The 107,356-nt window shown below is 68.2% G+C and carries 95 protein-coding genes, 5 tRNA genes, 1 other RNA gene and 3 pseudogenes (1 of these 104 only partly in view); 72 read left to right on the top strand and 32 right to left on the bottom strand.

Annotated elements, in window-relative coordinates; genetic code table 11:
* The 6 genes and pseudogenes from HLH28_RS02350 to HLH28_RS02325 all read left to right on the top strand — a co-directional run.
* Window positions 1-114, top strand: a pseudogene (locus HLH28_RS02350) (IS5/IS1182 family transposase); the annotation flags it as partial.
* Window positions 115-323: 209 nt separating this feature from the next.
* Complete coding sequence (locus tag HLH28_RS02345) at window positions 324-1,013, top strand: glutathione S-transferase N-terminal domain-containing protein (protein ID WP_182953763.1); 690 nt, start codon at window positions 324-326, stop codon at window positions 1,011-1,013.
* A gap of 167 nt (window positions 1,014-1,180) precedes the next feature.
* Entirely contained in the window at window positions 1,181-3,370 is a 2,190-nt protein-coding gene (locus tag HLH28_RS02340; protein WP_408869804.1) for an FUSC family protein, read from the top strand.
* A gap of 66 nt (window positions 3,371-3,436) precedes the next feature.
* Window positions 3,437-4,807, top strand: a complete 1,371-nt coding sequence (guaD, locus tag HLH28_RS02335; RefSeq protein WP_182953760.1) for a guanine deaminase — start codon at window positions 3,437-3,439, stop codon at window positions 4,805-4,807.
* Between the two features lie 1,001 nt (window positions 4,808-5,808).
* Window positions 5,809-7,350: a hopanoid C-3 methylase HpnR gene (hpnR, locus tag HLH28_RS02330; protein ID WP_182953757.1), complete on the top strand. Its 1,542-nt coding sequence runs from the start codon at window positions 5,809-5,811 to the stop codon at window positions 7,348-7,350.
* A gap of 99 nt (window positions 7,351-7,449) precedes the next feature.
* The gene (locus HLH28_RS02325; protein WP_182953754.1) at window positions 7,450-8,286 is read left to right on the top strand and encodes an aldo/keto reductase; all 837 of its coding nucleotides are present in this window, start codon (window positions 7,450-7,452) and stop codon (window positions 8,284-8,286) included.
* Between the two features lie 112 nt (window positions 8,287-8,398).
* Here the strand turns inward: HLH28_RS02325 and HLH28_RS02320 are convergent.
* A tRNA-Ser gene (locus HLH28_RS02320) sits at window positions 8,399-8,488 on the bottom strand.
* A gap of 272 nt (window positions 8,489-8,760) precedes the next feature.
* Here HLH28_RS02320 and rplU point away from each other — a divergent pair.
* The 4 genes from rplU to proB all read left to right on the top strand — a co-directional run bounded on the left by rplU (window position 8,761) and on the right by proB (window position 11,832).
* Window positions 8,761-9,075, top strand: a complete 315-nt coding sequence (gene rplU / locus HLH28_RS02315) for a 50S ribosomal protein L21 (protein ID WP_182944306.1) — start codon at window positions 8,761-8,763, stop codon at window positions 9,073-9,075.
* 69 nt (window positions 9,076-9,144) lie between these two features.
* Window positions 9,145-9,414 (top strand): 50S ribosomal protein L27, encoded by a 270-nt coding sequence (rpmA, locus tag HLH28_RS02310; protein WP_182944307.1) that lies wholly within the window; start codon window positions 9,145-9,147, stop codon window positions 9,412-9,414.
* A gap of 226 nt (window positions 9,415-9,640) precedes the next feature.
* A complete protein-coding gene (gene obgE / locus HLH28_RS02305; protein ID WP_182953752.1) occupies window positions 9,641-10,708 on the top strand; it encodes a GTPase ObgE in 1,068 nt (355 codons plus the stop codon).
* Complete coding sequence (proB, locus tag HLH28_RS02300) at window positions 10,705-11,832, top strand: glutamate 5-kinase (protein ID WP_182953749.1); 1,128 nt, start codon at window positions 10,705-10,707, stop codon at window positions 11,830-11,832. Before obgE ends, proB begins: the two co-directional genes overlap by 4 nt.
* Before the next feature lie 195 nt (window positions 11,833-12,027).
* On the opposite strand, the gene HLH28_RS02295 is transcribed toward proB, so the two are convergent.
* Both HLH28_RS02295 and HLH28_RS02290 read right to left on the bottom strand, forming a co-directional pair.
* Complete coding sequence (locus tag HLH28_RS02295) at window positions 12,028-12,711, bottom strand: hypothetical protein (RefSeq protein WP_182953746.1); 684 nt, start codon at window positions 12,709-12,711, stop codon at window positions 12,028-12,030.
* A gap of 98 nt (window positions 12,712-12,809) precedes the next feature.
* Window positions 12,810-13,082: a DUF2312 domain-containing protein gene (locus HLH28_RS02290; RefSeq protein WP_182944311.1), complete on the bottom strand. Its 273-nt coding sequence runs from the start codon at window positions 13,080-13,082 to the stop codon at window positions 12,810-12,812.
* Window positions 13,083-13,336: 254 nt separating this feature from the next.
* Here HLH28_RS02290 and zwf point away from each other — a divergent pair, with 254 nt between their 5' ends.
* From zwf to petA, 3 genes are all read left to right on the top strand, one after another.
* A complete protein-coding gene (zwf, locus tag HLH28_RS02285; protein WP_182953742.1) occupies window positions 13,337-14,815 on the top strand; it encodes a glucose-6-phosphate dehydrogenase in 1,479 nt (492 codons plus the stop codon).
* Window positions 14,816-14,820: 5 nt separating this feature from the next.
* Complete coding sequence (locus tag HLH28_RS02280; protein ID WP_182953739.1) at window positions 14,821-15,261, top strand: hypothetical protein; 441 nt, start codon at window positions 14,821-14,823, stop codon at window positions 15,259-15,261.
* A 100-nt stretch (window positions 15,262-15,361) separates the two neighbouring features.
* Window positions 15,362-16,024, top strand: coding sequence for a ubiquinol-cytochrome c reductase iron-sulfur subunit (petA, locus tag HLH28_RS02275; protein WP_182953735.1), 663 nt, complete (start codon window positions 15,362-15,364; stop codon window positions 16,022-16,024).
* An 18-nt stretch (window positions 16,025-16,042) separates the two neighbouring features.
* Here petA and HLH28_RS02270 read toward each other — a convergent pair whose 3' ends face one another.
* A complete protein-coding gene (locus HLH28_RS02270) occupies window positions 16,043-17,035 on the bottom strand; it encodes an alpha/beta hydrolase (RefSeq protein ID WP_182953733.1) in 993 nt (330 codons plus the stop codon).
* Between the two features lie 86 nt (window positions 17,036-17,121).
* Here HLH28_RS02270 and rnpB point away from each other — a divergent pair.
* From rnpB to HLH28_RS02160, 22 genes are all read left to right on the top strand, one after another.
* An RNA gene (gene rnpB / locus HLH28_RS02265) (RNase P RNA component class A) lies at window positions 17,122-17,536 on the top strand.
* A 319-nt stretch (window positions 17,537-17,855) separates the two neighbouring features.
* Window positions 17,856-18,347 carry a division/cell wall cluster transcriptional repressor MraZ gene (mraZ, locus tag HLH28_RS02260; protein WP_182953730.1) on the top strand — a complete coding sequence of 164 codons (492 nt, stop codon included), beginning with the start codon at window positions 17,856-17,858 and terminating at the stop codon, window positions 18,345-18,347.
* A 5-nt stretch (window positions 18,348-18,352) separates the two neighbouring features.
* Window positions 18,353-19,375 carry a 16S rRNA (cytosine(1402)-N(4))-methyltransferase RsmH gene (rsmH, locus tag HLH28_RS02255; protein ID WP_182953912.1) on the top strand — a complete coding sequence of 341 codons (1,023 nt, stop codon included), beginning with the start codon at window positions 18,353-18,355 and terminating at the stop codon, window positions 19,373-19,375.
* Window positions 19,372-20,259 (top strand): cell division protein FtsL, encoded by an 888-nt coding sequence (gene ftsL, locus HLH28_RS02250; RefSeq protein ID WP_182953726.1) that lies wholly within the window; start codon window positions 19,372-19,374, stop codon window positions 20,257-20,259. The genes rsmH and ftsL overlap by 4 nt, the downstream gene beginning before the upstream one ends.
* Window positions 20,260-20,286: 27 nt before the next feature.
* On the top strand, window positions 20,287-22,368 hold the full coding sequence (locus tag HLH28_RS02245) for a peptidoglycan D,D-transpeptidase FtsI family protein (protein ID WP_182953723.1): 2,082 nt from the start codon (window positions 20,287-20,289) through the stop codon (window positions 22,366-22,368).
* Entirely contained in the window at window positions 22,365-23,849 is a 1,485-nt protein-coding gene (locus HLH28_RS02240) for a UDP-N-acetylmuramoyl-L-alanyl-D-glutamate--2,6-diaminopimelate ligase (protein WP_182953719.1), read from the top strand. The genes HLH28_RS02245 and HLH28_RS02240 overlap by 4 nt, the downstream gene beginning before the upstream one ends.
* The gene (locus tag HLH28_RS02235; RefSeq protein WP_182953716.1) at window positions 23,846-25,258 is read left to right on the top strand and encodes a UDP-N-acetylmuramoyl-tripeptide--D-alanyl-D-alanine ligase; all 1,413 of its coding nucleotides are present in this window, start codon (window positions 23,846-23,848) and stop codon (window positions 25,256-25,258) included. The genes HLH28_RS02240 and HLH28_RS02235 overlap by 4 nt, the downstream gene beginning before the upstream one ends.
* Window positions 25,258-26,349, top strand: a complete 1,092-nt coding sequence (gene mraY / locus HLH28_RS02230; RefSeq protein WP_182953714.1) for a phospho-N-acetylmuramoyl-pentapeptide-transferase — start codon at window positions 25,258-25,260, stop codon at window positions 26,347-26,349. Before HLH28_RS02235 ends, mraY begins: the two co-directional genes overlap by 1 nt.
* Window positions 26,346-27,728 carry a UDP-N-acetylmuramoyl-L-alanine--D-glutamate ligase gene (gene murD, locus HLH28_RS02225; protein ID WP_182953708.1) on the top strand — a complete coding sequence of 461 codons (1,383 nt, stop codon included), beginning with the start codon at window positions 26,346-26,348 and terminating at the stop codon, window positions 27,726-27,728. Before mraY ends, murD begins: the two co-directional genes overlap by 4 nt.
* Window positions 27,728-28,891 (top strand): FtsW/RodA/SpoVE family cell cycle protein, encoded by a 1,164-nt coding sequence (locus tag HLH28_RS02220; RefSeq protein WP_182953705.1) that lies wholly within the window; start codon window positions 27,728-27,730, stop codon window positions 28,889-28,891. Before murD ends, HLH28_RS02220 begins: the two co-directional genes overlap by 1 nt.
* Window positions 28,888-30,057: an undecaprenyldiphospho-muramoylpentapeptide beta-N-acetylglucosaminyltransferase gene (murG, locus tag HLH28_RS02215; RefSeq protein WP_182953701.1), complete on the top strand. Its 1,170-nt coding sequence runs from the start codon at window positions 28,888-28,890 to the stop codon at window positions 30,055-30,057. Before HLH28_RS02220 ends, murG begins: the two co-directional genes overlap by 4 nt.
* Window positions 30,054-31,499: a UDP-N-acetylmuramate--L-alanine ligase gene (murC, locus tag HLH28_RS02210; protein WP_182953697.1), complete on the top strand. Its 1,446-nt coding sequence runs from the start codon at window positions 30,054-30,056 to the stop codon at window positions 31,497-31,499. The genes murG and murC overlap by 4 nt, the downstream gene beginning before the upstream one ends.
* Window positions 31,496-32,512 carry a UDP-N-acetylmuramate dehydrogenase gene (murB, locus tag HLH28_RS02205; protein WP_182953694.1) on the top strand — a complete coding sequence of 339 codons (1,017 nt, stop codon included), beginning with the start codon at window positions 31,496-31,498 and terminating at the stop codon, window positions 32,510-32,512. The genes murC and murB overlap by 4 nt, the downstream gene beginning before the upstream one ends.
* Window positions 32,509-33,465 carry a D-alanine--D-alanine ligase gene (locus HLH28_RS02200; RefSeq protein ID WP_182953692.1) on the top strand — a complete coding sequence of 319 codons (957 nt, stop codon included), beginning with the start codon at window positions 32,509-32,511 and terminating at the stop codon, window positions 33,463-33,465. Before murB ends, HLH28_RS02200 begins: the two co-directional genes overlap by 4 nt.
* 10 nt (window positions 33,466-33,475) lie before the next feature.
* Entirely contained in the window at window positions 33,476-34,480 is a 1,005-nt protein-coding gene (locus tag HLH28_RS02195; protein WP_182953689.1) for a cell division protein FtsQ/DivIB, read from the top strand.
* Window positions 34,477-35,880, top strand: a complete 1,404-nt coding sequence (gene ftsA / locus HLH28_RS02190) for a cell division protein FtsA (protein ID WP_182953685.1) — start codon at window positions 34,477-34,479, stop codon at window positions 35,878-35,880. The genes HLH28_RS02195 and ftsA overlap by 4 nt, the downstream gene beginning before the upstream one ends.
* A gap of 98 nt (window positions 35,881-35,978) precedes the next feature.
* Entirely contained in the window at window positions 35,979-37,421 is a 1,443-nt protein-coding gene (ftsZ, locus tag HLH28_RS02185) for a cell division protein FtsZ (RefSeq protein WP_182953681.1), read from the top strand.
* Window positions 37,422-37,676: 255 nt separating this feature from the next.
* Window positions 37,677-38,615 (top strand): UDP-3-O-acyl-N-acetylglucosamine deacetylase, encoded by a 939-nt coding sequence (gene lpxC, locus HLH28_RS02180; RefSeq protein ID WP_182953909.1) that lies wholly within the window; start codon window positions 37,677-37,679, stop codon window positions 38,613-38,615.
* A 96-nt stretch (window positions 38,616-38,711) separates the two neighbouring features.
* On the top strand, window positions 38,712-39,614 hold the full coding sequence (locus HLH28_RS02175; RefSeq protein WP_182953679.1) for an outer membrane protein assembly factor BamD: 903 nt from the start codon (window positions 38,712-38,714) through the stop codon (window positions 39,612-39,614).
* A gap of 40 nt (window positions 39,615-39,654) precedes the next feature.
* Entirely contained in the window at window positions 39,655-41,376 is a 1,722-nt protein-coding gene (recN, locus tag HLH28_RS02170; RefSeq protein WP_182953676.1) for a DNA repair protein RecN, read from the top strand.
* A gap of 7 nt (window positions 41,377-41,383) precedes the next feature.
* Window positions 41,384-43,498 (top strand): NAD-dependent DNA ligase LigA, encoded by a 2,115-nt coding sequence (gene ligA / locus HLH28_RS02165; RefSeq protein ID WP_182953671.1) that lies wholly within the window; start codon window positions 41,384-41,386, stop codon window positions 43,496-43,498.
* A 164-nt stretch (window positions 43,499-43,662) separates the two neighbouring features.
* Window positions 43,663-45,009 (top strand): CNNM domain-containing protein, encoded by a 1,347-nt coding sequence (locus HLH28_RS02160; protein WP_182953669.1) that lies wholly within the window; start codon window positions 43,663-43,665, stop codon window positions 45,007-45,009.
* Between the two features lie 71 nt (window positions 45,010-45,080).
* Here the strand turns inward: HLH28_RS02160 and HLH28_RS02155 are convergent, their stop codons facing one another.
* From HLH28_RS02155 to HLH28_RS02135, 5 genes are all read right to left on the bottom strand, one after another.
* Entirely contained in the window at window positions 45,081-45,554 is a 474-nt protein-coding gene (locus HLH28_RS02155) for a cupin domain-containing protein (protein WP_246395618.1), read from the bottom strand.
* A gap of 41 nt (window positions 45,555-45,595) precedes the next feature.
* The gene (locus tag HLH28_RS02150; protein WP_182953906.1) at window positions 45,596-46,147 is read right to left on the bottom strand and encodes a VOC family protein; all 552 of its coding nucleotides are present in this window, start codon (window positions 46,145-46,147) and stop codon (window positions 45,596-45,598) included.
* A gap of 144 nt (window positions 46,148-46,291) precedes the next feature.
* On the bottom strand, window positions 46,292-46,708 hold the full coding sequence (locus HLH28_RS02145) for a cupin domain-containing protein (protein WP_246395617.1): 417 nt from the start codon (window positions 46,706-46,708) through the stop codon (window positions 46,292-46,294).
* 284 nt (window positions 46,709-46,992) lie between these two features.
* On the bottom strand, window positions 46,993-47,652 hold the full coding sequence (locus HLH28_RS02140) for a glutathione S-transferase family protein (RefSeq protein ID WP_246395586.1): 660 nt from the start codon (window positions 47,650-47,652) through the stop codon (window positions 46,993-46,995).
* Window positions 47,649-48,380 carry a Rieske (2Fe-2S) protein gene (locus tag HLH28_RS02135; protein WP_246395585.1) on the bottom strand — a complete coding sequence of 244 codons (732 nt, stop codon included), beginning with the start codon at window positions 48,378-48,380 and terminating at the stop codon, window positions 47,649-47,651. Before HLH28_RS02135 ends, HLH28_RS02140 begins: the two co-directional genes overlap by 4 nt.
* Window positions 48,381-48,495: 115 nt before the next feature.
* Between HLH28_RS02135 and pncA the strand changes: the two genes are divergently transcribed.
* From pncA to HLH28_RS02105, 6 genes are all read left to right on the top strand, one after another.
* Entirely contained in the window at window positions 48,496-49,101 is a 606-nt protein-coding gene (gene pncA, locus HLH28_RS02130; RefSeq protein ID WP_182953662.1) for a bifunctional nicotinamidase/pyrazinamidase, read from the top strand.
* A gap of 60 nt (window positions 49,102-49,161) precedes the next feature.
* Entirely contained in the window at window positions 49,162-50,292 is a 1,131-nt protein-coding gene (locus HLH28_RS02125; protein ID WP_182953660.1) for a BMP family ABC transporter substrate-binding protein, read from the top strand.
* A 61-nt stretch (window positions 50,293-50,353) separates the two neighbouring features.
* On the top strand, window positions 50,354-51,874 hold the full coding sequence (locus HLH28_RS02120) for an ABC transporter ATP-binding protein (protein WP_246395616.1): 1,521 nt from the start codon (window positions 50,354-50,356) through the stop codon (window positions 51,872-51,874).
* On the top strand, window positions 51,874-52,929 hold the full coding sequence (locus HLH28_RS02115; RefSeq protein WP_182953656.1) for an ABC transporter permease: 1,056 nt from the start codon (window positions 51,874-51,876) through the stop codon (window positions 52,927-52,929). Before HLH28_RS02120 ends, HLH28_RS02115 begins: the two co-directional genes overlap by 1 nt.
* Window positions 52,926-53,864 carry an ABC transporter permease gene (locus HLH28_RS02110; RefSeq protein WP_182953653.1) on the top strand — a complete coding sequence of 313 codons (939 nt, stop codon included), beginning with the start codon at window positions 52,926-52,928 and terminating at the stop codon, window positions 53,862-53,864. The genes HLH28_RS02115 and HLH28_RS02110 overlap by 4 nt, the downstream gene beginning before the upstream one ends.
* Window positions 53,865-53,873: 9 nt before the next feature.
* On the top strand, window positions 53,874-54,773 hold the full coding sequence (locus HLH28_RS02105) for an aromatic ring-hydroxylating oxygenase subunit alpha (RefSeq protein ID WP_182953651.1): 900 nt from the start codon (window positions 53,874-53,876) through the stop codon (window positions 54,771-54,773).
* 120 nt (window positions 54,774-54,893) lie between these two features.
* On the opposite strand, the gene HLH28_RS02100 is transcribed toward HLH28_RS02105, so the two are convergent.
* Complete coding sequence (locus HLH28_RS02100; protein ID WP_182953648.1) at window positions 54,894-55,988, bottom strand: ABC transporter substrate-binding protein; 1,095 nt, start codon at window positions 55,986-55,988, stop codon at window positions 54,894-54,896.
* Window positions 55,989-56,145: 157 nt separating this feature from the next.
* On the opposite strand from HLH28_RS02100, the gene HLH28_RS02095 reads away from it, so the two are divergent.
* Window positions 56,146-56,221: transfer RNA gene (locus HLH28_RS02095), tRNA-Asn, on the top strand.
* Window positions 56,222-56,301: 80 nt separating this feature from the next.
* Here the strand turns inward: HLH28_RS02095 and HLH28_RS02090 are convergent.
* Window positions 56,302-57,585 (bottom strand): MFS transporter, encoded by a 1,284-nt coding sequence (locus HLH28_RS02090; RefSeq protein ID WP_182953899.1) that lies wholly within the window; start codon window positions 57,583-57,585, stop codon window positions 56,302-56,304.
* 118 nt (window positions 57,586-57,703) lie between these two features.
* On the opposite strand from HLH28_RS02090, the gene HLH28_RS02085 reads away from it, so the two are divergent.
* The 6 genes from HLH28_RS02085 to HLH28_RS02060 all read left to right on the top strand — a co-directional run bounded on the left by HLH28_RS02085 (window position 57,704) and on the right by HLH28_RS02060 (window position 60,077).
* Window positions 57,704-58,069 (top strand): tRNA-binding protein, encoded by a 366-nt coding sequence (locus tag HLH28_RS02085; RefSeq protein ID WP_182953647.1) that lies wholly within the window; start codon window positions 57,704-57,706, stop codon window positions 58,067-58,069.
* On the top strand, window positions 58,069-58,551 hold the full coding sequence (gene gpt / locus HLH28_RS02080; protein ID WP_182953646.1) for a xanthine phosphoribosyltransferase: 483 nt from the start codon (window positions 58,069-58,071) through the stop codon (window positions 58,549-58,551). Before HLH28_RS02085 ends, gpt begins: the two co-directional genes overlap by 1 nt.
* A 19-nt stretch (window positions 58,552-58,570) precedes the next feature.
* Window positions 58,571-59,503 (top strand): N-acetylmuramic acid 6-phosphate etherase, encoded by a 933-nt coding sequence (locus tag HLH28_RS02075; RefSeq protein WP_182953643.1) that lies wholly within the window; start codon window positions 58,571-58,573, stop codon window positions 59,501-59,503.
* A 60-nt stretch (window positions 59,504-59,563) separates the two neighbouring features.
* Window positions 59,564-59,640, top strand: a tRNA-Pro gene (locus HLH28_RS02070).
* A gap of 23 nt (window positions 59,641-59,663) precedes the next feature.
* A complete protein-coding gene (locus tag HLH28_RS02065) occupies window positions 59,664-59,969 on the top strand; it encodes an ETC complex I subunit (protein WP_182953641.1) in 306 nt (101 codons plus the stop codon).
* Window positions 59,970-60,000: 31 nt separating this feature from the next.
* Window positions 60,001-60,077: transfer RNA gene (locus HLH28_RS02060), tRNA-Arg, on the top strand.
* Window positions 60,078-60,297: 220 nt separating this feature from the next.
* On the opposite strand, the gene HLH28_RS02055 is transcribed toward HLH28_RS02060, so the two are convergent.
* Complete coding sequence (locus HLH28_RS02055; protein ID WP_220789879.1) at window positions 60,298-61,197, bottom strand: LysR substrate-binding domain-containing protein; 900 nt, start codon at window positions 61,195-61,197, stop codon at window positions 60,298-60,300.
* 93 nt (window positions 61,198-61,290) lie between these two features.
* Between HLH28_RS02055 and HLH28_RS02050 the strand changes: the two genes are divergently transcribed.
* The 3 genes from HLH28_RS02050 (at window position 61,291) to HLH28_RS02040 (ending at window position 64,325) form a co-directional block, all read left to right on the top strand.
* Window positions 61,291-62,079, top strand: a complete 789-nt coding sequence (locus HLH28_RS02050) for a HalD/BesD family halogenase (RefSeq protein WP_182953639.1) — start codon at window positions 61,291-61,293, stop codon at window positions 62,077-62,079.
* Between the two features lie 685 nt (window positions 62,080-62,764).
* On the top strand, window positions 62,765-64,117 hold the full coding sequence (locus tag HLH28_RS02045; RefSeq protein ID WP_182953637.1) for an MFS transporter: 1,353 nt from the start codon (window positions 62,765-62,767) through the stop codon (window positions 64,115-64,117).
* A gap of 118 nt (window positions 64,118-64,235) precedes the next feature.
* Window positions 64,236-64,325 (top strand) — tRNA-Ser (locus tag HLH28_RS02040).
* Window positions 64,326-64,849: 524 nt separating this feature from the next.
* Here HLH28_RS02040 and HLH28_RS02035 read toward each other — a convergent pair.
* The 7 genes and pseudogenes from HLH28_RS02035 to metX all read right to left on the bottom strand — a co-directional run bounded on the left by HLH28_RS02035 (window position 64,850) and on the right by metX (window position 71,448).
* A pseudogene (locus HLH28_RS02035) lies at window positions 64,850-65,607 on the bottom strand (IS5 family transposase).
* Between the two features lie 27 nt (window positions 65,608-65,634).
* Window positions 65,635-66,069 (bottom strand): transposase, encoded by a 435-nt coding sequence (locus HLH28_RS18455; protein WP_408869809.1) that lies wholly within the window; start codon window positions 66,067-66,069, stop codon window positions 65,635-65,637.
* Window positions 65,957-66,698 (bottom strand): annotated as a pseudogene (locus tag HLH28_RS18450) (IS701 family transposase); the annotation flags it as partial. The gene HLH28_RS18455 and the pseudogene HLH28_RS18450, both read right to left, overlap by 113 nt.
* A gap of 296 nt (window positions 66,699-66,994) precedes the next feature.
* A complete protein-coding gene (locus tag HLH28_RS02025) occupies window positions 66,995-68,278 on the bottom strand; it encodes a DEAD/DEAH box helicase (RefSeq protein WP_182953635.1) in 1,284 nt (427 codons plus the stop codon).
* Window positions 68,279-68,730: 452 nt separating this feature from the next.
* Window positions 68,731-69,657, bottom strand: coding sequence for a BadF/BadG/BcrA/BcrD ATPase family protein (locus HLH28_RS02020; protein ID WP_246395583.1), 927 nt, complete (start codon window positions 69,655-69,657; stop codon window positions 68,731-68,733).
* Between the two features lie 21 nt (window positions 69,658-69,678).
* The gene (metW, locus tag HLH28_RS02015; RefSeq protein WP_182953633.1) at window positions 69,679-70,284 is read right to left on the bottom strand and encodes a methionine biosynthesis protein MetW; all 606 of its coding nucleotides are present in this window, start codon (window positions 70,282-70,284) and stop codon (window positions 69,679-69,681) included.
* A gap of 3 nt (window positions 70,285-70,287) precedes the next feature.
* Window positions 70,288-71,448 (bottom strand): homoserine O-acetyltransferase MetX, encoded by a 1,161-nt coding sequence (metX, locus tag HLH28_RS02010; protein WP_182953631.1) that lies wholly within the window; start codon window positions 71,446-71,448, stop codon window positions 70,288-70,290.
* Between the two features lie 279 nt (window positions 71,449-71,727).
* On the opposite strand from metX, the gene HLH28_RS02005 reads away from it, so the two are divergent.
* Window positions 71,728-72,159: an OsmC family protein gene (locus HLH28_RS02005; RefSeq protein ID WP_182953629.1), complete on the top strand. Its 432-nt coding sequence runs from the start codon at window positions 71,728-71,730 to the stop codon at window positions 72,157-72,159.
* On the opposite strand, the gene aroC is transcribed toward HLH28_RS02005, so the two are convergent.
* Window positions 72,131-73,234, bottom strand: coding sequence for a chorismate synthase (gene aroC, locus HLH28_RS02000; protein WP_182953627.1), 1,104 nt, complete (start codon window positions 73,232-73,234; stop codon window positions 72,131-72,133). The two genes, HLH28_RS02005 and aroC, sit on opposite strands and share 29 nt — an antisense overlap.
* Before the next feature lie 24 nt (window positions 73,235-73,258).
* Window positions 73,259-74,098: an enoyl-ACP reductase FabI gene (fabI, locus tag HLH28_RS01995; protein ID WP_182953624.1), complete on the bottom strand. Its 840-nt coding sequence runs from the start codon at window positions 74,096-74,098 to the stop codon at window positions 73,259-73,261.
* Between the two features lie 182 nt (window positions 74,099-74,280).
* Between fabI and pdxH the strand changes: the two genes are divergently transcribed.
* The 15 genes from pdxH to HLH28_RS01920 all read left to right on the top strand — a co-directional run bounded on the left by pdxH (window position 74,281) and on the right by HLH28_RS01920 (window position 89,471).
* The gene (gene pdxH, locus HLH28_RS01990; protein ID WP_182953622.1) at window positions 74,281-74,880 is read left to right on the top strand and encodes a pyridoxamine 5'-phosphate oxidase; all 600 of its coding nucleotides are present in this window, start codon (window positions 74,281-74,283) and stop codon (window positions 74,878-74,880) included.
* A gap of 55 nt (window positions 74,881-74,935) precedes the next feature.
* Entirely contained in the window at window positions 74,936-75,820 is an 885-nt protein-coding gene (locus HLH28_RS01985) for a universal stress protein (RefSeq protein WP_182953620.1), read from the top strand.
* A 164-nt stretch (window positions 75,821-75,984) separates the two neighbouring features.
* Window positions 75,985-76,668, top strand: coding sequence for a phosphoadenylyl-sulfate reductase (locus HLH28_RS01980; RefSeq protein ID WP_338029636.1), 684 nt, complete (start codon window positions 75,985-75,987; stop codon window positions 76,666-76,668).
* A gap of 47 nt (window positions 76,669-76,715) precedes the next feature.
* Window positions 76,716-77,510 (top strand): sulfate adenylyltransferase subunit CysD, encoded by a 795-nt coding sequence (gene cysD, locus HLH28_RS01975; RefSeq protein ID WP_182953614.1) that lies wholly within the window; start codon window positions 76,716-76,718, stop codon window positions 77,508-77,510.
* A 25-nt stretch (window positions 77,511-77,535) separates the two neighbouring features.
* Window positions 77,536-79,419, top strand: a complete 1,884-nt coding sequence (gene cysC, locus HLH28_RS01970) for an adenylyl-sulfate kinase (RefSeq protein ID WP_182953612.1) — start codon at window positions 77,536-77,538, stop codon at window positions 79,417-79,419.
* 75 nt (window positions 79,420-79,494) lie between these two features.
* A complete protein-coding gene (gene cysT / locus HLH28_RS01965) occupies window positions 79,495-80,376 on the top strand; it encodes a sulfate ABC transporter permease subunit CysT (RefSeq protein WP_182953609.1) in 882 nt (293 codons plus the stop codon).
* Window positions 80,373-81,206, top strand: coding sequence for a sulfate ABC transporter permease subunit CysW (gene cysW / locus HLH28_RS01960; protein ID WP_182953607.1), 834 nt, complete (start codon window positions 80,373-80,375; stop codon window positions 81,204-81,206). Before cysT ends, cysW begins: the two co-directional genes overlap by 4 nt.
* On the top strand, window positions 81,203-82,297 hold the full coding sequence (locus HLH28_RS01955) for a sulfate/molybdate ABC transporter ATP-binding protein (RefSeq protein ID WP_182953605.1): 1,095 nt from the start codon (window positions 81,203-81,205) through the stop codon (window positions 82,295-82,297). Before cysW ends, HLH28_RS01955 begins: the two co-directional genes overlap by 4 nt.
* 129 nt (window positions 82,298-82,426) lie before the next feature.
* Window positions 82,427-82,765 (top strand): DUF2849 domain-containing protein, encoded by a 339-nt coding sequence (locus HLH28_RS01950; RefSeq protein WP_182953603.1) that lies wholly within the window; start codon window positions 82,427-82,429, stop codon window positions 82,763-82,765.
* Entirely contained in the window at window positions 82,755-84,458 is a 1,704-nt protein-coding gene (locus HLH28_RS01945) for a nitrite/sulfite reductase (RefSeq protein WP_182953600.1), read from the top strand. Before HLH28_RS01950 ends, HLH28_RS01945 begins: the two co-directional genes overlap by 11 nt.
* On the top strand, window positions 84,445-84,936 hold the full coding sequence (locus tag HLH28_RS01940) for a DUF934 domain-containing protein (protein ID WP_182953597.1): 492 nt from the start codon (window positions 84,445-84,447) through the stop codon (window positions 84,934-84,936). Before HLH28_RS01945 ends, HLH28_RS01940 begins: the two co-directional genes overlap by 14 nt.
* 63 nt (window positions 84,937-84,999) lie before the next feature.
* Complete coding sequence (locus HLH28_RS01935) at window positions 85,000-86,985, top strand: glycosyltransferase N-terminal domain-containing protein (RefSeq protein ID WP_246395582.1); 1,986 nt, start codon at window positions 85,000-85,002, stop codon at window positions 86,983-86,985.
* Window positions 86,985-87,968 (top strand): tetraacyldisaccharide 4'-kinase, encoded by a 984-nt coding sequence (lpxK, locus tag HLH28_RS01930; RefSeq protein WP_182953595.1) that lies wholly within the window; start codon window positions 86,985-86,987, stop codon window positions 87,966-87,968. Before HLH28_RS01935 ends, lpxK begins: the two co-directional genes overlap by 1 nt.
* Window positions 87,965-88,885: a lysophospholipid acyltransferase family protein gene (locus HLH28_RS01925; protein WP_182953593.1), complete on the top strand. Its 921-nt coding sequence runs from the start codon at window positions 87,965-87,967 to the stop codon at window positions 88,883-88,885. The genes lpxK and HLH28_RS01925 overlap by 4 nt, the downstream gene beginning before the upstream one ends.
* Window positions 88,886-89,105: 220 nt before the next feature.
* Window positions 89,106-89,471: a hypothetical protein gene (locus tag HLH28_RS01920; RefSeq protein ID WP_408869801.1), complete on the top strand. Its 366-nt coding sequence runs from the start codon at window positions 89,106-89,108 to the stop codon at window positions 89,469-89,471.
* 50 nt (window positions 89,472-89,521) lie between these two features.
* Here HLH28_RS01920 and HLH28_RS01915 read toward each other — a convergent pair whose 3' ends face one another.
* Complete coding sequence (locus tag HLH28_RS01915; RefSeq protein ID WP_408869800.1) at window positions 89,522-90,970, bottom strand: penicillin-binding protein activator; 1,449 nt, start codon at window positions 90,968-90,970, stop codon at window positions 89,522-89,524.
* Here HLH28_RS01915 and rsmI point away from each other — a divergent pair.
* A complete protein-coding gene (gene rsmI, locus HLH28_RS01910) occupies window positions 90,958-91,995 on the top strand; it encodes a 16S rRNA (cytidine(1402)-2'-O)-methyltransferase (RefSeq protein ID WP_182953590.1) in 1,038 nt (345 codons plus the stop codon). The two genes, HLH28_RS01915 and rsmI, sit on opposite strands and share 13 nt — an antisense overlap.
* On the opposite strand, the gene HLH28_RS01905 is transcribed toward rsmI, so the two are convergent.
* Together HLH28_RS01905 and HLH28_RS01900 are read right to left on the bottom strand one after the other, a co-directional pair.
* A complete protein-coding gene (locus HLH28_RS01905) occupies window positions 91,989-92,663 on the bottom strand; it encodes a LolA family protein (RefSeq protein ID WP_182953588.1) in 675 nt (224 codons plus the stop codon). The genes rsmI and HLH28_RS01905 overlap by 7 nt on opposite strands.
* A 108-nt stretch (window positions 92,664-92,771) precedes the next feature.
* On the bottom strand, window positions 92,772-93,455 hold the full coding sequence (locus HLH28_RS01900) for a pyridoxamine 5'-phosphate oxidase family protein (protein WP_182953585.1): 684 nt from the start codon (window positions 93,453-93,455) through the stop codon (window positions 92,772-92,774).
* Between the two features lie 113 nt (window positions 93,456-93,568).
* Here HLH28_RS01900 and pdxR point away from each other — a divergent pair, with 113 nt between their 5' ends.
* Window positions 93,569-95,011, top strand: a complete 1,443-nt coding sequence (pdxR, locus tag HLH28_RS01895; protein ID WP_338029634.1) for a MocR-like pyridoxine biosynthesis transcription factor PdxR — start codon at window positions 93,569-93,571, stop codon at window positions 95,009-95,011.
* Window positions 95,012-95,049: 38 nt separating this feature from the next.
* On the opposite strand, the gene mbfA is transcribed toward pdxR, so the two are convergent.
* From mbfA to HLH28_RS01880, 3 genes are all read right to left on the bottom strand, one after another.
* On the bottom strand, window positions 95,050-96,009 hold the full coding sequence (gene mbfA / locus HLH28_RS01890) for an iron exporter MbfA (RefSeq protein WP_182953583.1): 960 nt from the start codon (window positions 96,007-96,009) through the stop codon (window positions 95,050-95,052).
* 241 nt (window positions 96,010-96,250) lie between these two features.
* The gene (locus tag HLH28_RS01885; RefSeq protein WP_182953581.1) at window positions 96,251-97,663 is read right to left on the bottom strand and encodes a glutamate--cysteine ligase; all 1,413 of its coding nucleotides are present in this window, start codon (window positions 97,661-97,663) and stop codon (window positions 96,251-96,253) included.
* Between the two features lie 79 nt (window positions 97,664-97,742).
* The gene (locus tag HLH28_RS01880) at window positions 97,743-98,525 is read right to left on the bottom strand and encodes a 16S rRNA (uracil(1498)-N(3))-methyltransferase (RefSeq protein WP_182953579.1); all 783 of its coding nucleotides are present in this window, start codon (window positions 98,523-98,525) and stop codon (window positions 97,743-97,745) included.
* Window positions 98,526-98,672: 147 nt separating this feature from the next.
* Between HLH28_RS01880 and ubiA the strand changes: the two genes are divergently transcribed.
* Both ubiA and HLH28_RS01870 read left to right on the top strand, forming a co-directional pair.
* Window positions 98,673-99,590 (top strand): 4-hydroxybenzoate octaprenyltransferase, encoded by a 918-nt coding sequence (ubiA, locus tag HLH28_RS01875; RefSeq protein WP_182953577.1) that lies wholly within the window; start codon window positions 98,673-98,675, stop codon window positions 99,588-99,590.
* A gap of 35 nt (window positions 99,591-99,625) precedes the next feature.
* On the top strand, window positions 99,626-100,246 hold the full coding sequence (locus HLH28_RS01870; protein WP_246395580.1) for a class I SAM-dependent methyltransferase: 621 nt from the start codon (window positions 99,626-99,628) through the stop codon (window positions 100,244-100,246).
* Window positions 100,247-100,250: 4 nt separating this feature from the next.
* Here HLH28_RS01870 and HLH28_RS01865 read toward each other — a convergent pair whose 3' ends face one another.
* The 4 genes from HLH28_RS01865 to HLH28_RS01850 all read right to left on the bottom strand — a co-directional run bounded on the left by HLH28_RS01865 (window position 100,251) and on the right by HLH28_RS01850 (window position 104,670).
* Window positions 100,251-100,778: a hypothetical protein gene (locus HLH28_RS01865; protein WP_182953572.1), complete on the bottom strand. Its 528-nt coding sequence runs from the start codon at window positions 100,776-100,778 to the stop codon at window positions 100,251-100,253.
* Window positions 100,779-101,088: 310 nt separating this feature from the next.
* Window positions 101,089-102,486 (bottom strand): MFS transporter, encoded by a 1,398-nt coding sequence (locus tag HLH28_RS01860; RefSeq protein ID WP_408869799.1) that lies wholly within the window; start codon window positions 102,484-102,486, stop codon window positions 101,089-101,091.
* Window positions 102,483-103,229, bottom strand: a complete 747-nt coding sequence (locus HLH28_RS01855; RefSeq protein ID WP_182953567.1) for a dienelactone hydrolase family protein — start codon at window positions 103,227-103,229, stop codon at window positions 102,483-102,485. The genes HLH28_RS01860 and HLH28_RS01855 overlap by 4 nt, the downstream gene beginning before the upstream one ends.
* A 28-nt stretch (window positions 103,230-103,257) precedes the next feature.
* A complete protein-coding gene (locus HLH28_RS01850) occupies window positions 103,258-104,670 on the bottom strand; it encodes a sugar porter family MFS transporter (RefSeq protein ID WP_182953565.1) in 1,413 nt (470 codons plus the stop codon).
* Between the two features lie 239 nt (window positions 104,671-104,909).
* Here HLH28_RS01850 and HLH28_RS01845 point away from each other — a divergent pair, with 239 nt between their 5' ends.
* On the top strand, window positions 104,910-106,253 hold the full coding sequence (locus tag HLH28_RS01845) for a GntT/GntP/DsdX family permease (protein ID WP_182953563.1): 1,344 nt from the start codon (window positions 104,910-104,912) through the stop codon (window positions 106,251-106,253).
* A gap of 239 nt (window positions 106,254-106,492) precedes the next feature.
* On the opposite strand, the gene der is transcribed toward HLH28_RS01845, so the two are convergent.
* On the bottom strand, window positions 106,493-107,356 hold the 3' portion of the coding sequence (gene der / locus HLH28_RS01840; protein ID WP_182953561.1) for a ribosome biogenesis GTPase Der. The gene runs 546 nt beyond the window's last position; the window shows 864 of its 1,410 coding nt (coding positions 547-1,410); its start codon lies off the right edge, out of view — the gene reads right to left on this strand; the stop codon is at window positions 106,493-106,495.

Below are 107,356 nucleotides of genomic sequence, written 5' to 3'. Positions count from 1 at the left end.
CGCAGGCTCGTCAAGGATTACGAGCGTTACGCTTCAACGCTCGCAAGTCTTCATGTCGTCGCTTTCGCATGTTTCATGCTCAGAAACGCCGCTATACTCGCTCACGGTGCATAACACCCTCTAGTCGTAATCCCCACGCGGGAACCAGCGCCCGTTGCGCGATGATGCCGTTGCCGGCACGCCACGGGCGTGCCGGGCGGGCAGTCAGTGCCGCCCGGGAACACGCCCCTGTTCCAAGACCGGCTTTGGCAAGGTCGGCATTTGGGTACATGATCGCCGCCTTACCGACCGGAAGCCTGCCTCGGCAGGCGTCAGGAGACACCATGATCGATCTGTACTACTGGACCACCCCCAACGGGCACAAGATCACGCTGTTTCTGGAGGAGACCGGCCTGCCCTACCGGCTGTTTCCCGTAAATATCGGCAAGGGCGAGCAATTCGCCCCGGAATTCCTGAAGATCGCGCCGAACAACCGGATCCCCGCCCTTGTCGACAACGATCCGGCCGATGGCGGCCCGGCGATCCCGATGTTCGAATCCGGATCGATCCTCTATTATCTCGGCCGCAAGACCGGGCAGTTCCTGCCCACCGCCGTGCGCGAGGAAACCGAAATCATGACATGGCTGTTCTGGCAGATGGGCGGCCTGGGGCCCATGGCGGGACAGAACCATCATTTCCGTCTCTATGCGCCCGAAAAGATCCCCTATGCGATCGAACGCTACACCAAGGAAACGCAGCGCCTGTACGGCGTGCTGGACCGCCATCTGGCAGGTCGTGACTTCATCGGGGGCGACGCCTACACCATCGCCGACATGGCCTGCTATCCCTGGATCCTGCCGGTGAACCAGGGCCAGGACCTGACGCAGTTTCCCAACCTGCGCCTGTGGCACGAACGCATCTCGGCCCGCCCGGCAACCCGGCGGGCGTACGGCCTGGTCGACGCGGTGCGGAACGGCACGCCCCCGGTTCGCGAACCCGCCGACCGGGCGGCGATCTACGCCGCTCTCGGCTGACTCCATCCCCCGCTGCCCACGTCATCATCCGCGTTCATCGGGGGACCAGGACCGGGTTGTCCCGGACGCAGATGATTGATGACAGATATGCGATCTCGCCATCGTTACCGTCCGACGCCTTCTGTTCTATCACCGGATACCCCCCGTCGTGCCGGAAGCTGCGCATCGTGCCTGTCGTCCAGAGTTCCGTTTCCGCCTTGCTGGCCCGCCTGTCGCTGTGGCGTCCGCATACCATCCGTCCGCCAGGCCATGACCGGCTGAACCGCCTGAAATGGCTGTATGCGCCAAAGGCCGACGCCCTGGGCTTTGCCGTCCGGACGACGATCGCGGCGCTGCTGGCGCTGGTCGTGGCGCTGTGGATGGAACTGGACAGTCCGCAATGGGCGCCGATGACGGTCTGGATCGTGGCCCAGGGATCACGCGGCGAAAGCCTGTCCAAGGCGCGCTGGCGCCTGGTCGGCACGGTCGTCGGGGCGGTATCGGCCGTGGCCCTGATCGCGGCCTTCCCCCAGGCGCCCTGGCTGTTCTTCCCCGCGATCGGGATCTGGATCGGCCTGTGCTGCGGGCTGGCGACGCTGGTGCGGAACTTCCGGTCCTACGCGCTGGTCCTGTCGGGCTATACCTGCGCCATCATTGCGCTGGATGCGATCCGCAGCCCGGACGACGTCTTCATGATCGCCATGGCGCGCTCGACCTACATCATCCTGGGTCTCGTCTGCGAAAGCCTGATCGCGGGCCTGTTCTCCCACAATCTGGCCCAGACCGCCCGCCGCAATATCCGCGAAAAGCTGCAGACCGCGCTGTCCAGTGCCTCGGTCGCCATCGCGGACCTGCTGGCGGGGGACGAGCAGGCTTTCGTGCGGTCCCGCGCGCTGTTCGGCGCGCTGCTGTCGATCAACGACCAGATCGAATTCAGCGAGATCGAAATGGGCCCGCACGGGCACGAGGGCGACCACGCCCGCGCGGCCCTGGCGGCCGTATCGGTCCTGCTGTCGCGGGGGCTGGGCATGACGGCGCGCATGAAGGCGCTGGGCGCCGCGCCCCAGGCCTTCGTCGAGACGTCGCTGCTGGTGCGGACCTTCCTGCTGGCCCTGGCGCCGCGCCTGCAAGACGACGACGGCATTCCCCTGGTGATCGAGGATCTGCGTTCGTTGCGCGCCGTCTGCCGCCAGCAGGTCGTCAATGCCCTGACCGAGGAGACCAACGGCCAGCATCCGCCCGGCAGCCCCCAGATCCAGGCCCTGCTGGACCTGCGTATCCTGCACAGCGCGCTGGAAGAACTGCTGGCCGAGCTGCAGCAGGCGATCGAGGAATTCGACGCCAGCCAGCACGTGGTGCGCGGCGACCATTTCCACTTCCGCTTGCAATCGCACCGCGACCTGAAGGAAGCGGCACATAACGGCATCCGTGCCGCCGTCGCCATCACCTCGGCCGGCCTGATCTGGGAGGTCACGTCCTGGCCCAGCGGCCTGGGCTTCATCACCATGGTGGCCGTCACCTGCGGCCTGTTCGCGACCCGGGAAAACCCGGTCGTCGGCACGATGAACTTCCTGCGCGGCGCGGTCTGGGCCGTCGGTGTCTCATTCGTGCTGGTGATGCTGATCCTGCCGCGCCCAGCCGAATATGAAATGCTGGCCGCCTGCCTGGCGCTGCCGATGATCGCCGGCGGCCTGGCCACCCGCAATCCCGCCACCGCCGGGGCCGCGGCGGCCTACACGCTGTTCCTGCCGAACCTGGTGGGGCCGTCCAACCAGGGGCGCCTGAACGAGATCGCGTATTTCAATGCCTCGTTCGCCCTGCTGTGCAGCATCGGCTTCGCCGTGCTGATCTTCCGGACCATCCTGCCGTTCAGCAGCGCCGACGAACGGTGGCGGATGCGCAACCGCAACCTCCACGATCTTCGCCACCTGGCATCGGCGACGCCGGTGCCGCAGGTCCGCGACTGGATCGGCCGCAATACCGACCGGTTCTCGCGCCTGATCCGCCATGCCGGACCCACGCCGACGCCGACGATCGAGGCCTATCTGCAAGGCACCCTGTCGGCGATGACCATCGGCCTGAACATCATCCGGCTCCGCACCGTCCTGGCCCGCGACCAGTTGCCGCTCCAGGCCCGCCGCCCCATTACGCTGGTCCTGGGCCGCATGGCGCAGTTCACCGGCCGGTATGGCCGGACCGCCAATGCGGCGCGCGCCGCCACCGCCAGCCTGCGCCGCATCGAAGCGCGCGAGACCAATATCGGCGCGCGTATCGAAATGACCCGCGCCATCGCCTATCTGCTGGTCATCTCCTATGAACTCGACGCCAATGCCGCCTTTCTCGACGCCTCCCGCCCCTATCGCATCGTCGCGGCATGATGCGGCTTTCGCCGGGGCGCTGAAACGGGCACAACCATCCCCCCGATTCAGCGCCGAGCCCCCTCGATGACCCAGCCCCCGTCGTCCGGCCCCACCACGACCCGCGCCCTGCGCGGACGGGCCGTCACCTTCCGCGCCGACCCGTTCCTGGACGATCCCGCCCACGCCCTGGTGCATGAGGACGATGCCCTTATCCTGATCGAGGACGGGCGGATCAGCCGGTTCGGCCCGTTCGAGGCCCTGCGCCACACCATCCCCGACGGGATCCCGGTCACCACCTATCCCGATTCACTCCTGTCGGCCGGGTTCGTGGACACGCATGTCCATTATCCGCAATTGCCGATGATCGCGGCCTATGGCGAGCAGCTTCTGGAATGGCTGGAACGCTATACCTTCCCCACCGAGGCCAAATTTGCCGATCCGGGCCATGCCCGCGCCGTGGCCCGCCGCTTCCTGCGCGAACTGCTGCGCGCCGGCACCACCACGGCCGCCGTCTACTGCACCGTCCATCCGCAGTCGGTCGACGCGTTCTTCGACGAATCGGCGCGCCTGAACACCCGTATGGTGGCCGGCAAGGTGCTGATGGACCGCAACGCCCCCGACGATCTGCGTGACACGGCGCAGGGGGGATATGACGATTCGCTGGCGCTGATCGATCGGTGGCATCGCCGCGGGCGGCAGCTCTATGCCGTGACGCCGCGCTTCGCCGCCACCAGCACCGAGGAACAGCTCGATCTCGCCGGCAGCCTGCTGCGCCAGCGCGACGGCCTGTTCATGCAGACGCACCTGGCCGAAAATACCGCCGAAATCGCGTGGATCCGCCGGTTGTTTCCGAACCGCGCGTCCTATCTGGATGTCTACGCCCATGCCGGCCTGGTGGGGCCTCGCAGTGTCCTGGGCCACGCGGTCCATGTCGACGAGGACGATTTCTGCACCTGCCATCAGGCCGGTTGCGCGCTGGCGCACTGCCCGACCTCCAACCTGTTCCTGGGCAGCGGGTCGTTCCGCCTGTTCGACGCCGTCGATGTCCGGCGTCCGGTGCGCGTCGGCCTGGGCACCGACGTCGGCGCGGGCACAAGCCTGTCGCAGCTCGGCTCGCTGAACGAGGCCTACAAGGTCGCGCAGGCGACCGGGCGCAGGCTGCATCCCGCACAGGCCTTCTGGCTGGCCACGGCAGGGGGCGCGCGGTCGCTCTATCTGGACGACCGGATCGGCACCCTGGCGGTGGGCATGGAGGCCGATCTGTGCGTGCTGGACCCGAAGGCAACCCCCCTCATGGCCCAGCGCGCCGAGACCTGCGAGACGATCGAGGACCTGCTGTTCATCCTGATGATGCTGGGCGACGACCGCAGCGTCCGCGCCACCTACGTAGCCGGCGAACTGGTCCATGACCGGGATGACCCGGCCCACACGCACCCGGCTGTCTCCTTCCGCTGATGATGTCCGGATCCGCTTCCAACTATCCGTTCAGCGGCATCGCCCTCGCCCGATAGGGCACTGGGGGCGCGCCTCGCCTCCGGATAGCCGCTTCCTTCCTCGCACGGATATCGAGCACGCCCCCTCACCATCGCGGCCGATTGCGCCTCGTGCTGGCGCAGGAACGTGACGGCTTCAGCCCGGATCATGTCGTTTATCCGGGCATCGCCGGTATCGACGAACCAACGACGCGGCTTCGGGATTCCCCTTCGCCCGACATGCGGGGCAAAGCAGGAGGATAACGACCATGGATCACGAACATCGCCGATAACAGGATCTGGATCAAAAGACCGCCCTCGATCGAGGAGCCCGAGAAACGGGAGATTATCACAGCCTGCGAGACTTTCATCCGCGACGTCCTGATGCGCGGTGGCCCACCGGGTTCGGTCAACAGGTTAACGGCAGCGTCCTCGTGTCTGGCTGCACATCAGGCCACCTTCTGACTCGCATCTCGCCTGCCACGCCACCGGTTTCGAAAAAACGATTTCAACGGTCCTTCCTGTCGCGTGCCCTGAACCATGTCGCCTTGCGCGCTCGACACCCCTATTCCCACTTTCCTTGATTGAGACAACTTGATGTCCAGGATGGGATCCCTGGCCGCGTTTCCGATTTTAGTCTGCCATGGATGATCGACCCCACGATAGGCCGTCCTGTGCATGACAGGGCGGCACACCCTGTTCACATCTTCATGAATTCGCTGGCAGATCGCAGGTCCAGACCTCAATATCCACCGATATCTTTGATCTCTGCGGACAATAATCAGAACGGAAACATCCCCGATATACGGTTCCATCCCCTCACGCATAAGTGTCATTACATATGATCCGGATGACAGATCCGGATCCGTCTGAAAAATACTCATGTCTGCGACACGCTATTGACCGAACGGCTCTCCGGGGCCTGCTGGCATTGTCTCCACTTCATTCCCTTGCGCGCCCGTTCGCGCAGATCGAGGTGTCAGAATGAGAGTACTCGCCGTCCATCCCAGCGCCTTGATGTACACGAAGGTTTTCCTGCGCCTCGAACCGCTGGGGCTGGAACTGGTCGCAGGCGCGGCGCGACTGGCCGGCCACACCGTACAGATCATCGACCTGCAGGTGGAAACGCACCGCGACTACTGGCGGATGATCGAGGAATTCCGTCCCCACGCCGTCTGTTTTTCCGGCAGTTACCTGGCCAATATCCCGGAAATCGTCGATCTGTGCCGCGAGACGCGCGCCCGCATGCCCGGCGTCTTCCTGTTCGTCGGCGGCCATTCGGTGTCGTTCATCGCGCGCGATGTGCTGACCCTGGCCGAAGGGGCGATCGACTGCATCCTGAAGGGCGAAGGCGACGCCACCGTCGGACGCCTGCTGGACGCGCGGCAGGCCGGGCAGGACATCACCACCGTACCCGGCGTCGTGACCATGACGGGCGAAGGGCCGCCACCGGTCTTCGTCTCCTCGCTGGACGAAATTAGACCGGCGCGCGACCTGCTGCGGCACCGGCAGAAATATTTCATCGGCACGCTCGATCCGGCGGCGTCGATAGAATTCGCGCGCGGCTGCCCATGGGATTGCACGTTCTGCAGTGCCTGGACCTTTTACGGCCGGTCCTATCGCACCGCCAGCCCGCGCGTGATCGCCGACGAGCTGGAGGCGATCCGCGAACCGGGCATTTTCATCGTCGACGACGTGGCCTTCGTCCATGCCGAACACGGCATGGCGATCGGCGAGGAAATCAGGCGCCGCGGCATCCGCAAGGAATATTACCTGGAGACCCGCGCCGACGTGCTGCTGCGCAACAAGGAGGTTTTCCGGTTCTGGAAGGAACTGGGGCTCAGCTACATCTTCATCGGCATGGAGGCCGTGGATGAGGAAGGGCTGAAGCATTTTCGCAAGCGCGTGTCGGTAGACCGGAATTTCGAGGCGCTGGAATTCGCGCGGTCGCTGGGCCTGATCGTCGCGATCAACATCATCGCCGACCCGTCGTGGGACCGGCAGCGCTTCGAGGTCATCCGTCAGTGGTGCCTGGAAATTCCTGATATCGTGAATATCTCGGTGACAACGCCATATCCGGGCACGGAAATCTGGCATCGCGAGGCACGACGCCTGACGACGCGGGACTATCGCCTGTTCGACATCCAGCACGCGGTGCTGCCGACCACGCTGCCGCTGGAAGAATTCTATGAAGAACTGGTGAAAACGCAGCAGGTGCTGAACCAGAAGCATCTGGGCTGGAGCGCCATCAAGGACACGCTGGGCATCGCCCTGCGCCTGGCCCTGCGCGGACAGACGAATTTCCTGACCATGATCTGGAAATTCAATTCGGTCTTCAATCCGAAACTGCAACTGGCCGACCACCGCCGCGTGCCACGCTATGAAATGCCGCCGCAGCCCGAGGCGACGGAAAAGATCGACCGCAAGGCCCTGTACGTCCACGCCCCCGTCGGACGGCGCAGCCGCACCATCGACGATGCGACCGAGCGGTTCGTGGACGAAACCCGCATGACGCCGGCCGAATAATACCAGCCTCGCAGAGGCCGGAAATTTCATGAAAGACCGTCATCGTTCCCGGTCGAAGACGACAATTGATCAATCAGACTGACGAGAAGGGCATGCTGCATGACCATTCCGGATCTCACCCTCAATGACGGCATGACAGTTCCTGTGCTTGCCTTCGGTACATACAGGCTGAATGGGGCATCCGGCGCGGACAGCATCAGGGACGCGATCACGGTCGGCTATCGGGGTCTCGACAGCGCATTCAATTACGAGAACGAAGGCGCGGTGGGAAAGGCTGTGCGCGACAGCGGCATCGCGCGACAGGATCTGCGGATCGCCTCCAAACTGCCCGGACGCCATCACGCCTTCGACGAGGCCATCGCCACGGTCGAGGAATCCCTGTATCGCGCCCAACTCGACTATTACGATCTCTATTACATCCACTGGCCCAATCCGGCGCAAAATCGTTACGTCGAGGCCTGGCGTGCCCTGATCGAGGCCAGGAAGCGCGGAATGATCCGCTCGGTCGCGGTATGCAATTTCCTGCCGGAGTACATCCAGCGCCTTATCGACGAGACCGGCGTCGCGCCGAGCATCAACCAGGTCGAACTATCGCCCTATTTCCCGCAGGATGAATTGCGCGCCTGGCATGCCGCGCACGGCATCGCCACCCAGGCCTGGAGCCCGCTGGGGCGCGCCAACAAGCTGATCTCGGACCCGCTGCTGGGCAAAATTGCCGAACGTCTGGACAAGTCGATCCCGCAGGTGGTGCTGCGCTGGCATCACCAGGTGGGTGCGATCCCGATTCCCAAGGCGGCGTCACGCGCGCGGCAGATCGAGAACATGTCGATTTTCGATTTTTCGCTGACTGACGAGGACATGGCATCCATCGCGACGCTGGCCCGTCCAGACGGGCGGACGTTCGACCAGAACCCGGCACGGTACGAGGAGTTCTGACCAAGGATAACACGGGTTGCCGGCACTTCGGCGCCGGCCATAACCTGCTCGGGCCGGCAGTCCACACCCGGCGTACGCGGCATGTACCCGACGTATTTGACATAAGGAAATTTGGCGGAGAGGGTGGGATTCGAACCCACGGTACGCTTGCACGCACAACGGTTTTCGAGACCGCCCCGATCGACCGCTCCGGCACCTCTCCATTGGCAGCGACGATGGATCGGGCTTATAAGGTGGCCCCACATCCCGCGCAAGACACCCTGGGACGTTTTTTCAGCATAATGCGCCGTTGCCTCCCCCCCACCCGGCAAAAGCGGGTTGACGCGGATGCGACGGTGGCCTTAAAAGCCGCACCTCGCCCCCGCGCAGACGGGGGATCGCCATGTCCGCATGGCCAAAGACAAAAAGCGACTGGGTTGCGTCGCCTGCTCCAGCCGGGGCCGCACGCGCCGAGAGATCGGAAAGACAGGTAAGATGTTCGCAGTCATCCGCACTGGCGGAAAGCAGTATCGCGTTTCCCCGGACACCGTGCTCAAGGTCGAGAAGCTCGACGCCGAGGCCGGGTCCACCGTGACCTTCACGGAAATCCTCGCCGTCGGCGGCGAAGGCGGCACCACCATCGGTGCCCCGACCGTAGCCGGCGCGACCGTCACCGCGACGGTCATCGCGCAGGACCGTCTGGATACGGTCATCATCTTCAAGAAGCGCCGCCGGCAGAACAGCCGCCGCAAGAACGGCCATCGCCAGCCGGTGACCGTACTGCGCATCGCCGCGATCAACGCCGCCTGAATCCGCCGCGGGGCGCAGTGACGCCCCGGACAGGATCATCAGGTCAGACCAGATTCAGGAGTTCAGGCAATGGCACAAAAAAAGGCAGGCGGTTCGTCCCGCAACGGTCGCGATAGCGCGGGCCGACGTCTCGGCGTCAAGAAGTTCGGTGGCGAGAGCGTGATCGCCGGCAACATCATCATCCGCCAGCGCGGCACGAAAATGAAGCCCGGCCGCAATGTCGGTCTCGGCCGCGACCACACGATCTTCGCGCTGGTCGACGGCCAGGTGAAGTTCGAGCGTCGCGCCGAAGGCCGCGTGCACGTCTCGGTCGAGGCTCTGCCGATCGCCGCCGAGTAAGCTTTCCCGCTTCGGGACCGCTTTCGACCCGGAAAGGGCCGGTCCTCACGACCGGCCCTTTTTGCGTCCCGGAGGCCGCCGCGACCGGGCCGATCCCCTGCGCGTGCTTTAGACCTTTGTTTTATAGGGCATCTTCACGCATCCAGGTCTGCGACCTAAATGCGATCTGCTCTATATACCGGGTGCGGGCAGCCCACGCCGTTCCACCCCGACCGGACCAATGACGATGAAATTCCTCGATCAGGCCAAGATCTACGTGAAATCCGGCGATGGCGGCGATGGCGTCGTCGCCTTCCGGCGCGAGAAATACATCGAATTCGGCGGTCCCGACGGCGGGCGTGGCGGACGCGGTGGCGACATCGTGTTCGAGGCCGCGGGCAATCTGAACACCCTGATCGATTTCCGCTACACCCAGCATTTCCGCGCCCGCAAGGGCGGCAACGGCGCGGGTTCCGACCGGACCGGTGCGGCGTCGCCCCCGGTGGTGATCCAGGTTCCGATCGGCACCCAGATCTTCGACGAGGACCGCGAAACCATGCTGGCCGACCTGGACCAGCCCGGCAAGCGCATCGTCCTGTGCCATGGGGGCGACGGCGGCCACGGCAACGCCCATTTCAAGACCAGCACCAACCGCGCCCCCCGCCGCGCCGACAAGGGATGGCCGGGCGAGGAACGCTGGGTCTGGCTGCGGCTGAAGCTGATCGCCGATGTCGGCCTGGTCGGCCTGCCGAATGCGGGAAAATCCACCTTCCTGTCGGTCGTATCCGCGGCACGGCCCAAGATCGCGGATTATCCCTTCACCACCCTGCACCCGCAGTTGGGCGTCGTACGCCTGTCGGTGGCCGAGGAATTCGTTATCGCCGACATTCCCGGCCTGATCGAAGGCGCGCATGAAGGCGCCGGGCTGGGCGACCGATTCCTGGGCCATGTCGAACGCTGCGCGGTCCTGCTGCATCTGATCGACGGGGCCGCCGGCAATGTCGTGGAAGCCTGGCGCACCATCCGGCACGAGCTGGAGGAATATGGCGGCGGCCTGGCCCACAAGCCGGAAATCATCGCCCTGAACAAGACCGACGCCATGACGCCGCAGCAGATTTCCAGCCGCCGCCGGGCGCTGGAAAAGGCCAGCGGCCAGCCGGTCGTTACCCTCTCCGGCGCCACGCGGCAGGGCGTGGACGCCGTCCTGCGCCTGCTTCAGGATCGCGTCACCGCGACCCGCGAGGCGGAACGCGAGGCCGGTCCCGCCCCCGGCGTCGCCGACCATGGCACCACGGACCACGGCGCCGCGACATGACCTCCATTGTCCTGCCGGACCTGAAGGCCGCCCGCCGCGTCGTCGTCAAGATCGGCAGCGCGCTGGTGGTCGATCCGGACCGGGCAGCGCCCCGCACGACCTGGCTGGACAGCGTCGCCCGCGACATCGCTGCCCTGCGGGCGAACGGGGCTGATGTCATCGTCGTCTCCTCCGGCGCGATCGCGCTGGCGCGGCACAGCCTGGGCCTGACCCGGCGCACCCTGCGGCTGGAGGAAAAGCAGGCCGCGGCCTCGGTCGGGCAGATCCGCCTGGCCCAGGCCTGGGCCGACGCGCTGTCGGCCCACGGGCTGGTCGCGGCCCAGATGCTGCTGACGCCGGGGGATACCGAGGATCGCCGCCGCTACCTCAACGCCCGCGCCACCCTGGACACGCTGCTGGGCCTGGGCTGCATTCCCGTCATCAACGAGAACGACGCGATCGCGACGACCGAGATCCGCTTCGGCGACAATGACCGCCTCGCCGCCCGCGTGGCCGAGATGACGGGCGCGGACCAGCTGGTCCTGCTGTCCGACATCGACGGCCTGTACACCGCCGACCCCCGTACCGACCCCGCCGCGCGACACCTGCCCGTCATCACGGCCCTGACCGACGAGATCGAGGCGATGGGCGGCGCGCCGCCGCCCGGCTATTCCTCGGGCGGCATGCGGACCAAGCTGATGGCGGCGCGGATCGCGACGCAGGCCGGATGCGCCATGGTCATCACCATTGGCAAGGACATGCGGCCACTGTCGCGCCTGCTGGACGGCGCGCGCTGTTCGTGGTTCCTGCCCGCACCCGATGGACGCTCGGCGCGCAAGCGCTGGATCGCCGGCGGGTTGGCGCCCGCGGGCAGCCTGGCGATCGATGCGGGCGCGTGCCATGCGCTGGCGGCGGGATCATCCCTGCTGCCGGCCGGCGTCCATAGCGTGACCGGCACGTTCGAACGCGGGGACCTGGTGGTGGTGACGGATCGGGATGGCCGCGAGGTCGCGCGCGGCCTGTCGGCCTACGGCGCCGCCGATGCGCGCCAGATCGCCGGCCACCGCTCGGACGATATCGAGGGCCTGCTGGGCTGGCGCGGCCGCGACGAAATGATCCACCGCGACGACCTGGTCCTGAGATAGTCCCTTAACTCCGTCCGGACATTCGGTCTGGCGGCGATATGCCACGCGTTTTCCGTGCTTCGCGACGGGCGGCCCATAAGGGTGCCCTCGTCGCCAGGCCGAATCTCCGGACGAACACCTGGCTACCCGCCGCACAGCGCCGCCGGACCGCCGGAAATTCAGTATTCGTTCCGTCAAAGTCCGCCTGCAGGCGGCTCAGGTTCGGGGTGGCCAGCGCAGGGTCGGTTCCGACCGGGGACGCCGCGCGCCCCATTCGTCATCGGCATGTCCCCGATCGGCCGACCCGCGGTCCACCTGCCTGGGATCCATTCCCCGGTCCGTCATCGGGGAACGCTCGACGGACGGGGTCCGCCGCGGGCCCGCGGACGGCAGGGGATCGGACGGCGGGGCCACCGGCCGGTCGTGCCACGGCATGGGCCGGGCATCCTCCAGCGGGGCACGGAGCGCGGGGCGCGGCGGGGCGGCTGGCGGTGGTTCCACCGGCGGCGGCGAACGCGGGACCTCGACTGCGGGCGGGGGGTCGAACCGGGTCGGACGGGGCGCCACCGGGCGTTCGGGGCGGGGCACGTAGGCATCGCTGACCCGGCTGCCGACGGGGGGCTCTGCCAGGCGTGCCGGCGGGGGCACCGGTTCCACCACCGGGGCGACGGCCACGCGCGGCGGGGCGGCCATCGCGGGACGCCGGTCCTCGGGCGCCAGGGCCAGGACCCGCAATTCGGCCTGCAAATCCTCGAGTTGCAGCGCAATGGCGTCCAGCCGCCCCTTGAGGCCGAAGACGGCAAAGGGCATCAGCAGCCACACGAAGGCGAACAACGTCCCGGCGATCAGCAGCGTCAGCTGCAGCCACCAGGGCATCCAGTCGGAAAACGGGAACGGCATCGGCACACGACCAGAAAATGAACGGATCCGAACGCCAGTCTGACCAGATCAGCCCCGTCCGGCGCAAGGGTCCCGTTGAACGTCACATGCCCAGAATGTCACATACCCAGGGCGCGACGATAGATGTCCAGCAGGGTCTCCTGCTCTTCCACCTCGGCGGGCTCCTGCTTGCGCTGGCGGATGATCTGGCGAATGACCTTCACGTCGAAGCCGGCGGATTTCGCCTCGGTGAAGATGTCCTTGATGTCGCCGGCCAGGGCCTTGCGTTCCTCTTCCAGGCGCTCGACCCGCTCGATGATGCTGCGCAGCCGGTCCGCCGCGATTCCACCGACCGCCGCCTTGTCGTCGCCTGCAAAATTTTCCGCATCCATGGAACCGCATGCCTCCAGCATCGTGGTTGGAACCTCGCCCGCCCGGCCCGGCAGACATGGAAAACCAGGCCGGGCGCGAAGGGAACGGCGGGCTTATCGTGACGGTGGCGGCCGGTCAATGGCAACTTGACAGCCAAGGGGGGCTCGGCCCAAACCCAACGAAGGCAGGTCGTCTCCACGGCAAGGGTGCCGGCCTACGCGCGCCCGCGCGCCGCCCAATTGCAACAATCAGAACCTTGCAGGAGGCCGCTTCGATGGCTCAGCTCCCACCCGTGGATACGTTCGACTACATTGTGTTCGGGGCAACCGGCGACCTGACGATGCGCAAATTGCTGCCGGCGCTCTACTACCGCTATCGCGACGGGCAGATCCCCGACGATTCCCGGATCATCGGCACCGCGCGCTCCCCGCTGTCGCGCGAGGATTATCAGGCCCGCGCCGAGAAGGCACTGCGGAATTTCGTCAAGGCGGAAGACCTGAACGACGACACGGCGCGCCGTTTCCTGGACCTGGTCCATTACGTCAGCCTGAACGGCGCCGAGGCCGACAGCACCTGGCCCGCGCTGAAATCCCTGCTGGCCGAAACGCCCGCCGACCGCATCCGGGTCTATTACCTGGCGACCGCGCCCGGCCTGTACGGCCAGATCTGCGAGAACCTGAGCAACCAGGGCCTGGTGACGCCGCAGTCCCGGGTCGTGCTGGAAAAGCCGATCGGCACCGACCTGCTCAGCGCCGACGCCATCAATGACGGGGTCGGCAAGCATTTCCCGGAAAACCATATCTTCCGCATCGACCACTACCTGGGCAAGGAAACGGTCCAGAACCTGATCGCGCTGCGCTTCGCCAACCCGGTGTTCGAACGGCTGTGGTCCAGCGACGCGATCGACTATATCCAGATCACGGCGGCCGAGACGGTAGGCGTCGAGGGACGCGGTCCGTATTATGACAAGTCGGGCGCGCTGCGCGACATGATCCAGAACCATCTGCTGCAGGTGCTGTGCCTGGTCGCGATGGACCCGCCGGGCTCGCTGGAGGCCGACAGCCTGCGCAACGAGAAGCTCAAGGTGCTGCACGCCCTGCGCCCCATCTCACCGGAAGACGTTGCGACCTTTACGGTGCGCGGCCAGTACACGCGCGGCAAGAATGGCGACAAGACCCTGCCGAGCTACCTGGAGGATCTGGGCCAGGACGCGACCAGCAGCACCGAGACCTACGTCGCCATCCGGGCCGAAATCCATTCCTGGCGCTGGGGCACGGTGCCCTTCTACCTGCGGTCGGGCAAGCGGATGGCCGAGAAGTGCAGCGAGATCGTCATCCAGTTCAAGGCCGCCCCGTGGTCGATCTTCCCGACCCGCCCCGATGCGAACCGGCTGGTCATCCGCATCCAGCCCGATGAAGGCGTGACGCTGTCGGTTTCGACCAAGGATCCGACGCCGACCGATTCCCTGGCCCTGCGCCGGGCCGACATCGACATCGCCTTCGAAACGGCATTCAGCACCCGCTATCCGGACGCCTACGAGCGGCTGCTGCTGGACGTCGTGCGCGGCGACCCGGTGCTGTTCATCCGCCGTGACGAGGTCGAGGCCGCATGGCGCTGGGCCGATCCGATCCTGAAGGGCTGGAGCGAGAACAAGGTGCCGCTGGAATCCTACCCCGCCGGCAGCTGGGGCCCGGCCGCGGCGAAGGCGCTGCTGGCGCGCAGCGGCCATCAATGGCACGAGGACATGGTATAATCCGGATGGCTCGAGACCCCCTTCTTTCGGGACGACGTCCCCGCCTGACGATGCGCCAGCGTATCGTCAGGCGGGTGCTGCTGGTCGTGCCCCTGGCACTGCTGGCCGTGATCAGCGCGCGCATGGGCTGGCTGGACCAGGCGGCGGACCAGATCACGTTCCGCCATGCCAACTGGTTCGACGACACCGCCCTGGTCGAGCATTTCCGTACCGTGGTCACGCATAACGGCATGACGGACACGCGCGGCGATTGCCTGCTGTTCATCGTCAACGGCAACGACCCGCCGGACGCGGTGCGCTTCGACGTGATGGAAAAGCATTCGGGACATTGCCCCGGCGCGAAGGGCACGCTGCCCAAGCTGTTCACGTTGAAGATCGACCGGCTGGCGCAGACCGCGCAGACGGACTGGGGCTCGCCCGGGCAGTTCCACGCCCTGCCCCGCTAGTTCCCCTCCCGCCGGCCCGGCCCCTTGCAGCCCGGGCGGCGGCACGGCTACCTACATGCGAACGGGCATCGTCCCGGAGACACCGGCACACAGGACGCAGATGACGACGACCGGACAGACCCGGCCCGGACCGATACCGGCCGACACCGCCCCGACGGCCGGGCGGCGCGACTTCCTGACGCTGGTGACCCTGGCCACCGCCGGGGCGGGTGTCGCCGCCTTCGCCTGGCCGTTTCTCGACAGCCTGCGGCCGGGCGATGCCGCCGCCGCCCATGCCCCGATCGACGTGGACGTCTCCAAGCTGCCGCCGGGCCAGCAGATCACGGTGGTATGGCACGGCAACCCGGTTTTCATCACCCACCGCACCCCCGACTCCCTGGCGCGACTGCAGGAGGCCGCGCTGAAGGCGCGCCTGCGCGACGGGGCATCCGGCATGATGCAGCAGCCGCCCTATGCCACGAACTGGCATCGCTCCATCGTGCCCGAATATGGGGTCGTGGTGGGGATCTGCACCCATCTGGGCTGCGTGCCGACCTACGCACCCACACCGGACCCCAGCACGCCGGTCGCCAACTGGCCCGGGGGCTATGCCTGCCCCTGCCACGGGTCGAAATTCGACCTGGCCGGACGGGTCTTCATCGGCGCGCCCGCGCCCTACAACCTGCCGGTCCCCCCTTATTCGATGCCCAGCCCGACAATGATCCGCGTCGGCCAGAATCCGCCCGGATCGGATTTCGACTTTTCCAACATCCTGCAGATCTGACGCGGGAAAAGCCCGGGATCAGGACTGCCCCTGGACGCCAAAAGCGGTCCTGGAAATCGACCTGCCGGCAAAGGCGGCACGCAGCTGCCTTCCACCGAAACGGATGGCCGCCTTCCCCCACGGCATGATCGAATACAGGTTCAGATAGCCATGGATCGTGCCGGGATAGCATCGTACCGTCGCCGGCACGCCCGCCGCGCGCAGGGCCTCGGCATAGCCCGTGCCCTCGTCATGCAGCGGATCGCATTCGGCCGGCACGATCACCGCCGGCGCCACCCCTGACAGTGACGGCGCGAAGATCGGCGCGACCAGCGGATTGCGCAGATCGTCCGGCGTGCGGACATATTGCTGCGCGTACCATTCCAGCAGCCGGGTCGTCAGCATGTAGCCATGCCCGTAGGTCTGGCGCGACGGCACATCGCGCGCGCCATAGAGGGACGGGTAGTACAGCAACTGCATCGCCAGGTCGGGGCCGCCCCCGTCGCGCGCCAGCAGCGCCAGCACGGCCGCCAGGTTGCCGCCCGCGCTGTCGCCCGCGACCGCCACGCGCCCGCCCCAGCGCCAGGCCTCGCCCGCCAGCCAGTCCAGCGCGGCGCGACAATCCTCGATCGCCGCGGGAAAACGATGTTCGGGCGCCAGGCGATAATCGTACGACAGGACCGCGGCCCCCGAGGCGCGGGCCAGGCGGCAGCAGATCCCGTGATGCGAGTTCAGCCCGCAATGGACGAATCCGCCGCCATGCATGAACAGGACCGCCCCCCTGACGCGCCCATGGGGAATGTACAGCCGCGCCGGACGCAATTCCGTCGCCCCCGGCACACGCAGATGCAGCACCCGGCGCAGGGGCAGGCCGGACAGGCGCTGGGGAAAGCATGGACGGTCCAGCAACCGCCTGATGCCTTCCAGCGAACGGGGAACATGCGCCCGCCCGGTGGCCCGGCTGGCCAGGTGCCGCAGCAGAAGGCGCGCCACGAGGCCCGGCCCCGCGCGCCGTTCCGGTCCGAGAGCCATTCCAGCATCCCTCCATCCCGTTGCCCGTCCTTGATGCGGCGCATTCCCCCTTGACGCAACCCGGCGGCATCGTCAGTTTCCGCAGGCCAGATGGTCGGGCGACCGCTGTTGCATGGATTTTCCGTGCGATGGAGGAAAGTCCGGGCTCCACGGAGGAACGGTGCCGGCTAACGGCCGGCGGGGGCGACCCCAGGGAAAGTGCCACAGAAAACAAACCGCCCCCACGGCATTCCGGCTTGCCGGAGATGGTGCGGGCAAGGGTGAAACGGTGCGGTAAGAGCGCACCGCGCGTGCGGTAACGCAGGCGGCAGGGCAAACCCCACCGGGAGCAAGACCGAATAGGAACGACAGACGAATCGCCGTCGCGCGGGATCGTCGGGGGTCTCCGCCCCGTCGTTCGGGTTGGTCGCGTGAGGCGCGCCGCAAGGCGCGTCCCAGAGGAATGGTCGCCCCCCTTCGTCAGAAGGTGGACAGAACCCGGCTTACAGACCATCTGGCATTTCCTTCCTTCGTCCCCTCTTTCCTGGGTGTTTTCCCGGTTCGGATGCCGTGCGTTCTGGTCTTCATAAATAGAACATAACGGAAACATCCGTATTCATACCGCCTGGATCGCGTCTGGACGCACCTCGATTGGCAGCAGGGAGATCGGGACTTGGCGAATCACCAAAAAACAGCGGTTTTCCGCCAGAATTTCGATGCGTTTAATTTGACGTCCCATAAAATCCCATGATATCCCATGAAAACCCGGACGATGCGGGTTTCAGAAAACGGGATCGACGGTCCATCGCCGCACAACCAGCCAAGGGGGGCATCGCGTAGCGTGAGTGTGTTCCTTGGCACCCATCAGAATCGCCTCGACGCCAAGGGGCGCGTCTCGATTCCCGCCAGCTTCCGCACGGCATTGCGCGCCCAGGCCGCCGCAGGCGAATCGCTCGTCATCCTGCGCCCGTCCCACCAGCATCCGTGTATCGAGGCCTGGCCGACCGCAGCCTTCGCCGCCCTCAGCCAGCCCCTGGACCGGCTGGACATGTTCTCCGACGATCATGACGACATGGCCGCGGCGCTCTATGCCGACGCCTATCCCGCGGATTCGGACCGCGAGGGGCGGATCATCCTGCCCGACGCGCTGAAGGAACATGCCGGCCTGACCGACAGCGTGGCGTTCATGGGGCTTGGCCGCATCTTCCAGATCTGGGAACCCGCCGCCGCCGAGCGCAGGCGCGCCGAGGCCCGGACGCGCTCGCGCCAGGTGGCCTTGCCCGCACGGGGCGGCACGTCCTCGCCGTCCGGCAACGGGGCGGCGACCCAATGACCCTTATCCCCCCCTTGCCCGCCACCGGCCACATCCCCGTCATGCTGCCGGAGGTGCTGGACATGCTGGCCCCCCGCGACGGCGCGACCTATCTGGACGGCACGTTCGGCGGCGGCGGCTATGCCCGCGCCATCCTGTCGGCCGCGCACTGCACGCTGTGGGCCATCGACCGCGACCCCGCCGCCATCCGGCGGGGCGAGGCGCTGCAGGCCGAACTGCGCGCGCCGGACGGGGCACCGCGCCTGCATATGGTGCTGGGCGGCTTCGGCGACATGCGCGAGTTGCTGGCGGCACGTGACGCACCGGTGCTGGATGGCGTCGTGCTCGACCTGGGCGTGTCGTCTTTCCAGCTGGATGAAGTCGAACGCGGGTTTTCGTTCCGGACGGACGGCCCGCTGGACATGCGCATGGGCGACACCGGCCCGACGGCGGCCGACATCGTCAACACGATGGCGGAATCCGACCTGGCGAACATCATCTATGAATATGGCGAGGAGCGGCGGTCCCGCCGTGTCGCCGCCGCCATCGTCGCCGCCCGCGCCGAGGCCCCGATCCAGACGACGTTCCGCCTGGCCGATATCATCCGCTCGGTCGTCCCGGGCGACAGGTCGGGCATCGACCCCGCCACCCGATCGTTCCAGGGCATCCGTATCCATGTGAATGACGAACTGGGGCAGATCGTCTCGGGCCTGGAACAGGCGACCGAGATGCTGGCGCCGGGCGGCCGGCTTGTCGTCGTGTCGTTCCACTCGCTGGAAGACCGGCTGGTCAAGCGGGCGATGAACCGCGCCGCCGGACGGATGCCAGCCCCTTCGCGCCACGATCCCGGCGCCATGCGCGCCGAACGGGACGCGCCGGATTTCCGGCTGCTGACCGCCAAGGCCCTGCGCCCCACAGACGCGGAATGCCGCGCCAATCCGCGCGCCCGCAGCGCGCGCCTGCGCGCGATCGAACGCCTTGCGCCCCCCGGGGTCCCGGACCCCGCGGCCCCGACCCGACACCCCCTGACCACGGAACGTCGCCCATGATCCGGTCCTTCACCTTTCTCTGCGCCGTGATGGCCGGTCTGTCCGGGCTGTTCCTCTATTCCAAGAAGCATCAGACGACGCTGCTGGATCAGCAGATCTCGCGCATCGTCGCCGACACGCAGCATATCCGCGAACAGACCGCGATGATGCGCGCGGAATGGGCGCTGCTGAACCAGCCTGACCGGCTGGGGACGCTGTCCGCCCGCTTCCTGCCCGGGATCCGGCCGATGGCGCCGACGCAATTCATCCAGATGGCGTCGCTGGCCGACCATCTGCCCGCCCCGGGATCGAAGCCGCTGCCGGTGGCCAACCCGCGCGCGACGATCGGCGCGACCCTGGCGGCGGCCGCATCGCCGCTGCCGCCGGCCGAGACGGCCGCGCGCGTGGCCAGCGGCGGGACCGTTCCGGCGGCGCCGACCGCGCTTCCCCCCCACCTGACGGCCGAAGAACCCGTCCGCGTCGCCGCCGCGCATCGTCCCGTGGCCGGCGGTTCCGCCGGGTCCGACCGTCCGACCCGGACCGAGCGTCCGGTCATGATGGCCGAGGCCGCATCCCCCCCGGTGCAGGAGGCCGCATTGCACACCATTGCGCCCCATCCGGCGCGGCCTGCCGCCATTTCGCCCGATTTGACACATAACATCGAACACCGTGCCGCCCTTACCGTTGCCCGTGCCCAGCGCCCCGTGCTACCGCCTGCCGCCGCCGGCCCGATCACCCGGATGGCGGCCGACCACCCGCCGCGTCCGGCGCCGATCGCCGTGGCGGCCTGGCGACCGGCAGCCCCCCCGGCGCCGTATCAGGAGGCACGGGGGTACGGCAGGGGATCCTCGCTGGGCTTCACCCGTTCCGGCGCCCTTCCGCCGCCCGTTCCCGTCAGTAACTGACGACCTATCGCAAACCGCGCAGGCAACATGACCAACGGCCCGACCGACACACCAGATACCAGGCGGAGCGGGCCCTCCCGCCCCCCGCGGATGGACGTGCGGGTCACCGGCGACGATCTGCGCACCCGCACCGCGCGCGAACGGACGCAGATGCGCCTGCTGGGCGTGTCCGCAGGGTTCTGCGTACTGTTCGGCGCCGTTGCGCTGAAACTGGCGGTCGCCACAGTCCTCATGCCGATGGCGCCCGAACGGCGGCAGATCGCCCCGCAGGTCCCCGACATCCCCAAAAGCGACCCCAAGGGCATGATGGCCGGCGATTTCGCGCTGCCGCAGGTCCATCGCGCCTCGATCGTCGACCGCAACGGCCAGGTCCTGGCCATTTCGCTGCCGGTCGCGCAGGTCTATGCCAACCCCCAGGAAATGATCGAACCCGAGGACGCGGCCCGCAAGCTCAAGACCGTCCTGCCCGATATGAACGTCACCGAGACGATCCGCCGCCTGTCCACCAGAAAGCAGTTCATCTACCTGGCGCGCGACATCACGCCGATGCAGGAGGTGGCGATCAACAATCTGGGGATTCCCGGCATCTATTTCGAACCGGGCGAACGGCGTCATTATCCGCTGGGCAAGGTCGCCGCCCACATCATGGGCGCTGTCGACATCGACGACCATGGTGTCGCGGGCGTAGAACGGTTCCTGGACAAGCGCCTGGACAGCGACCGCACGCCGCTGCGCCTGTCGCTGGACGTGCGGATCGAGGCCGTGGTGCGCGACGAACTGGCGGCAGCCAAGGACACGTTCCAGGCCATCGGCGCCAGCGCCATCGTGATGGACGTCAACACCGGCGAGATCGTCGCCATGGTCAGCCTGCCCGACTACGACGCCAACGATTTCGGGCGCGCCGATCCCGACGCGCGCTTCAACCGCGCCGTCACCGGCATGTATGAACCCGGATCGACCTTCAAGCTGCAGACCGCCGCGATGGCGCTGCAACTGGGCGTCGCCCATATCTGGGACCGGTTTTCCAGCATTCCGATCCATATCGGACGCTTCACCATCTCGGACATGAAGTCGGACCATTTCGCGCCATGGCTGTCGCTGACCGAGGTGATGGCCTATTCGTCCAACCCGGCGGCGGCGCACATCGCGCTGGATGTCGGCGCCCAGCGGCAGCAGGACTGGCTGCGCGCCATGGGGTTCTTCGCGCCGGTACCAATCGAACTTCCGGAATCGGCCCATCCTATCGTGCCCGCCCTGCGTAACTGGGGCATCGCCACGGTCATGACGGTGGCGTTCGGCCATGGCGTTGCCGAGCCGCCGCTGGCGATCGTGCGCGGCACCGCCGCGACGGTGAACGGCGGCATCCTGGTTCGGCCGACCCTGCTGTCACGCGACGCGGCGCCGGCGGAGAGCGGCTCCCAGGCCACCCTGGCAAGCCTCGGCACGCAGGCTGCCCAGCCGGCCGCCGCGCGGGATGCCGCCCTGGATGCCGAGCCCGCGCCGGAAGGCCGCCGCGTGATCTCGCCCGAAACCTCGGCGCTGCTGCGCCGCATCCTGCGCCTGGACGTGACCAAGGGCACCGGCAAGACGGCCGAATCCCCTGGCTATTTCGTCGGCGGCAAGACCGGCACCGCCGAGAAGATCGGCCCGCACGGCGGGTACCTGAAGCATGTCAACATCGCGGCCTTTACCGGAATTTTCCCGATGAACGCGCCGCGTTACGCGGTCTATGTCATGCTCGACAGCCCCAAGGCCACGCCGCAGACCCATGGCTGGACAACGGCGGCATGGAACGCGGCCCCCACGGTGTCGAAGATCGTGACGCGCATCGGCCCGATGCTGGGCCTGTTCCCGGATACGGCCAACGCGCAGGCCGTCGACGATACGCTGGCGATCCCGATGGAACCGGCGGTGCCGCACGGCTATCGCGCGCTGGGGCCCGGCAATGATCCGGGCGACCCGCGCAACCAGCCGAAGCCCGAACGGAAAGGCGGCCGGCACGGCGAACTGACGGTGGCCGACGTCCCGCCCCATGCGCGCCTGCATACCGCGCGGGCCGAACGGCCCAGCCGCTCGGCCTCGACCGATATCGCGGAGTCGCGGGGATGATCCATCTGCGCCGGTTGCTGGCCGATTCGGGCCGATCCATCGCTGCCCTGGCCGACGGCGTGGCCGACGTGGCGATTTCAGGCGTCACCGCCGATAGCCGCCACGTCGGGCCAGGCACGCTGTTCGTCGCCATTCCCGGCACCCGGGCCGACGGGCGCGCCTTCATTCCCGCGGCCGTCGCCGCCGGGGCCGCCGTGATCGTCGCCCCGCGCGACACCGTCTGGCCGGCAGACGTGCCGCCCCGTCCCCTGATCCGGGTAGACGACCCCCGCCAGGCATTGGCGCGTCTGGCGGCATCGTTCGCCGGGGCGCAGCCGGAGCACGTCGTCGCCGTCACCGGCACGAACGGCAAGACCAGTACCGTCGATTTCCTGCGCCAGATCTGGACGCATCAGGCACGCCAGGCCGCCAGCATCGGCACGCTGGGCCTGATCGCGGGGATCCCCCTGCCCGATTGCGGCCCGGTCCTGACCACACCGGACAGCGTCGGGCTGGCGACGGCCCTTGCCGCCATGGCGCGGGGCGGCGTCACCGATGTCGCGATCGAGGCCTCGTCGCACGGACTGGAACAGCGCCGCCTGGACGGGCTGCGCCTGGCGGCCGCCGGCTTCACCAACCTGACCCGCGACCATCTGGATTATCACGGCACGCTGCACGCCTATCGCGCCGCCAAGCTGCGCCTGTTCGACACGCTGCTGCCCGAAGGCGCGCTGGCCGCCGCAAATGGGGACATGGACGGGGCGACCCTGGATGCATTGCGCGACATCGCGGCGCGCCGCCGGCTGGACCTGCGCCTGGTCGGCGAGTCCGGTGACACGATCCGCCTGCTGGACAGCACCCCGCTGCCCGAAGGTCAGCGCCTTCGGATCGCGGTGTGCGGTGTAGTACGCGACATCGTCCTGGCCCTGCCCGGCCGGTTCCAGGCCGACAACGTCCTGCTGGCCGCTGCCCTGGCCGCGCCGGGGGCCGAGGGGCTGGCGCGCGCGATCGATACGCTGCCGGCCCTGACCGGCGTGCGCGGCCGGATGGAGCGCGCCATCCTGCTGCCGAACGGGGCGGCAGCCTATGTCGATTACGCCCATACGCCCGACGCGCTGGCCCGCCTGCTGGACGCGCTGCGACCGCATGCGACGGGCCGGCTGATCGCCGTCTTCGGCGCCGGCGGGGACCGTGATCGCGGCAAGCGCCCCCTGATGGGCCAGGAGGCGACGCGCCGCGCCGACATCGCCATCGTGACCGACGACAACCCCCGCACCGAGGATCCGGCCTTCATCCGGGGCGAGGTCCTGGCCGGCGCGCCCGGCGCCCTGGACATCGGCGACCGCGCCCGCGCCATCGCCGAGGGCCTGTCGATGCTGCGCGCCGGCGACGTGCTGGTCGTCGCCGGCAAGGGCCACGAACAGGGCCAGACCATCGGGACCACGACCCTGCCGTTCGACGACGTGTCCGTCATCCGCCGGCTGGCAGGCGTGCCGGCATGACCATCCTGTGGACCCGCGACGCTCTGGAAGCCGCGACGGGTGGCACGTTCGCAGGCGACGGTTCCATCTCCGTGACGGGGGTATCGATCGACACCCGCACTCTGGCGCCGGGGGACCTGTTCATTGCCCTGGTCGGCGAGGCCGGCGACGGCCACGCCCATGTCCGCACGGCGCTGGACAAGGGGGCCGCCGCCGTCCTGGTGCATGATGCCACCGGCATCGACGATCCGCGCCTGCTGCGCGTCGCCGACACGATGGCGGCCCTGCACGACCTGGGCCGCTTTGCCCGCGCACGCTTCGGCGGCCACATGGTCGCCGTCACCGGTAGCGTAGGGAAGACCACGACCAAGGACATGCTGCGCCTGGCTCTGGCGGCCATCGGCCCGACCCATGGTGCGGTGGCGTCCTACAACAACCATTGGGGCGTCCCCCTGACCCTGGCGCGGCTGCCAGCCGATGCGATGTTCTGCGTGGCCGAGGCCGGAATGAACCATCCGGGAGAAATCGCCCCGCTGGCCGCCCTGATCCGGCCGGATGTCGCGATCATCACCACCATCGCCGGGGCGCATCTGGGCCATATGGGCAGCCTGGACGCCATCGCACTGGAAAAATCCGAACTGATCGCGGCGTTGCCGTCCGGCGGCACGGCGATCGTCCCCGACGACGCGACCGGCCTGCCTCTCTTCGCCGACCGGGCGACACAGGCAGGCGCGCGCCTGTGGACATCGGGCATGCAACCCGGCAGCGATGTCTGCCTGTCCGACCTGCGGATGACCGGCGACGGCAGCGACTTCATTATCACCTGCGGTGGTACCCGCGGCAGCCGGTGCGTGCCGGTCCGCCTGAACGCACCGGGGCTGCACCTGGCGCGCAATGCCGTGACGGCCCTGGCCGCCGTGGCCGCGCTGGGGGCGGATGTCGTCCCTGCCGTCGCGGCGCTGGCCGGTTTCCGGCCCGGATCGGGACGCGGCGCGCTGACGCCGATCCTGGACGGCCGGGCCGCCCTGCTGGATGAAAGCTACAACGCGTCCACCCTGTCGATCCGCGCGTCGCTCGCGGTGCTGGGTCTGCTTCCCGCCGCGCGGCGGGTGGCGGTGCTGGGCGACATCCGCGAACTCGGCGCCTTCGCCCGCGCCGAACATGAATCTCTCCTTCCCGCACTCCTTGACAACGCGGACCTCGTTTTCTGCGCCGGCCCCAATATGAAATATCTGTTTGACCTGACTCCCTCCTCCCGCCGCGGCGCATGGGCGCCCGATGCGGCGACGCTCGCACCGCTGGTCCGCGACGCGCTCGGCCAGGACGACGTCGTCCTGGTCAAGGGCAGCCTCGGCAGCCGCATGCGCGACATCGTCGCCGCCCTTGTCGCCGCTCCCCCGGCCGCCTCCGCGCCGAGGGAAGCGGTCTGATGCTGTACAATCTGATCCAGCATCATGCGGCGGCCCACGTCACGATCCTGAACCTGTTCCGCTACATCACCTTCCGCGCCGGGGCGGCGTGCCTGACGGCGCTGCTGATCTCGCTGGTAATGGGCAACCCGCTGATCGCGCAGTTGCGCCGGATCCAGCGCGAGGGGCAGCCGATCCGCGCCCTGGGGCCGGAACGGCATATTCTGGAGAAGGCCGGCACCCCCACCATGGGCGGCGTGCTGATCCTGGCTGCCCTGTTCGGCTCGACCCTGCTCTGGGCCGACCTGACGAACGGCTATGTCTGGGCGGTGCTGCTGGTCACGCTGTGCTTCGGCGCGGTGGGGTTCGCCGACGATTACCTGAAGCTGTCGCGCCGCAACACGGCGGGCGTGTCCAAGCGGATGCGCCTGGGCTGCGAATTCGCGGCCTCGCTGGTCGGGGGATTCTGGCTGGAAAGCCTGATGCCCGCCGACCTGGCCAACCACCTGGCGTTCCCCTTCATCAAGGACCTGCTCCTGCCGCTGGGCTTCGCCTTCCCGCTGTTCGCGATGATCACGATCGCGGGCTTCGGCAACGCGGTCAATTTCACCGACGGGCTGGACGGGTTGGCGATCGTGCCGGTGGTGATCGCCGCGCTGGTGTTCGCGTTGATCGCCTACCTGGTCGGCAACCATGTCTTCGCCGACTACCTGCAGCTGCACGCCGTGCCGGGGACGGGCGAATTATGCGTCTTCTGCTCGGCCCTGGTGGGGGCCGGGCTGGGCTTCCTGTGGTTCAACGCGCCGCCGGCTGCCGTCTTCATGGGCGACACGGGCTCGCTCTCGCTGGGGGGCGCGCTGGGCGCGGTGGCGGTCGCGGTGAAGCATGAGCTGGTGCTGTGCATCGTCGGCGGTCTGTTCGTCGTCGAAACCCTGTCGGTCATCATCCAGGTCTTCTGGTTCCGCCGCACCGGACGCCGGGTGTTCCTGATGGCGCCGCTGCACCATCATTTCGAAAAGAAGGGCTGGCAGGAACCCAAGATCGTGATCCGGTTCTGGATCGTCTCCATCGTCCTGGGACTGTGTGGCCTTGCCACGCTGAAGCTGCGATGACCGCCTTCCCCCCCGACCTGTTCGCCGGACACCGCTTCGCAGTGCTGGGGCTGGGCCGCAACGGCGCGCCCGCCGTCCGCGCGCTGGCCGCGATGGGGGCCCGGGTCCAGGCCTGGGACGACGGCCCCGCCGCCCGCGCGGCGGTGCAGGACGTCACGGGCGTCGCGGTGGCGCCGTTCGACACGCTGGCGGGGTTCGACGCGCTGGTCCTGTCGCCCGGCATCCCGCATGCCCTGCCGCAGCCCCATACCGTTGCCCTGATGGCGCGCCAGGCCGCAATTCCCGTCCTGTCGGATGCGGAACTGCTGTTCCAGGCCGTGCGCCGGTCAGGATCGCGCGCGCGCTTCGCCGGCATCACCGGCACGAACGGCAAATCCACCACGACCGCGCTGCTGGCCCACATCCTGCTGGCCAGCGACGTTCCGGTCGCGGCCGGCGGCAATCTGGGGCCGGCTGCCCTCTCGCTGCCGCTGTTGCCCGACAATGGCGTGTATGTGCTGGAAATGTCGTCCTACATGCTCGAACGGCTGCAAAGCCTGCGGTTCGATGCCGCATGCCTGCTGAACCTGACGCCGGACCATCTGGACCGCCATGGCGACATGGACGGCTACCGGCGCGCCAAGCTGCACATCTTCGACCGGCAGACAGCGAACGACCTCGCGGTGGTCGGCATCGACGACATGGCGGATACGGCCCTGCGCGACGAACTGACGGCACAGGGCATCCCGACGATGACGGTGTCCGGCACCGTGGCCGCCGACCTGACGGGCATGGATGGCACCTTGCGGGACGACACCGGCGCGATCGCGGCTCTGGCCGACGCCCCGTCCCTGCCGGGCGCCCACAATGCGGAAAACGCGGCCGCCGCCGTGGCCATGGCGCTGTCGCTGGGGGCGCCGCGCGCGGGCATCGCGGCTGCCCTGCGCAGCTTTCCCGGCCTGGCGCACCGGCAGAAGCTGATCGACACCATCGACGGCGTCCGCTTCATCGATGACAGCAAGGCGACGAACGCCGACGCCGCGTCCCGGGCGCTGGGATGCTACGACCGGCTGGTCTGGATCGCCGGCGGCACCGCCAAGGCCGGCGGGATCGAGGATCTGGCCCCGTTCTTCCCCCGCATCGCGCATGCCTTCCTGATCGGCCGGGACGCCGCCGCGCTGGCCCAAACGCTGGCCGCGCATGGTGTGCCGCATACCATCGCCGGCACGCTGGACCGCGCGGTGCCCGACGCCTTCGCTGCCGCGCGTGCGGGCCATGTGCCGGCGGTCCTGCTGTCGCCGGCCTGCGCCAGCTTCGATCAGTTTCGAAGTTTCGAGCATCGCGGCCAGCATTTCGCAGACCTGGTCCGTGCGCTGCATCTGGCAGGGGAGACCGAGTGATGGCCGGCATGTCGCGCGTCGACACGTCCTATCTCGCGCGCTGGTGGCGCAATGTCGACCGGGTGACGCTGTGCTGCGTCGGCGTGCTGATCGGCTTCGGCTACGTGCTGATGCTGGCGGCCAGCCCGGCGGTCGCGACCCGCATCGGCGCGTCGCGCGACATGTTCATCCTGAAACAGGTGATCTTCCTGACCCTGGCGGGACTGATCGTGACGGGCACGTCGCTGCTCTCGCCCCGGGGGGTCAAGCGGCTGGCCGCCGTGGGCTTCGTCCTGGCTGTCGGCGCCACCGCGCTGACATTGGTCCACGGGGTGGAGATCAAGGGGGCCCGGCGCTGGATCGCCCTGCCGATGATGTCGGTCCAACCATCGGAATTCCTCAAGCCCTGCTTCGCCGTCGTCACCGCGTGGCTGCTGACCGAACGTCGTGCCCGGCGCCTGTTCCCCGGCATGGCCATCGCGCTGGTACTGTTCGCGGCCATTCTCGTGCTGCTGAAATCGCAACCCGACATCGGCATGCTCAGCGTCATCACCACCGTCTTCCTGGCGCAGCTGTTCATCGACGGGCTGAACCTGTTTTTCGTCGGCGCCGGCGTCGGCTGCATGATCGCGGCGTTCCTTGGCGCCTACATGGTGTTTCCGCATGTGCGTTCGCGCGTCGAACGCTTCCTGCATCCCAATGTCGGCGATCATTACCAGATCGACACCGCGCTGCGCGCCTTCGGCAACGGCGGCCTGATGGGTCGCGGCCCCGGCGAGGGGCGGGTGAAGGACCTGCTGCCCGACGCGCACGCCGATTTCGTCTTCGCCGTCGCGGGCGAGGAGTTCGGCATGCTGATCTGCCTGTTCATCATCGGCGTGTTCTGCCTGATCGTCGTGCGGACCCTGCTGAAATTGCTGCGCGAGGACGATCCGTTCGTCGTGGTGGCCTCGACCGGGCTGATCACCGGCTTCGGCCTCCAGGCCTTCGTCAACATGGGGTCCACCCTGCATCTGATCCCGACCAAGGGCATGACCCTGCCGTTCATTTCCTATGGCGGGTCGTCGGCGATGTCGGTCGCGCTGACCATCGGCATGGTCCTGGCCCTGACGCGCCATCGCATGGGCGAAAGCCGGATTCCACGCGGCCGCCCCGCCCTGCGGCCACGAAGGGCCACGGCATGAGCGCGCGTCCGGATATCGCCACGGGCCGCCGCCCCATCGTCATCGCCGCCGGGGGAACCGGCGGCCATTTCATCCCCGCCGAGGCCTTGGCGCGGGAACTGGCGTCGCGCGGCCATGCCATCGCGCTGATGACCGACCGCCGGGCCGGCGAACGGAGCGAAGGCGTGTTCGCCGGCGGCCCGCAATTCGTGCTGCCGGGGGCCGGCATCGCCGGACGCGGTCTGTCGCGCGGCCTGCGCGCCGCCCTGGCGCTGGCGCGCGGCGCGGTGCAGGCGCGTGCGATCCTGCGCCGGCTGAACGCTGCGGCAGTGGTCGGATTCGGCGGCTACCCCTCGGTCCCGCCGCTGCTGGGCGCGCGCCTGCTGGGCCGGGCGCGGCCGCTGATCTTCATCCATGAAGGCAATGCCGTGCTGGGGCAGGCCAATGCCGTGCTGTCGCGCTTCGCCGACGGCATCGCGACCTCGTTCGCGCGGGTCGCCCGGTTGCCGGCCGGGGCCGCGCCGGTCCTGACCGGGATGCCGGTCCGCGACGCGATCGCAGCCCTGCACGACCGGCCCTATGTCCCGCCGGGCGAGGCCGTCCGGCTGCTGGTCTGGGGCGGATCGCTGGGCGCACGGGTGTTCAGCGACGTCGTCCCGGCCGCCCTCGCGCTGCTGCCGGCCCACCATCGCGCCCGCCTGCACGTCACCCAGCAGGCCCGCGCCGAGGATGTCGAACGCGTCCGCGCCGCCTATGCGGACATGGACATTCCGGCCACGGTCTCGCCGTTCTTCTCGGACGTGGCCGGGCTGCTGGGCGGCGCGCATCTGGTGATCGGCCGCGCCGGCGGCTCGTCCGTCGCGGAACTGGCCGATGCGGGCCGTCCCGCGATCCTGGTGCCTCTGCCGATCGCGGCCAGCGACGAACAGGGTGCCAACGCCGCCGCCCTGGCCGAGGCCGGCGCCGCCTGGATGATCCGCCAGCCCGATTTCACCCCCCCGGCGCTGGCCGCGCGGATCGGATCCCTGCTGGACGAACCCGACGGCCTTGCCGCCGCCGCCGACGCCGCCCGCGCCCTCGCCCGTCCCGATGCCGCGCGCTTGTTCGCGGACCTGATCGAAGGACGCTTGCATCAGCAGCCCCGCCCCGCCTATCCGACAGGCGCGAAGACGGAGACCCACGCATGAGAGCCCTGCCCCTTTCCATCGGCACCATCCATTTCGTCGGGATCGGCGGCATCGGCATGTCCGGCATCGCCGAGGTGCTGCACATGCTGGGCTATGCCGTCCAGGGGTCTGACATCGCCGAGAATGCCAATGTCCAGCGCCTGCGCGCGGCGGGGATCACGGTGACCATCGGCCACGACGCCGCCAATCTGGGCGCCGCCCAGGTCGTGGTGACGTCGACCGCCGTCCGCCGCGACAACCCCGAGGTCGTGGCCGCGCGCGGCCGCCTGATCCCCGTCGTCCGCCGGGCCGAGATGCTGGCCGAACTGATGCGCCTGCGCTGGTCCGTGGCCGTCGGCGGAACCCACGGCAAGACGACCACCACCAGCCTGGTCGCCGCCGTGCTGGAAGCCGCGCACCTGGACCCCACCGTCATCAATGGCGGCATCATCGAGGCGTACGGCACCAACACCCGCATGGGCTCGGGCGACTGGATGGTGGTCGAGGCCGACGAAAGCGACGGATCGTTCCTGCGCCTGCCCTCGGTCATCACCGTGGTCACCAACATGGACCCGGAGCATCTGGACCATTGGGGCACGGCCGAGGCCATGCAGGCCGCGTACGACCAGTTCGTGTCCAACATCCCCTTCTACGGCTTCGCGGTCCTGTGCATCGACCATCCGGCGGTGCAGCAGATGATCCCCCGCCTGTCGGACCACCGGATCGTCACCTACGGCTTCTCGCCCCAGGCCGACATCCGCGCGGAGAAGGTCATCACCGACAAGCTGGGCGCGACGTTCGAGGTCGTGGTGACCAACCGCACCCGCAACCGCACCCGTCGCGCCGGGCCGTTCCGCCTGCCGATGCTGGGCCATCACAACGTACAGAACGCGCTGGCCGCGATCGCCGTGGGGGTGGAGATGGAAATCGACGACGCCACCATCCGCTCGGCCTTCGCCGGGTTCCGGGGCGTCAAGCGGCGGTTCACCCGCACGGGCGAAACCGGTGGCATCACCGTGATCGACGATTACGGCCACCATCCGGTGGAAATCGCCGCCGTGCTGAAGGCGGCGCGCCAGGCCGGCGCGCGCAACGTCATCGCCGTCGTCCAGCCCCATCGCTATTCCCGGCTGCAAAGCCTGTTCGGCGAGTTCTGCACCTGCATGAACGACGCCGGCACGGTGGTGGTGGCCGACGTCTATGCGGCGGGCGAGGCCCCGATCGCGGGCATCGATCGCGACGCGCTGGTCGAGGGCCTGCGCGAACGCGGCCATCGCTCGGTCGTGCCGTTGCCGGCGCCGGAGCATCTGGCCGAAATGATCCATGCCGTCGCCCGCCCCGGCGACTTCGTCGTCTGCCTCGGCGCAGGCAGCATCACCAACTGGGCGCAGGCCCTGCCGAAGGAACTTGCCGCCCTGCAGGCCCCGGCCGGCGCAGGACGAAAGGGTGATTTCGCGGCATGACGACGACCGCCGCCCTTCCGCCCGACACCGGGGCAGGGTCCCAGGACGCCGGCGCCGAGGCATCTGCGACGTGGACGGCGGGGCTGCGCGCCCTGCTGCCGGACTTTCGTGGCCGGCTGACCGAAGGGGCTGCGCTGGGGCCCAGGACCTGGTTCCGCGTCGGCGGGGCCGCCGAGGTCCTGCTGCAGCCGGCCGACGCGCAGGACCTGGCCACCTGCCTGACCCGCCTGCCGCCCGATATTCCGCTGACGGTGCTGGGCGCGTGCTCGAACGTCATCGTGCGCGATGGCGGGATCGACGGGATCGTCATCCGTCTGGGCCGCGGGTTCTCGGACATCGTGGTCGAGGGCGAAGGGCTGGTGGTCGGCGGGGCCTGTCTGGACATGACCGTTGCCGAGCACGCGGCCGATGCCGGGCTGAAGGGCCTGGAATTCCTGGCCGGCATTCCCGGTTCCATCGGCGGTGCCGTGGCGATGAACGCCGGGGCCTACGGGTCGGACACCGCGGCCGTGCTGGATTGGGCGGACATCGTGACGCGCGATGGCAACAGGGTGCGGCTGTCCGCGACCGCGCTGGGCTTCGGCTATCGCCGTTCGGCCCTGCCGGCCGGATCGATCGTCACCCGGGCCCGCCTGCGCGGCACCGCCGCCGCGCCCGCCGACATCCGGCAGGCCATCGCCCTGATCCGCGAATCGCGCGAGTCCTCCCAGCCCACGCGGGCCCGGACCGGGGGGTCGACCTTCCGCAATCCGGACGCCGCGCTTTCGAACCGCAAGGCCTGGGAACTGATCGACGCGGTCGGCTGCCGGGGCCTGACCCTGGGCGGCGCGCAGATCAGCGAGAAGCATTGCAATTTCATGCTCAACACCGGTTCGGCGACAGCCGCCGACCTGGAACGGCTAGGCGAGACGGTCCGCCAGCGCGTCCGCGAACGGACCGGCGTGACGCTGGACTGGGAAATCAAGCGGATCGGCCGCCCCGCCGCCCCCCCGACCACAGGAGACGCGCCATGACCGCCCCGCACCCGGCCCGGAGCATTACCGTCCTGACCGGCGGCCTGTCCGCCGAACGCGAGGTCAGCCTGGCCAGCGGCCGGGGCATCAGCGCGGCCCTGCGCGAGGAGGGCTACGATGTCCGCGTACTGGATGCCGGCCCCGACCTGGGCGCGATCGTCGCCGACCTGACCGCCCACCGGCCCGACGTCGTCTTCAACGCCCTGCATGGCCGTTTCGGCGAGGACGGGTCGATCCAGGGCGTGCTGGACTGGATGAACATCCCCTATACCCATTCGGGCGTCCGCGCGTCCGCCGTGGCGATGGACAAGGCCGCCGCCCGGGCGGTGTTCGCCACCGCCGGCCTGCCGGTCGCGGCGGGCGGCGTCATCGACATCGCGGATTTTCCGGCCGCCGATCCCCTGCCCGCGCCCTACGTCATCAAGCCGTTGAACGAGGGATCGTCGGTGGGAGTGGAAATCGTGCGTCCGGGCTCCAACCGCCGTGCCTCGATCGCCGCCGCCTGGACCTATGGCCCGAAGGCGCTGGTCGAGGAGTTCATCCCTGGCCGCGAACTGACGGTCGGCGTGATGGGCAACCGCGCGCTGACGATCACCGACATCACGCCCAATCCCGACGCCGCGCATGAATTCTACGACTATGCCGCGAAATACGAGGCCGGGGGCTCCCACCACGTGCTGCCCGCGCAAATCCATCCCGATGCGTTCGCCGAGGCCCTGCGCATCGCCGTCGTCGCGCACCAGGCACTGGGCTGCGCGGGCGCGTCGCGCACCGATTTCCGCTATGACGACACCGGATGCGGCGACGGGCCGGGACGCCTGGTGATCCTGGAGGTCAACACCCAGCCGGGCATGACCGCCACCTCGCTGTTGCCCGAACAGGCGAACGCCTGCGGCATCTCCTACGGCGCGCTGTGCCGCTGGATGGTCGAGCACGCAACCTGCCGGACATGACACGCCGCACATGACGCGCCACGGGGACAATCGCAACGACCGGCCGTCACGGCTGTCGATCTTCATGCGGCGGCAGCGCCGCATGGTGCGGCCGATTGTGCTTGTCCTCATGCTGGCCGCAGGCGCGCTGGGCGCCGTCGCCGTGCTGCGCGACATGCGATCCGAGGAACGGTTCGCCCCGATCCGCGCGAAGCTGGTCAGCCTGCTGCCGCTGCGGATTACCAGGATCACCGTCAGCGGCCGCTACCTGACGACCGAGGCCGCACTGCAGGACGCCCTGGGCGTGCGGCTGGGCGACCCGGTGCTGGGCTTTTCCGTCGAGGCCGCGCGCCGGCGGATCGACGCGCTGCCGTTCGTCGACCGGTCGGTGGTCGAGCGGCACCTGCCCGGCACAATCGTGGTGCGCCTGACCGAACGCCGGCCCTTCGCCGTCTGGCAGAACCAAGGCCGTTTCATGCTGATCGATCGGGCCGGCACCCAGGTGCGCGACCAGGGCATGACCGGCAAGGACGCGCAGGCGTTCCTCCAGCTGCCGCTGGTGGTCGGACCGGACGCCAATGTCGCCGCGGCGGCGCTGATCGACGCGCTGGCCGCCCAGCCGGTCGTCCAGTCACGGGTCACCGCGGCGATCCGGGTCGGCCAGCGGCGCTGGAACCTGCTGCTGCATGACGGCACCACGGTCCTGCTGCCGGAAGGCGAGGAAATTCCCGCCCTGCGCCGCCTTGCCGACCTGCAGGCCGGCATGAAGCTGCTGGACCGCCCGGTCATCAGCATCGACATGCGCCTGCCGGACCGCCTGGTGGTGCAGCAACCGCCGCCGTCCGCCGACGCGGCCGCCCCGGCATCCGGTGGAGCACCGGTGGCCGGCAAGCCCGCCGACGACAAGGCTGCCGGGGGAAAAGCCGACCATCCCGTCGCCCCCCATGCTGCCGCCCCTCATCCTGTTCCCATGACGCCCACCGCCTCGACCCTGCCGCCCCTGGGCGGCGAACCTGCCCAACGGAGGCGCACATGAACGATCTGGTCGTGGTCCCGCCAACGGGGGAGCAGCCCCCCGCCCGGGCCGTGCGCCGCCGGCGCGCCCGACGCAAGGACCAGCACGCACCCCAGGCGACCGGCGGATCGTCGGGCAGCCGGGTCATCGCCCTGCCCCCGCCGGACGAACCGATGGCGCCGCGCACATGGCGCCCGGGCACGTTCGGCGTGCTGGATATCGGTTCGACGAAGATCATGTGCCTGATCGGCCGGGGCGAGTCGGACGGTACGCTGCGGGTGCTGGGCCATGGCTGGCGCCGGTCACATGGCGTGCGGTCGGGCGGCATCGTCGATCTGCGCCAGGCCGAGGCCGCCATCCGCGCCGCCGTCGGCCAGGCCGAGGACGCGGCCGAACGGCGGCTGGACAAGGTGTACGTCAACCTGTCCAGCGGCCATCCCGAAAGCCGCCTGTTCAATGTCCGCTGGCCCGTCGGCGGGCGCGAGATCACGGAATCCGACGTCCGCCGCGTGGTGACCGAGGGCCGGATGCGCGCGATGAGCGAGGGACGCTCGACGATCCACACGCTGCCGCTCGATTTCTCGGTGGACGAAACGGCCGGCGTCGCCGATCCGCGTGGCCATCTCTGCGACCAGCTGACCTCGCGGCTGCATGTCATCGATGCCTCGACCACCGCGCTGCGCAACCTGGAGACGGTGCTGTCGCGCGCGGAACTGAAGATCGAGGAACTGGTCTCCGCTCCGCTGGCGTCGGGCCTGTCGGTGCTGGACGCCGCCGAACGCGACCTGGGCGTGACCGTGGTGGACATGGGCGGCGGCACGACCTCGATCGCCATCTTCGGCGAAGGGCAGTTGCTGCACACCGCCTGCCTGCCGGTGGGCGGGCAGCACGTCACCCGCGACATCGCGCATGTGCTGTCGACATCGATCGACAGCGCGGAATGGCTCAAGACCATGTACGGCTCGGCCGAACTGTCCGCCGACGACGACCTGGACCTTCTGCCGGTGCAGCTGATCGGTGACGATGACCATCAATTCGTCAATATTTCCCGATCCAAGGTGGTTTCAATCATTCGTCCACGAATCGAGGAAACACTCGAAATGGTGCGCGACAGGCTGGAATCCGCCGGCGTGGGCCGGGCCACCGACGGACGCGTCGTCCTGACCGGCGGCGCATCCCTGCTGGACGGCGTGGGCAACATGGCCGCGCGCATCCTGAACCGCCAGGTCCGCCTGGGCCGGCCGACCGGAATCCGCGGCCTGCCCGAAGATCCGGCGGCCTGGCCGTCCTTCGCGACGTCGGCCGGATTGCTGGCCTGGGCGGCGGGCGCGGGCGGCGCGCTGGGCGACATCGATTTCGCCGAACCCCGCGCACCTGGAATGTTGCGCCGCATCGTCGAATTCATACGCGACAGGGTGTGATAAAATGATTCAAATAGCCCCCTGAAAAACGCCCGAATCGCCAACCCCGCTCTTATGAATCTGAATCGTACTCATACGCCTCGTCCCGGGAGACGCCCATGACCCTCAACCTCTCCATCCCGCAGCAAAATCATTCGGACTTCACGCCGCGCATCACCGTGATCGGCGTCGGGGGCGGTGGCACGAATGCGGTCGACAACATGATCCAGTCCCAGTTGCAGGGCGTGGAATTCGTGGTGGCGAACACCGACGCGCAGCAATTGTCGCACAGCAAGGCGGATCGCCGGATTCAGCTGGGCCCGCACCTGACGCAGGGCCTGGGCGCCGGGGCGAAGCCCGAAATCGGCCGCGCGGCGGCCGAGGAGGCGGCGGACGAACTCGCCCGGCATCTCGACGGGGCGCACATGGTCTTCATCACCGCCGGCATGGGCGGCGGCACGGGAACCGGCGCGGCCCCGGTGATCGCGCGCATGGCCCGCGAACGCGGCATCCTGACGGTCGGCGTCGTCACCAAGCCCTTCACGTTCGAAGGGGCGCGCCGGTCCAAATCCGCCGACAGCGGCATTGCGGAACTGCAGCAATTCGTCGACACGCTGATCGTCATTCCCAACCAGAACCTCTTCCGCCTGGCCAATGAGCGCACCAGTTGGAAGGATGCGTTCAAGATGGCCGACAATGTCCTTTACATGGGCGTGCGCGGCGTGACCGACCTGATGATGGCGCCCGGCCTGGTCAATCTCGATTTCGCCGACATCCGGACCGTGATGGCCGAGATGGGCAAGGCGATGATGGGCACCGGCGAGGCCGAAGGCGAGAATCGCGCCATTTCCGCCGCCGAAGACGCGATTTCCAACCCGTTGTTGGAAGACACGTCGATGGCGGGCGCGCGCGGCCTGCTGATCAACATCACGGGTGGCGAGGACATGACGCTGTACGAAGTCGACCAGGCCGCCAACCGCATCCGCGAGGAAGTCGCCGACGACGCCAACATCATCTTCGGCTCGGCGATCGATCCCACGCTGAACGGCTGCATCCGGGTTTCGGTCGTCGCGACCGGCATCGACACCCCGCCGATCCGCATGGCCGAGCCGGGTCACCCCGAGGCCGCGCCGGCCACGCCCGATGCGACGCAGGCCGCCCCGGTCCAGGACGACCCGGCGGCGACCGAAGCCGCGCTGGCCGCGGCGCAGTCCCCCTCGCCGCGCCACCAGGCGCCGAATTTCCTCAATTCGGCGCCCGTCGGGGCGCCGTCGCCCAATTCGGTGCCGCATCGGGTGGCGCAGCAGGGCGCCCGCCCGTCGCCGCGTTCGCCCCTGTTTTCCGAGGCGCCGCGTCCCGAGGAGACACATCCCGCGCCCCAGCGCGGCAACAGCCTGTTCAACATCGTCACCGGCGTGCTGCGCCGGAGCGCCGCCCCGGCGCAGGAGGCCCCGCGCGCCGAACCCGCCCTGCCGGAGCACGAACCCGCCGCGGCCGTGCGGCAGGCCTCGGCCGACGAGGTCGGACTGGACATTCCGGCCTTCCTGCGCCGCCAGCCCTGAGCCCCTTCTGACCCGTAGTGCCCACCCTGGGCATTACGGGTTTATCTCTTTCTTTATCAATATGTTACGCCGTAACAGACGGCAATAATGATTGACTGGCCGCAGACCGGCGTTCCCGTTAGAGATCAAACTGTCGTTCCTGTAACGGCTGAACAATAATCAACGCAGGGGACGCAGATGGACGGTATGCTGGCAACCTCGGTGGTAACATCCAACCGCGGCCCGATTTCCGCCGACAGCACCACCACCGCCGACATGCCGGGCCGCGACGGCACCAGCCGCCCCCTTCCGCGCACGGCACGCCAGCAGACGCTGCGCCAGTCCATTTCCTGCGTCGGGACCGGCCTGCATACGGGGCGGCGAATCGCCCTGGCCCTGCACCCGGCACCGGAACATACCGGCATCGTCTTCCGACGCATCGACATGGACGGGCGCAGCATTCCGGCCCGGTTCGACCATGTCGCGGACACCCGCCTCAGCACCGTCATCGCCGATCCGCACGATCCCGCCCTGCGGGTCGCGACGATAGAACATCTGATGTCCGCATTGTCGGCGGGCGGCATCGACAATGCCTATGTCGACCTTGATGGGCCCGAGGTTCCGGTCTTCGACGGTTCGGCCGCCGATTTCGTCTTCCTGCTCGACTGCGCGGGGCATGTGGAGCAGACCGCCCCCCGCACGGTCATCGAGATCCTGCGCCCGGTCCGCGTCGCCGACGGTGATGCCTTCGCCGAACTGCGCCCGGGGCGCGAGGCCGGATTGTCGATGACGATGTCGATCGATTTTTCCGCCTCTGCGATCGGCGCGCAGACCTTCGCCATGCGCTTCGACCGGCAGGTCTTCCGGCGGGACCTCGCCAATTGCCGGACCTTCACCCTGCGCCAGGAAATCGAGGCGCTACATGCCGCAGGCCTGGCGCGCGGCGGATCGCTGGACAATGCGATCGTGGTCGACGGCGATGCCGTCCTCAACCCGACCGGACTGCGCCGTCCTGACGAATTCGTCCGTCACAAGATGATCGATGCGATCGGCGACCTGTACCTGGCCGGGGGCGTCCTCACCGGCCTGTTCACGGGTCACAAATCCGGTCATGCCCTGAACAACCGGCTGCTGCGGACGCTGTTCGCCGATCGCGGCGCGTGGCGCATCCGGACTCGCGCCCCCCAGGCGCAGGCCCTGCGCGTGGCGGCATGACCGGCAAATTCGATCCGACCCGCAACGAAAACGACAACACGGCCTTCACCCCGGCCCGCCGCATGATATAAGGCAGACCGAACTGGAAGAGCCGGCATGTCATTGCGCAGATTTCGATTCCCCTTCGCTGACCGTCCGACAGGCCGTCGTGCCGTCCGATATGCCTCGCTTTCCGTAATGCTGGTGCTTGCGGCCTGCGCCAGCAAGAAATCCGCGGACGAGATGGTATCCCGGATGGCGTCGGCCGACACGCTCTACAATAACGGGATCGACGCCCTGCGCAGCCAACGCTACCCGCTTGCCGCCGCCGAGTTCGAGGTCCTGCAGCAGAATTATCCCTACTCGGGATACACGGCCAACGCGCAGCTGATGGAAGGCTACGCCGACTATCTGCAGGATAAATATCCTGATGCCGTGCAGCAGCTGGACCGCTTCCTGGAATTGCATCCGACCAGTCCCGACGCCGCCTACGCCTTCTATCTTCGTGCCCTGTGCTATTACGAACAGGTGGCCGACGTGCAGCGCGATCAGCAGGGCACCGTCGAGGCGATGAACGCGCTGGAAGAGGTCGTCACCCGCTTCCCGCAATCGCCCTACGCCCGTGATGCCCAGCTCAAGATCGATCTCTGCCGCGACCATCTGGCCGGCAAGGAAATGCTCGTCGGCCGCTTCTACCAGCAGCAGCGCAATTACGAGGCCGCGGTCAATCGCTACCAGCGCGTGATCCAGGATTTCCAGACCACGAACCATGTCCCCGAGGCCTTGGAGCGACTGGTCGAGGTCTATCTGGACCTGGGCCTGACGGAGCAGGCGCGCCGCTCGGCGTCGGTGCTGTCCTACAATTATCCCGGCAGCAAATGGTACCGCTACAGCTACAACATGCTGCGCAGCGAACATCTGCTGGCCGCCGACATGCCGGTTCCGGTCTCCCCCCAGCACGACCATGGCGGGCCGGCGCGGCGCGGCTTCTTCTCCCGCGCGTGGCACGCGGTCTTCTGATCCGCGTGCGGTCCCGCCCCCTCCCGCGCGCTCCCTTCCCATGCTGACCCGCCTCTCGATCCGGGACGTCGTTCTGATCGAGAAGCTCGATCTGCCTTTTTCCCCCGGCCTGACCGTGCTGACGGGCGAAACCGGCGCGGGCAAGTCCATCCTGCTGGACAGTCTGGGCCTGGCGCTGGGCGACCGCGCCAGTGCCGGCCTGGTCCGCGCCGGCGCCGAGCAGGCCAGCGTGTCCGCATGCTTCGAAATCGCGCCCGACCATCCGCTGCACGCCCTGCTGGGCGAACAGGGCATCCTGATCGACGATCCGCGCGAACCGATCGTCCTGCGCCGGATCGTCGCCGCCGACGGTCGGTCCCGCGCCTATATCAACGACCAGCCGGCGGGCGTGAACCTGCTGCGTCGGGCGGCGGCACTGCTGGTCGAAATCCAGGGCCAGCACGAACAGATGGGGCTGGCCGACCAGTCCACCCATCTGGACCTTCTGGATGCGTTCGGCGTACCGCAGGCGCTGCGCGACGACACGGCGGCGGCCTACCGCGCCTGGATCGAAGCCACGGCCGCGCTCGCCGCCGCCCGCGCCGCGATGGAAAGCGCGGCGCGCGAGGAAGACTGGCTGCGCCAGTCGGTGGACGACCTGTCGGCCCTGGCCCCGCAGGAGGATGAGGAAACGCACCTGGCCGGCCTGCGCCAGTCCCTGCAGCAGGGCGAACGGCGCGCCGAAGCCATCGCCGCGGCCCTGGCCGACCTGACGCCGCGCGACCGGCGTGCCAGCGGGCCCGCGGCCGCCTTGCGCAATGCCAGCCGCACCTTGCAGCGCCTGCTGCCCGCACCGGGGACCGCGGACGGGTCCGATCAGCCGGGCGCCGAACAGCAGGCCATGGCGCAGGACGCCCTCGCCGCGCTGGAACGCGCCGAGGAGGCCCTGGCCGAGGCCGAAACGATGCTCTCGCGCCTCGCCGCGGAGTCCGAAGGCGATCCCCGCCTGCTGGAACAGACCGAGGAACGGCTGTTCGCCCTGCGGGCCGCCGCACGCAAGCACGGCGTGTCGGTCCCCGAACTGCCGGGCCTGCTGGCCGCCTTCACCAGCCGGCTGGCGGCACTGGATTCGGGCAATGCCCGCATCGGCGCGCTGGAGGCCACGATGCGGGACACCCGCACCCGCTTCGAGGCCGCCGCGCAGGCCCTGACCGCCGTGCGGGAAAAGACCGCCCGCCGCCTGGAGCAGGCCGTCACGGCGGAACTGCGCCCCCTGCGGCTGGAACGCGCGCGTTTCTTCGTCTCGCTGGTACCGCTGGCGCCCGAGGCCTGGAACGTGCGCGGGCGGGAACAGGCCGCCTTCCAGATCGCCGCAAACCCCGGCCAGCCCCCCGGCCCGCTGGCCAAGGTGGCGTCGGGCGGCGAATTGTCGCGCCTGATGCTGGCGCTCAAGGTCGTGCTGGCCGGACGCTCCGCGGTGCCGACCCTGGTGTTCGACGAGGTCGATTCGGGCGTCGGCGGGGCCACGGCCTCGGCCATCGGCGACAGGCTGTCGCGAGTGGGCCAGGATGTGCAGGTGCTGGTCGTCACCCACAGCCCGCAGGTCGCGGCCCGCGGCAACGCCCATCTGCGGATCAGCAAATCGGTCGTGAAGGGACGGACGGAAACCCGCGCCGAACCGCTGCCGGCGGCCGAGCGCCGCGAGGAAATCGCCCGCATGCTGGCCGGCGATATCATAACCGAGGCCGCGCGGGCGGCCGCCGACAGTCTTCTGCAGGGTTGAGAACGCCATGTCCCCCGCCACCACGCCGGATCCGGCCACGCTGGATGCCGCCACCCTGACCGAGGACCAGGCCCGTGCCGAGCTGGAGCGCCTGGCCCACGAGATCCGGCGCCTGGACCGCGCCTATTACGAGGACGATGCCCCCGCGGTCACCGACGCGCAGTACGACGCGCTGCGCCGCCGCAATGCCGAGGTCGAGGCCCTCTTCCCCTCCCTGCGCCGCGACGACAGCCCGTCGCTGCGGATCGGCGCGGCCCCCGCGGCCGCCTTCGGACGGCACCGGCACCTGGTGCCCATGCTGTCGCTGGACAACGTGTTCGACCGCGCGGATTTCGAATCCTTCGTCACCCGCGCCGCCCGCTTCCTGGGCCTGGACGAGGACCGGACCCAGGCATTGCGCTTCGTCGCGGAACCCAAGATCGACGGCCTGTCGATCAGCCTGACCTATGAAAACGGCCGTTTCGTCCGTGGCACCACCCGGGGCGACGGGACCGAGGGCGAGGACGTCACCGCCAATCTGCGGACCTTGCGCGACCTGCCGCTGCGGCTGAAGGGCGATGCCCCCGCGCTGATCGAGATCCGGGGCGAAGTCTTCCTGTCCAAACCCGCCTTCCTGGCCATCAACGCCGACCAGGCTGCTGCTGGGCAGAAGCTGTTCGCCAACCCGCGCAATGCGGCGGCCGGGTCGCTGCGCCAGCTGGACCCGGCGATCACCGCCCGCCGCCCGCTGTCGCTGTTCGCCTATGCGCAGGGATTCGCCAGCGGCCGGATCGCGGACACGCACTGGAACTATCTGGAGCGCCTGCGCCAGTGGGGTTTCGCGGTCAACCCGCTGTCGCGCCTGGTCGAGAGCGCGGCCGCCGCCGAATCCTTCATGGACGACATCGCCCGCGAACGCTCGGGCCTCGAATACGATATCGACGGCATCGTGTACAAGATCGACGATCTGGCGCTGCAGGACCGGCTGGGCTTCGTCGGTCGTGCGCCGCGCTGGGCAATCGCATGGAAGTTCCCCGCCGAACAGGCGATCACGCGCCTGCTTCGCATCGATATCCAGGTCGGCCGCACGGGTGCCCTGACGCCTGTCGCGACCCTGGAGCCGGTGAATGTCGGCGGCGTCATCGTCACCCGCGCCACCCTGCATAACGAGGACGAGATCGCCCGCAAGGACGTCCGTCCGGGCGATCTGGTACAGATCCAACGCGCGGGCGATGTCATTCCGCAGGTGCTGGGGGTGGTGCCGCCCGTCGCCGGCGACCCGCCCCGTGGCGAACCGTTCGTCTTCCCCCACGAATGCCCCATCTGCCATTCCCGGGCCGAGCGTCCGCCGGGCGAGGTCGTCTGGCGCTGCACCGGCGGCCTGACCTGCCCGGCGCAGGTGGTGGAACGGCTGATCCATTTCGTGTCGCGCGACGCCTTCGACATCGACGGGCTGGGCGAACGCACCATCACCGAATTCCATGCCGACGGCTTGCTGCAGACACCGGCGGACATTTTCCGCCTGCCCGGCCATGAGGGCGACATCGCCCGGCGCGAAGGCTGGGGTCCGCTGTCCGCGCGCAACCTGACGGCGGCGATCCGGACCCGGCAGACGATCGGGCTGGCGCGCTTCATCTACGCGCTGGGTATCCGCCGGATCGGTGCCAGCAACGCACGGCTGCTGGCGCGGCATTATGGATCGTATGCCAACTGGTTCGAGCAGATGCGGCGCGCCACGACGGTGGGATCTGACGAACGGCTGGCGCTGGGATCGATCACCGGGATCGGGTCGGCCATTGCCGACGAACTGGCGGCCTTCTTCCTGGAAGATCACAATATCGCCACCCTGCACGACCTGACGGCCATGCTGACGACCATCGAGGACGAGCAGGCCCCGGCCGAGGGCACCCTGTCCGGCCGGACCATCGTCTTCACCGGCACGCTTGTGACCATGTCCCGCCCCGAAGCCAAGGCAGTGGCCGAACGCCTGGGCGCGCGCGTGACCGACAGCGTGTCGAAGAAGACGGACCTGGTCGTGCTGGGCACCGATGCGGGTTCCAAGGCGCGCAAGGCGGCGGAACTGGGCATCGACACGCTGGACGAGGCCGGGTGGCGCGAACTGGCGGGCCTGCCGCCGGTATAGCAGGCCGCGCGGCAACCCTGCCGTGGCTGGCGGCGGAGACGAAAGATGCGCTACGCTGCGCACCGCATGCCCCATTCCATCACCGGGACCGTCCGTCCCCCCCTCCCGTCCCGTCCTGCCCTCTTGCCCGCGACGCGGCATGGCGCCGTCCGGGGGGGCCGGTCGTGATCCTGCTGGGCGGCCTGGTCGCCATCGTCCTGCTGATCGCCGTCAGCATCCTGATCTCGCTCTCGGAAATCTCGTTCGCGGCGGCACGCGAGGTCCGGCTGCGTACCCGTGCCGAGGCCGGCGACGCCCGCGCGGTCAATTTCCTGCGCCTACGCCGCAACAGCGGCCAGGTGATGACCGTCCTGCAGATCTGCCTGAACGCGGTCGGCGTGCTGGGCGGCGTCATCAGCAGCGAACTGATCACGCCGCCGCTGGCCCAGATCCTGCAATCGTTCGGCCTCGAGGAGGCTCTGGCCGGGCATATCGCCTCCACCGTCTCGTTCCTGGTGGTGACGGGCCTGTTCGTGCTGTTCGCCGACCTGCTGCCCAAGCGGATCGCGATGAACGCGCCGGACCGCGTGGCCCTGGCCATCGGCTGGTTCCCCGCGCTGGCGCTACGCGTGCTCTATCCGTCGGTCTGGATCTTCTCCAAGATCTCGGACGTCATCCTCCGCGCGCTGAAGATCCCGGCGGCATCGGCGGTTGATCCCGTGACGCCCGAGGACCTGCGCGCGATCCTGGCGGCCGGCACGGCATCGGGCATCCTGCTGGAGCAGGAACACCAGATGATCCAGAACGTGCTGGGCCTGCAGGATCGTTCTGTCACCTCAGCCATGACCCCGCGGGACGAGATCGTGTTCCTCGACGTACAGGAAAGCGCCGAAATCCAGCGCGACAAGGTCCGCGTCCGCCCCTATTCGCGCTATCCGCTCTGCGATGGCGGGCTGGACAACGTCATCGGCTCGATCCGGGCCGAGGACGTGCTGGCCGCGGTGGTCGAGGACGGGCCGGTGACCGAGCCCGCCGGCACCAGCCTGCCGGCGTCGGGCCAGATCTACCGCATGCGCCGCGACGTGCTGTCCCTGCCCGATACGCTCAATCTGTGGGACACGCTGGCGCAGTTCGACACCCATGGCGCGGGCTTCGCCTTGATCGTCAACGAATACGGGCTGGTCGTCGGGCTGATCACGTTCAAGGATATCATGGGCGCGCTGATGGACGGGCTGGCCAACCCGTTCGAGGAACAGGCGATCGTCCGCCGGGATGAAAATTCATGGCTGATCGACGGCGCCGCGCCCATCGGCGACGTGACCCGCGAACTGGGCATCGCCGCCCTCGCCGACGGCCATAACTTCGATACGATCGGCGGTTTCGTCATGCATCGCCTGCGCCGCATGGCCCGCAAGGCCGACCGGGTCGAAGCCGCGCATTTCCTGTTCGAAGTCGTCGACGTCGAAGGATTCCGCATCAACCAGCTCCTGGTCACCCGCCGCCCCCGCCGCCCGGACGCCGATCAGCCATAAACGCCGTACCGCGGTCGAGCGCGCCGCGCCCTCGGCATTTCGGAAATCACAGGAGTGGGAACCGTGTCTGTCTACCTGAATCGGCAAGGCCGGTCGGTCGTGGGCGTTTCATCCGTCTGAATGACCATCAATTCCGCCGGTCCGTCACCGACATTTCCGGCATCGTGCCCGACATGGCCCTGCTGATCCTTCCGGCTGAGCTGGTCTTCACCCACAGACACGTCTCCCGGTCCCATGACAACCTTGTGGCCGTCCATGGCCGTGACATACCACGCGCCACTGAGCGGTATGATCCACTGTACCTTCGGATCGGGATGCCACGCGCCGTTCCAGTGCGCCGGTTGCACGGTAAAGATCACCTGGCCGTGCTCGTTCTTCATCCTGTCCTGCCATTGGGGACCGGCAGGTTTCGACATGGTCTTGAGATCAAAGTCACGAACCGGACATTTCGTCATGTGGCTGACGCCCGCATGATCCGTCCAGTTATGCCAGTACCACATCGTCGGACGTGGCGGAGGAGTGTCCGCGCGGGCAGGTCCGATCATCCAGGCAGACGAAACGAACCCGGCAAGAATGGCGATACGTATCATCCTGCCTGCCTCGGCGGCGGCTGATAGCGTTTCTCGGGCGACACCGCATCGAAATGTTCGCGACTGGGCGTAGCCAGCAATTCAATGATCATTCCCCATGGCGCCTGCCCATAACAGAAAAAATTTCCGGGTCCTTCCTCGAGCGAAGGCTGCTTCTGCGGCTGGGTCAGCAACGTGCCGCCAGCCGCGGTGAAACGCCTGCAGCCTGCCTCGATGTCATCGACATAGACGGCGAAATGCTGGACGCCGAAATCGCACGGACGCACGGCAGGACGCTGGTCCGGTCCGTGCATTTCAAAGAGTTCGATGCAAGGTCCGGTCCCCAGGGCCACCATGCACATTTCACGCACGACCGTCCCCTCGGCGAGGCCGAGCGTCTTTTCCGTTTCCGGCCCTTTCTGCGGATGGTCGGGCGTGACGTTGCGGTACAGCGGCACGGCACCGAAAGCCCGCTCGAGAAACCGAATGGCTGCATCGATGTCGGAAACCGTCACGCCGACATGGTCTATGCCGCGCGGCAGGCCGGAACGATCATTGGAATCTTCCATGCTTATCTCCACACTCCATGTCCGAAAACAACGAACCGGACGATGGGTGGTTCCGATTGTCGCCGACCGAGATGACGTTTGAAAATATGATTTGATATTCGTATATTTTCTCGAATCGTCCCTCCATACGTCACTGTCCCGACGTCAGTATTCCGTTTTCTCTCCCTTCAGCGGCACCGATGTCGGTGTGCCTTTCGTGCCGGAATAGGTCAGGATCAGGACGGTCTGTTCATTGCCCGAGACACCGCGATGGGGGTCGTTCACGCTTTCGGTGAAGGCTTCGCCGGTATGGAACGTCTGCTCCTTACCCGTGGCGCGATCCTGAATCGTCAATTGCCCCGCCAGGACATAGCCCGCGTTCGGAACGGGATGAATATGCCACGGCAGTGCCGTGTGCGGCGGGATCGTCAGACGCAGGACCGTCAGTTGCGGGGGCGTGGCCGGATAATGCTGGTAAGCGACACCGTTCCAGGAATGGTCGCTCTTGACCAGGATATCGGCATGCCCCGAGGCGGTCTGCGAGTCCGGCCCGGCCGCATGGGCAAGAAGGGGGCTGCTCATCAGAAGTGTTGCTGCAAGGGCGGGCAGAAGGCGCATGGAATGTCTCCGCTACTGTTCGGCGCGTCCGTCGTCCCTGTGGACAGGACCAGGTCTCCCGTCATTGACGCATGAGACCTGCGAGCGGTTTCTTATGGCTGCCATGCGCGTGGGGGAGTCCTCGGTGACAGATCTCCAGAAATTTGCTTCTACAGCATGAAAAGATTTTTAATACCGGCATTCCGGCCACGTGCCCTGGCACGCCTGCCCTATCGCGGACATATCCGCAAACGACATGATCGCCCCGGTCAGAACAGGCCCGGATCGGGAATGCCGGGCATGGTGACGAAGCCGGGTCGCGCGCGCATGCGGCGCATCCAGCGCCGCAGCGCGGGGAAGGCTTCATGCCCGACTTCCCAGTCCCGGCAGAGGGCGAAGGACGGAAACAGGGCGACATCCGCCACTGTGGGGCCGTCACCCGCGAACCAGGGTCTGCCGTCCAGCCAGCGCAGGGCCAGGTGGTCCTCCATGATCCGCAGGGCGGCTGCCCCCTGACGACGCAATCCGTCGCGGTCACCCGGTTCGCCGAACAGGAAGACCCGGCGCGCCCGCACCGCAGCCGTCAGCGGCCCACCCGCGAACGCCAGCCAGTGCGCGACCTCCGCGAAGCCGGCCGGATCGCGCGGCAGCCACGTCCCTGACCCGTGCCCTCCTGACTCGTGCGCCAGCACCAGCAGCGCCGCCCCCGCGCCGCAGACATCGACGCCCGCGATCCGCAGGACGGGCAGTATTCCCGCCGGGCTGATGGCGCGGAAGGCCGGGCTGTCCTGCGCGCCGCCCGGCACGACATTCACCGCGACCGTCCGGGCCCGGTGTCCCAGCAGCGACAGGAACAGGCGGACGCGATAGCAATTTTCGTCCAACACGTCGTCGTGCAGCACAAGATCGGGCAGCACGAGATCGGTCATGCCGCCGCCCACGCGCCTTCGAGCCGGTCGCGCAGATCCTGCCCCCATACCGCCACCCGCCTTCGCCGATCCCGATCCGTGCCGACACCCGCCGGCCTGATGACCAGCAGATGCAGCATGCTGCGCGCCCGGTCGACCGGCAGCACCGCCGCCAGCACCAGCCCGTCGATGTCACGGTCCAGGCCGCCCGCCCGGCTGCCTGCCGGCAGGCCGATGGCCCGCGCCACCTCCTGCGCCGGGGCATCCACCGCCAGCGACCGAACGGGTACGCATGGTGCCGACACGCCGGTGGCGGGGCCATGCGCGGGCGCGTCGCCCAAGGCCACCCAGACCAGCCCGTCCCGCTCCGCCGCGGTCAGTGGATCAGCGCGCAATGTCGGCGGGGGCGACAATTCGGGATGGGCGGGAATATGGGCGCATCGCCCGTCCGGACCAAACCGCCATCCATGATACAGGCACGCCAGCATGCCGGCGCGCACGATCCCCAGGCTGAACCGCATGCCCCGATGCGGGCAACGGTCGTCCCAGACATGCGCCTGCCCGCCGGCGTCGCGCCAGACGACCAGGTCGCGGCCCAGCACCGTGCAGCCAGCCACTGTCCCCTCTTCCAGATCCATCGACAGCATCAGCGGGTACCAGCCATTCCCATGACCGGCACCATGACCGGCACCGTCGGCGGTCTCCCCTGCCGGCGCGCGCGCATGCGCCGGCCGCATCCGTTCGGCCATGCCCCGCATCCCTCCACGCCGGTCGGTTGCTTCCCGATAGCCCGGCGGCCAAAACCGTGCCATCCCTGTTCCATCACCGCAATGTTCCATCGCCGCCATCCAACCGAGGCCGACAATGATCCAGATCACCGGTCACGACGCCCTTCTGATCATCGACGTGCAGAACGATTTCCTGCCGCGCGGCCCGCTGGCGGTGCCGGACGGCGACGCGGTCATTCCGGTCATCAACCATCTGACGCGCCTGCCCTTCGGCCAGCAGGCCGCCAGCCAGGACTGGCATCCGCGCGGCCACGCGTCCTTCGCCAGTACCCACCCCCGCAACGCGGCCCCGGCCGGAAGCTGGCCGGACCATTGCATCGCCGGCACGCGCGGGGCGGATCTGGCGGCGGATCTGGACCAGACGCGGATCGGACTGGTCGTCCGCAAGGGCCGCGCGCCGCACGTCGACAGCTATTCCGCCTTTCTCGACAACGACCGCGTCACCCGCACCGGTCTGGAATACTGGCTATCGGGCATGGGAATACGCCGCGTCCTCATCGCCGGCCTGGCACTGGATTATTGCGTGGCCTTCACCGCCCTCGACGCAAAGGCCCTTGGTTTCGATACGTTCGTGATCGAAGATGCCTGTCGTGGGATCGCGCCCGCGCCCGACGCCACCTGGCGCACATTGGGCGGGCACGGCATCCACCGCGTACGGGCCGGCGATCTGGCGGGGGCCTGACCAGACCGGCGCGCAGTGCAAACGGGGGGAAGACGAACAGATGATCGTTCCGAATCGCGCATGACCAGCCGGATGCCGCGGGGGCGGCTTCTGACGCCGCGACGCCGCATGCTGGGGCTGGCCGCCGGGGCGGCAGGGTCCGCCCTGCTGCGCCCGGCGCCATTACGGGCAACAGCGGCGCCACGCCTCCTGCCCCCGGTGGCCGAGGCCGACGCGCTGATCGCCTTCGGCCATACCGGCCCGATCACCGACGGCGGCTGGACCGCCGCGCATAACCAGGGCGTACTGGCCGTCCGGCAGGCCTTTCCGCGCCTGCGCACCGTCTATGTCGAAAGCATCCCCTATTCCGCCGACGCGACGCGCATCTTCCGCCAGTTCGTCGCCGAGGGCGCGCAGATGGTCATCGCGACCTCGAACTATGGCGATTTCATCCGCGACGTGTCCGACCGGGCGCCCGAAGTCGCCTTCATGGAATGCGACGGCCACACCGTCACCGGCAATCTGGGCTGGCATTACATCACCCATTGGTACGCCAGCTACATCATCGGCATCGCGGCCGGTCTGATGACCCGGACCAACCGGATCGGCTTCGTCGGCTCGTTCCCGATTCCCTCGGTCTATGCAGGGGCCAATGCGGTGCTGCTGGGCGCGCGCGCGGTCAATCCGGCGGTGAGCTTGCAGGCCATCTCGATCAACGCCTGGTTCGACCCGCAGGCGGCGACGCAGGCGGGCACCGCCCTGGCCGAAAACGGGTGCGACTTCCTGTGCGGCATCATGGACGAACCCGCCTATCTGCGCGTGGCCCAGCAACGCGGCATCAAGGCGGCGATGTGGAACACCGACATGCGGCAATACGGCCCCGACGCCTATGTCAGCTCGGTCATGCTCGATTTCCGGGCATTCTATGTCGAACAGGTCCGCCGGCGTCTGGCGGGCACCTGGCGGGCGGCACCCTGCTTCCTGCCGCTGGGCCACGGCGTGGACCGCGACACATGGGGTAGCAGCGTGCCACCCGACATCGCACGGCAGGCCGATGCCATGCGCGCGCGCATCCTGGGCGGCTACAACCCGTTCCAGGGCCCGATCCGCGATGCCGCCGGGCGGGTCAGGGTGCCCGCCGGCGCCACGATGGACGACGACCATATCTACCAATGGGACTGGGCGGTGGAAGGGGTCAGCGGCCTTGACTGACGCACCATCCTCCGGCGAAGCGCCGCCGCTGCCGCCCGGCACGCCGCCGATCCTCCAGCTTATGGGGATCTCGAAATATTTCCCCGGCGTGATCGCTAACGCGGATGTCAGCCTGGACGTCCGACCGGGCGAGATCCACGCCCTGCTGGGCGAAAACGGCGCGGGCAAATCCACGCTGATGAACATCGTCACCGGCATTTATCAGCCCGACGCGGGCGAGATCGTGCTGGACGGCTACGCCCAACGCCTGGCCTCGCCGCAGGAGGCGATCCGAGCCGGCATCGGCATGGTGCATCAGCATTTCAAGCTGGTGCAGGCCTTCACTGTGGCCGAAAATATCCATCTGGGCTGGCGCGACACGCCCCCCCGGGCCTCGACCCGCGTGCTGGAGGCCCGCACCCGCGCCCTGTCCGAACGGTTCGGCTTCGCCGTCCGGCCCGACGCCCGGATCGCCGATCTGTCGGCGGGCGAACAGCAGCGGGTCGAAATCCTGCGCGTGCTGGCGCGCCAGGCCCGGCTGCTGATCCTGGACGAGCCCACGGCGGTCCTGACGCCCACCGAGGCGCGCGACCTGTTCCGCGCCCTGCAGGTTTTCCGCGCCCAGGGCAACGCCGTCATCCTCATCAGTCACAAGCTGGACGAGGTCATGGACATCTCGGACCGGATCAGCATCCTGCGCGGCGGCCGCAAGATCGGCACCTTCGCGACGGCTGACTGCACGCCCGCGATGCTGGCCCGGACCATGGTGGGGCGCGACATCGTCCGCCGCGACCTGCGCGCCCGTCCGCCCGGCGCCGCCCCGGTGGCGGCCCGGCCGGCCCTGGGCCTGCGCCACGTCACCACCCGCGACGAACGGGGGATCGAAACCCTGCGTGACGTGACGCTGGACCTGCACGGCGGGGAAATCCTGGGCATCGCCGGCGTCGCGGGAAACGGCCAGCGCGAACTGACGCAGGTGCTGACGGGCCTGCTGGCCCCCGACGCCGGCGACATCCTGCTGGACGGCGTCCCGGTCGCGACGCCCGACCCCGCGCATTTCGCGCGCGCCGGCATCGGTCACATCCCCGAGGACCGGCTCCGCAGCGGTCTGGCCCCGTCGCTGGACATCGCCGACAACATGGCGCTGCGTGAATATGATCGCCCGCCGATCGGCGGGCGCGGCGGCTATGCCCCCCGCGCGGCGCAGGCCCTGGCGCGCCAGATCGCCGACGCGGCCGCCGTCCGCATTCCCGATTACGCCATGCCGATCCGCAACCTGTCCGGCGGCAACCAGCAACGCCTGGTCGCCCGGCGCGAGATCCGGATCGCCGATCGGATCCTGGTCGCCGCCTACCCCAGCCGGGGGCTGGATATCGGGGCGATCGCGACCGTCCTGGGCTACCTGACCGACCTGCGCGACCGGGGCGTCGCCATCGTCCTGGTGTCGGAGGATCTGGAGGAACTGCTGAACGTGGCCGACCGGATCGGGATCCTGTTCCAGGGCCGCCTGATGGCCACGATCGACGCCGCGACGGCGGACATGGAAACCATCGGCCTGCTGATGGGCGGCCGCACCGCCGCGCATACAGGGGGGACGACCTGATGGCCCGCATCGTCCAGCGCCTGCCCTCGGTTTCCCCGACGCGCCTGCTGATATGGCGGGCGGGCGCCGTCATCGCGGCGCTGCTGCTGACCACCCTGTTCCTGGCCCTGTCGGGACGCGACCCGGCGCTGCTGGCCGAACTGGTCGTGCGCTCCACCGTCGGGTCGCGCTTCGGGCTGGAGGATCTGGCCCTGTTCATGACGCCGCTGATGCTGACGGGTGCCGCCGTCACCGTCACCAGCCGGATCGGCATCTGGAACATCGGCGCGGAGGGCCAGTTCTACGCCGGGGCGATCGGCGCCGCCGGGATCGGCCTGTTCGTGCATGGGCCAGCCCTGCTGGTCCTGCCGCTGATGACATTCTGCGGCGTGCTGTGCGGCATGGCGTGGATCCTGGTCCCGACCCTGGCCCGGGCCTATGCCAGCGTGAACGAGATCATCACCACCCTGCTGCTCAATTTCGTCGCGGCGCTGCTGACATCATACTTGGCGGTCGGACCATGGCATGACCGCGTGACCGGCGCCCTGGCGTCGACCGCGCGGCTGCCGGTCGCCATCCCCGACCTCTGGGGCGTCGTCCATTGGGGCTTCCCGCTGGCTCTGGCGGTGGTGGCGATCCTGGCAGCGACGCTGGACCGCACCCGCTGGGGCTATGAGGTCCGGATCAGCGGCGCGAATCCCGAGGCCGCGCGCTACGCCGGAATACCGGTGCGGGCGCGCATCGTGGCGGTCATGCTGCTGTCGGGCGCGCTGGCCGCCCTGGCCGGCGTGTCCGAGGTCGCGGGCACCGTCCATCGCCTGCAAGGCGGCATTGCCAATAATTTCGGCTATTTCGGCATCGTGGTGGCGGTCCTGGCGCGCGGGTCATGCCTGAACGTGCTGCCGGCGGCGCTGCTGATGGCCTTCATCCTCGATTCCGGCATCGTGCTGCAAACCCAGCAACTGACGGCATCCACGGTCCTGGCCATTACCGGCCTGGTCCTGTTCATGATCTCCATCGGCGACGAACTGGCCCATTACCGTCCCGTCTCCACAAGCAAGGAGGCCGCACCATGATCGCGCTGTTGACCGGCATGCTGGCCACCGCCGTGCTGGCAGGCGGCGTGCTGGCGCTGGCCGCGCTGGGCGAGGTCCTGGCCGAACGGGTCGGCGTCACCAACCTGGGTGTCGAGGGTCTGATGTCCCTGGGCGCGGTCGTCGCCATCATCACCGTCGTCGCGACCCCCAATCCCTGGCTGGGCCTGCTGGCCGCCACAGTAGCGGGGGCGGCGGGCGGCATGGTCTTCGCCTGCGCCGCCGTCATCATGCGCGCCAACCAGGTGCTGTGCGGACTGGCCGTCACCTTCATGGGGCTGGGTCTGTCGGCGACCATCGGGCACGATTATGCCGGCATGCCCTCGCCCGCCACCTTCGGCCATGTGGCAATCCCGATCCTGTCGGCACTGCCGATCGTCGGGCCGGCGGTCTTCGCGCAGAACCTGCTGGTCTATCTGATCTATCTGGTGCTGCCGGCGGCGGCGCACTGGGTGATGTTCCATACGCGCCATGGGCTGAACATGCGCGCGGTGGGCGAAAACCCGGCGGCGGCCGACGCGGCGGGCATTGCCGTCACGTCCATGCGGTTCTGGTACGTCACGCTGGGCGCGGGCCTGGCGGGAGCGGCCGGCGGCTACCTGACCCTGACCTACGTGCCCGTCTGGTCCGAAGGGTTGATCGCCGGGCGCGGCTGGATTGCGCTGGCGCTGGTGATCTTCGCCGGCTACCGCCCGTTCGCCGCCACGCTGTCCGGCCTGCTGTTCGGCCTGATCACCGCGCTGTCCTTCGTCGGGCAGGCCCGGAACTGGCCGATCGCCCCCGCAATCCTGAACATGCTGCCCTATCTGGGCACCATCGCCTTCATCATCGTCCCGGTCGTCGTCTGGCACCGGATACGCCGCGTCATGGCCGCGCCCGCGGCGCTGGGCGTCCCCTACCACCGTGACATCAGATAGGGGAAATGCATGACCGATACCCGCCACTCCGACCGCGCCGATCCCGACGACCGCGCGGTGCTGAATTGCTGGCACGCCATCGGCTTCCTGGACAGCCTCGGCCCCACCGGCATGCGCACGCGCCTGCTGGGCGTCGACCTGACGGTCCGGCGTCATCGGAACGGGGCGATCGCGGTACGGGGCGCCGGACGCACTGACCCGCTGCCGGTCGCCGAACGGCATGGCTGCCTGTGGACCAGCCTGGGCACGCCGCCCGCCGCCCCGGTATCGATCCCCGACGCCGATGAACCCGACCGCCGGCTGGTCTGCTGCGGATCGGTCGAGGTCCATGCCTCGGGCTTGCGGGTGGTCGAGAATTTCCTCGACCTCGCGCATTTTCCCTTCGTCCATACCGGCATCCTGGGGGCCGAGCCCGAGACCGAAGTCTCCCGCTATCATACCGAAATCCGCCGCGACGTGGACGAAGTCTGGGCGACCGACTGCCGCTTCCATCAGCCACAGGCCGCGCATTCCTCCCACACCGGGGTCGAGGCGCAGTACATCTACCGTGTCGCGTCGCCGTTCGTGACCCTGCTGTACAAATCCTGCCCGAACGATCCCGTGCGTCCCGACGTGATCGCCCTGTTCATCCAGCCAACCGCGCCGGATCGCTGCCGGGCCCATCCGGTCATGTTCCTGATCGACGATTCATCCCCCCAGGCGGAATTGATCCAGTTCCAGCAACGTATCTTCCTGCAGGACCGCATCATCCTGGAAAACCAGCGCCCCCGCCTGCTGCCGCTGGACCCACGCGCGGAAATCCCGACCCGCGCCGACTCCCTGTCGGTCGCCTATCGGCGTTGGCTGAAGGAAAAACAGGTGCGCTACGGCGCGGTCCACACGGCGGCAAGCCTCAGGGCGCTGCCCTGAAACCGCCAAAGGCCGCCGGCCTCCGGAAACCGGTCTGCTCCGGATCCAGGGCGACAGAGGCTGGTCTGACATGCGACGCATCGGATCCCCAACAGGGCGCATGCCGGACCATTTTCTCTCTCAGGTTGGTCCGACCGGCAGCGACCAATACTGGCCCGGCGCCTCGGCCTGCAGGACGTTGAAACAGATCTTGCGGGCATAGGCCGACGAGCCGACGGTGTCGGGCATCCGGCCCAGCAGCTTCATTTCATCGACATATTGCGCCACCTGCACGCGCAGATCGGCCCCGACCGGACTGATGCCCAGCGTCTCGTGCCGCAGCATCGCACGCAGTTCGTCCGCCCCCATGCCAGCAATCTGCCCGGCCAGCAGGGTTGCCACCTGGTCCGGCTGTGCCCTGATCCAGTCCGATGCCGCGCGCAACGCCATCACCAGCGCGACCGCAGCCGCCGGGTCGGATTGCAGGAAGGCGTCCGACAGGCCGAGTGCCAGGTTCGTGCGCTCCCCATAATGGCCGGTCGTGCTGTTCGCCAGTTCCGAAAACGGCGAGTCCGCGCCGCGCAGCAGCTGCCACGCCAGCGGGTCATGCGCGGCCACCGCGTCGATCTCGCCCGCCCGGGCGGCGTCCAGGACCTGGTCCGGCGGCACGATCACCCAATGCACCCCGCCCTCGGGGTCGATGCCCTTGCGCCGCATCATCACCGAAAAGAACAGCCGATCCGCCATGTCCTGGTCGGTCACGGCGATTCGCAGGCCCGCGACATTGTCCAGGCGCGTGACCTTTACCCCCCGGCGCAGCAGCAGCCTGAACGCCCCCGATTGTATGCCGGCGACGATCCGTGCCTGAAGACCGCCCTCGCGGAACAGGTCCAGCCACGTCAGAAGCGGCGCGACGGCACCGACGCAGCGCCCGCCGCGCAGGTCGGCGACGGTGCCCCGCCCGGTACGCGCGCCCTCGATCGGCACGACGTCCAGGTTATAGCGGTCGAAGAAGCGCGCCCGCGCAACCACGAACACCAGCGTGTTGGACGTCGGCCAGGACAGGACCAGCCGCCGAAACCGGCCGTCCGGCCGTGCCTTGTAATAGGTCGGCGGGTGCCGGATCTGGTTGCGGATCACCAGCCCGGCCGTCAGTGCCACCCCCACGCCCGCCCCCGCGATCACCGTGCGACGATGCAGCACCAGCCGTCCGGATCGCCCGCTGCCTTCGCCCATGCCGCCGCCCCATTCCACTCGTTGTCTCACCCGCCAGACGCCCCCGTGCGAAGACGTACCCTATGTCGGATGAGGGCTCTCCTACCCGTCAAAAAAAACATCCGGAAGGGGGTTTACGTCCAAACCGGACCTCCGCTATACGGTGCCCCGGCGCTGATCCCGAATAGCTCAGTTGGTAGAGCAAGCGACTGTTAATCGCTGGGTCGTAGGTTCGAGTCCTACTTCGGGAGCCACCCTTTTTCCTTGCATCATACAGCATGGGCCGGTCCATCGAGCGCGCCGCGGGCGCCGGCCGAAGCCGACGACCCACGCGCTATTGCGCCGGCCGGATATCGTCCAGCCGGTCCAGACGCCGCAGGCCGGGGAACAGCCGCATCCACAGCAGGGTCACGGCAATCGTTCCGACACCGCCCAGCACCACGGCCTCCACCGGGCCGATCAGGCTGGCCAGCATGCCGCTCTCGAACTCGCCCAGCTGGTTCGACGACCCGATGAACAGCATGTTCACCGCCGAGACCCGTCCGCGCATCTCGTCGGGCGTGCGCAACTGCACCAGTGCGCCGCGCACCACCACGCTGACGACGTCGGCGCCCCCCAGGATCGCCAGCGCCAGAATCGACAGCGGCATCGAATCCGACAGGCCGAAACCGATCGTCGCGACCCCGAAAATCGCCACCGCGACGAACATCCACATTCCTGCATTGCGATTCAGCGGCCAGCGCGCAAAGGCCAGGGCACAGACCAGCGCACCCACGGCCGGCGACATCCGCAGCAATCCAAGGCCGATCGGGCCGGCATGCAGGATATCGTTGGCATAGAGCGGCAGCATCGCCGTCGCCCCCCCCAGCAGGACCGCGAACAGGTCCAGCGAGATCGCGCCCAGCATCTCGGGCTGCGCGCGGATGAAATGCAGTCCCCCCAGCACCGTCGCCAGGGTCATCGGACGCCGCACCCGCGCCGGTGCCTCCAGCTTCATGGCCAGCGTCCCCATCATGGCCAGGCCAAACCCCGCGGTGCAGGTGGCGTAACAGAACCCGGCCCCGATTCCATATAACAGCCCCCCCATCGACGGCCCCATGATGGAGGCCACCTGGAACAGCGAGGACGACAGCGCGGCAGCCCGCGGAAAGACAGACGGCGGCACCAGGGCGGGCAGGAATGTCTGCTGGCTGGGCATCTCGAACGCGCGGGCGGTGCCGAACAGGGCGACCATCATGTAGATCATCGGCGGCGTCAGCCAGTGGCCGAACGATCCGACCGCCATCAGCAGCGCGCCGCAGGCCTCCAGCCCCTGGCAGGTGGCGACGATCATGCGCCGGTTGAAATGGTCCGCCACATGGCCCGCGATCAGCGTCAGGCAGAACATTGGCAGGAACTGCGCCAGGCCGACCCAGGCAAGCGACCGCGCAGTGTGCGTCAGCATGTAGATCTGCCAGCCGACCGCCACGGCCTGGACCTGCGACGAGAACGAGGACAGGGTTCGCGCCGTCAGGAAGACGACGAAACCCGGATGATCGAGGGGCCGGGAGGAGCGTGAAGGCAGCGGATCGTCGGCCTGGTCGCCTGGTACGGATCGCGTTTCGGAATGAGCGTTCATGATGTGGCGACAATAGCGGTCCGCCGCACCTTTTCCACCCGCATGCATGACGAATTCCTGGTCACGGAACCGCTAACGTCCGTTTGCAAAACGGTCGCCGCGCGGGCAAAACCATCCAATGACAGACATCGACCCGTCCAGCCTGCCTCCCCTCACGGATATCGAGACGTTCGCGCGTTTGGACATCCGCGTCGGTACCGTGGTGGACGCCAGGCCGTTTCCCGCGGCGCGCAAGCCGGCCTACCAGTTGTGGATCGATTTTGGCCCCCGGATCGGCGTGAAACGCTCGTCCGCGCAGATCACGACCCATTACACGCCCGAGCTGCTGATCGGCCGCCAGGTCTGCGCCGTGGTCAATTTCCCGCCACGGCAGATCGGCCCCTTCCGCAGCGAGGTGCTGACCCTGGGCATGCCCGACGACAGGGGCGACGTCGTCCTGATTAGACCCGACCAAACCGTGCCAGACGGAGGAAAGCTGTTCTGATGGCCACTACCTACGCAACCGTCACCTGGGACCAGCTTCACCGCGACGCCCGCCTGCTGGCCGAGACCCTGATCCCCCGCGGCCCGTTCAAGGGCATCGTCGCCGTCACGCGCGGCGGCCTGATTCCCGCAGCGATCATCGCGCGTGAAATCGACTGCCGCCTGATCGAAACGGTGTCGGTGGTCACCTATGACGAGGAGCATCAGGGCAAGCCGCAGGTCGTCAAGGCGCCGACCGCTGCCGGCGACGGTGAGGGGTTCCTGATCATCGACGACCTGGTCGATTCCGGGGTCACCGCGCAGATCGTCCGGCAATTGCTGCCCAAGGCGCTGTTCGCCTGCCTGTACGCCAAGCCGTCGGGCAAGCCGCTGACCGACATGTTCGTCGTCGAGGTCCCGCAGGCGACCTGGGTGCTGTTCCCGTGGGACACCGCTCCGCTGTTCATTCCGCCACTGGCCCGCAAGTCCGAGACCGCGAGCTGACACGGAGCCGCACGCCGTCATGACCAGCGCCCCCCCGCCCCCCACCGCCATCCCGGCGACCGAGGCCTTCAGCCCGGCGACCGCCGACCTCGACACCTGGCCCGTCCCGGTGCAGGTCGCGTCGCTGTGGGAAGGACAGATGACGGCGGTGGCGGCCATCCGGCCGGCCCTGTCCGCCATCGCGACGGCGGTCGAGGCCGCCCTGCCCCGCCTGCGCGCCGGCGGCCGCCTGGTCTATGCCGGTGCCGGCAGCTCGGGACGGCTGGCCGCGCAGGACGGCGCGGAGCTGGAACCGACATTCGACTGGCCGGCCAGCCGGACGATCCTGCTGATCGCCGGCGGCCCCCGCGCGCTGACCGAGGCCGTCGAGAACGCCGAGGACGATACCGACAGCGCGCGGCACGACATGCAGGCGGCGGGGGTCGGACCGAATGACGTCCTGATCGCCCTGGCCGCCAGCGGACGCACCCCGTACACCCTGGCCTGCGTCCGGACGGCGAACGATGTCGGCGCGCTGACGATCGGGGTGGCCAACAGCGCCGGGTCCGCCCTTCTGGACAGCGCCACCCATCCGATCCTGCTCGAAACCGGCGCGGAAGCGATCGCGGGATCGACGCGCATGAAGGCCGGCACATCGCAGAAGATCGTGCTGAACCTGCTGTCGACCGCGATGATGGTGGGGCTGGGCCGCGTCCATGCCGGCCGCATGGTCGACATGCGCGCCCGCAACGAAAAGCTGCGCCACCGCGCCGTGCGCATGGTGCGGGACCTGACCGGCTGCACCGCGGAGGCAGCCGCGTCTGCCCTGGCGGGCACCGACGGGCGCGTCAAGCCCGCGATCCTGGTGGTGCACGGCCTGACGCCGGACGATGCCGCGTCCACCCTGGCGCGCCATGACGGAGTGCTGCGGGCGGCTCTCCGTTCCGTGACGGCGGGCACCGCTGGCGTGTGACGAAATTTTCACGCGGGCGCTTGCCAGAGTGCGCAAGGACTCATAGCTTCCCCGCAGGTTCGGGGCGTGGCGCAGCCTGGTAGCGCGCGTGTTTTGGGTACACGAGGCCCCCGGTTCGAGTCCGGGCGCCCCGACCAGCGGGAAGAAGGAGTTTCATTCCATGCGGGCCCGAATCTACAAGGAAGCGAAGACCGCCACGCAATCCGGCCAGGCGAACACGCACGACTGGATCCTGGAATACGGCCAGACGCAGCCCCGGCAGCAGGATCCGCTGATGGGCTGGACCGGAAGCCGGGACACCCGGTCGCAGATCCGCCTGCGCTTCCCCGACCGCGATGCCGCCATCGCCTACGCCGACCGCCACGCGGTGCCGTACGACCTGGAACTGCCCATCGCACGCGTCCGCAAGCCCAAGGTCTATGCCGACAATTTCCGGTACGACCGGGTCCAGAACTGGACGCACTGACCGGGTTCCGGCATAGGGATCCCGGCCCCGCGCGCCCTTAGCTCAGTCGGATAGAGCAACAGCCTTCTAAGCTGTGGGTCGCTGGTTCGAATCCAGCAGGGCGCGCCAATATCAATGGGTTAGCCGACGAGAAGTTTGCAGGTTTGCAAATCGGTTTGCATAACCCGTTCGGTTGTTTTGCATACGTACACGTTCGCTTTTCCGCGACGACGCCAGGCGAACGATAGCACTGGTGGGTGCCGCGCCATGCCGTTCCCACACCGCCATCCCACTGACGGCCACTGACGTCGCGCGAGGCAAGTAGACGTCGATAATCCCCTGTCGCCCCCTACGCCTGCAACAACGCCAGCAGAACCTCGATCTCGTCGCGCACGGGCTTGGCCGATGGCAGGAAAGCGCAATAGGCGTGCCCGAGCTTCAGCGAAACTGACGAGAGCGAGATCAGCCGCCCCGCCTCCAGGTCGGGGCGGGCAAGCGCACGCTGGGCAAGCGCAATACCCAGCCCCGACCGCGCTGCCGAGATCGCCAGGCTGGACAAGCCGACGCGCCGTCCATGCGCCGGATCCGGCCGCAGGCCCATCCCCGCATGCCGAAACCAGTCCGACCAGGTGGGGTGCGATGCGTAGGTCGGACCCCAATGCGTATGGATGAAGGCGCTCGGGTGGAAATCACCCAGATTCCCGCCGGGGGGCACATGGCGGTGCCAGAACTCGGGCGAGCACACCGGCGTCACCTCGTCATGTACCAGGCGCATGACCTTGAGACCGGGATAATGATAATCGCCATAGCTGACGCGCAGGTCGATATCATGCCGAGCAAGGTCGATCGGATCGTCCTCCACACGGATGTCGATTGCGATTCGCGGGTCGCGGTCGACCAGACCGGAAAGCCGCGGCACCAGCCAGGCTTCGGCGAGCGAAAAAGGCACGCTGACGACAAGCCTTGGACGTAGCTCGCCTTCCAGAATCCGGCTTGTCACGGCCGCGATGTCGTCCAGCGCGCGCGACGTCTGCGGATAGATCGCATGGCCGGCATCCGTCATCGTGATGCGGTTGCCGTTACGTAGAAAGAGTTGCTTGCCGAAATAGGCTTCCAGGTTACGCACATGCTGGCTCACCGCGGCGGAGGAGACCCCCAGTTCACCAGCGGCAAGCGTAAAGCTGCCGCTGCGGGCGGCGACCTCGAAAGCCTTCATCGCGTTCAGCGGCGGCAATTTCTTCATGGTCATTCCGAAATATTTTCTTTCGAAGACCTAACAATTTGGCCGGTTGAGGAAAAGATTTAATTGGCGCCCTCTTGCTGCCGCAAGGAGGAGCACACCATGAAGGATCTCATCGACCTCGACCGCTACCCGCTTGACCGCGAAAATTCCGGCGCATGGTCCGCACTTGTGGAAAAATCCAGGGCCGAACTGGCCCGGGACGGCATGTTCAATCTCGAAGGCTTCCTGCGACCGGGCGTCGCAGAAAAGGCGGTGGCCGAAATACGTCCGATCATGGCATCGCGATCGCATGAGCACAGGCGCTGGCACAATATCTATTTCAAGCCGGACCTTCCCGGCCTTGCCGCCGATCACCCCGCCTTGCAAAAGGTGGAGACGATCAACCATACCGTCTGTGCCGACCAGTTTCCGGACAGCCTTATACTGGCGGTCTATGAGTACGAACCGCTGATCCGCTTCCTGGCGGCAACGATGGACAAGCCGCGGCTGTACGCCATGGAAGACCCGCTGGCGCGCGCCAACGTCATGTCCTATCGGCAGGGCGAGGCGCTGAACTGGCATTTCGACCGCTCCGAATTCACCACGACGCTGCTGCTGCAGGCAGCCGAACAGGGCGGCGAATTCGAATATCGGACCGATCTACGCTCGGATGACGATCCGAACTATGACGGGGTTGCCCGCCTTCTGGCGGGTCACGACGAACAGGCCCGGATCATGAAGGTACGGCCGGGCACGCTCAACGTCTTCCGCGGCAAGAATACGGCGCACCGCGTCACCACGGTCAGGGGCCGCCGCGACCGCATGATAGCGGTGTTTTCATACTACGAACGGCCCGGCGTGACGTTCAGCCCGGAAGAGCGCCTCGGCTTCTACGGCCGGTCGAGGTAGCCGAACCTGACCGGGGGCGCAGCCGGCCGGCCGGCCGGCTCGCCCCTTCCGGCGGGCGCGGCACATGCCGGCATTCAACTGTCACGGACCATATTTTTTCACATTCTGAATACTTTCTTACCTCTTGGACGAAATTATGAATAAAATTTCGTATTAGTGTAAACAAATTATCTATACAATATAGAATAATCCGAAATCAAGTGATTGCAGAACCATTTAAATCAAATTTATCTGAGTTTTTTGAATACAAATTCCATCACAAACCTTACTATCGCCAAATTTTACGAATATTTTTCTTCCATTTCTGAACATTTTTTCGTATGGAAGATTGCATATGAACATCAAAACGAAAGGATGGTTGGCTCAATCCATTTTTATTCGCATCAAAATCACGCAGATGGTGTGATTTATCGTCATTCAGCTTCGTATTTTCCTGAATGCACGTCCATGACTTACTCATAGCGATTTCTTCCTGTGTCTTTATTATCCGCCCCTCGGATAACTCGGATAACATTGTCAGACACCGGATCTGCTTCAGCGCCCACGGCGCGCATCCCTACATGATGATTTCGAATCGCCGCGTCCCACGGACCACGATTTCGAATGCAGCTTGCATCGATGCTTCGTAATGAGGCGAAGCCCCTCATAGTTATGTTGGCTGCCTGTTAAAGAGGAGCATCTCCCCTTGACGCAGACAGACGTTCTGTCCGACCGCCCCTCCCTGGCCGACAGGATCGGCATTCCACGACCCCTTCTCTGGGGGTTTGTCGGGTTGCTGCTCTTCATGATCGGCGATGGCGTAGAGGCCGGCTATCTGGCGCCTTATCTCGAAAATCACGGCCAATCCGCACGCGACGTGGCGTTCCTGTTCACGGTCTATGGTGTCGCGGTCTCCATTTCCTCCTGGCTGTCGGGCCCGCTGTCGGACCTGTGGGGACCGAAGCGGGTCATGTGGATCGGTCTGGCCATCTGGAGCGTGTTCGAGGTGGCCTTCCTGGTCATGGGCCTGCAGGTCGGCAGCTACCCGATGATGGTCGTCGCCTATACGCTGCGCGGACTGGGTTATCCCCTGTTCGCCTATGGCTTCCTGGTCTGGATCGCCGCCGCGACCCCGCCGCGCCAGCTCGGCTCCGCCGCCGGCTGGTTCTGGTTCGCGTTTTCGGGCGGACTGCCGACGCTGGGGTCGCTGTTCGCCAGCTTCGCCATTCCGGTCATCGGCGAACTCGCCACCTTCTGGTCGTCGCTGGGCCTGGTGGTCGCCGGCGGCCTGGTGGCGTTGCTGCTGACGCGCGAACGCGTGGGGGCGAGCCGCCTGGCCCCGCAGCATGTCTCCGTGAAGGGAATCTTCTTCGGTTCCCTCAGCATCCTGTGGCGCGAGCCCAAGACGTTCGTGGCGATGATCGTCCGCACCATCGACACGGCGTCGGAATACGCGTTCCTGGTGATCATGCCGTCCTTCTTCATGAAGGTCGTCGGCTTCACCCTGTCGCAGTGGCTGCAGCTGCTGTCGATTGTGTTCCTCAGCAACATCCTGTTCAACCTGGTATCGGGGATGCTGGCCGACCGCCTGGGACATCGCACGGTGGTGTCGATCGCGGGCTGCCTGGGGGCGGCGATCTCGGTGCCGGTCTTCTATTACGTGCCGATGGCCTATCACGGCAATTTCCTGGTCGCCTCACTGGCCGGCATCTTCTACGGCGCGACGGTCGCGGCCTTCGTGCCGCTGTCGGGCCTGGTGCCGCAGATCTGTCCGAAGGAAAAGGCGGCCGCCCTGTCCGCACTGGGCCTGGGCGCCGGCGCCAGCACCTGGGTCGGTCCCGCCATCGTCACCTGGTTCGAAGGCTGGCACGGGATCGAGGGCATCATCTGGATCTTCTCCGGCCTCTATGCCTTCGCCGGGATCCTGACCCTGTACCTGTCCGTTCCGGACCATGCCCGCGCGGAGGCTGCAACGGCCCAGCGTGCTGGTCGATACGCGGATCAACGCACCGACCGGCACGCGGACGGCATGTACGGCGAAACCCCCGTCCTGCATTGACCCGATCCGGGACGGCACCATCCACGCCGTCCCGGCCCACGCTCCGGCCTTCCGCATGGAAGGCCGGGTGTCTGCCCGGTTGCATCCCCCGACAAAACCATGAATAAGAATGCCCATCGGAGAGGTGGCCGAGCGGTTTAAGGCAGCGGTCTTGAAAACCGCCGTGCGTGCAAGCGTACCGTGGGTTCGAATCCCACCCTCTCCGCCAAAATTCCCGGAAGACAGCCATTTTGTGACACTATGAAATCGTCAGACGACGGATATGCGCCATCGTCCATTTCGATCCCCACAAACACCCGCCCGTCGCTTCTGGACGTGCGGTGAGACCGCGCGCATTTTCTTTCAACACCCGCCCCTGCGTTGGCCAGCGATCAGACCGAGCTGGTCATGCCCCGTCACGCGAATGTTCTGTCCGGTGATATAGCCGCGGCATCAAAGGCGAGAAACGTGCAATTGTCGCTACGACCTCGTCGCTGACACCATACCGTCGAAGCGGTACACTGGTGCGACACTCCTCGGTCGCAGGTGGACTCTCGATCCCGCCGGCCCGAAAGACTGTTTGAGGTGCCTCCATCACGGGAACGACGAGTCGGGTGGCGCTCATGACGTTCAGAAAATAAACGTCCGTTCCCGCCCGCCAGTCATCATCGCAGAGTTCGAGGATAGGCTTGCGCGAGCCATGAGCCGACAGGCCGTAACCAAACATCTTCCCGCCCTAGACGCTGTCTGCATTCACCGTAGCCAGATCATGGCGCATGCGAGGTGGACGAAGCCCATGAAGGCGGGGAGCGTTTTCTCGCATCGCAAGGCGATTCTGCGGAAGCGTTTGAGTTTATTGAAGAAGCATTCGACCTGATGGCGTTCCTTGTAGAGGCTCCAGTTGATCGGAGGCATGATGGCGCGGCCGGGATTGGCCTTGATCTGAGCGGTTGCCCCGAGGTCGTCAGTTATGAAGGCGCGTAGCGGGTCTGTGTTGTAAGCGGCATCGGCGATGACATGGCCGACGTCCAGCAAACCGGACAGGAGGGCCTCGGCCTGGGGCCGGTCGCCGCATTGTCCCGGCGTCGGATGGATCCGCAGAGGCAGACCGATCGCATAGACGACAGCGTGCAGCTTGGTTGTCAGCCCGCCGCGCGAACGACCGATGGCGGCAACTTCAGCCCCCCTTTTGCGCCCGTCGCATCGGCATGAACCTTTGAGATGGTGCTGTCGATCAGGACATATTCGAAGTCTGGAGTATCGGCCAGGGCATGGAAAAGCCTTTCCCAGACGCCCGCGTGTGACCAACGTCAAAAACGGGCGTGGACCGCGGTCCATTTGCCGAACACGTCCGGCAGGTCACGCCAACGCGCAGCATTGCCGGCCATCCACCAGATCGCATCCACGAACAGTCGATTGTCGACGCCGCTCCGCACGGGCATTCCGCGCCGGCCGGGAAGGTGGCCTTCGATCCGGCTCCATTGCTCGTCTGTCAGTGTCCGTCTGCTCAAGGCTTGTCCTTCATCGACAGCCTTGAATCAGAACTTCAACTCCACGGGAATCCCTGAATGCAGACAGCGCCTAACACTACAGTTGCGCTTATGCTCTGAGGCGCGAGAGGTATGCTGCGGCCTGATGAGCACGTCGAAAGAACGATCATCGGAGGATATGGTCGATCGAGATGCGGTCGCGTTTGTGCGGCTGGCTTTTTTAAGCGCCATGGCGTTCGCCCTGGACCGCACAGCGGCCATCATGGCGTAAGCCAGCATGACCAGCGAGACGTGACGGTGCCAGCCATGCCAGGATCGGGTCTCGTTGTGGTCGAGGCCGAATTCGTTCTTGGCGGTCTCGAAGCTCTCTTCAATACGCCAGCGCGTGCCCTCGACATGCACCAATGTCTCGAGCGGCGTTTCCTGAGGGCACCAGGTCGTGAAATACGCCAGATCGCCATCGGCGGGATTGTGCCGCGCCAGCAGCCCACGGGTCCGGGCCTCGTCCGGCAGGGTCTTGATGATTTCGCGCGCCTCGCCGGACCAGCGGATGTCCGGACGCCAGGAATGAAACCCGTGATTGGCGTTGATGCCAAGGACCAAGCCTGCCCGCGCGGCGCAAAGCCATTTCCAGTTCCCCAACGCCATAGACGCTGTCGCCGGACACCCACCGGAACGGCACATCGGCCGCAAGCGCCCGGCCGATCATCGCGGTGGCCAGAGACGGTTTGCTGGCAAACTGGACATCGCCCGGCACATGGGCCGCCGCCAGCCGCTCAGGCTTTTCAGTCCAGGCTTTCGGCAGATACAAAGCCCGGTCGAGAAATGCGTGCCTCTTGTCCGAGACATAGGCAGCGAATACGCCGATCTGACAATTGGTGATCTTACCGGCAGACCCGGTATATTGCCGCTCCACCCCGCACGATGCAGAGCCCTTCCTGAGGAAGCCAGTTTCGTCGACCACCAGTACTGCGTCAGAATCCCCCAGATGCTCGACAACTTGATCGCGCACGCAACGCATCCGCATCCCAGCGGCCACGCCCGAGCAATGCCTGTTGCCGCCACGGCCCCGGATCGCCCACAGCTTCGGCCCGCATCCAGCCGGTCTTACGCAGTTCGTTGCCCAGCAGTATTTCCAGAAACCGGCCTGCCGATGCCGCCACCCGTTCCGGGCCGAACACCGCACGCATCCGCGCCTTGACGTCCCGCAGCGCCTCCAACGTCAGTGCCAGAACATCCTCGACCGAAGCCGCGCCATTCATCTCGTTCAGAATCATGGTCATCCATAGATTCAGAACTCTCAGAAAAACGCAACTGTAGCGCTAGGCTTGGCGGGTTCGGGCAAGGCCCGATCTTATAAACCTTAATCCTGCCGACGCCCCGCAGGGCATCGGCAGGATGCATGTCGTCAGGCGACGCGGCGCGCGCCGCCACCGCCGCCACGATGGCCGCCGCCACCCTGGCGCTGCTGCGGACGGCCGCCGCCACCGCCGCCCCGACCACGGCCGCCGCCACCACCCAGAACGGGCGGACGCAGGGTGGAGTTGGAGGCAGTTTCGGAATGGTACGGATGTTCCACGACGACCGGGATCTTCTTGGCGATCGTCTTCTCGATATCGCGCAGCCATGCTCGCTGTTCGGCGTCGCACAGCGACACGGCCCAGCCTTCACGCCCGGCGCGGGCCGTGCGGCCGATCCGGTGCACATAGCTTTCGGGCACGTTCGGCAGGTCGTAGTTGAAGACATGCGTGACGTCATCGACATCGATGCCGCGCGCCGCGATATCGGTCGCGACCAGAACCTTCACCGCGCCGGAACGGAAACCCGCCATCGCGCGCTCGCGCGCACCCTGCGACTTGTTGCCGTGAATGGCCTCGGCCACGATTCCATGGTCGTTCAGGAAGGCAGCGACCTTGTTGGCTTCATGCTTCATCAGCGTGAACACCACGGCGCGTTCGACCTTCGGCGAATCCACCAGCAGTTTCAGCGTGTCGCGCTTGTTCTCGGTATCGACGAACATGACGGCCTGGCGGATCCGGTCGACGGTGCTGGACGGCGGCGTCACCTGGACGGTTGCCGGGTCGCGCAGCAGGCCGTGGGCCAAGTCGGAAATGCTCTTGGGCATGGTGGCCGAGAACAGCAGCGTCTGGCGATCACGCGGCAGTTCGGCGACGATCCGCCGGATGTCGCGCACGAAGCCCATGTCCAGCATCCGGTCGGCTTCATCCAGCACCAAGACCTCCAGGCCGGACAGATCGACATGCCCCTGCCCCATCAGGTCCAGCAGGCGGCCGGGCGCGGCGACCAGCACGTCGACGCCGCGGCGCATCGCCTCGACCTGCCGGCCCTGCCCGACGCCACCGAAGATCACGGCGTGGCTCAGCCGCATGTGGCGGGCATAGGCCTTGAAGCTCTCATCGATCTGCGAAGCCAGTTCGCGCGTCGGCGCCAGAACCAGCGCGCGGGCACCCTTGGGGTTGGCGCGCCCGTGATGCGTCAGCAGCCGATGCAGAATGGGCAGCGCGAAGGCCGCGGTCTTGCCGGTGCCGGTCTGGGCCAGGCCCAGCAGGTCACGCCCGGCCAGCAGATGCGGGATCGCGCCGGCCTGAATGGGGGTGGGGGTGGTATAGCCTTCTTCGTTCAGTGCGCGCAGCAACGGTTCGGCAAGTTGAAGGTCGGAGAATGTCGTCATGAAGCGCCTCCCGGCACCAGAATGGCCGGAACCCTCACGACAGAATGAGCATCCGGAACGGTCTTGAAAAAAATACGAAACACGGTTCGCGACCCTGCATCGCAGGGCACGCTGTCAGTCACCGCAAGCCGTTTGGGAAAGGGAAGATGCGCTTGTCCGTCCAGTCCGTGCCCCCCGCGTCAACAAGGCACGTGCGTACAAGTAAGCATGCGGGACAGGCGCGGGCCATCCACGGGCGGCTTCTACCCGTTCGCGGCATGCCTCGCAAGTCTTTTCCGGACGATCGTCCGGTTGAGCCGGCACCGGGAGGCTGGCGGCACCCCGTGTCAGGCGCAGCGGTCGCACAGGCGTACCTGCTTCAACGCCAGGCGACTTGCGCGGGACACGCCGCCTGCGTGGCCTTGCCGATGGCGACGAACATGGTCATCGCCCTGGGACGATGGCCGCTATCTTCAGCCGGTCGTCGCGGCATGCAGCCGCCCCGCCAGCACCAGCGCGCCCTCGACCGCGCCGCCCTGCGGTTCGGACAGGCACCCCTGACTCCACGCTGACAGATAGGGCCGCAGGACGCCGGCCAGACCGCCCAGCAGGCAGCAGGACAGGTCCTGGAACCCGTCGCCGTCCAGCAACGCCGCCAGCAGGCCGTCGATCTCGCCCCCCGCCCGGGCCAGCAGCGCCTGCGCCTGCCCGTCCCCCCGTCCGGCCGCTGCGACGACCAGCGGCACCAGGCGTGCGAAACCGGCCGGCGGAAGCCCGACCGCCCAGGTCATCGGATCCCCGCCGTCAGCCGCCACCAGAGCCCGGATCGAATCGGTCAGTGCCGTGCGGGACGCGCGGCCGTCCCCGGCCCGCAGCATCAGGCGCACGGCCTCCAGCCCGATCCAGGCCCCGCTGCCCTCGTCACCCTGGGGAAAGCCCCATCCGCCGACCCGACGAACCTGCCCCCCGGCGATGGCATATCCCACCGTCCCCGTTCCGGCCGCGACGATGGCGCCGTCCCGTCCGCCATGCGCCCCGACGCAGGACGTATAGGCATCCGTCACGATATCAATGTGCGCGAAGATCGCCGGCAGGGCCATGAAGCGCGCGCCCGCGCCCGGGACCTCGGCCCCCGCCAGTCCGGCACCGGCCACCAGGCGGCATGCCTCCGGCGATAGCCCGGCCTGCGCCATCGCCTGGTCCAGCGCATCGCGGACCGACCGCCATCCGCATTCGGCATCCGTCGCGATATTGGCGGGGCCGCCCTGCCCGGCGCCCAGGATCGTACCGTCCAGGGCGGCCAGGCGCAGGCGCGTCCCCGTTCCCCCGCCGTCGATGCCGACCAGCACGGTACGCACGTCTTCGGCCAGTTCGTGCCCGTTCGCGCCCTGGCCGTTCAACCCACCATCCACCCCCACGGATCAGCCCCCCCGTCGTCGCAGCAGGAACAACGCCTGCTCGCCGAACAGGTTGGCCAGACGGATGGAACGGCGCCAGGGCGCCCGCTCGCCGTCCTCATCCACGGCCATCCATTCCTCGACCACATAGCCCTCCTCCCGGCACAGCATCAGGAAATCGAGGATCGTGCAGGGATGGATATTCGGTGTTTCGTACCACGGCGTGTTCCAGACCGCCGTCATCGGCATCCGCCCGGAGGTCAGCAGCTTCAGCCGCAACTGCCAGTGCCCGAAATTAGGGAACGAGACGATGGCATGGCGCCCGATGCGCAACATCTGGCGCAGGACTTCACGCGGGCGTTCGACGGCCTGCAAGGTGCGCTGCAGCACCACGTAGTCGAAGGCGTGCTGGGGGTAATGGGCCAGGTCGTGATCCGCGTCGCCATGCATCACCGGCAGCCCATGCGCCACCGAGCGCGTGACTTCCTGCATGTCGATCTCGATGCCCTGGGCGTCGCAGCCGCGGGTGCGGAACAGATAGTCCAGAAGCGCGCCGTCGCCGCTGCCGATATCGAGCACGCGGGTCCCAGGCTGTATCATTTCGGCAATCAGCCGCTGGTCAAGCCGCATGGGTCAGCCGATCCGCGCATGTTCGGCGGCGCCGGACAGGAAGCCACGCACCGTGCGGTCGAAATCGGGTTCGTCCAGCAGGAAGGCATCATGGCCCTTGTCGCTCTCGATCTCGACGAACGAGACGTTGGCGGCGGCGCGGTTCAGCGCGCGGGCCAGCATGCGCGCCTGCGACGTGGGGAACAGCCAGTCGGAGGAAAACGACACGATACAGAAGCGCGTGCGCGTGCCGTGGAACGGCCGCGACAGATCGCCGTCATGCTCGGTCCCCAGGTCGAAATAATCCATCGCCCGCGTGATCGTCAGATAGGAATTGGCGTCGAACCGGTGGACGAAGGACGATCCCTGGTGCCGCAGGTAGCTTTCGACTTCGAACATCTCGCCGAACAGCGACAGCGGGTTGTCGCCATAGGGGTCGCGGCGGACGCGACGGCCGAACTTGCGCGTCAGGGCTTCCTCGGACAGGTAGGTGATGTGCGCCATCATCCGCGCGACCGCCAGCCCCCGGGCCGGCACGGCGTCGCGTTCCCAGTACCGGCCGCCATGCCAGTCGGGATCGGCGAAGATCGCCTGACGGCTGACCTCGTTGAACGCGATGTTCTGGGCCGAATGGAAGGGGGACGTCGCGATCGGCATGGCTGCGAACACCATGTCCGGATAGGTCGCGGCCCATTCCAGAACCTGCATGCCGCCCATCGATCCCCCGACGACGGCGAACAGCCGGCGAATGCCCAGCCTGTCGACCACCAGTTTCTGCGCGCGGACCATGTCGCGGATGGTCACGGGCGGGAAATCGGTGCCCCAGGGCTCCGCGCTGCCGCCCTCGCCGCCCGAACGCGGCGAGCGGGGGCCGGTCGAACCCATGCAGCCGCCCAGCACGTTCATGCAGATGACGAAGAACCGGTCGGTATCGATCGGCAGGCCGGGGCCGACCATGCGGCTCCACCATCCGGGCTTGCCGGTCAGGGGGTGGGTGTCCGCCAGATACTGGTCGCCGGTCAGGGCGTGGCAGACGACGATGGCATTGTCGCGCGCGGCCGACAGGGTGCCGTAGGTCCGGTACGCGACCTGCACCGGCGCCAGATGGAACCCGCATTCCAGATGCAAGCCTTCGGGGAACACCACGCATTCGTGCTGAAGCAGGGCAGGTACGGTCTGATCCATCGCGCGGGCCGGCATTCCGTCGTGAACGATTGCATGGCGCGGACAGGACAGCGTAGCGGGCAGTTCCCCTGTCACGACCCGCCGTCGTATGGCACCGGCGTCCGCCGGGCGCAACAGTTTGCATGGCCGGCGAGGGAAACCGGGGGACGCCGCCTCCCCTCTCACCGCATCGTGTGCGCGGGGGACGCTTCGCTCCGGATCCCGTGACGTTATGGTCGGACCTGCCTGCCCGGGGGGCGCGCCCGCCGGACATGGCGAAAATGCAGGAGGAACCGACCCATGACCATCACCAAATACGGCACTGCCCACTGGCAAGGCGGCCTGAAGGACGGCAAGGGCACCGTCTCCACCCAGAGCGGCGCGCTGTCGGAATTGCCCTACGGGTTCAACACGCGCTTCGAGGGCGTGGCCGGCACAAACCCCGAGGAACTGATCGGCGCGGCGCACGCGGCCTGCTTCGCCATGGCCCTGTCGGGCATACTCGGCGGGGCCGGCCTGACGGCAACCGCACTGGACGCGAAATCGGTCATCTCGCTGGAAAAGCAGCCCGACGGCTTCGCCGTAACGGCGGCCCACCTGACCCTGAACGCCACCATCCCCGGCGCGACCGAGGATCAGTTCCAGGAACTGGCCGCCAAGGCCAAGGCGGGCTGCCCGATCTCCAAGCTGCTGAACGCCACCATCACGCTGGAGGCAACGCTGGCGTCCTGACGTCGTCGCCGACCTGCGCCCGGTGGCGCAACAGGTGATCCGCCAGCACGCAGGCCATCATCGCCTCGCCCACCGGGACCGCGCGAATGCCCACGCAGGGGTCGTGCCGGCCGCGGGTCGCCACCTCGACATTCTCCCCCGACCGCGTCACCGAGGCGACGGGCGTCAGGATCGAACTGGTCGGCTTGACCGCGAAGCGCGCCACGACAGGCTGCCCCGTCGAAATCCCGCCCAGGATACCGCCCGCGTGGTTGGAGGAGAACGTCAGGCGGCCGTCCTCCATCCGCATCGGATCGGCGTTTTCTTCGCCGGTCAGGGCGGCGGCGGCGAAACCCTCGCCAATCTCGACGCCCTTCACGGCATTGATGCTCATCAACGCCATTGCCAGGTCGGAATCGAGCTTGCCGTAAATCGGCGCGCCCAGCCCCGGCGGTACGCCGTCGGCCACGATTTCGATCACCGCGCCCACGGACGACCCGGCCTTGCGCACCGTGCCCAGATACTCCTCCCAGACCGGCACCATGTCCGGATCGGGACAGAAGAACGGGTTGGCATCGACGGCATCCCAATCCCAACGGGCGCGGTCGATCCGATGCGGACCGATCTGCGTCAGGGCGCCGCGAATGCGCACGTCCCCGCCCAGCACCTGCCGCGCCACCGCGCCGGCCGCCACCCGCATCGCGGTTTCCCGCGCCGACGACCGGCCGCCGCCGCGATAGTCGCGGATACCGTATTTCAGGTCGTAGGTCACGTCGGCATGGCCGGGGCGATAGCGTTCGGCGATGTCGCCGTAATCGCGCGACCGCTGGTCCGTATTATGGATCAGCAGCGCGATGGGAGTACCGGTCGTCCGCCCCTCGAACACGCCCGACAGGATTTCGACCGCGTCGGGCTCCTGGCGCTGGGTGGTATATTTCGACTGGCCAGGGCGGCGCCGGTCCAGCCAGGGCTGGATGTCGGCGGCCGACAACGCCAGGCGCGGCGGGCATCCGTCGACGACGCAGCCGATCGCCGGCCCGTGGCTTTCGCCCCAGGTCGTCACGCGGAACAGATGGCCGAAACTATTGTGCGACATGACCCGGCGTCCCCCTCGCGGCCGTCAGTCGCCCGAGACGGTGATATCGGGCGCCGACGGGTTCTTCATGCCCACGATGTTATAGCCGGAATCGACATGGTGGATTTCGCCGGTAACGCCCCCCGACAGGTCGGACAGCATGTACAGGCCGGCGCCGCCGACCTCGTCCAGCGACACGTTGCGCTCCAGCGGCGCGTTGTACTGGTTCCATTTCAGGATATAGCGGAAATCGCCGATCCCGTTGGCCGCCAGCGTCATGATCGGGCCGGCGGAAATGCCGTTCACGCGAATCCCGTCGCGCCCCAGGTCGGCCGCCATGTAGCGTACCGAGGCCTCCAGCGCCGCCTTGGCCACGCCCATCACGTTGTAATGCGGCATGACGCGTTCCGCCCCCAGGTAGGACAGCGTCAGCAGCGATCCGCCCGACGTCATCAGGCGCGCCGCCCGGCGCGCGACGGCGGTGAAGGAATAGCACGAGATGTCCAGCGCCGTCAGGAACGCATCGCGCGGGGTGTCGACGTAGCGGCCGCGCAGATACTGCTTGTCCGCCCAGCCGATGGCGTGGACCAGGAAATCCAGCTGTCCCCACTTCGCCTCGATCTCGGCGAAGGTCGCATCCATCGCGGCGTCGTCGCTCACGTCGCAGGGCAGGACCAGCGTCGATCCCACGCGCTCGGCCAGCGGACGGACACGCTTGCCCAGGGCCTCGCCCTGGTAGGTGAAGGCCAGCTCGCCGCCCTGCGCCGCCACCGCGCTGGCGATGCCCCATGCGATCGACCGGTCGTTGGCCACGCCCATGACAAGCCCCCGCTTGCCCTTCATGAGCGTGCCGGTGGCCGGGACTTTGGACGTGCCGTCTGACATGATAGGATCCTTGGTGTGGAAATGGCATGATCGGTTGGGGTCGTGGTTGCACAAGCCGGCGCGTGGGACAAGATCCGTGGCACGGCGCGCCCCCGGTTTCGTCATCTGCGTGGCATGTGGGCCATGCGCCGATCGCGCAGACCGAGATGGCCGGAGACTAGGAGACTGGATGGAATGACCCGATGACCGCCGCGCTGATCGATCTGGGGGCCGACCCCTTCACCCTGTTCGCCGCCTGGATGCGGGAGGCCGAGGCACACGAACCCGCCGACCCCAACGCCATGGCGCTGGCCACCGCCACGGCGGACGGACGCCCGTCGGTACGGATGATCCTGCTGAAGGGCGCCGACGACAGGGGATTCGTCTTCTATACCAACCTCGAAGGCCGCAAGGCCGGCGAACTGCTGGAAAACCCGCATGCCGCGCTGCTGTTCCACTGGAAAAGCCTGCGACGCCAGATCCGGATCGAGGGCCGGGTCGAACCCGTGACCGATGCCGAGGCCGATGCCTATTTCGCCAGCCGGTCGCGCATCTCCCGCCTGGGGGCCATCGCGTCCGACCAGTCGCGGCCGCTGCCCGACCGCGCGATCTTCGAGCACCGCCTGGCGGAACTGGAGGGTCGCTATCCCGATGACATGATTCCCCGGCCGACGAACTGGTCGGGGTTCCGCCTGGTCCCGGATTCCATCGAATTCTGGCAGGATCGCCCGCACCGCCTGCATGACCGCGCCGTCTGGCGCCGTCACGGCACGACATGGGAGACGACGCGACTATATCCCTGACGGCCGAAGGCGGCCGAACTGACCTGACGTTCCCACGAGGCTGGAGATGAAAAAATTGAAGAACATACAAAAAGTCCTGCTACCGCTGAACGGAACGTCCAATGCCGAGGCCGCCCTGGCCACCGGGCTGCTGTTTGCCCGGCAATTCGGCGGACATATCGCCGCCCTGCATGTCCGGGCCGACAGCCGCGACGTCGCCCCCCTGGCGGGCGAGGGCCTGTCGGGCGCGATGGTCGAGGAAATGATGTCCGCCGCCGAACGCGAGGGCGCCCGCCGCGCGCTGGCGGTGCGCGAGACGTTCGACCGTTTCACCGCCGACAACGGCGTGACCGTCACCGGCCCCATCCCGCCTTTCCACGGCAATCCGGTCGGCACGGCCACCGCCAGCTTCGTCACCATGACGGGGCGCGAGCACGAGGTCATCACCTACCGGGCGCGCCTGTGCGACGTCACCGTGGTCCCGCATCCCGATTCCGGCGAGGAGATCTCGTCGTCCGAGACGCTGCACGCCATCCTGTTCGACAGCGGACGCCCGGTGGTCATCGCCCCGCGTCAAGCCCCCCAGGCGGCCGGACGGCGGATCTGCATCGCCTGGAACGGTACCTCCGAAGCCACGGCGGCGCTGCATCACATCCTGCCCTGGGTTGCCGAGGCCGAGGCGGTGCGCATCCTCTATTCGGGCGATTACCAGCGCCGGGGCCCCGAAGCCCGCCACGCGGCAGAATACCTGGCCATTCATGGAATCGAGGCCGACCTGCTGGAATTCGGCAACCCCGACCAGACGGTGGGCGCCAGCCTGCTGTCCGCCTGCCGCGCATTCGGTGCTGACATGCTGGCGATGGGGGCGTATTCCCATTCGCGCCTGCGCCAGTTGATCCTGGGCGGGGTGACGCGCCATGTCCTGGAAAATGCCGAACTGCCGGTGTTGATGAGCCGGTAATCCCGGCCGGCCCGTTCCGGCGGGATCAAGCCCGCCCGTATGGGTGGTATGTTCATTACCACGACGTCACGCCGTATATAACGCTTGAATCTCACCGGGCAAAGGATTACATCGGGCTCAAAGCACGATAATTTTTCGTGCAATGAGGAATGCGGACCACAACAGTGCGTATAGACCCGTCGATCCTGACCGCCATCCACGACGCCGGCGACACGGCGCAGTCCATCCTGCGGACCGTGCTGACCGGCGGCCTGCGCGGGCGCGTCGCCGTCGTATCGTCCTTTGGATCGGAATCGGCGGTACTGCTGGCAATGGCCGCGGACGTGGATCGGGCGGTGCCGGTCCTGTTCCTGGACACCGAGCAGCACTTCCCTGAAACGCTGGCCTACCGGGACCGGCTGGTCGCGCATCTGGGCCTGTCGGACGTGCGCAGCATCCGGCCGGCGGCCCGACAGATCCGCGACCGCGATCCCGACGGGCAGCTCTGGGCCTTCGATCCCGACGCCTGCTGCGCCCTGCGCAAGGTCGAACCGCTGGACGAGGCCATCCTGCCGTTCGACGCGTGGCTGACCGGCCGCAAGCGGTCGCAGGCCGCGACCCGCGCCGCCCTGCCCGTCATCGAGAACGCGGCCGACGGCCGGATCAAGATCAACCCGCTGGCCAGCTGGACCCCGGCCGACCTGGACGCCGAAATGACGCGGCGCGACCTGCCCCGCCATCCGCTGAGCCTGCGGGGTTATCCGTCGATCGGCTGCGCGCCGTGCACGCGCCCGGTATCCGAGGGCGAGGACCCGCGCGCCGGACGCTGGGCCGGCCTGTCCAAGGTCGAATGCGGCATTCACGCCTGACCTGTCCGTCCCCCGTTATTCCATTGTTCCCGAAAGAAGCCCCTGTCATGGACGATCTCGACCAGCTTGAAGCCCAGAGCATCTATATCCTGCGCGAGGCGTACCGGAACCTGAAGCCGCTGGCGATGCTGTGGTCGCTGGGCAAGGATTCCAACGTCATGCTCTGGCTGGCGCGCAAGGCCTTCCTGGGCCGCGTGCCGTTCCCCGTGATGCATGTCGATACCGGCAAGAAATTCCCCGAGATGTACCGCTTCCGCGACGAATATGTGCGGAAATGGGACCTGGACCTGCTGTTGGGCGACTGCCCGCCGGTCGAGGAGATCGACCCGACGCTGCCGCCGGCCGCCCGGTCCGCCGCGCGCAAGACCGCCGGCCTGGCCGCGATGATCGAGAAATACAGCCTGGAGGGCGTGATCGCGGGCATCCGCCGCGACGAACAGGCGACCCGCGCCAAGGAACGCGTGTTCAGCCCGCGCGGTTCCAGCCACAAATGGGACGTGCGCAACCAGCCGCCGGAATTCTGGGACCAGTACGCCACCCCGCATGAAGAGGGCGTGCATATCCGCGTCCATCCTCTGCTGTCGTGGCGGGAGATCGACATCTGGCGCTATATCGAGCGCGAGGGCATCCCGCTGGTCGACCTGTATTTCTCGAAGAACGGCCTGCGCTACCGCTCGCTGGGTGACCAGGACATCACCAGCCCGATCGAGAGCGATGCCGCGACCGTCGCCGAGGTGATCGCGGAGCTGCAGACCACCCGCACGTCCGAGCGCGCCGGCCGCGCGATGGACCATGAATCCGAGGACGCGTTCGAGCGTCTTCGCGTCGCTGGCTATCTCTGACCCACGGACGGACCGGAACATCATCATGAGCAACGTCCCCGCCGCCACCCGTCAGGATGCGGCCACCCCCATCGTCATCGTCGGCCATGTCGACCACGGCAAGTCGACGCTGATCGGCCGCCTGCTGCACGACACCGACAACCTGCCCGAGGGCCGGGTCGCCCAGATCGTCGAATCCAGCAAGAAACGCGGCCTGAAGATCGAATGGAGCTTCCTGCTCGACAGCCTGCAGATCGAGCGTGACCAGGGCGTCACCGTCGATTCCACGCGCATCCCCTTCCGGCTGGGCGACCGCCAGTTCGTGATCGTCGACGCGCCGGGCCACCGGCAGTTCCTGCGCAACATGATCACCGGCGCGGCCGACGCCGAGGCCGCGGTGCTGGTGGTCGACGCGGCCGAGGGCGCGCAGGAGCAGACGCGCCGCCATGCGATGCTGCTGCGCCTGATCGGCATCCGCCATGTCATCGTCCTGATGAACAAGGTGGACCTGCTGGAGTACGACCAGACCCGCATCGCCGAGACCGAGCATGCGGTCGCCGCCCTGCTGAAGCAGTTGGACATCGAGGTCAGCCTGTTCGTCCCGGCCTCGGCGCGCGAGGGCGACAATATCGCCAGCCGTTCGCCGCATATGGGCTGGTACCAGGGACCGACCCTGACCGAGGCACTGGCCCTGGTCCCCGCGCCGGCGGGCCGCGCCGACCTGCCGTTGCGCCTGCCGGTGCAGGATGTCTATCGCTTCGACAGCAAACGCGTCGTCGTCGGCCGGATCGAGCGCGGGCGGGTGAAGGTGGGTGACAGCCTGGTGATCGGCACCCACGGTACGGTGGCGCGGGTCGCGTCGATCGAGAGCTGGCACACTGCTCCGCAGATTTCCGCCGTCGCCGGGCAGTCGGTGGCGATCACGCTGGAACCCGACGTGATCCCCGATCGCGGCGACCTGCTGCACCAGCCCGGCGAGTCCCCGGTGCGCGCCGCCCGCATCCGCTCGCGCCTGTTCTGGCTGCGGCAGGAGCCGCTGCGTGTCGGCGAGAGCTTCCGCCTGCGCCTGGGCACCGCCGAGCACCAGGTGACAGTGGCGTCGATCGATTCCGTCGTCCGGCTGGACGACCTGACCGAACATCCCTCGGACCACGTTCCCCCCGAAGGCTTTGCGGAAATCACGCTGGCGGCGTCGGAGAGCATCCTGTTCGACGCGTTCGCCCCCGGCACGACCGACGGGCGCGGCGTGCTGGTCGACCGGCACCAGCGCATCGTCGGCGGCGCGCCGCTGATCGGGCCGGCGGCCATCGCCAGCGGAACGAAGGCCATCCACCCGACCGGCAGCACCGTGTCACTGTGGGACCGGGCCCAGGCGCGCGGCCATCGCGGCGGCGTCTTCTGGATGACCGGCCTGCCCGGCGCGGGCAAGAGCACGCTGGCCCGTGCGGCCGAATCCCACCTGTTCGCCCAGGGCATCGACGTGTCGGTCCTGGACGGCGATACGCTGCGGGCCGGGCTGTGCGCCGATCTCGGCTTCTCCGAGGAGGATCGCACCGAAAACGTGCGCCGGGCCGCCGCGGTCGCGCGCATCCTGGCCGAAACCGGGCAGGTGGTGCTGGTCGCGCTGATCTCGCCGCGCATCGCCGACCGCGAGTTGGCCCGCCAGATCGTGGGCGACGGGTTCCAGGAAATCTTCGTGGACGCCGACCAGGCGGTCTGCGAGGCCCGCGACCCCAAGGGCCTGTATGCCGCCGCCCGCGCCGGGCGGATCAGCGGCTTCACCGGGATCGATGCCCCCTACGAGGCGCCGGCCACTCCGGACCTGCGCCTGGCCACCGGCCAGGGCAGCGTCCAGGAGGTGGCCGGCCGCCTGGCGGCGCACGTCACCGGTGCGGTCGTCCTGGGCGACCAGTCCCGCCAGCGGTCCTGAGCACCCGATTGACCATCCCCGCCCGCGATCGGGCCGCACCGCCGCCGATCGCACGGTGACACGGTGAACGGCCCCATGCCTTCCGCCGCACGCCTGCCCGGGCTGTGGCCCCGTCCACGCGTCCGTACCCGGCGTGACGCGCTGCCGGGGCTGCACCTGGCGCTGGGCGCGACGATCCTGTGGGTCGGGCTGCTGGTGGTGCTGCCGCTGCTGGCCCTGGCGATCCGCCCGTGGCAGGACGGTGCGGCGCCGATGCTGGCCGCCCTGCATGACCGGCGGATGCTGGCGGCGCTGGAACTCAGCTTCGGCAGCGCCGCTCTGGCGGCGCTGGTCAACCTGCCGTTGGGTCTCGTGCTGGCCTGGTCGCTGGTGCGCACCCGCCTGCCCGGCCGCCGGATCGTCGACGCCGTGATCGACCTGCCCTTCGCCCTGCCGACCGCCGTGACCGGCATCACGCTGGCCACGCTCTACGGCCCGCATGGCTGGCTGGGGGCGCCGCTGGCCAGATTGGGCATCCGCGTCGCCTTCACGCCGCTGGGCATCATGCTGGCGCTGGCGTTCGTGGGCCTGCCGTTCGTCGTCCGCACGCTGGAACCGGTGCTGCGCGACCTGCCGCCGGAACTGGAGGACGCGGCCATGATGCTGGGGGCGCAGCGCCGCCAGATCGTCGCGCGCGTCCTGCTGCCGCCCCTGCTGCCGGCGCTGGCCACCGGCTTCGGCCTGGCCTTCGCCCGGGGGATCGGCGAATATGGCTCGGTCATCTTCATCGCCGGCAACCAGCCCTTCCGCAGCGAGATCGCGCCGCTGCTGGTCGTCATCCGCCTGCAGGAATTCGATTACGCCGGCGCGACGTCGGTCGGATTCGTCCTGCTGCTGGCCGCCTTCCTGTCGCTGGTCGTCATCTCGGCCCTGCGGCGCCGGCTGTCGCGCGGCCTGGGCGGGGGTGAGACGGCATGAGCCGGATCCTGCTGGGACTTGCGACCTACGTCATCGTGGCGATCGTCCTGCTGCTGCCGCCGGTCCTGGTCTTCACCGAGGCCCTGCGGCAGGGCCTGCCGGCGGCGCTGGCCACCTTCGCCGACCCCGACGCACGGGCGGCGATCCAGCTGACGCTGGAGATGACCGCGCTGTCGGTGGTCGTGAATACCGCATTCGGCATCCTCGCGGCCTGGGCGCTGGCCAAGTTCAGCTTTCCCGGGCGCGGCGTGCTGCTGGTGCTGATCGAACTGCCGCTGAGCGTCTCGCCGGTCGTGGCGGGTCTGGTGTGGCTGCTGCTGTTCGGCAGCCAGGGCTGGTGGGGCGACGCGCTGGCGCGGCACGGCATCACCATCGCCTTCGCGACCCCGGGCATCCTGCTGGCGACGATCTTCGTGACCTTCCCCTATGTCGCACGGACGCTGCTGCCGCTGATGCAACGCCAGGGCCGCGACGCGGAGGAGGCCGCCCTGCTGCTGGGCGCCGGCTTCTGGCAGATCCTGTGGCGCGTCACCCTGCCGGGCGCGCGCTGGGCGCTGCTGTCGGGCGTCCTGCTGACCACCGCGCGGGCGATGGGCGAATTCGGCGCGGTCTCGGTCATTTCGGGCCATATTCCCGGCCTGACGGAAACCATGCCCTTGCATATCGAGACATTGTATAACGGCTACCAGACGGTCGCGGCCTTTTCCATGGCGGCCCTGCTCGCCCTGATGGCCATGACCACCGTCGCCCTGCGCGGCATTCTGGAACGACAGGCCGACAAGGCGGGTGCCAGCCAGGCAGGGGCCGACAAGGCGGGAGGATGGGCATGAGCCTGCATGTGACGGATATCGTGCGGCATGTCGCGGGCCGCGCGCGCCCCATTCTGGACGGCGTGTCGCTGGACATTGCCGACGGCGAATTCGTGGCTCTGGTCGGACCGTCCGGCGCGGGCAAGAGTTCGCTGCTGCGCGTCGTCGCGGGGCTGGATTTCCACCAGGGCGGCGCGATCAGCCTGGACGGCACGCCCATGGAAGGGCGTCCGGCGCGCGAACGGCATATCGGCTTCGTCTTCCAGAACTACGCCCTGTTCCCGCACATGACCGTCGCGGGCAATATCGGCTTCGGCCTGCGGATCCTGCCGCGCAGGCAGCGTCCGGCGCGGGCCGAGATCGCGCGGCGGGTCACGGAACTGCTGGAACTGATGCACCTGCCGGGGATGGAGGGTGCCTATCCCGCGCAATTGTCGGGCGGCCAGCGGCAACGCGTGGCGCTGGCCCGCGCACTGGCGACCCAGCCGCGCCTGCTGCTGCTGGACGAACCGTTCGGCGCGCTGGACCCGATGGTCCGCAAATCGATCCGCACCTGGCTGCGCGGCGTGCATGACCGGTTGGGCCTGACCACCATCCTGGTCACCCATGACCAGCACGAGGCCATGGACATCGCCGACCGCCTGGCGGTCATGCAGGATGGGCGAATCGTGCAGGCGGCGCCCGCGCCGGTGCTGGAACGCGACCCCGCGACCCCCTTCGTCATGCAGTTCCTGGGCGAGAGCCTGGCGTTCGAGGGCGTCGTCCGCCGGGGCCGCATGGTACCGGACGACGGCGACGTCCTGCCCTTCCCGGCCGAGGTGCCGGACGGACGGGCGACCGCGATGATCCGCCCCTACGACGTCGTGCTCCGGCCCGGCATGGGCCAGGCGCGCGCCGGTCTCGACCACACCCGTGGCGGCTACGCCCATCTGGACATCGCCATCGGCGAACGCCATGTCACGATCATGCGTCCGGCGGGCGAAAGCGATTACGGGGCGCAGGCGCGCTACGGGCTCGACATCTCCGCGGCGCGGCTGTTCCGGGATGGGCGGTCGCTGTTCCATGGCCTGCCGGCACATGGTGCGGGGACGGGCGCCGTCCGGGTGGCGTGACCTGTTTGCCGCCCGGACGATAACGGATCATTATACAATTTATAATTGTGCATTATCCTTGTGCACGCCCGATTAATCCCCTAATGACCCGGTGAAACAGGTTTCCCGGCTGACAGAGGACAAACCAAAGTGGATGTCAGGAGCAACCGCCGCGAGGCGGGCGGGTCGAGTGTCGTGACCGCCAACCGGCTGCTGGACGGACGGATCGTCTGGCTGGCCGGGGATGGCGCGTGGTCCGGGCGCATCGACGCCGCCCACGTCTTTTCCAATGACGGGATCGAGGCCGTGATCGACGCCACCGCGCGGCGGCAGCAGGCCGATGGCGTCGTCGGCGTCTATGGCGTGCAGGTGCGCGACGACAGCACGACGCCCGTGCCGGTCACGGTGCGCGAGCGCATCCGCGCCTTCGGCCCGACCGTTCACCCGGAATTCGCCACCCTGACCGAGGTTCCGCCCGATGTCCGCTGAGATCCTCGCCGCCCCTAGTTCCGGCATCGCGCCGGTCGGGCATTATGCCTACGACCAGGTGGACCGCGCCTTCCTGCATGACCGGGTCGAGCAGTTCCGCGACCAGGTCGCCCGCCGCCTGTCCGGCACCCTGTCGGAAGACGAGTTCAAGCCGCTGCGCCTGATGAACGGGCTGTACCTGCAATTGCATGCCTACATGCTGCGGGTCGCCATTCCGTACGGCATCCTCGATTCCCGCCAGATGCGCGAACTGGCGAATATCGCGCGAACCTATGACCGCGACTACGGGCATTTCACCACCCGCCAGAACATCCAGTTCAACTGGATCCGCCTGGAGGACACGCCCGATATCCTGGCCCGGCTGGCGACGGTGGACATGCACGCCATCCAGACCAGCGGCAACTGCATCCGAAACGTCACCTGCGACCAGTTCGCCGGCGCCGCGGCGGACGAACTGCTGGACCCGCGCGTGCATGCCGAAATCCTGCGGCAATGGTCGACGCTGCATCCGGAATTTTCGTTCCTGCCGCGCAAGTTCAAGATCGCGATCAGCGGCAGCCCGAACGACCGCGTCGCCGCGCGCTTCCACGATATCGGACTGGTGGCCAAGCCCGGGCGCCACGGGACGGTCTTCGACGTCTTCGTCGGCGGCGGCATGGGCCGTACGCCGATCGTCGGCGTGCATCTGCGCGACAATCTGCCGGAAGAAGACCTGCTAGCGTATCTCGAGGCGATGATCCGCGTCTATAACGAGTACGGTCGCCGCGACAACATCTACAAGGCGCGCATCAAGATCCTGGTGCAGGCGCTGGGCGCCGAAGGCTATCGCGAGAAGGTGGACGCCGAATTCGCGGCGATGGACCGCGCGCGCTATCGCCTGCCGCCCGAAACGGTAGCCGCCATCCGTGCCCGCTTCGGCACGCCGGCGCTGGACGCCCCGTCCGACGCCGCCGAACGCCTCGCCGGGGCGCGCCGCGCCGACGCGGCCTTCGACCGCTGGGTCCGCACCAACACCCATTCGCACCGGGCGGCGGGCTATATCTCGGCCGTCATCTCGCTCAAGCCCGACGGGGGCATTCCCGGGGACGCGACGTCGGCGCAGCTCGACGCCATCGCCGACCTGGCGGAGCGTTTCTCGTTCGGCGAGATCCGGATCAGCCACATGCAGAACGTCGTCCTGGGCCATGTCCGGCAGGACGAACTGCACGCGCTGTGGCAGGAACTGGGCCGCGCGGGGCTGGCCAGCGCCAATATCGGTCTGATCGGCGACATCATCGCCTGCCCGGGACTGGATTATTGCTCGCTGGCGAATGCGCGTTCGATCCCGATCGCGCAGAAGCTCAGCGCCCGCTTCGCCAATCCCGACCTGCAGGAACGGATCGGAGACCTGCAGATCAAGATCTCGGGCTGCATCAATGCCTGCGGCCACCACCATGCCGGGCATATCGGCATCCTGGGGGTGGACAAGAAAGGCGAGGAATTCTTCCAGCTGACGCTGGGCGGTTCGGCCGCCAGCGACGCCGCCATCGGCCAGATCCTGGGCCCGGCCCTGCCCGAAGATTCGACGGTGGACGCGATCGCGCACCTGGTCGACGCCTACCTGGTCCACCGCACCGACGGGGAACGCTTCCTCGACACCTATCGGCGGCTCGGCGCCGCGCTGTTCAAGGACGCCGTCTATGCCCTTGCTTGAAAATGGCCGCATCGTCGAGGATTTCTGGACCACCATCGGCGGCGACGAGCTCTTGCCCCCAACCGGCCCGGTGATCGTGCCGCTGGACCGGCTGGAGGACGGGCTGGCCCGTCCGGCCGGCGAGAAGCTGGGCGTCGCCCTGCCGCCGGACGCCGAAATCGCCGTGCTGCGCGCGGCCCTGCCGCGCCTGGCGCTGGTCGGCGTCACCTTCCCGACCTTCCGCGACGGACGCGCCTTCAGCCAGGCACGGGCCCTGCGCGAACATCTGGACTTTGCCGGCGACATCCGCGTCACCGGACGCCCGCTGCCCGACCAGTATGAATTCCTGCTGCGCTGCGGTGTTTCGACCGTCCAGCTGCCCGATGGCGCGGACCCGGCCGTGTGGGCGCGGGCGCATGAACGCTTCACCACGGCCTACCAGCCCGCGGTGCGCGATGAACGCGCCGAAGGATTCGGACTGCGGCGCTTCCTGGCCTGATCCGGGGAGGGGCGTCCAGCCCTTCCGCCCGCCGGTCGCCCATGCTACCGGCAGGCGCATGACATGCTGCTTCCCCGTCCGGGGCCGGACATGCTGAAACGCCTGCTGGCAGGCGGGCGGGGCCGTGCCCTGGCCATCGGGATGCTGCGGTCCTATCTGGTCCTGGCGCTGCGGACCACGCGCTGGACGTTCGACATCCATCCCGACGCCCTGCCGGTGCTGACGCCCCGCGACGGGCGGTCCGCGTTGGTCGCCTTCTGGCATGAAACGCTGGTCCTGACCCCCGCCCTGTGGTGGTGGGCCGCACGGCGCGACCCCGCGCTGCGCATGCATGTACTGGTCAGCCGCAATCGCGACGGACGGATGATCGCCGACATCGTCGCCCCCTGGGGGGTCGACGTCATCGCCGGCTCGACGGACCGCAAGAACAGGAACAAGGGCGGCGCCGCGGCATTGCGCGGCCTGCTGGACCAGCTGGGCGATGGCAGCCTGGTCGCCGTCACCCCGGACGGGCCGCGCGGTCCGCGCCGCCATGCGCAATCGGGGATCGCGGGCCTGGCCCTGCTGTCCGGCGCGCCGGTGGTGCCAGTGGGGGCGTGGTGCCGGTCCTGGCGTCTGGGCACCTGGGACCGGATGCTGATCCCGCTGCCGTTCGGACGCGGGCGCGTCGTCTGCGGCGCGCCGATCACGCCGTCGCGCGGCGACCGGGCGGAGGCCGCGCGACGGATCGGGGACGCCATCGATGCCGCAACCGATGCCGCCTGCCCCACGCCGGCCGGGATGCTGTCGCGCCTGTGGGCCCTGCTGGCCACCCTGATCGCGCCGGCCCTGGTCCTGCTGCTGCGGCGGCGACTGGCGCGCGGCAAGGAACGGCGCGATCGCCTGCGCGAACGCATGGGCCTGACCGCGCGTCCGCGCCCCGCCGGCCGGCTGGTCTGGCTGCATGCCGCAAGCGTGGGTGAAAGCCTGTCGATCCTGCCGGTGATCGAACGCATGCTGGCGCGCGACGCGACGCTGCACGTCCTGGTGACGACGGCGACGGTCACCGCCGCCGACCTGCTGGACCGCCGTATGGCCGACGCGGCATGGGGCGGGCGGACCATCCACCAGTTCGTGCCGCTGGACGTGCCGCGCTGGATCGGCCGGTTCCTGCGTCACTGGCGTCCCGACGCCGCGGCCCTGACGGAAAGCGAGCTGTGGCCCAATCTGGTCGAGGCCTGCCATCGCGCCGGCATTCCGATCGCCCTGGTCAACGCCCGCCTGTCCGACCGATCCCGCGACGGCTGGCGAAGGGTATCGGGACTGGCGCAGCGCATGCTGTCGCACTTCGGCTGGATCGCCGCGCGCTCGGCCGAGGACGCGGCCCGGCTGCGCGCGCTGGGCGCCACGCGGGTGGACGTTCCCGGCGACCTGAAGGATGCCGCCCCCCCGCTTCCGGCCGATCCGGTACAACTGGCGGGGATCGTCGGCGCGATCGCCGACCGCCCGGTCTGGCTGGCCGCCTCGACCCATGACGGGGAGGAAGAACTGATCGCCCGAGCCGACCGGTTGATCCGCGCGCGTCACCCGAACCTGCTGACCGTGATCGTCCCCCGCCATCCCGAACGGGGCGCGGACATCGCGGCGCGCCTGGACACACCCCCCGCCCCCCGCCGCGCGCTGGGTGCGACCCCGGGGCCGGCCGACCGGTTCTGGATCTGCGATACGATGGGCGAACTGGGCCTGTTCTACAGGGCGGTGCCGATCGTCTTCATCGGCAACAGCCTGCCCGGTCCTGGACGGCGCGGCGGCCACAACCCGATGGAACCGGCCCGGCTGGGCGCGGCCCTGGCGTCCGGCCCGCTGACGGACAATTTCACCGAGGCCTTCGCCCGGCTGGGCGATGCCGTCGCCATCGTCGCCGATCCGGCCGCCCTGGCGGACTGGGTGGACGGCCTGCTGTCCGATCCCGCGCGCCTGGCGCAGGACCGTCTCCCCGCCGCCCCCGTCGGAGACCCGGACCTGCCGGACCGGATCGCGGCGCGCCTCCTGACCATGGCGGGATACTGATGCACCCGCCGCGCTTCTGGTCCGATCCCGACGGCGGCTGGATCGCCCGCCTGCTGATGCCGGCATCCGCGCTTTATGCGCTGGGCACCGCGCGACGGATGCGTCGGCCGGGCTGGCGGGCGCCGGTCCCGGTCCTGTGCTGCGGCAATCTGACGGCCGGCGGCGCGGGCAAGACGACCCTGGCGCTCGATCTGGGCAGGCGCCTGGTCGGACGGGGGCGCGCGGTGCAGTTCCTGACGCGCGGCTATGGCGGACGGATGCGCGGCCCGGTGAGGGTCGATCCCGCCCGCCACGACGCCGCCACCGTGGGAGACGAGGCCCTGCTGCTGGCGCGCGTCGCGCCCTGCATCGTCGCCGCCGACCGCGCCGCGGGCGCGCGCGCCGCCATCGCGGCCGGAGCCGACTGCCTGGTGATGGATGACGGTTTCCAGAATCCCGGCCTGCACCAGGACATGCCGTTGCTGGTCATCGACGGGACCAGCGGTTTCGGCAACGGCCACGTGCTGCCCGCCGGCCCGCTGCGCGAACCGGTGGCGGCCGGCGCGGCCCGGGCGCGTGCCGCCATCCTGATCGGGGATGATCTGACCGGGGCAGCGGCGGCACTGCCCGCGTCGCTGCCGGTCCTGCGCGCGCATCTGGAAATGGACGACGCAGCGGCTCTTCTGGACGGCCGGCAGGCCGTCGCCTTCGCCGGGATCGGGCGGCCGGACAAATTCTTCGACGGCTTGCGCCGGCAGGGCCTGTCCCTGGCCGCCTGCCTGCCGTTCCCCGACCATCATCCCTATGTCGCCTCCGATCTGCGTCGCCTGCGCGATGCCGCCCGCGCGCATGACGCAATTATTCTGACCACGCCCAAGGATGCCGTCCGACTGCCTGTGGCTTTCCGGTCACAAATTCGATGCGTGGACGTCCGGCTGGCGTGGGCGGATCCGGCTGCCCCCGAGCGGCTTCTCGATCTCTGGCTGGAAGGGGTGCCGCGATGACCGATGGCGGCGACACGGGCCCGCGCGTCACGATGCTCATGCGGATCGAGGCCCTGGCGGCGCGGGGGGCGCTGGCGCTGCTGCGTCGCCTGGGGCCGGTCCGCGCGTCCGACATGGGCGGGGCGATCTGCCGCGCCATCGGTCCGCGCCTGCGGGTCTCGCGGGTGGCCGATGCCAATCTGCGCCTTGCCCTGCCGGGGCTGGACCGGGCGGGACGACGCGCGGTCATTCGCGACGTGTGGGACAATCTGGGCCGGACGGTCGGCGAATTCCCCCATTTGTCCAACCTGCCGCGCGACCCGGTCCAGGGCCCCGGATGGGACGTGACGGGGGGCGAGCATCTGGCCGCCCAGGCGGCGCGCGGAGGGGCCGTGATCTTCGTCTCCGGCCATATCGGCAACTGGGAAATGCTGCCGCCGGCGGTCGCGCATCACGGCCTGCCGTTCGCATCCTTCTATCGCGCAGCAGCAAATCCCCTGATCGACCGGATGATCCGCGCCCTGCGCGACGAGGCGATGGGGCAATCCGTTCCGCTCTTCGCCAAGGGCGCGCGCGGGGCGCGGGGTGCATTGGCCCACATCGCCCGGGGCGGGCGCCTGGGCATGCTGGTGGACCAGAAGATGAATGACGGGATCGAAGCCCGGCTGTTCGGCCATCCGGCGATGACCGCGCCGGCCCTGGCCGCCATGGCGCTGCGCTATCGCTGCGCGGTGATCCCCGGCTATGTCGAACGCCTGGGTCCCGCACGCCTGCGCATTCACGTCGAACCGCCGCTGCCCCTGCCCGACAGCGGGGACCGCCAGGCCGATGTGCTGGCCCTGACGCAAGCCGTCAACGACCGGCTGGAAGACTGGATCCGCGCCCGTCCGGGAAGCTGGTTATGGCTTCACCGCCGATGGCCGCGGAAAGTGTCCTGACGGGCAGCGGACCGCCGCAGCCCTATTCTTTCAAACCAATTCCTAAGCAATTGCACCGTTCCGTGCCCAACATTAAGGCTAATACGTAACAGAGCATTGTTTTTTTGCCACATAGACAAAGTTCTGCCTGTTTGTGCGGCGCTGTCGCACAGATTCAATTTGGCAATGCCGTCTGACGCGCATTAGCGTTCCTCTGCACCCCCCCTGCGAGGACATTCAGATGCCCATGGCAATGACCCGGAAGGTAGACACCCCGTCCCTTACCAGCCCCTGCAATGTGATCCCCCTGCGCCTGAGTTTCCTGCCCCGGCATCGGGAATATCTGATGCGGTGGCTCGATGCCGGCACCTGTATGGGACTGTGCGATGTCGACGTTGCCGCGCGGTCGGACGACGGGGTGATCGAACATGTCCTGGTCTGGGTCCGCGAAAATGCCGATCCCGCCTATCTGGTGCGGCCCGAGGGGATGAACTGGGTCCTGGTCGACCATCTACGCGATTATCGCCTGGGCACGTTCAAGAGCTTCGAGGCCGCCCTCTACGCCATTCGTCCGGTCCTGGCCTGCGGGGCGACGGCGGCGGCCTGATCGCCCCCGTTTCCCTGGTATTTCTCCCGAACCGGGCTTTCTCCACCCGATCAGCTTTGGCTTCCGTCCCGCGCCAGGCGCCCTGCCGCGGGGACGACGATCCGGCCGCCGCCGCCGGGCTGGATCTGGAACACCGCCATATCCCGCCGCGTCCGACCATCCGGCGTCAGGCCGAACACCCCATCCACTCCTGAAAATCCATCGGGCCGCGTCAGGGCCTCGACGCTGTACCCGTTCGGCTGCCCCTCGGTCCGGGCGCGATCCAACGCGCCGACCAGCGCCGCGGAATCATAGGACAGGTCCGCCAGCGGCGTCGGCATATGGTGGTAGCGCGCCATGAAGATCTGGATGAAGCGCTGGCGGCTGACGGGGTCGGGCGCCGCGTACCATGCTCCCTGCAACCGGCCGAGCTTTCCGGCAAACGCCCCCCACAACCCCGATCCCAGCAGCCGAACCGGCGGAGGTCCGGCCGGCGGCGCGGCCTGTGCCCCGGCACCCGACTGACTGCCCCCCGTCCCGGTCCCGATCACCTGCACGGTATCCAGCGCGTTGATCACCTGGGCCAGTTGCAGCCCGGTATCGGCCAGCAGCAGGGCGTCGAACGGCGGCGGCCCCAGCCGGGGCGGCGGCGGGGCGGCGGCCGCCGGGGCCGCCGTGCCGTCGGGTGTGGCCGGCACGGCCGTTGTCGCCGGCGCGGCGCCTGCCAGCGGGTCGACCGCCGCCGCGTCGGGCGGCGTCGCGGCTTCCGCCGCGCTTTGGGCGGCGGCCAGGCGGCTGTCGTAATCGGACAGCGTCTTCAGGCCCTGGGTGATGCTGGCCTGACTGGCGGTGTGATAGACCACCGACGGCGTCGGCAGCCCCTGGGCCGCGCAGACCTCCGTCAGGGCCGTGCCCATCGCCCGGCCCAACGCATTATCCGGCAGGAACGCCGCGAAATGCTGCCGTCCCTCGGCACGGGCGGCGGCGACCAGGCGCGCGACCTGCTGTTCCGGCGCGATCCCCAGCACCCACACACCCGGCCGCCCCAGCGAGACGTCGCTGGTATAGGCCAGAAGCGGCACCGAGGCCGATGCCGCGACCGTCGCCGCCTGGCCGGTATCGCCGGCGGTCAGCGGGCCCAGTATCACGCCGTCCCCGGCGCCCACTGCCGCCTGCGCGGCGGCCCCTGCCCCACCCGGCGCCGCCGTGTCGCGCACATCCAGCGGCGGCGCGCCGGGGACGTCCAGCGCCAGGCGCGTGGCGGCCAGCATCTCCTGTCCCAGATGGGCATTCGCGCCGCCCAGCGGCAGCAGCACGCCGACGGTGCGCCCGGGCGGCACCGGTGCGGGGGCGGGCGCACCGGGGGGCCCGACAACGGCAGGCCCCGACGGGGACGGACCGGCACAGGCCGCAAGCCCCGCCAGCGACACCGCCATCAGCAGGCCGGTCCTGCCGGACACGCCGCGAACGGTTGCATCTGCCCCGCGTTTCTGCGACCGGAGTCCACATGTCCGATTCATCTTCCTCGTCCCTGCCTTTCCGCTCCATGCCGGACGGAGACCCGTCCGCGATCCCCTCTTCCCATAGCGAAGCGGGACCGGACCGTCATGCCCCCCCCGACGCCACGGACCATGTCATGGACGACACCGACGACGCCCCCCCGCCTGGCGCCACCGGGGGCGGTCTGTCGCTGGTCTCTACCCCGATCGGCAATCTGGCGGATTTCAGCGACCGGGCGGTTACCACCCTGTCGGGCGCGGACCTGGTCCTGTGCGAGGACACGCGCGTCACCGCCCGTCTGCTTGCGTCGCGCGCCATCTCGGTCCGCACCGAACCCCTTCACGACCATAACGAGCAACAGCGGATTCCGGCCCTGATCGACATGCTGGAACGCGGGCGGCGCATCGCCATCGTGTCGGATGCCGGCACGCCCCTGCTGTCCGATCCCGGATTCCGGCTGGTGCGGGCGGCCATCGCGGCGAACATCCCGGTCACCGCCGTGCCGGGCCCCAATGCCGCCGTGACCGCGCTGACCCTGTCCGGCCTGCCGCCGCATCCGTTCCTGTTCTCGGGCTTTCTTCCGCCGCGCGAGGCCGCGCGGCGCGAAACACTGGCCGCGCTGCGCGCCGCCGAGCAGGCCGGGCTGTCCGCGACCCTGATCTGGCACGAGGCCCCGCACCGGCTGGCGGGCATGCTGGCCGACCTGGCCGATATTTTCGGCGCGGACCGTCCCGCCGCCGTGGCACGCGAACTGACCAAGCGGTTCGAGGAAGTACGGCGTGGCCCCGTCGGCACGCTGGCCGACTGGTACGACGCCACGCGCGCGCGGGGCGAAATCACGGTGCTGCTGGGGCCGCCGGGTGCCGACGATCGCGGGGCGGCCGACCTGGATACGCGCCTGCGCGCGGCCCTGGCCACATTGTCGGTCAAGGACGCGGCGGCACTGGTGGCCGGGGCGGTCAACCTGCCCAAGCGCACGGTCTATGCCCGTGCGCTGGAACTGGCCCGCGAGGAAGGGCAGCCGGGGGACCCGCACGGTTACTGATCGCCGATATCCGTATCGAACAGGCCGTCGGGCTGCGGCCCCCCGCCGAGGCGGACATTGAACAGGTCGACGCGGGTTTCCTGTCCTTGGGCATCGACGACGCTCCAAGAGCGCAGGGCCAGCGGATTGTCATGAAACACCAGCGTCAGGCTCCCGTCCCCGGGCGACGCGGTCCGCGCCAGCGTGACCTGCACCAGCCCATTGGCATGCGTGAAACCGGTAACGGTCACATCGCCCGAGAGTTGCAGGTCGGGCCGCAGCAGCAGACCCAGCGGCGTCTTGTCCAGCGGGATCGTCGTGGTCTGGCCGAGCTGGCTGTCGTTGAAGACAACCTGGCCATGATTGGCCACCAGCAGCAGCGGGCTGGGCTTGTCGTATTCGAAGCGCATGCGGCCCGGCCGGTTGAGCCACGCGGTGCCAGTCGTCCGCTTGCCGTCGGGGGCCAGTTGCTGGAACTGGGCCTCCAGCGTCGTGATGCCGTTCAGATAGGCCTGGACCCGCCCGACCCATCCCCGGTCCGATGGCGACAGGGCCAGCGCCGCGGCCGTCTGCGCCCGGGCGGCGGGCAGCACCGCGGGACAGGCCAGGACGGCCAGACCGGCCAGCAGGCCGGCCGCAAGCCGCACGGGCCGCAGGAATTGTTTTGAAGGACGAGGCTGTCGCGTCATGGGGTCCGATCGGGCACAAGCGGGCTGCCGGCGGGTCCTCCGGCCTCTCCTCGTTGCCCGATCATTCCGGCAAGATCAAGGCGTTCCGGACCGTCCGTCCGGGACGATTCAGCGCAGGCCGCCCGAGGCCACCAGCGCCGCCAGCCCGGGCGGCAGCTCGATCCCCGGCGGCAGTTCCGGCGCCCCCTGCGGCGCATCCAGCACCGTGCGCATCGGCAGCACCCCGGCCCAGACCGGCACCTCGGCCTCGGCGGTATCGCCGGGCGGCCCCGAACGCGTCTTGGCGCTGGCCTCCTCGATGTCCATCCACAGCACGGCGGTCGCCTTCAACTCCTGCGCCGTCATCGGACGCAGCGTGTCCCAGCGGCCGGGGAACAGATCCTCGACCATGTCGCGCAGGGCGGTGGTGATCTCGTCCCCGCCCTCCAGCCGCCGGGCCGTGCCGAAGACCATCGCCGAGCGGTAATTGACCGAATGGTGGAAGGCCGACCGCGCCATCACGTAGCCATCCATCAGGGTGCATGTCAGGCAGACCCGCGTGCCCTCGGCCGCGCGCAGGAAGCGGCTGGCCGCCGACCCGTGCCAGTACACGCGGTTTCCCACGCGCCAATGCAGGGTCGGCGTGACATAGGGCGCCCCATCGATGACGTAGCCCACATGGCACACCGGCGTCGCGTCCAGGATGGCATGGACATCGGCATGCGCGTAGCTGCCCCGCTCATGCTCCCGGCGGACCCGGTTGCGTTCGGTGACGGGATAGGAATCCGGCTGCGGGGAAACGGGATCGGACATCGGGGAGGCTCCTGCCTGTTGCTTCATCATGCTGCCGTGTGGAACGGTCTGCCGGGAACGTCCACCTGGACGATTTTGACCAGACCAGTTTCATCGGAAGGATCCCGTCTTTCGTGGCACAGGACACGACGCGCACGCCGGCCGCCTGGCTGGTGCTGGACCGGAGCGCCGGCGCGCTGGAGGCACAGATCCATCGCACGATTCGCGACCGGATCCTGGGCGGCCAGTTCGCCGCGGGCGATCGCCTGCCGTCCAGCCGGGCGCTGGCCGCGGCGCTGGGCCTCGCGCGATCGACGATCGTGCAGGCCTACGAACGCTTGCGCGCCGAGGGATTCCTGGAGGCCCGCGGCGGGTCGGCGACGCGCATCGCCGCCCTGCCATCCCCGCCGCCGCACGGGCGTGCCGCCAAGGCCGAATCCCCGCCGCCGGGGCAATCCCTTTCGCCAGACAACCCGGCACCGGGTGCGTTCCAGCCCGGCCTGCCGGATCTGACATCCTTTCCCCATGCCGCATGGGCCCGCTGCCTGGGCGCGCGGGCCCGTTCAGGCCGGACGGTCGAACTGGGCTACGGCCTCGCGGCCGGGACGCCGGAACTGCGCGCCGCCATCCTGTCCCATGTCGCGGTCACGCGCGGCGTCGTCGCGACAGTGGACCGGGTCGTCGTCGTGCCGTCGACCCGCATGGCCATCGACGTAATCGCCCGCGTCGTCCTGCAGCATCCGGGCACGCCGGGCAGCGACGTCGCCTGGGTCGAGGACCCGGGCTATCCCACGTCCCATGCGCTGCTGCGCGCGGCGGGGGCGCGGCTGGTGCCGGTCGCGTGCGACGCACACGGCATGGACGTGGCGCGGGCGGACGGCCCGCCGCCCCGCCTGATTTCGGTGACGCCGTCGCATCAATACCCGACCGGCGCCACCATGACGCTGCAGCGCCGGCTCGCGGTGCTGGGCGCGGCGCAGGCCAGCGGCGCGGTGATCCTGGAGGACGATTACGACAGTGAATTCCAGTACGGATCGCGCCCCATCGCCGCCTTGCAGGGCATCGATCGGACGGAATCCGTGGCCTATCTGGGCACATTTTCAAAAATCCTGGTGCCGGGGCTGCATGTCGCCTACGCGATCCTGCCGGCCTGGCTGGCCCCCCGGGTGGCCGCCGCATTGCGGATGCGCGGCACGGCGGTGCCGGTCCATGTCCAGCTCGCGCTGGCCGATTTCCTGAATGACGGGCATCTGCGGGCACATGTGCGCCGGATGGGTGCGCTGTATGCCGCACGGATGGCCGCCACCGTCGCGGCACTGCGCCGGCACTGCGCCGACATCCTCACCCCCGGCACCGGCGAAGGCGGGCTTCAGCTTGCCGCGTGGTTCACCAACCCGGCGATGGACGATCGTGCTGTCGTCCGCGCACTGAATGCGCGCGGACTGGCGATCCGCGCCCTGTCGGATTTCCATCTGGGCCCCGCGCGGCCAGGGCTGCTGCTGGGCATCGCGAGCGCGACCGACGACGGGGCCGATCGCGCGGCGCGGCATATCCGCGCGGCGGTCGACCGATCATAGCATCCCGTCGGGCGTGCGGTGCCCGAGCGCGATCCACCCTATCCCGCCGAACCGATCAGGATACCGGCGGCGAAGACCAGCGCGCCGCCGATGACGATCTGCACGATCGCCGATCCGAACGGCGTCTCCTGGTACCGCCACCGCACCCATGAGATCACGAACAATTCCGCCACCACCACCACGATGGCGATCAGCATCGCGAGCGAAAAATCCCCGATCAGGAACGGGATGGTATGGCCGATGCCGCCTGCCGTTGTCATCAGGCCGCAGACAAGCCCGCGCAGCAGCGGCGCCCCCCGGCCGGACAGCTTGCCGTCGTCCGACAGCGCCTCGGCAAAGCCCATGGAAATACCGGCGCCGACCGACGCCGCGATCCCGACCAGGAAGGCTTCCCACGGCTGATGCGTCGCGAACGCAGCGGCGAAGACCGGGGCCAGGGTCGAGACCGATCCGTCCATCAACCCGACCAGCCCGGGCTGGATCACCTGCAGGATGAAGCGGCGGCGCGCGCCTTCGTCCTCGTCCTCGCGCTTGCTGGCGGGCAGGCGGTTGAGTTCGATGACTCCGGCAGCCTGTTCGTGCCGGTCCTCGGCCACCGCCAGGTCGCCCAGCAATTTGCGTGTCGCCGCGTCGGTCGTGCGCAGCGCCGCCTGGCGATAGAACCGCGCGGCGTCCATTTCCATCTGCCGGGCGTGGCGGCGCACGGCGTCGATCCCCAGCCCCTGCACCTGCCAGGCGGGGCGGCGCACCATGAAACCGGCAATGTCCTGCCGACGGACCAGCGGGATATGCGTGCCGAACCGCCGGACATAGAGGTCGATCAGGTCGCGCCGGTGCGCGTCCTCCTCTTTCGCCATGTCGGTAAAAATATTGGCGGTATCAGGATAGTTTTCACGCAGAGCATACGCGAAATCGGCATAGATCCGCGCGTCCTCTTCCTCGTTCGAAATGGCGAGTGCGAGGATGTCCTGATCGCTCAGGGTCGTGAATTTCCGCATGGCGTCTGTATGCCGAGGCCGCCCCGCCGACTCAAGACATTTCGATACCGTGAGAATTGTTCGCGTTATCAGCAAGGAAAATCAAAATGTCACCGCACACAAAAGACGCAATCCCCGCCAGAAGGCCAGGCCTCGCAGTGACGAATTCCGTTGCCCTGATCAGGGAATGGCAAAAATACCAAAAAGGCGTGCGGCACCGAGCCTGGCTGAAACCGGACTCCGGCGCGCGAGGGCCCGCCGCTCAGATCGCGGCTTCGGCGAAGATCCGGTTCACGTCGCCGTTCCATGCTCCGTGATACAATGCCAGCCACCGCTCGGCCTGCGTCGGGCCACCGGCCGCGATTTCGTGCAGCGGTTCCAGGAAACGGCTCTCATCCCGCTCGGCCGCATCGGTCAGCGCGCGCGCGCGCAGCCCCCCTGCCGCGATATCGACCATGCGGCGGGCCAGATCGCGAGCGCAGCCGCCTGCCCATGGGGCGTCCAGCCCAAGACGGGGCACGACGGCCCGCAGGCCGGCATATTCTTCCCACGCCTGTTCGCGGACCAGGGCGTCGGCAGCGGCCAAGGCGGCGTCGTCATACAGCAGCCCGACCCACAGGGCCGATTGCGCCATCATCATCTCCGGCGATCCGGCATCGGCGCCGCGCATTTCCAGGAAACGCTTCAGGCGGACGTCGGTGAACGCCGTCGTCATATGATCCTCGAAATCGCCGACCGTCGGCGTCAGGCCTTCCAGCCCGTCCTGGCGGTCGCCGTTCATCCAGGCCCGGAACGACCGCCCCGCTACGTCCAGGACCACCCCGTCGCGCACGATGAAATACATCGGCACGTCCAGCAGCCACTCGACATAGGGCTCGAACCCGAAATCGGCCCCGAAGAAGGCGGCCGGCATCCCCGACCGCGCGTTGTCGGTATCGGTCCAGACCTGCGCACGATTGGACAGGAAGCCGTTGGGCTTGCCCTCATGGAACGGGGAATTGGCGAACAGCGCCGTCGCCACGGGCTGCAACGCCAGGGACACCCGCAATTTGCGGAGCATGTCCGCCTCGGACGCGAAATCCAGATTGACCTGCACGGTGCAGGTCCGCTGCATCATATCCAGGCCCAGCGACCCGACCTTGGGCATGTAGGCCCGCATGATGGCGTACCGGCTCTTGGGCATCCACGGCATGTCCGCCCGACGCGCCGTAGGGTGAAAGCCCAGCGGCGCGAATCCCACCCCCAGCGACCGGGAAATCGGACGGATCGCCTCGAAATGCCGCGCCATCTCGTGCCCGGTGTCATGCAGGCTGGCCAGCGGCGCACCCGACAATTCAAACTGCCCGGCCGGTTCCAGCGAGACCGAACCGCCGCGTTCCGGCCCGATCCCCTTCAGCCCGATCAGGTTCCCCTTGTCGAAGATCCCTTCCCATTCCCCCCCGTCGCCCTGGCGGCGCAGGTCGGCCAGGATCTCGGCGATCCCATCGGGGCTGTAGGCCGGCGGCATCCAGGCGGCGCGGCCGGGACCGGCGGCCTCGGGGCGGACAAAGCCGAATTTCTCATGCTCGGTCCCGATCCGCCAGCGATCGCGCGGCTTGCCCCCCTCCGCCAGCAGGGCGGCCAATTGGGTCACCGATTCGATCGGGGTGATATCTTGCTCGCCGGGATTCGACATGGGTTTCGGAAAAGTCCTCAGAGACAGAAAAATAACCGATCGGCCGACCGGACGAACGCCGGCCGGGGCCGACCGGCAGTCAGCGCGACCCTGCACCAGACGCGCGGCGGAAACCAGCCCCCATCAGGGACAGGCCGCATGCCACCGCCGTGTCCGCGCGCAGGATGCGCGGCCCGAGCGAGATCATCGTAACAAACGGCCGCGAACGCAACAGAGCCACCTCGGCGGCGGAAAATCCGCCCTCCGGCCCGACCAGCAGCCCGTCGCCGTCACGCGGCCCCTCGTCGCGGGCAGCATCGACGTCCGCCGCCCCGTCCCGCTGCGCGGGCCGTTCGGCGGCGACGAACAGGCGTCGCCCCTGCGGCCATGCCGCCAGGCGATCGACCAGGGGAAGCGGTCCCTCGACCTCCGGCACATCCAGGCGTTCGCATTGTTCGGCCGCCTCGACGGCGATGGCGGCAAGACGCGCGCCGTTCACCCGGTGGGTGTTGGTCCGCTCGGTCAGGACGGGCAGGAAACGCCCGACCCCCAGTTCCGTACCCATGCGGATGACAAGGTCTGTCGCATCCCGCTTCAGCGGTGCGAACAGCAGAACCGGACCGGTCGCGGCCTCTTCCGGCCCGATGGTCGGCGGCCGGACCTGGCGGTGCAGGCGCACCTGCCCGCGATCGCGGCGGATCGCCTCGATTCGTGCCAGCCATTCCCCGTCGCGCGCATTGAACAGGGCGACCTCGTCCCCTGCCCCCAGCCGCAGCACCGTGCCCAGATAATGCGCGTGCGCCGGCATCAGGTCCAGGATCGCGCCGTCCTGCATCGGCGGCTGCGTCGCGGGGTCCACGAACAGGCGGGGACAATCCTTCATGCCAATCCAATACTCCTGCACGCACCGCCGTCCGGCGACGGCTGATCCCCCTTGACCGTGACGAACCATCCGGCCCATCACACCCGGGCCTTAGCAGCCTTGCGATCCGGCGTCATGGCCGGATATTTCCGGCCGGAGACCCAGACGTTGAGCGGTTCCCTACCTCACACCGATATCCGTGCCGAAGGGTGGGTCGGCAGGCTGCCGCCGGCGATCCGCCCCTACGCGCTGCTTGCGCGGCTGGACCGCCCGATCGGCACCTGGCTTCTGTTCCTGCCGGGCGTGTGGGGCATCCTGCTGGCAAATGGCGTCGACGCGCATGCACGCATCCGGCTGATCGTACTGTTCGGCGTCGGCAGCCTTGTGATGCGGGCCGCGGGATGCGTGGTGAACGACATGTGGGACCGCGACATCGACCGGCGCGTCGCCCGGACGGCGGGACGGCCGCTGGCCTCGGGCGCGTTGCGGATGCGGCAGGCCGCGCTCTTCCTGCTGATCCTGCTGGCGATCGGGCTGGCGATCCTGCTGTGCCTGAATCCGCTGTCACGCCTGCTGGGCGCGTCGTCGCTGCTGCTGGTCGCGCTGTACCCCCTGGCCAAGCGGGTGACCTGGTGGCCGCAGCTGGTCATGGGATTCACCTTCGGCTTCGGCGCCCCGCTGGGCTATACCGCGGCGGCCGGCCGCATCGACGCGGCCTGGGGGGTCCTGTATGCCGCCACCATCCTGTGGCAGCTGGGCTTCGATACGATCTACGGCTTCCAGGACATGGAGGAAGACGCGCGGATCGGGGTGAAATCGACATCCCGCCTCTGGGCCGGGCAGGCCCGCGGCTTCGTCGGCGCGTGCTATGCCCTGTCACTGGCCGCACTGCTGGCAGCGGGGGGGCTAGGGGGCATTGGGCCCGGATTCTGGCCGGCGATGCTGCTGCCCGCGGCGGCGATGGCCTGGCAGGTCGCGCGGCTGGACGTCGCCGATCCCGGACGATGCCTGGCCCTGTTCCGCTTCAACCGCGAAACCGGGCTGGCCGTGGCGCTGGCGCTGCTGGCCGGGCTCCTCGGCCGATGAACCCGCGCGAGCCCGCGGACGCACGGGCTTTCATCATGGGGCACACCCTGCTGGCCCATTCCCTCCTGGTCCCGGAAATCGCCCTTCACCTCGCCACCGAAATCACCCCGGTCTGGCAGGCGAGCGAGGCCTGGCTGGCGCAGAACGACATCGAACCGCCCTTCTGGGCCTTCGCCTGGCCGGGCGGCCAGTTGCTGGCCCGCCACATCCTGGACAATCCGGCCCTGGTCGCCGGACGGCGGGTCCTGGATTTTGCGGCGGGATGCGGCATCGCGGCCATCGCCTGCGCCCGGGCCGGCGCGGCATCGGTCGAGGCCGCGGAGATCGATCCCCTGGCGGTGGCAGCCATCGCGCTGAACGCGGACGCCAATGGCGTGGACGTCACCGCCACAGGGGCGGACCTGGTCGGCGCGGATGCCTGCTGGGACCTGATCCTGTGCGGGGATGTGTGCTACGAAAACCCGATGACGCAACACATCCTGCCCTGGCTGCGGCGCTGCGCCCGCACGGCAGAGGTCTGGATCGCCGATCCCGGCCGCGCCTATTTGCCACGCGACGGGCTGGACATCCTCCTGACCCGCGACATCCCCACCACCATGGAACTGGAAGACCGGACGGTGCGCCGGACGACGCTCTATCGTGTTCGCCCGTCGTGACGGATCAGATCCGTCCGTAGGCGTAGATGTCGGGCGACTGGACGCTCAGCCGATAGGCCATCGCCGAATTTTCGGAGGCGGCAGGGCTCTCGCCGCCGATGTCAGGCACCAGCGTACGGTCGGGCAGCATGTCGTACGTCGCATATTGCGCGTTCGGCACGCCCAGCAGGTGGATGCGGCTCCACGTCCGGCCGTTGGCCTTTACAGTGCTGAGCACCCAGCGATCGTCGGCATACCCGCCGGACGCCCCCTGCAGCTGCGCCGTCGGATTAATCTGCGTCACCCGCAGGTGATACACGCCCTCGCGCGCGCCAGGGCTGCCGTCGAGGACAAGCTTCACGTTGCGGTCGTATCCGCTGACGCCATCCGACTGGTACCCCGACCATTGCCCGTAGACCGGACCGGTCGGCCCGACGCAGCCCGAAAGCCCCATCCCCAGGACGCAGGCCCCGATCAGCCCGCCAGCGCGACGCAGCATGGCACGATTTGTTTCCCGCCCCTTGGCGACGGGCAGCACGGCACTGTTTCGCATGACCAATCCCTCCGCGATTGCAGGGACAGCCGGTCATCCACGAACCGGCGGCGTCTTGTCGCCTCACCAGCCAGACCAGGATCGCCGGGTGGCTCGCCGGCCTCCCGCGCTGGATCCGTCCCGCCGGAACAGCCCCTTCACCGGCACAAGATACCGCACGATCAGATTTTCGTTACTGAAACATGCGTAACAAAATCCGGTGCGGCGGCCACGACGGTCGATCGGCATCCGGCCGCCTCTTGCCCGGAAAACGGCGCGCTCCGGGGGCTGTCGCAAATGATCCGCGTCAAATCGGATCATTATATTCCGGTCATGATGCGCGGGTGCGCGGCTTCACCAACCGGCCGGCGCTGAGCAGCGCGGACAGATAGGCGAACACGGCTGCCAGTTCCAGGCAGCGCAGCGTCGGATCATGGACGACGAAGCCGAAGGTCAGGGCGACGAACATCGCCCCCATCGTCTGGCCGGACAGCCGCGCCACCGACACCATGCCGCTGGCGCTGCCCGACCGGCCGTGCGGGGCGGACACCATCATCGCGCGGTTGTTGGGGGGCTGGAAGATCCCGAACCCGACCCCGGCCACGCCGATCCGCCAGGCGATATCCAAGTTGCTGGCCTCCGGCGTCAGGAAGCACAGCAGGACGAATCCCGTGCCGGTCACGCACAACCCGATCGACGACAGCACCCCCGCCGGAATCCGGTCGGCCACCCGGCCCACGAAGGGCGCGATCAGCACGATCCCGACCGGCCAGGGCGTGATCAGCAGGCCGGTCGCGACGGCCGAACGGTGCAGCACGGCCTCGAGCGTGAAGGGCATCGAAATGATGAAGAAGTTGGAGGCGATGAACGCCCCGAACCCGACCCCGAACGCGACCAGGAAGTCCGGCACCGCCAGCAGGTCGATCGGCAGCATCGGGTCGGGCCGTCCCGCCTGCCGGCGCGCAAGCTGCACGAAGGCCCCGGCCCCCGCCAGCAGCAGCCAGACCGCCAGCGCGGGCCCGGTCCGGTGGACCAGGCTGTCCAGCCCGACGATCAGCCCCCCGAAGGCCACGACGTTCAGCGCCGCGCTGGTCAGGTCGAAGGGCCGTTCGCTGCGCGGCGTGTGCGGAAGATAGAACAGGGCGGCCAGCATCGCCGCCCCGCCCAGCGGCAGGTTGATCAGGAAGATCCACGGCCAGTTCGCGACCGACAGGACGGCGGAGGCGATGGTCGGCCCCAGCGCGACACCGGTGGCGACGACGACACCGTTCAGCGAGATCCCCTTGCCGATCTCGGCATGCGGATAGATGAAGCGGACCAGCGCGATATTGACGCTCATGATGCAGGCCCCGCCGACACCCTGCAATGCCCGGGCCAGCGCCAGTTCCAGCAGCGTGTGCGACATCGCGCACAGGACCGACGCCACGACGAAGGTCGCCAGCCCGATGCGGCACAGCCGCGCGAAGCCGACCCGCGCGCCCAGCGACGCCAGCGGCAGCAGGGTGGAAACACTGGCCAGCTGATAGGCGTTGATGACCCAGATGGACGAGGACGGGGTCGCATGGATGTCGCGCGCGATCGTCGGCAGCGCGACGTTGGCGATGGCATAGTCCAGAACCGACAGCAGGACCGACAGGGCCACGGCGAACATCGCCATCGCCCGCGCCCCGCCATGCAACCCCTCGCCCTCGACCAGGACCCGCGCCGGCCGCGCCGCCATGCCCGTCATCCCGCCCGCAGGGTGCGGCCGAACAGGGCCGCCGTCCAGCCCATCGCCTGCAGGAACAATGCCGGATCGTAGCGCGGCCCTTCGTCACGCAGGAAGGCGTGCTGGGCGTTGACCTCGTGCCATTCGTAGCGGACGCCGGCCTCTTCCAGCGCCCCGCGGATCGCCTGGCGGCCCGCGAAAGGCACATGCGGGTCCTGCCGGCCCCAGACCATCATCACCTCGCCGGGGATGTCGGCCAGGCGCGCCAGGGAATCATCATGGCGGCCCTGCCCCAGCGTGGCCGAATGGATGTCGGTGGCATAGAAGCAGGCCGCTGCGGACACCGCGGGGTTCATCGCGGCACGGAACGCCAGATGCCCGCCCAGGCAGACGCCCATCGTCGCGATCCGCCCGGTGCAGGCCTGATGCGATGCCAGCCATGCCACCGCCGCACGCGCGTCGTCGTCATAGGCCGCGACAGGTTTGGCGTATTTCAGCTCGTTGCCCCGGTCGGTGCCGGCCTGGTCATAGGCCAGTACGGTGCCCGCGGGTTCATATTCGTGGTACACTTCCGGCACCGCGACGACATAACCCTGACCGGCCACCATGGCGGCAAGGCGACGGATCGGCGCGGTAACCTGGTAGATCTCGGAAAACAGGATCACGCCGGGAAAACGCCCCTCCCCCGCCGGACGCAGCAGGTGCATCCGCATCGGGCCGCCCGGCGTGAGGATGTCGGCGGTCTCGTCGCCACGGATGATCATGGGTTCAGTCTCCTTTCCCGCGCTGGGGTCAACGGCCCAGGTCGCGCAGCCGGCGCCCGGCCATCAGCCGGGCTTCGATCTCCTCCAGCGAGACGCCCCGCGTCTCGGGAACGTAGGCAAGGGTGATCACGATGAACAGGCCGTTCATCGCAGCGAATACCCAGAACGTCCTGGCCTCGCCCAGCGTTGCCAGGACCGACAGGAACACATTGCTGATCAGCCAGTTGGCGGACCAGTTGGTGAAGGTGGAACAGGCAATTCCGAAATCGCGGCCGCGCAGAGGCTGGATTTCCGAACACAGCGTCCACACCAGCGGCCCGGCGCCGATCGCGAAGCCCGCGACGAAGAGCAGCAGCGCACCCACCATCCCCATGTCATGCGACGTGGAATCACCGCCGGCCGCCATCAGCCCGCCGGCCGCCAGCATGGCGAACGTCATCACCGCGCAACTGAGAATCAGCAGCGGACGGCGCCCCCACCGATCGATGAACGCAATGGCGAATCCCGTCGCCGCCATGTTGATCAAGCCGATCAGCGCGGTCGCCCAGGTCGACGCCGACACCCCGAACTGCGCGGCCTGGAAAATCTTGGGCGCGTAATACATCAGCACGTTGATGCCCGTCAGCTGCTGCATGATCTGCAGCGCCACCCCCAGCAGCACGGACCGGCGGAAATTCGCGTCCGTGCGGAACAGGACGAAGCCATTCCCCCCCGGCTTGCGCAGTTCCTTGGCGATATCGCTGATTTCGGCATCCGCTTCGACCGGGTCGGCGCGCAGGTAACGCATCACCTGACTGGCGCGGCTTTTCTCGCCCCGCATCATCAGCCAGCGCGGACTGTCCGGCAGGAACAGGCAGCCGGCACAGAACAAGGCCGCCGGCACCGCCATCAGGCCAAGCATCCAGCGCCAGTGACCGCCGTAGGACAGCAGGCTGTCGGTCATGTAGGCCAGGAAGATGCCCAGCGTGACCATCAGCTGGTAGAACGAGACCATTGCCCCGCGCACCGCCTCCAGCGTCACCTCGGAAATATAGAGCGGCGCCGCGAAGGCCGCGATGCCCACCGCGATTCCCAGCATGATCCGCCCGACGATCAGCATCGTGATGGATTGCGCCAGCGCGCAAACCAGGGCCCCTGCCAGGAACAGCAACGACGCCCCCAGCAGCGCCCGGCGGCGACCGAACCGGAAGGAGATCCGGCCGGCCATGATCGATCCCAGGGCCGCCGCCCCCATCATGGACGAGACGATCCATTCCTGCATGCGCGCCGAAGCATGGAATTCGTCACCGATAAAGCCCAGCGCGCCGGCGATGACACCGGTATCCAGCCCGAACATCAGGCCCGCCATGGCTGCGAGGATCCCGACGACAACGGCCCGCGCCGCCGCCGACGATCCGCCGACGCCCGGCGTCACCTGCGCGGGTGACTGGTCTGGTGACATGACGGGCTCCTCCCCCAAATTCTTCCTGTGGCGCGGAATGCCGGAACCACGGGCAACGTCCTTATGAAACGAAATTCAATGACCTGACCAGACGCATCCTGAACCCGGAAACCGGCGAAAAGGAAAAAATATCCGGACGGAAAACCGCGTTGCATGGCGTGGATGTGAGGGCGGAGGCATTGACAACGGAAATCCACGCCGCAGTGATACACGTTCACATTTCCTGCAGACGTGGTTCCATGTCCTCACTTCTTGCCGTCTCTCTCGCGACCGCGTCCATCCTGGCCGTCGTGCTTCTGATCGGGCGCTACAAGCTCAACCCCTTCATCGTCCTGCTCACCGTGTCGCTGCTGCTGGCACTGTGCGCCGGCATGCCGCCCCAGAAGGCGGTCGCGTCCTTCGAGGCCGGGGCCGGGCATGTGCTGGGCCATATCGCCACCGTGATCGCGCTGGGCACGATGCTGGGCAAGATGCTGGCCGAATCCGGCGGTGCCGACCAGATCGCCCTGACGATCACCCGCATCGCGGGCAAGGGCAGGATCAGCTGGGCCATGATGGTCATCGGGCTGCTGATCGGCCTGCCGGTCTTCTTCGAGGTCGGGTTCGTCCTTCTGATTCCGCTGGTCTTCACGCTGGCGCGCCGGACCTCCACGCCGATGCTGCTGCTGGCGCTGCCGATGGGGGCAGCATTGTCGGTCACCCATGCGATGGTCCCCCCCCATCCGGCCACCCTGCTGGCGTTGTCGGCCTATCACGCCGACACGGGGCGGACGATCTTCTGGGGTGTGATCGTCGGCACGCCGATCGCCGCCCTGGCCGGCCCGGTCTATGCGAAATTCATTACCCCGCGCGTGCATATCGAAGGCACCGCGGGCCTGGCCGAGCAGTTTTCGAACAAGGAAATCCCTGCCAGCATGCCGCCCTTCGGCATTACGGTGCTGACGATCCTGTCGCCGGTGATCCTGATGCTGATCGGTTCGATCGCCGACCTGATATCGGCCCCCGGCAGCACGCCGAACACGGTCCTGCATTTCATCGGCAACACCGATATCGCGCTCCTGCTGGCGACGATCATGTCCTTCTACGTACTCGGCCTGGCGCGCGGCTTCTCGCGTGAGACGATCCTGCGCTACACCACCGAATGCCTCGGCCCGACGGCGCTGATCATGCTGCTGGTCGGCGCGGGCGGCGGATTCGGCCGCGAACTGGTCGACAGCGGCGTGTCCAAGGCGATCACCGACCTGGCGCTGGGCGCGCATGTGCCGCTGCTGGTGCTGGCGTGGCTGCTGGCGGTGGTGGTGCGCGTCGCCGCCGGGTCGGCCACGGTCGCGATGAGCACGGCCTCGGGCATCGTCGGGCCCATCCTGCTGCAAAGCCACGGCACGTCGCCGGAACTGATGGTGCTGGTGACGGGTGCGGGCTCGGTGGCGCTGGGCCCGATGAACGATGCCGGGTTCTGGCAGATCAAGGAATATCTCGGCCTTACCGTCGGGCAGACGATCAAGACCTGGTCGGTGATCGAAACACTGATCGCGGTTCTGGGCCTGGCGTTCTGCCTGCTGCTCTCGATCTTCATCCACTGACGCGTGTCGTGTCCGGGCGTGGCGGCCCGGGCACGCCGGCAGGCGTCATGCCAGCCGGCCAGGGCAGTGATGCACGTGTCAGAAAAGATCGGGCTTTGCCCGAACCACCAGGGCCCAAGGCCCCGGTCCCCGATCCTGAATAAAACGACCGGGTTTCCAAAGGGCTACGCCCTTTGGCCGGTTTCAGGGCAGCGTCCTAAGGCGGCCCGCCCCAGGCTCATTTGTAACGCGGATCGGTATCAGGTCTCGGCGAACGGATTGCGCGTGCCGCGCAGCAGCAGGCGAATCGGCGTTCCCGGCAGATCGAACGTCTCGCGCAGGCCGTTGACCAGGTAACGCTGGTAATCCTCGGGCAGCTGTTCGGCACGGGTGCCGAACAGGATGAACGTCGGCGGCCTGGCCTTGGCCTGCGTCATGTAGCGCAGCTTCAGCCGCCGCCCGCCGACCAGGGGCGGGCTGTGCCGTTCCAGCATCATCTCGAACCAGCGATTCAGCGCCCCTGTGGGCACCCGTCGGTTCCACACGTCATGGGCGCGACGCACCACCGGCAGCAGCTTCTGCACCCCCGCCCCGGTCAGGGCCGAAAACGAGACGACGGGTATGCCGCGCATCTGCGCCAGCGATGTCTCGATCCGGTCGGAAATCGCCTGCCGCGTCGCGATCCGATCCTCGACCGCGTCCCATTTGTTCAGGGCCAGCACGCAGCATCGTCCCTCGCGCTCGATCAGGCGGGCGATCTGCAAATCCTGTTCATGCACGCCCAGGGTCGCGTCCAGCGTCAGCACCACGACCTCCGCCATCTTCAGCGCCTCGATCGAGGCGCTGACCGACATCTTTTCCAGCGACGCATCCTCGATGCGCGCCTTGCGGCGCAAGCCGGCGGTGTCGACCAGCTGGATCGGCCCATGCTCGTCATGCAGCATGACGGTCACGGAATCGCGGGTCAGGCCGGGTTCGGGCCCGGTGATCATCCGTTCCTCGCCCAGCAGGCGATTCAGCAGGGTCGATTTTCCGGCATTGGGACGGCCGATGATGGCCAGGCGCAGCGGGCCGGCCGGACGTTCGTCCTCCTCCCCTTCCCCATCGCGGATATCATCCGCGAA

It is taken from the genome of Gluconacetobacter tumulisoli (assembly GCF_014174155.1).
In the GTDB taxonomy this organism is placed as follows: domain Bacteria; phylum Pseudomonadota; class Alphaproteobacteria; order Acetobacterales; family Acetobacteraceae; genus Gluconacetobacter; species Gluconacetobacter tumulisoli.
Note: the sequence above shows the minus strand (reverse complement) of the source record. Positions and strands in the feature narration are given on the sequence as shown.

What these genes read in the sequence shown, in the direction of transcription:
- HLH28_RS02345 (WP_182953763.1), top strand. Translation starts at nt 324, where the DNA reads ATGATCGATCTGTACTACTGGACCACCCCCAACGGGCACAAGATCACG.
- guaD (WP_182953760.1), top strand. Translation starts at nt 3,437, where the DNA reads ATGACCCAGCCCCCGTCGTCCGGCCCCACCACGACCCGCGCCCTGCGC.
- hpnR (WP_182953757.1), top strand. Translation starts at nt 5,809, where the DNA reads ATGAGAGTACTCGCCGTCCATCCCAGCGCCTTGATGTACACGAAGGTT.
- HLH28_RS02325 (WP_182953754.1), top strand. Translation starts at nt 7,450, where the DNA reads ATGACCATTCCGGATCTCACCCTCAATGACGGCATGACAGTTCCTGTG.
- rplU (WP_182944306.1), top strand. Translation starts at nt 8,761, where the DNA reads ATGTTCGCAGTCATCCGCACTGGCGGAAAGCAGTATCGCGTTTCCCCG.
- rpmA (WP_182944307.1), top strand. Translation starts at nt 9,145, where the DNA reads ATGGCACAAAAAAAGGCAGGCGGTTCGTCCCGCAACGGTCGCGATAGC.
- obgE (WP_182953752.1), top strand. Translation starts at nt 9,641, where the DNA reads ATGAAATTCCTCGATCAGGCCAAGATCTACGTGAAATCCGGCGATGGC.
- proB (WP_182953749.1), top strand. Translation starts at nt 10,705, where the DNA reads ATGACCTCCATTGTCCTGCCGGACCTGAAGGCCGCCCGCCGCGTCGTC.
- HLH28_RS02295 (WP_182953746.1), bottom strand. Translation starts at nt 12,711, where the DNA reads ATGCCGTTCCCGTTTTCCGACTGGATGCCCTGGTGGCTGCAGCTGACG.
- HLH28_RS02290 (WP_182944311.1), bottom strand. Translation starts at nt 13,082, where the DNA reads ATGGATGCGGAAAATTTTGCAGGCGACGACAAGGCGGCGGTCGGTGGA.
- zwf (WP_182953742.1), top strand. Translation starts at nt 13,337, where the DNA reads ATGGCTCAGCTCCCACCCGTGGATACGTTCGACTACATTGTGTTCGGG.
- HLH28_RS02280 (WP_182953739.1), top strand. Translation starts at nt 14,821, where the DNA reads ATGGCTCGAGACCCCCTTCTTTCGGGACGACGTCCCCGCCTGACGATG.
- petA (WP_182953735.1), top strand. Translation starts at nt 15,362, where the DNA reads ATGACGACGACCGGACAGACCCGGCCCGGACCGATACCGGCCGACACC.
- HLH28_RS02270 (WP_182953733.1), bottom strand. Translation starts at nt 17,035, where the DNA reads ATGGCTCTCGGACCGGAACGGCGCGCGGGGCCGGGCCTCGTGGCGCGC.
- ftsL (WP_182953726.1), top strand. Translation starts at nt 19,372, where the DNA reads ATGATCCGGTCCTTCACCTTTCTCTGCGCCGTGATGGCCGGTCTGTCC.
- HLH28_RS02245 (WP_182953723.1), top strand. Translation starts at nt 20,287, where the DNA reads ATGACCAACGGCCCGACCGACACACCAGATACCAGGCGGAGCGGGCCC.
- HLH28_RS02240 (WP_182953719.1), top strand. Translation starts at nt 22,365, where the DNA reads ATGATCCATCTGCGCCGGTTGCTGGCCGATTCGGGCCGATCCATCGCT.
- HLH28_RS02235 (WP_182953716.1), top strand. Translation starts at nt 23,846, where the DNA reads ATGACCATCCTGTGGACCCGCGACGCTCTGGAAGCCGCGACGGGTGGC.
- mraY (WP_182953714.1), top strand. Translation starts at nt 25,258, where the DNA reads ATGCTGTACAATCTGATCCAGCATCATGCGGCGGCCCACGTCACGATC.
- murD (WP_182953708.1), top strand. Translation starts at nt 26,346, where the DNA reads ATGACCGCCTTCCCCCCCGACCTGTTCGCCGGACACCGCTTCGCAGTG.
- HLH28_RS02220 (WP_182953705.1), top strand. Translation starts at nt 27,728, where the DNA reads ATGGCCGGCATGTCGCGCGTCGACACGTCCTATCTCGCGCGCTGGTGG.
- murG (WP_182953701.1), top strand. Translation starts at nt 28,888, where the DNA reads ATGAGCGCGCGTCCGGATATCGCCACGGGCCGCCGCCCCATCGTCATC.
- murC (WP_182953697.1), top strand. Translation starts at nt 30,054, where the DNA reads ATGAGAGCCCTGCCCCTTTCCATCGGCACCATCCATTTCGTCGGGATC.
- murB (WP_182953694.1), top strand. Translation starts at nt 31,496, where the DNA reads ATGACGACGACCGCCGCCCTTCCGCCCGACACCGGGGCAGGGTCCCAG.
- HLH28_RS02200 (WP_182953692.1), top strand. Translation starts at nt 32,509, where the DNA reads ATGACCGCCCCGCACCCGGCCCGGAGCATTACCGTCCTGACCGGCGGC.
- HLH28_RS02195 (WP_182953689.1), top strand. Translation starts at nt 33,476, where the DNA reads ATGACGCGCCACGGGGACAATCGCAACGACCGGCCGTCACGGCTGTCG.
- ftsA (WP_182953685.1), top strand. Translation starts at nt 34,477, where the DNA reads ATGAACGATCTGGTCGTGGTCCCGCCAACGGGGGAGCAGCCCCCCGCC.
- ftsZ (WP_182953681.1), top strand. Translation starts at nt 35,979, where the DNA reads ATGACCCTCAACCTCTCCATCCCGCAGCAAAATCATTCGGACTTCACG.
- lpxC (WP_182953909.1), top strand. Translation starts at nt 37,677, where the DNA reads ATGCCGGGCCGCGACGGCACCAGCCGCCCCCTTCCGCGCACGGCACGC.
- HLH28_RS02175 (WP_182953679.1), top strand. Translation starts at nt 38,712, where the DNA reads ATGTCATTGCGCAGATTTCGATTCCCCTTCGCTGACCGTCCGACAGGC.
- recN (WP_182953676.1), top strand. Translation starts at nt 39,655, where the DNA reads ATGCTGACCCGCCTCTCGATCCGGGACGTCGTTCTGATCGAGAAGCTC.
- ligA (WP_182953671.1), top strand. Translation starts at nt 41,384, where the DNA reads ATGTCCCCCGCCACCACGCCGGATCCGGCCACGCTGGATGCCGCCACC.
- HLH28_RS02155 (WP_246395618.1), bottom strand. Translation starts at nt 45,554, where the DNA reads ATGATCGGACCTGCCCGCGCGGACACTCCTCCGCCACGTCCGACGATG.
- HLH28_RS02150 (WP_182953906.1), bottom strand. Translation starts at nt 46,147, where the DNA reads ATGGAAGATTCCAATGATCGTTCCGGCCTGCCGCGCGGCATAGACCAT.
- HLH28_RS02145 (WP_246395617.1), bottom strand. Translation starts at nt 46,708, where the DNA reads ATGAGCAGCCCCCTTCTTGCCCATGCGGCCGGGCCGGACTCGCAGACC.
- HLH28_RS02140 (WP_246395586.1), bottom strand. Translation starts at nt 47,652, where the DNA reads ATGACCGATCTCGTGCTGCCCGATCTTGTGCTGCACGACGACGTGTTG.
- HLH28_RS02135 (WP_246395585.1), bottom strand. Translation starts at nt 48,380, where the DNA reads ATGGCCGAACGGATGCGGCCGGCGCATGCGCGCGCGCCGGCAGGGGAG.
- pncA (WP_182953662.1), top strand. Translation starts at nt 48,496, where the DNA reads ATGATCCAGATCACCGGTCACGACGCCCTTCTGATCATCGACGTGCAG.
- HLH28_RS02125 (WP_182953660.1), top strand. Translation starts at nt 49,162, where the DNA reads ATGACCAGCCGGATGCCGCGGGGGCGGCTTCTGACGCCGCGACGCCGC.
- HLH28_RS02120 (WP_246395616.1), top strand. Translation starts at nt 50,354, where the DNA reads ATGGGGATCTCGAAATATTTCCCCGGCGTGATCGCTAACGCGGATGTC.
- HLH28_RS02115 (WP_182953656.1), top strand. Translation starts at nt 51,874, where the DNA reads ATGGCCCGCATCGTCCAGCGCCTGCCCTCGGTTTCCCCGACGCGCCTG.
- HLH28_RS02110 (WP_182953653.1), top strand. Translation starts at nt 52,926, where the DNA reads ATGATCGCGCTGTTGACCGGCATGCTGGCCACCGCCGTGCTGGCAGGC.
- HLH28_RS02105 (WP_182953651.1), top strand. Translation starts at nt 53,874, where the DNA reads ATGACCGATACCCGCCACTCCGACCGCGCCGATCCCGACGACCGCGCG.
- HLH28_RS02100 (WP_182953648.1), bottom strand. Translation starts at nt 55,988, where the DNA reads ATGGGCGAAGGCAGCGGGCGATCCGGACGGCTGGTGCTGCATCGTCGC.
- HLH28_RS02090 (WP_182953899.1), bottom strand. Translation starts at nt 57,585, where the DNA reads ATGAACGCTCATTCCGAAACGCGATCCGTACCAGGCGACCAGGCCGAC.
- HLH28_RS02085 (WP_182953647.1), top strand. Translation starts at nt 57,704, where the DNA reads ATGACAGACATCGACCCGTCCAGCCTGCCTCCCCTCACGGATATCGAG.
- gpt (WP_182953646.1), top strand. Translation starts at nt 58,069, where the DNA reads ATGGCCACTACCTACGCAACCGTCACCTGGGACCAGCTTCACCGCGAC.
- HLH28_RS02075 (WP_182953643.1), top strand. Translation starts at nt 58,571, where the DNA reads ATGACCAGCGCCCCCCCGCCCCCCACCGCCATCCCGGCGACCGAGGCC.
- HLH28_RS02065 (WP_182953641.1), top strand. Translation starts at nt 59,664, where the DNA reads ATGCGGGCCCGAATCTACAAGGAAGCGAAGACCGCCACGCAATCCGGC.
- HLH28_RS02055 (WP_220789879.1), bottom strand. Translation starts at nt 61,197, where the DNA reads ATGACCATGAAGAAATTGCCGCCGCTGAACGCGATGAAGGCTTTCGAG.
- HLH28_RS02050 (WP_182953639.1), top strand. Translation starts at nt 61,291, where the DNA reads ATGAAGGATCTCATCGACCTCGACCGCTACCCGCTTGACCGCGAAAAT.
- HLH28_RS02025 (WP_182953635.1), bottom strand. Translation starts at nt 68,278, where the DNA reads ATGACGACATTCTCCGACCTTCAACTTGCCGAACCGTTGCTGCGCGCA.
- metW (WP_182953633.1), bottom strand. Translation starts at nt 70,284, where the DNA reads ATGCGGCTTGACCAGCGGCTGATTGCCGAAATGATACAGCCTGGGACC.
- metX (WP_182953631.1), bottom strand. Translation starts at nt 71,448, where the DNA reads ATGGATCAGACCGTACCTGCCCTGCTTCAGCACGAATGCGTGGTGTTC.
- HLH28_RS02005 (WP_182953629.1), top strand. Translation starts at nt 71,728, where the DNA reads ATGACCATCACCAAATACGGCACTGCCCACTGGCAAGGCGGCCTGAAG.
- aroC (WP_182953627.1), bottom strand. Translation starts at nt 73,234, where the DNA reads ATGTCGCACAATAGTTTCGGCCATCTGTTCCGCGTGACGACCTGGGGC.
- fabI (WP_182953624.1), bottom strand. Translation starts at nt 74,098, where the DNA reads ATGTCAGACGGCACGTCCAAAGTCCCGGCCACCGGCACGCTCATGAAG.
- pdxH (WP_182953622.1), top strand. Translation starts at nt 74,281, where the DNA reads ATGACCGCCGCGCTGATCGATCTGGGGGCCGACCCCTTCACCCTGTTC.
- cysD (WP_182953614.1), top strand. Translation starts at nt 76,716, where the DNA reads ATGGACGATCTCGACCAGCTTGAAGCCCAGAGCATCTATATCCTGCGC.
- cysC (WP_182953612.1), top strand. Translation starts at nt 77,536, where the DNA reads ATGAGCAACGTCCCCGCCGCCACCCGTCAGGATGCGGCCACCCCCATC.
- cysT (WP_182953609.1), top strand. Translation starts at nt 79,495, where the DNA reads ATGCCTTCCGCCGCACGCCTGCCCGGGCTGTGGCCCCGTCCACGCGTC.
- cysW (WP_182953607.1), top strand. Translation starts at nt 80,373, where the DNA reads ATGAGCCGGATCCTGCTGGGACTTGCGACCTACGTCATCGTGGCGATC.
- HLH28_RS01955 (WP_182953605.1), top strand. Translation starts at nt 81,203, where the DNA reads ATGAGCCTGCATGTGACGGATATCGTGCGGCATGTCGCGGGCCGCGCG.
- HLH28_RS01945 (WP_182953600.1), top strand. Translation starts at nt 82,755, where the DNA reads ATGTCCGCTGAGATCCTCGCCGCCCCTAGTTCCGGCATCGCGCCGGTC.
- HLH28_RS01940 (WP_182953597.1), top strand. Translation starts at nt 84,445, where the DNA reads ATGCCCTTGCTTGAAAATGGCCGCATCGTCGAGGATTTCTGGACCACC.
- HLH28_RS01935 (WP_246395582.1), top strand. Translation starts at nt 85,000, where the DNA reads ATGCTGCTTCCCCGTCCGGGGCCGGACATGCTGAAACGCCTGCTGGCA.
- lpxK (WP_182953595.1), top strand. Translation starts at nt 86,985, where the DNA reads ATGCACCCGCCGCGCTTCTGGTCCGATCCCGACGGCGGCTGGATCGCC.
- HLH28_RS01925 (WP_182953593.1), top strand. Translation starts at nt 87,965, where the DNA reads ATGACCGATGGCGGCGACACGGGCCCGCGCGTCACGATGCTCATGCGG.
- HLH28_RS01920 (WP_408869801.1), top strand. Translation starts at nt 89,106, where the DNA reads ATGCCCATGGCAATGACCCGGAAGGTAGACACCCCGTCCCTTACCAGC.
- rsmI (WP_182953590.1), top strand. Translation starts at nt 90,958, where the DNA reads ATGTCCGATTCATCTTCCTCGTCCCTGCCTTTCCGCTCCATGCCGGAC.
- HLH28_RS01915 (WP_408869800.1), bottom strand. Translation starts at nt 90,970, where the DNA reads ATGAATCGGACATGTGGACTCCGGTCGCAGAAACGCGGGGCAGATGCA.
- HLH28_RS01905 (WP_182953588.1), bottom strand. Translation starts at nt 92,663, where the DNA reads ATGACGCGACAGCCTCGTCCTTCAAAACAATTCCTGCGGCCCGTGCGG.
- HLH28_RS01900 (WP_182953585.1), bottom strand. Translation starts at nt 93,455, where the DNA reads ATGTCCGATCCCGTTTCCCCGCAGCCGGATTCCTATCCCGTCACCGAA.
- mbfA (WP_182953583.1), bottom strand. Translation starts at nt 96,009, where the DNA reads ATGCGGAAATTCACGACCCTGAGCGATCAGGACATCCTCGCACTCGCC.
- HLH28_RS01885 (WP_182953581.1), bottom strand. Translation starts at nt 97,663, where the DNA reads ATGTCGAATCCCGGCGAGCAAGATATCACCCCGATCGAATCGGTGACC.
- HLH28_RS01880 (WP_182953579.1), bottom strand. Translation starts at nt 98,525, where the DNA reads ATGAAGGATTGTCCCCGCCTGTTCGTGGACCCCGCGACGCAGCCGCCG.
- HLH28_RS01870 (WP_246395580.1), top strand. Translation starts at nt 99,626, where the DNA reads ATGGGGCACACCCTGCTGGCCCATTCCCTCCTGGTCCCGGAAATCGCC.
- HLH28_RS01865 (WP_182953572.1), bottom strand. Translation starts at nt 100,778, where the DNA reads ATGCGAAACAGTGCCGTGCTGCCCGTCGCCAAGGGGCGGGAAACAAAT.
- HLH28_RS01860 (WP_408869799.1), bottom strand. Translation starts at nt 102,486, where the DNA reads ATGACGGGCATGGCGGCGCGGCCGGCGCGGGTCCTGGTCGAGGGCGAG.
- HLH28_RS01855 (WP_182953567.1), bottom strand. Translation starts at nt 103,229, where the DNA reads ATGATCATCCGTGGCGACGAGACCGCCGACATCCTCACGCCGGGCGGC.
- HLH28_RS01850 (WP_182953565.1), bottom strand. Translation starts at nt 104,670, where the DNA reads ATGTCACCAGACCAGTCACCCGCGCAGGTGACGCCGGGCGTCGGCGGA.
- HLH28_RS01845 (WP_182953563.1), top strand. Translation starts at nt 104,910, where the DNA reads ATGTCCTCACTTCTTGCCGTCTCTCTCGCGACCGCGTCCATCCTGGCC.